This is a genomic window from Amycolatopsis sp. CB00013, from assembly GCF_001905755.1.
Lineage (GTDB): Bacteria > Actinomycetota > Actinomycetes > Mycobacteriales > Pseudonocardiaceae > Amycolatopsis > Amycolatopsis japonica.
Window position 1 is genome coordinate 54693 of sequence record NZ_LIWC01000007.1, and the last position, 112999, is coordinate 167691.

Below are 112999 nucleotides of genomic sequence, written 5' to 3' on the forward strand. Positions count from 1 at the left end.
GGCGCTGCTTCGCGAGCCGGAACAGCTGGCCGCCCTGCGCGCCGATCCCACGCTGCTGCCCGGCGCGGTCGAGGAGTTCCTGCGCTACGACGGCGCGATCCACCTGGCGACCATCCGATTCACCAAGGAAGCCGTGCCCGTCGGCGAAGTCGAGATCCCGGCGGGCGAGTTCGTGCTCGTCTCCCTGCTCGGCGCGAACCGGGACGCCGGACGTTTCGAAGACCCGGACCGCCTGGACGTCACGCGTTCGGCGTCGGGACATCTCGCGTTCGGCCACGGCATCCACCACTGCGTCGGCGCCCCGCTGGCCCGTCTGGAGGCCGAGATCGCCTTGCGCGGGCTGCTGGAGCGGTTCCCCGACCTCGGCCTGGACGCCGAACCGGAAACGTTGCGGTGGCGGGAAAGCACCCTGGTCCACGGGCTGGAGACCCTCCCTGTGCGCCTGCGCTGAGGAGGGCGTGTCGTAGGGTCGCCGGATGGACGCCGCCGAACTCCTCGCGCTCGACGCGGAACACGTCTGGCACCCGTACGGGCCGATGCCGAGCACGATCGACTCCCTGCTGGTCCGCGAGGCGAGCGGGGTCCGGCTCACCCTCGACGACGGCCGCGAACTGGTCGACGGCATGTCGTCCTGGTGGGCGGCGATCCACGGCTACCGGAACCCGGTGCTGGACGCGGCGCTGGCGGAGCAGGCGGGCCGGATGAGTCACGTGATGTTCGGCGGGCTCACTCACGAACCGGCCATCAGGCTGGCCAAGACCCTGGTCGACCTCGCGCCGGAGGGGTTGCGGCACGTCTTCCTGTGCGACTCGGGCTCGGTTTCGGTCGAGGTCGCGGTCAAGATGTGCCTGCAGTATTGGCAGTCGGTGGGGCGCAAGGAAAAGCGGCGCCTGATGACCTGGCGCGGCGGCTACCACGGCGACACGTTCACGCCGATGAGCGTCTGCGACCCCGAGGGCGGGATGCACTCGCTGTGGCGTGGGATCCTGCCGGACCAGCTGTTCCTGCCCAGGCCGCCCGGCGGGTTCGCCGACGAGCCGGATCAGGACTACCTCGACCTGCTCGCCACCGAGATCGGGCGGCACGCGGGCGAACTGGCCGCGATCATCGTCGAGCCGGTCGTGCAGGGCGCCGGCGGTATGCGGTTCCACCCGCCCGCGTACCTGCGCGCGCTGCGCGAGATCACCGAAGCGAACGACGTCCTGCTCATCTTCGACGAGATCGCCACCGGTTTCGGCCGCACCGGCCGGATGTTCGCCGCCGAGCACGCCGGGGTCACGCCCGACGTACTGTGCCTCGGCAAGGCGCTGACCGGTGGGTACCTGACGATGGCGGCGGCGCTGTGCACGCCGGAGATCGCCGACGGGATTTCGCGCGGTGAGCTGCCCGTGCTGGCGCACGGCCCGACGTTCATGGCGAACCCGCTGTCCTCGGCCGTCGCCAATGCCTCCCTGGGGATCCTGGCCGAAGGCGGCTGGAAGTCCGACGTGCCGCGGATCGAGGCCGCGCTGAAGGCCGGGCTCGAACCGGCTCGCGAGCTGCCGTCGGTCGCCGACGTGCGGGTGCTCGGCGCGATCGGCGTGATCGAACTGGACCATCCCGTGGACATGGCGGTGGCGACGGAGGTCCTCACCGGGAACGGGGTCTGGCTGCGCCCGTTCCGGAACCTGATCTACACGATGCCGCCCTACATCTCCGAGGCGGAAGACCTCGTCGCGATCACTTCCGCAATGGTCTCGGCCGCACAAAAAGCGTAAAAACGGCGAAGTTCAGCCCAAAGAGTGTGACAGCGGCCACAGCAATCCGGAGAGGCCACGCTGGGTACAGAGCGTGGTCGCGAGTTGATCTTGGTCAAGCGAACGGGCGAGTCCGATCGGGGTCCTTCTCGGGCGGTTTGCCCCGAAAGCCTGGTATGCCCTAGTTCTCGGGTGCACAAGCAAACCTGAGAAACCTTTGCGTAGCGGACTTTTGCGCGCGGATCGGGTTTCCTGCCCCCATGATCGACATCGTTGGTGACGAGCACGACACCGGGCCTCCGGGCCGCCGCAATCCCGCATCGACCCTCCTGACGAACCTTCGCCACGACGTTCCGGCTTCGGTCGTCGTCTTCCTCGTGGCCGTCCCGCTTTCGCTCGGCGTCGCCCATGCCGCCGGAGCACCCTTGCTCGCCGGACTCGTCTCCGCCGTCGTCGGCGGGATCGTCGCGAGCTTCTTCGGCGCCTCCGCCCTCCAGGTCAGCGGTCCCTCCGCCGCGCTGACCATCGTCATCGCGGAGACCATCGCCACCTTCGGCTGGGCCGCCACCTGCGCGATGACCGCCGCGGCGGGCGTGGTCCAGATCCTCTTCGGCCTCACCCGCGTGGCACGGGCGACGCTGGCGATCTCACCCGCGATCGTGCACGGCCTGCTCGCCGGGATCGGCCTGATCCTCGTCCTCGGCCAGTTGCACGTGGTTCTCGGCGGTGTGGCGCGGAGTTCCACGATCGAGAACATCCTCGCGCTGCCGGGCCGGATCGTCGGCCACCACGACCAAGCCGCGCTCGTCGGCGTGGTCACCGTCGGTGTCCTGCTGGCGTGGACCCGGCTGCCGCGTACGGTGCGCCGCGTCCCCGGCCCGCTGGCCGCCGTCGCGCTGGCGACCGGCCTTTCCGTCGCGGCGGGGATGGACCTGCCGCGCGTCGACCTCCCGAACGGGCTGCCGGGGCTGGGTTTCGTCCCCCAGGCGCCGTCCGGATCCTTGGCGGCGATCATCGCCGCCGTCCTCTCCATCGCGCTCATCGCCAGCCTGGAGAGCCTGCTTTCCGCCGTCGCCATCGACAAACTCCGCGACGGGCCGCGCACCGACCTCAACCGCGAACTGGTCGGCCAGGGCCTCGCGAACGTCGCCGCCGGTTCGCTCGGCGGCTTCCCGGTGACCGGCGTCGTCGTGCGCACCATGACCAACTTCGAAGCGGGCGCCCGCACCCGGATGTCGGCGATCCTGCACAGCGTCTGGATCCTCGGCTGCTGCCTGTTCCTGGCGGGCGCGCTGCGGTTGATCCCGCTCGCCGCGCTGGCCGGCCTCCTCGTCCACGTCGGCGCCAAACTGGTCAACATCACCAGCCTCCGCGAGGTCCGCCGCCACGGCGACCTGCCGGTCTATCTCGCGACCCTGATCGGCGCGGTCGCCGTCAACCTGCTGACCGGCGTCGCCGCGGGGATCGCGGTGGCGCTCGCCTTGATGCTGCGCCGGATGCTGTTCTCCGGGATCCACGTCGAACGGGACGGCTCGCGCACCCGCGTCGTCATCGAGGGCGCGCTCACTTTCCTTTCCGTGCCAAGGCTCACGACCGTCCTGGCCGAAGTCCCCGAGCGGGCGGAGGTGACGCTGGAGCTGTTCGTCGACTACCTCGACCACGCCGCTTTCGACTGCCTGCGCGGCTGGCAGCGCGCGTACGAACGCGCCGGGGGAACGGTGATCGTCGACGAGATCGGGCATCCGTGGTTCGAACGCGGCAAGGCGGGCGTGCCGACCGTGCGCCGCGGCGTCGCGTCCCGGGTGGTGCCGCGCTGGCTGGCACCATGGTCGCAATGGCAGGCCGAACATCTCGAACTGCCGAGTCAGCGCGGCGGCAGTGTCCCGTTGTGCCGCGGCGCTTCGGAGTTCCAGCGGCGGACGGCGCCGCTGCTGCGCAGCACCTGGGACGGGCTGGCGAACGGGCAACAGCCGCATACGCTTTTCATCACCTGTGGCGACGCGCGGATCGTGCCGAACCTGATCACCACGAGCGGACCGGGCGACCTGTTCACCGTGCGGAACATCGGGAATCTCGTCCCGCGCGCGGAAGCGGATTTCTCGGTGGGGGCGGCGATCGAGTACGCCGTCGGGCTGCTGCGGGTGCGGGAAGTGGTGGTGTGCGGGCATTCCGGCTGTGGCGCGATGAAGGCGTTGCTCGGGGACGCGCCCGACGGCCTCGCGCATCTCGGCGGCTGGCTCCGCCACGGCGAGGCGACCATGCGGCGCAGGGAAAGCGAAGGGCCGGTGCTGCTCGACGGCGAACGGCCGGCGCACGAAGGCGATCGGCTCGCGCTGCACAACGTGGTGCAGCAACTGGAAAACCTGCGCTCGTACCCGGTGGTCGACGCCGCGCTGGCGTGCGGGGAACTAAGGCTGACGGGGATGTACTTCGACGTCGGGAAGGCGAACGTGTACCTGCTCGACGAAGCGCTGCGGTCGTTCACGTCGGCGGCGGCCCCGGTGAAGTCCTGAGTTAGGGCGATCACGCGTGATCGGAGCTTTCGCGTGACGGGAGGGACGACACACGTGATCAGACGGACGACACGTGTGTCCAGGCGGACGGCTCGCGTGTGTCGTCCCTCCAGTCACGCGTGTCGTCCGATGGATCACGTGTGTCGTCCGCAACACGCCACCTTGCCTTATCTCTCAAGAGAACCCGAGTCGCCACTCACGTCGGCGGCGGCCCCGGTGAAGTCCTGAGTTAGGGCGATCACGCGTGATCGGAGACCGATCTCGCGTGATCAGAGGCGGAACTCGCGTGATCGCGCGAGATCCGCCTTCAATCACGCGAGATCCGGCTTCGATCACGCGAGATCGGGGCGTGGCTTGGCCGGGCGCCCAACCGATATTTCCCAGGATTCGGGACCGGATAAGGCTTTTCGCAACGCGGGGGACATCTCCGGGCAACGAATCGGGCCGAAAGTGGGCCACGCCACCCGTCCGTTGGGTGATATTCACTCGATCAGGTGGTGCATATCGGACAATTCACCAGTTTCCTGGTGATCATGAAACAACCTCTCGCCGTGCTTCGTCACGACCTGCCCGCCTCGTTGGTGGTGTTCCTCGTCGCCGTCCCGCTTTCACTCGGGATCGCTCTCGCGTCAGGGGCGCCGATCGTCGCGGGGCTGATCGCGGCCGTGGTGGGAGGTGTGGTCGCCGGGGCGCTCGGCGGCTCGGCGCTTCAGGTGAGCGGCCCCGCCGCCGGCCTGACGGTGATCATGGCCGAGACCATCGCGACCTTCGGCTGGGCGACCACCTGCGCGATCACCGTCGCCGCGGGCGCGCTGCAGATCCTGCTGGGGCTGAGCCGTATCGCCCGCGCGGCGCTCGCCATCTCGCCCGCCATCGTCCACGGCATGCTGGCCGGAATCGGCGTCACGATCGTCCTCGGCCAGCTCCATGTCGTGCTGGGCGGATCGGCGCAGAGTTCGGCGCTCGAGAACATCGCGCAACTGCCCGCGCAGATCGTCGGCCACCACGACACCGCCGCGCTGATCGGTGTGCTCACGATCGGCATCCTGCTCGTGTGGCCGCGGCTGCCCAAGGCCGTCCGCAAGGTGCCCGGCCCGCTCGCCGCGATCGCGCTGGTGACCGTGCTTTCCGTCGCCACCGCGATGACCCTGCCCCGCGTCAACCTGCCGGGTGACCTGCTCAACATCCGCTTCGCGCCCGAATTCCCGGACACCGGCTGGGGCGCGTTCGCCGTCGCGGTGGTCACCATCGCCCTGATCGCGAGTGTGGAAAGCCTGCTGTCGGCCGTCGCCGTCGACAAGATGCACACGGGGCCGCGGTCGAACCTCGACCGCGAACTGATCGGCCAGGGTGCCGCGAACATGACTTCCGGCGCGCTCGGCGGCCTCCCGGTCACCGGTGTGATCGTCCGCAGTTCGACCAACGTCACCGCCGGCGCCCGCACCCGGGCGTCCGCGATCCTGCACGGCGTCTGGATCCTGGTGTTCGTCGCCGCGTTCGCCGGGCTCATCCAGAACATCCCGCTCGCCGCGCTGGCCGGCCTGCTCGTCCACGTCGGCGCGAAACTGGTGAACCCCGGCCACATGAAGCAGGTCCTCAAACACGGCGACCTGGGGCTGTACCTGGTGACGCTCGCCGGTGTCGTCGTCTTCGACCTGCTCACCGGCGTCCTGCTCGGTATCGCGCTTTCGGTGCTGCTGATGCTGAGGCGCACCGTGTGGTCCGGGATCCACGCCGAGCGCGACGGCGACGAATGGCGCGTCGTCGTCGAGGGCGTCCTGACGTTCCTTTCGGTGCCGAGGCTCAGCCGTGTGCTCGCGACCGTGCCCGACGGCGCGAAGGTGACCCTGGAACTGGTCGTCGATTACCTCGACCACGCCGCCTTCGAGAGCCTGTCGAACTGGCAGCAGGGCCACGAACGCGCGGGCGGCACGGTGATCGTCGACGAGGTCGGGCATCCGTGGTTCGCCAAGGGCAAGTCCGGCGATCCCACGCTGACCCGGACGGCGGCGGCGCGGTCGGTGCCGCGGTTCCTCGCGCCGTGGTCCGACTGGCAGGCCAAGGACGTCGAACTGCCCGGGCAGCGCGGCGGGCCCACCCTGCGCGGGGCGACGGAGTTCCAGCGGCGCACGGCCGCGCTCATGCAGCCGGCGCTCAGCAAACTGGCGGGCGGCCAGTCGCCGCACACCCTGTTCATCACCTGCGGGGACGCGCGGATCGTGCCGAACATGATCACCACGAGCGGTCCCGGCGACCTGTTCACCGTGCGCAACATCGGAAACCTGGTGCCCGCCCGCCGGGCCGATCCGTCGATGGGCGCCACCGTCGAGTTCGCCGTCGGCGTGCTGAAGGTGCGCGAGATCGTGGTCTGCGGTCATTCCGGCTGCGGCGCGATGCAGGCGCTGGCCACCGGAGCCCCGGACGGCGCGCCGATGCTGGCCTCCTGGCTGCGGCACGCCGAGCCGAGCGCGCGCCGCGAAGCGCCGGTGACACTCGACGGCGACCGTCCGGACACCGAGGTCGACCGGCTGGCGCTCAAGAACGTGCTGCAGCAGCTGGAGCATCTGCGCCACTATCCGCTGATCGCCGAAGCGGAGGCGCGCGGCGAGCTGCACCTGACCGGGATGTACTTCGACGTCGGGGCGGCGCAGGTCTACCTGTCGGACGAGGGAAGCCCGTCGTTCACTCCCGTCGGGGCCGTCACCACATCCGGGGGCTAACGGAAGCCGTTCAGCGCGACTCGATCCGGACCCACTAAGTTCAACGCACGTGAGCATGCTGGTCATGACCGGCACCGGTACGGGTGTCGGCAAGACGATCTCCACCGCCGCCATCGCCGCTCTGGCCGCCGGTCAGGGCCAGCGTGTCGCCGTGCTGAAACCGGCGCAGACCGGAGTGGGCCCGGACGAGCCGGGCGACCTCGCCGACGTCCTTCGCCTCGCCGGTCCGGTCACCACCCGTGAGCTGCGGAGATATCCGGATCCGCTGTCGCCGGAGGCGGCGGCCAGGCTTTCGGGGCTGCCGACGCTCGCTCCGAGCGAGATCGCCGCCGCGGCGAGCGACCTCGACGGCGAACACGACCTGACCCTCATCGAGGGCGCGGGCGGGCTGCTGGTCCGGTTCGACGCCGACGGGGCCACGCTGGCCGATGTCGCGTGGTCGCTGGGCGCGCTGGTCATCATCGTCGCCGAGGCCGGGCTGGGCACCCTCAACGCGACCGCCCTGACCGCCGAGGTCGCCACCAAACGTGGGCTGACCGTGGCCGGGGTGATCATCGGATCCTGGCCGGACGAGCCGGATCTGGCGGCGGTGTCGAACCTGCGGGACCTGCCGGTCGCCGCCGGGGCCCCGCTGCTGGGCGTGCTGCCCGCCGGGCTGGGCACGGCCGGACCCGAGGAGTTCGCGGACCGGGCCAAGGCGGGTCTCTCGCCGTGGTTCGGCGGGGAGTTCGACCCGGAATGCTTCGTCGGCCGCGCGTCGGCACAGAAGTGACCTGCGTCGCTGTGGCCGAGCCGCCCGGTCGTGCACGATGATGTGCCTTCGCTTCACCGCCCCACCCCGAACAGGAGCCGCCTCGTGACCACTGCCCCGGAGACCGTCGACATCCTCGCCGTGGCGCGTGACCAGGTCCTCGAGCGTGGTGTCGGGCTCGGCGAGGAGCAGATCCTCGAAGTCCTGCGGCTCGACGACGACCACCTGACCGACCTGCTGGCGCTGGCCCACGAGGTCCGGATGCGCTGGTGCGGCCCCGAGGTCGAGGTCGAGGGCATCATCAGCCTCAAGACCGGCGGCTGCCCGGAGGACTGCCACTTCTGCTCGCAGTCCGGCCGGTTCCCGACGCCGGTGCGGTCGGCGTGGCTGGACATCCCCGGCCTGGTCAAGGCCGCCCGCCAGACCGCCGAGACCGGCGCGACCGAGTTCTGCATCGTCGCCGCCGTCCGCGGCCCCGACAAGCGGCTGCTCTCGCAGGTCCGCGAGGGGATCAAGGCCATCCGCGAGGACGGCAACGACATCCAGATCGCCTGCTCGCTCGGCATGCTCACGCAGGAGCAGGTCGACGAGCTCGTCGAGATGGGCGTGCACCGCTACAACCACAACCTGGAGACCGCGCGCTCGCATTTCGCGAACGTCGTCACCACGCACACGTGGGAAGAGCGCTGGGAGACCCTGCGCATGATCCGCGAGGCGGGCATGGAGGTCTGCTGCGGCGGCATCATCGGCATGGGGGAGAGCATCGAGCAGCGCGCCGAGTTCGCCGCGCAGCTGGCCGAGCTGAACCCGGACGAGTGCACGATGAACTTCCTCATCCCGCAGCCGGGCACGCCGTACGAGGGCTACGAGGTCGTCGAGGGCAAGGACGCGCTGCGCACCGTGGCCGCGTTCCGGCTCGCGATGCCCCGCCCGCTGCTCCGCTTCTCCGGTGGCCGTGAGCTGACCTTCGGCGACCTGGGCACCAAGCAGGGCATGCTCGGCGGTATCAACGCGATCATCGTCGGCAACTACCTGACCAACCTCGGCCGCCCGGCCACCGCGGACCTGGCGATGCTCGACGAGCTGAAGATGCCGGTGAAGGCGATCAGTGACGTCCTCTGACCCAGCGGCGTACTGCGTCCACTGTGGACAGACGTCCGACGGTGGCGTGGAACATCCGGCCTGCCACAACCCCAGAACGGCACTCGAGCCGCCGCGGTACTGCACGTACTGCGCGCGGCGGATGGTCGTCCAGATCACCCCGGTCGGCTGGACGGCCCGGTGCAGCCGTCACGGTGAACTCGCCGGCTGACTTCCCGCATTTAGTCCTCTGAATGCGGTAGTTGCACGCGCAAGCATCGCGTTCAGAGGACGAAACGCGGGGCGATATGTGCCGGGTCGCGTGCGCAGGGGGCGTCATTGGTTACGCTCTGCACAAGCAGCTCGAGGGAGGAGTCCGGGGTTGGGCGAGACGACGGGTAAACCGGCGCACCTGTCTTCCAGCGTGCCCGACCCCTGGTCGGTGCCCGTACTGCCGAGGCCACGCCGCCCGTTCCCCAAGGTCGTCGTCAAGGCCGATCTGCTGCCGGCGGTCAGCGTCCTGTCGACGGCGGGGCTGCTCGGCTTCCCGCTGGCCTGGCTGTGGGCGCGGATGGCGCCGCCCCAGCGGATGCGGGTGATCAACGACCACGGCGGCCTCGCCCCACTGGAGCTGGAGAGCTGGCACCGCTTCGACGACCTCGCCGTCTACGGTTTCCTCGCGCTCGGCGCCGGGCTGCTGATCGGCATCGTGACCTGGCTGCTGCGGGAACGCCGCGGGCCGGTCGTGCTGATCGCCGCGACCGGCGGCGCGACCCTCGCGGGCTGGCTGGGGACCACGATGGGCGTCTCGTTCGCCAACGGCCGCTACGAGATCGGCGCGGCGCCCGCCGTCGGCGACGTCATCGCGAAGGCGCCGCAGATCGAATCCCCGTGGATCATGCTCGCCGCGCCGTTGATGACGACGCTGGCGTACACGCTGCTGACCGCGTGGAACGGACGGGAAGACCTGGGTCGCCGCCTCGGCTGACGAATTTCCTCTAGGGTGGGCCAGGACACATCTCTAGGGGGCTTTCTCTTGACCGACGACATCGAGGTTTCCCGGCACAACGCCGTCCGCTTCCCGGGTATCAGCCCGCGCGCGTACGAACACCCCGTCGACCGCGGCGCACTGGCCACCCTGCGCGCCGTTCCGGGGTTCGCGCAGGTCGTGAAGGCGGTTTCGGGCTTCTACGCCGAACGCGGCGAGCGGCTCATGGCGCTCGCGTCCGCGATCCGGGTCGGCCCGAAGCAGTATCCGGAACTGGACAGGCTGCGCAACGAATGCGCCGAAACACTCGATCTCGACCGCGTGCCGAACCTGTTCGTCGCCCGCAGTCCCGAGGTCAACGCGCAGACGATCGGGATGGACGAGCCGTTCATCGTGCTCAACACCGCGGCCGTCGAGGCGATGGACCTCGCGTCGCTGCGGTTCGTGATCGGGCACGAGATGGGGCACGTGCTGTCCGGGCACGCGGTGTACCGCACGATCATGATCCGGCTGATCGGCCTGCAGATGTCGATGTCGTGGACGCCGGTGAGCGCCATCGGCATCCGCGTCGTCATCGCGGCGCTGCGCGAGTGGTACCGCAAGGCCGAACTGTCCTGCGACCGCGCCGGGCTGCTGTGCTCGCAGGACCCGACGGCGGCGTTGCGTTCGCAGATCCTGGTCGCGGGCGGGATCGACCCGTCGAAGATCGACATCCCGGCGTTCCTGCAGCAGGCGTCGGAGTACGAGTCGGTCGACGACATCCGCGACAGCTACCTGAAGCTGCGTTACGTCGAGACGATGTCGCATCCGCTGGCCGTCGTGCGTGCCGCCCAGTTGCAGAAATGGGCGGCGTCCGAGGAGTACCGGGGGATCCTGGCCGGCGAGTACCCGCGCCGTGACGAGGACGCGCCTTCGTCCACCTGGACCGACGACCTGAAGTCGGCCGCGAAGTCGTACAAGGACTCCTGGAACAGCTCGACCGACCCGCTGACGAAGGTGTTCAGCGACGTCGGCGAGGCGGTGTCCGGGGCGGCGGGCAAGGTGTGGAGCAAGTTCGGTACCGGCAACGGGTCGGACGATGGGGGTTCCACGGAGTCGGGCAAGTAGCGCTTCGCGAGTGTCATGAAAGGGCCGTTCAGGACGTTTCTTGTCCTGAACGGCCCTTTCATGACGCGGGAGCAGCGACCCGCGAGTGCTATGAAAGGTCCTTTCCTTGCAAATTTTGCAAGGAAAGGACCTTTCATAGCGTCAGGGGCAGGGGAGGACGGGCTGAAGGGGACTTTCACCGCGTCTCGTGTGGTGAAGGGAGCTTTCGCCACATGACATGCGGGCAGAGCGCCCTTCACCCCTCCCCAGAGGGCTCGGCGCTTCAGTTCAGGTTCGAGGGGCGCGTGAACTCGCCGAGTTCCCCCGGCGGCATCGGGACCGCGCCCAGTGTGCTCAGGAACCCGGCCTCCCGTGTCAGCAGGCGGCACGCGATCCGCAGCCGCCGCAGCGGGTTCGTCTCCTCCAGCAGGCGCTGCCGGTCCTCCAGCGGGAGCAGGCAGTCGGCGGTGAGCCGGTACGCGAGCGCCGCGATGTCGCCGTCTTCGGGCGGGGTGGTCCAGTCTTCGTCGTTCCAGGCGGACTCGCAGTAGCGCCGGTGCGCGGCCTTCGCGACGTCGGCGAGCCTGGTCACGGTGTCGCCGTGCACCGTGGCGATGCGGTCGTCGGGCACCCATTCGACCGAGCCGATCAGGTACGGCGCGGAAACGCGGTCGATCTCCAGCAGCCGAAACCGGCGCCGTGCGGTGGTGACGACGTCGAATCTGCCGTCCGGCAGCCGTTTCGCCTCGCGCAACACCGTGCTGCAGCCGAATTCGTGGACGTGTTCGGGCCCGCTGACCTCCCTGATCATCGCCGAACGCAGCGCGACGACCCCGAACTCGCGGTCCGGGACGACTTCGGCGACGAGGTCGGCCATCAGCTGCCGGTACCGCGGTTCGAAGATGTGCAACGGAAGGTGTGTTCCGGGCAGAAGCACGGTCTGTAGCGGGAACAGCGGCAAGATCGCCTTCCCGGTGGACTCCTCGCTCGGCTCGGTCACCCGTTCAAGGTACGGGGACCGGGAGGACTTCGCAGGACGGTCACTTCCCGGTGGGCGGACGGAACACCGCGAACGGGTCGGTGATCTGCATCCCCTTGCCCGCGAAGGAGAACAGCGCCGCCGGACGGCCGCCGCTGCGCCCTGGCGGAGCGGTGTGGCCGGTGGGCAGGAGCAGCCCGCGCCGGGACAGCACACGCTGCAGGTTCGTCGCGGACACGCGGTAACCCAGCGCAGCCGAGTACAGCCTCCGCAACGCCGAAACGGTGAACTCTTCCGGGGCCAGCGCGAAGCCGAGGTTCGTGTAGCAGAGCTTCGAGCGGAGCCGGTCCCGCGCGCGCAGGACGATGGACTCGTGGTCGAACGCCGTCCGGGGTAGCTCGGAAACGTCGTGCCACTCGGTGTCTTCGGGGATCTCGGGGTCCACATCGGACGGTACGAGGCCGAGGAACGCCGTCGCGACGACGCGGGGGCCCGGCACCCGGTCCGGCGCGCTGAAGACCGCCAATTGCTCCACATGCTTCAGCTGGCGTACGTCGACCTTCTCCGCGAGCTGCCGCCGGATGGACGCTTCGACGTCTTCATCCGGGCGAAGCCTGCCGCCGGGAAGGGACCAGCGACCCAGGTGCGGATCGAGCGCGCGCCGCCACAGCAGGACCCGGAGTGTGTCCGAGCGCACTTGAAGGACCGCCCCCAAGACCTCGTGGGCGAGGGGGGTCTGGGTGTTAAGATGACTTCGCACGGTTTTCGATTATAAGGCGAAAACCGGAGACAGGTCCAGGAGGGCCAGAACGATGACGAGCACTCTGCAGAACGACTTGACCCCGTACGGTGGCGTGGTCGCCGACGCGGCTTGGGCGGAGGAGGTGCGCAGCCTCGCGCGCAAACGCGACGCCGTCCTGCTCGCGCACAACTACCAGGTCCCCGAGATCCAGGACATCGCCGATTTCACCGGCGACTCCCTCGCGCTCAGCCGTATCGCGGCGAGCAGTGACGCGTCCACCATCGTCTTCTGCGGCGTGCACTTCATGGCCGAGACGGCGAAGATCCTGGCGCCGGAGAAGACGGTCCTGATCCCGGACGCGCGGGCGGGCTGCTCGCTGGCGGACTCGATCACCGGCGACCAGCTCCGTGCCTGGAAGGCCGAGCACCCCGGCGCGGTCGTCGTGTCGTACGTGAACACCACGGCCGAGGTCAAGGCGGAGACCGACATCTGCTGCACGTCGTCGAACGCCGTCGACGTGGTCGCCTCCATCCCCGCTGACCAGGAAGTTCTCTTCCTGCCGGACCAGTTCCTCGGCGCGCACGTCAAACGCGTGACCGGCCGGGAGAACATGCACATCTGGGCCGGGGAGTGCCACGTGCACGCCGGGATCAACGGCGCCGAGCTGGCCGAGCGGGCCTCGGAGAACCCGGACGCCGACCTGTTCATCCACCCGGAATGCGGCTGCGCGACCTCGGCGCTGTACCTGGCGGGCGAGGGTGCCGTCGCCCCCGAGCGGGTCAAGATCCTCTCGACCGGCGACATGGTCCACGCCGCCCGTGACACCAAGGCGAAGTCGGTCCTCGTGGCCACCGAGATCGGGATGATCCACCAGCTGCGCAAGGCCGCGCCGGAGATCGACTTCCGCGCGGTGAACGACCGGGCGTCCTGCCGGTACATGAAGATGATCACGCCGGCCGCCCTGCTGCGGTCGCTGCGCGAGGGAGCCGACGAGGTCCACGTCGACGCCGAAACCGCCGCCCGTGCCCGCGCTTCCGTGCAGCGCATGATCGAGATCGGGCAGCCTGGCGGCGGAGAATGACCGACCCGGTTACCGCTCTCCAGGCGAAAACCCACCCGGTCTGGGAGGCCGCCGCCGATCTCGTGGTGATCGGCAGCGGGGTGGCCGGGCTCACCGCCGCGCTGCGCGCGCAGGAGCTCGGCCTGCACGTCCTGGTGGTCACCAAGGCGACGGTCTCCGACGGCAACACCCGCTGGGCGCAGGGCGGTATCGCGGTCGTGCTGGAGGGCGAGCACGAGCGGGGCGATTCGGTCGGCAAGCACGCCGAGGACACGCTCACCGCTGGTGCCGGGCTCTGCGACGAGGACGCCGTCCGGTCGATCATCGCCGGCGGCCCGGCCGCGGTGGCCCGGCTGCGGGCCGAGGGGGCGCGCTTCGACCCCGCGGCAGAAGGGCGGCCCGAACTTGCCCGCACCCGGGAAGGTGGGCACAGCGCGTTCCGCGTCATCCACGCGGGTGGCGACGCGACCGGCGCCGAGGTCGAGCGGACGCTGGTCGCGACGGCCGGAGGACGGCGGATCCCGGTGCTGGAGCACCACATCGCCGTCGACGCGATCCGCACGCCCGCGGGCGAGGTCGTCGGGGTGACCGTCCTGGACCACAACGGTGTGCCCGGTGTCGTCCGGGCGCCCGCGGTGCTGCTGGCCAGCGGCGGACTGGGGCAGCTTTATCAGGCGACGTCCAATCCGGAACTCGCCACGGGGGACGGGTTGGCGCTGGCGTTGCGCGCGGGAGCGCAGGTCGCGGACGTGGAGTTCGTCCAGTTCCACCCGACGGTCCTGTTCACGCCCGGCGCGCGTGGCCGGCTCCCGCTGGTCACCGAGGCGGTACGCGGCGAGGGCGCGACCCTGCACGACGCGACGGGTGCCTCGGTGATGCGCGGGGTCCACCCGCTCGGGGATCTCGCGCCCCGGGATGTCGTTTCCGCGGCCATCACGCGCCGCATGGTCCAGGCGCCCGGCGGAGTCGACGACCACGTCTTCCTCGACGCCACCGGGATTTCCGGCTTCGCCAAAAGGTTCCCGACCGTGCACGCGGCGTGCGCGGCGATCGGGCTGGACCCGGCGAAGGAGCCGATCCCGGTCACGCCCGCGGCGCATTTCGCCTGTGGCGGCGTGGTGACCACTGTGGACGGACGGTCCGGTGTTCGCGGTCTCTACGCCGCGGGCGAGGTCGCGAGGACGGGTCTGCACGGCGCGAACCGCTTGGCCTCCAACAGTTTGCTCGAAGGCCTCGTGGTCGGGCGGCGGGTGGCCGACGCGATCGCCGCCGATTTCGCCATCGGGCGGCTGGCCGATCCGCGTCGCGGTGTGCTCGCGCCTCCCGTGCAGGCGCCGGTGGCCGACCGTGACGCGTTGCAGCGGGCGATGAGCCGGTACGCCGCCATCGGCCGCGACGCCGAAGGGTTGTCGGTCGTCGGTTCGGTGCTGGATCTTTCGGTCGTCGAGAGTCCTTTGTGGACGCCTCGGATCGTCGAGGACGCGGCGCTCACCCTGGTGGCGGAGGCCTTGGTCGCGGCGGCCGCGCGCCGGACGGAATCCCGCGGCTGTCACGTACGGACCGATTTCCCCGAACGCGACGACGACAGCTGGCAGCGCGGTCAGCTCATCCGGCTCAGCCCGTCGGGGCAGCCGGTGCTGGCCGATCCGATCGCTTTGGAGGGTGTGGCATGAGCGAATTCTCCCCGTGGGTCGTCAAGGCGCTGGCCGATCACGGCCTCGACGTCGCCGACGTGCAGCGCGTCGTCACGACTGCGCTGGCTGAGGATCTGCGATATGGGCCCGACGCGACGACGAACGCCACCGTGCCCGAATCCGCGCGTGCGCTTGCCGAACTCACGCCGAGGACGGCCGGGGTGGTCGCCGGGATCCCGGTGGCGCTGGCGGTGTTCGACGTCGTGCTCGGTTCGAGCCTGGAGATCCTGGCCGCCCGTGACGACGGCGATCGGCTGACCGCCGGTGAGCCCGCACTGGTCGTGCGCGGTCCGGTGAGGGGCCTGCTCACCGCCGAACGCACCGCGCTGAACCTGCTGTGCCACCTGTCCGGTATCGCCACCGCGACCGCCGCCTGGGTGGCCGCGGTGGAGGGAACCGGTTGCCGGGTCAGGGATTCCCGCAAGACGCTGCCCGGCCTGCGGTTGCTGGAGAAGTACGCCGTCCGCGCGGGCGGCGGGGTGAACCACCGGCTCGGGCTCGGCGACGCGGTGCTGATCAAGGACAACCACGTGGTCGCCGCCGGTTCGGTGACCGCCGCGCTCGCCGCCGCGCGCGAGCACGCGCCCGAACTGCACTGCGAGGTCGAGGTCGACGACCTCGCCCAGCTGGAGGAGGCGCTCACCGCGGGCGCCGACGAGGTGCTGCTGGACAACTTCACGCCCGACGAATGCGCGAAGGCGGTCGACCGGCGTGACGAGGTTTCCCCGAAGACCCGCCTGGAATCCTCGGGTGGTCTGCGGCTCGACGTCGCGCGGGCGTACGCGGAGTCCGGTGTGGACTTCCTCGCCGTCGGGGCACTCACGCATTCCTCACCCGCACTCGACCTCGGGATGGACCTGCGCTGACCTCCGGCACTAGAATTCCCTTGTGTGACAAGGGGATTCTGGAGGAATGGTGGGCTTTGCCGGTAAAAGTGCCGTCGCGGGATGCGTCGGTTTCATGGCACTGCTCGGCACCCCCGTCCCGTCGACGGCGGTCGCCGAGCAGTGCGCCAACCCGACGGGCACCTACACCGCCGCCGTTCCGTGGGGCCAGCGGCTGATCGATCCGGTGCGGCTCTGGCCGCTGTCCCGCGGCACCGGCCAGCTGGTCGCGGTGATCGGCACCGGCGTCGACGGCGGCAACGGCCAGTTCGCGCCGGGGCAGCTGCTCGGCGGGCCGGGCACCGAGGCCGAAGACTGCGACGGCCGGGGCACGATCGCCGCCGGGATCGTCGGCGCGCAACCGGATCCGTCCACGACGTTCACCGGGATCGCGCCCGGCGCCAAGATCCTGCCGATCCGCTACACCCAGGTGAACGGCGGCGGCGATCCCGGGCAGCTCGCGGGCGCCATCGAAACCGCGCTGAACCGCGGCGCCGGGATCATCCTGATCGCCGTCCCGGCCGCCTCCGACAGCCCCGCGCTGACCGGCGCCGTCTCGCGCGCCAAGGAGAAGGGCGCGCTGATCGTCTCGCCCGCCGCGGGGACCCAACAGGGCCAGACGTCGTACCCGACGGCCACGCCGGGCGTGCTCGCCGTGGGTTCGACGAACCAGGCAGGCGAGGCCGTACAGACGGAATCCGGTTCGTACGTGGGGATTTCCGCGCCCGGCGCCGAGCTGGTCAGCACGTCCGCCGGCGCGGGCGGGACGGTGGCGCACCGGTGGCCGGTGAGCGACCCGAGCCTGGCCGCCGCGCACGTCGCCGGGGTCGCCGCGCTCGTGCGCGCGTATCACCCCGAGCTGTCGCCGGAGCAGGTCGTCGCGCGGCTGACGCTGACCGCGCACCGCGGTCCGAGCGGTGGACACGATCCCCGCCGGGGCTGGGGCGCGATCGACGCCTACGCCGCCGTTTCCGCCTCGATCCCCGCAGGTACACCCGGCCCGGGAGGGCCGCCGAGCGTCGGTCCGGACACCTTCGTGGTCCCCGCGGCGGCTCCGGCACCCACCAGGGCGGACAAGGTCTCCGGTGTGCTCGCCATCTCCGGGGTGGCCCTCGCCATCGCGGCGGGCGTCGTGGTGGCGGCGGTCCGGCGAGGCAAGCGCCGGGGCTGGAAACCTTCGCGATTCCGCGCCTCGTGAGCGGCAGCGGTGTACTGGGGGACACCGCCACCGCTCACGAGGTCTTTCGCGACCCCCTGGGGTTTTAGGGGACGGATACGCAGGCGGTCGAGCCCACGATGGCCACGCCGTCGCCGACGCGGGAGACGTGCACGTTGAAGTCGGCGCCGTCGCGGCTGAACTGCGCGATCAGCTCACGCGGGTTGCTGCGGTCGCGCCACTGCCAGCCCTGGCTCTCCAGCATGGGCAGGACGTCGTCGACGAGTTTGCGGATCGCGTCGGTCGCGTCGTCCACGCGGAGGCCGTACTGCCAGCAGAGCGACCGGCCCGGCTGGGTGGGGTCGCAGTCCAGTTCGCCTTCCACGGTGCGCTCCGCGGTGGTGCCGAAGGTGCCCGCGACACCGTCGATGACCGCCGTGAGGTCCTCGGCCAGCGGGTCGAGTTCGGTGTGCTTCGTGATCATGAACAGTCCCTCACAAGCCTCGTCCGACGCCTTCGATGACCATCTCGCGCAGCGAGCCGCCGGTGAAGCCTTCGTGCGTGACCGCGCCGCCCGTGATCACACCGTAGATGTTGTTCCACGAATCGGAACCCGGTTTGAGCACACCGCTGTGGGAATCGAAACCCCATTGCAGATCGCCGTTCGCGTCGCGGCCGGTTTCCAGTTCGACGACGCCGGGGAAGCGGTCGGGGTCCGCTCCGTGCCCGGCGCCGAGCCATTCGATGAGGCCGGCGTTGCCCTGCGCGACCACGATCGGGTCGAAGGGGGCCGTCATGGAGTACCGCTGCACACCGGCCTGGCTGGCCGGGAGGTCGCTCGGGCTCCAGATCCCGTGTCCCATGCCCGCGGACTCGACGTGCAGCACCTGATCGGCCTTCAGCCCGAGCTGCTCGGCGAGGCCCACGGTCGCGCCGCCATAGCTGTGCCCGACGGCGGTGACCACCACACCCGGTCCGGCGTGGCTGTCGATCTGGCCGCGCAGTTCGTCGCCGAACGCCTTGAGATCGGGCGCCATCGTCTGCGCGTAGTGCGCGGCCGGGCCTTCGGTGACGACGTTCTGGGGGAAGACCCCGTCGGCCCAGACCACCATCGCGGTCCGGCCGGTGGCGTCCGCGGCGACCAGGCTCTTGCCGAGGTCGGCGTAGCTCTGGAAGTTGTCGAACGAGGTGTTGACGCCGGGGACGAACAACCCGACGTTGCGGGTGCCCGGCTCGATGCGGCCGACCAGTTCGACGATGCGCCCGTTCCCGGACGGGTCGAACCGCAGGATCTGCCGGTCGTTGGCGAGGATGTCCTCATACAGCGCGATCCGCGTACGTGCGCTCGCGATGTCGTCGGCTTTCCCGCCCTGTGCCAGGAGGTTCGCGAGCCGCTCGCGTTCGGCGGTCAGGGCGTCGGTGACCTTCGTGCGGTTCTCGGCGATCGCGGTCGCCCACGAGCCGGTGTCGGCCGCGCCGCCGACGCCTGCCGGATTCCCGGCCTTGGGCAACGGGTTCTCCGGCATCAGCGACCGGTACGAGGCGGCGACCTGGACGTCGGCGCGCCGGTATCCGCCACCCGCGGCAGTCAGTCCCTGATGGATCACCGTCGCCTTGGTGATCTGGCCGTCGAGTTTGCCCGAGACGTCTTTGATCGTCTTGGTGTACGTGGCCGAAGCCGCGCTGGAAGCCGAAACCTGGCCGAACGCGGTCGCGGGGACGTTCTCACCCGCCAGCGCGGTCTGCGCCGTCTTGAGCACGCCTGCGCGCTGTTCGAGTTCGGCCGCCGCCGCTTCGAGCCTGGCGGGGGCGACTCGGTAACCGCCCGCACTGGATGCCATCACCGAGCCGCCTCTCCTGGTCGGGAAATCAGTACTGTTCGGGTTCTTCGCCGAGCACGGCGGGAGCGACCGGGGACGACTGACCCCAGACGTTCTCGGTCTCCACGAGCCACGGCGGGATCCGCCGTCCGGAACCCATGTCGCCGCCCGCGCCCATGCCCATCGGCATCATGGGCATCATCGGCATCGCGCCCTTGGCCGCCGCCGCGCCCGCGGCACCGGCCGCTCCGCCCGCGAGCCCGCTCATCGCGCTGCCCGAGCCGCCGTCGCCAGCCAGACCGGAGAACGCGGCCGGGGCCTCGCCGGGGCCGGAGAACCCGCCACCGCCGGCGCCGATCGCGCCACCGTCCAGCGACGGCGCGCCACCACCACCGACCGGGATACCGCCGCCGGCGCCACCCGCGGTCGCGCCCGCCGCACCGGCACCGCCACCCGCGGGCTCGCCGTTCTTGTCCTTGTCGTTCTTGCCGTTCGCCCACGCGGGCACCCGCGGCATGATCGAGCCGAACCGGCCGAACGCGGCGGCCGAGGCCGCGGCGAGACCGGCGGTGAACATGTCGCCGAACAACGGGTTCGACTTGGGCGGCTGGCCGGGCTGCCCGGCGGTGGGCGGCGTGGAGCCGTCCGAGGGCAGCGGATGCGTGTTGTCGCCCGGAACGACGCCGACGTTCGGCGTCCCGCCGATGTTGTTGCCGATCGAACCGCCAGGGGCCGTGCCGCCACCGGTGACCGGAGGCGGGGCGACGGCGTTCGGCGAGGCCGGAATCGACTCCTCGGCCGTGGAGTACTCGCCCGCGAGCTGCGTCATCACCACGATCGCCTTGCTGTGCGCCGCGCTGGCCGCGCCCGCCGCCTGCTGCTGCGCTTCGACGTTCGCGATGGCCTGCTGACGCTGCTGGGCGGCGTTGATGATCGTCGCCTGCGACGAATCCGGCGGCAGGAGCGGCGGATTGACGGCCAGCGCGAGATCGGCGGGGGAGACGTCCGGCACCGCGACCGGCGGCGGCATCTCCTTCTTGGCCTTCACCAGCGCGTCCGCCGCGTCCTCGAGGAGGTGGTTCATCGCGTTCGCGGTCTGGGCGACCTTGCGGATTCCGCCGACGAGGTCGGTGATCATCGTGTGGTACTTGTCGGCCGCTCCGCCGGTCCAGCTGGTGGAGAAGTCCTTCAGCTCGCCGGTCAGGTTCTCGGCCTGTTCGAACAGCCCGGAGCCGGTGGACTGCCATTTGTGGGCCGCGTGGCGGGCCGTGTTGGGGTCGCCCGCCTGAAGCATCGCGTAGAGCTGCTGGTGCGAATACGCGGCGAAGTTCGTGTGAGCGGTGTCGGTCATCCCTTGTTCCCCCCGCCGTTCGAGCCGCTGTTACCGCCCAGCACGCCCCCGAGGACGTTGAGCAGCGGATCGAGCAGCCCGGTCTGCTGGCTCGAGTGGTTCATGTCGCCCGCCACCGAATCGTCGGCCGCCGCGTAACCGTCGGCGACGGTCGTCGTGACGTCCTGCGCGAACGTGATCGCGCCCTTGACCTGATCCAGCAGGCCCTGCATCTCGGCGACGGCCGCCTGGTGCGCCTTGTTGAGTGAACCCGCCTCCCCGAACTCGCCGAACAGCAACGGCTGTTCGCTCAGGGTCAGCAGGAAGTCGTTCGGCTTGGACATCGCGTGGATCTGGGTCTCCAGTTCCCGCACGAAGTCCTTCAGTGATTCCAGATGGACGTAGTACGACTGGTCTTGCATTGATCCCGGCTCTCTCGAAATCGGCCATGCCAACAAGGGACGACTACGCGCAAAGCCGGCCGGCCGGTGCCGAGGGGGGTGAAAGCACCGGCCGGCCGACGGTTGGGGATCAGCCGGCGAACAGGCCCTGGTTGCGGTTCTCCAGGCTGTGCTGGAGATCGTGGGCGTCGCCGACCTTGCCACCGAACTGCGCGATGATCGCCACGATGTCCGCGGTGGCCTGGCGCAGGCGGGTTTCAGACGCACGGGCGGCCTCACCGGCGGAGCTGCCGGAGGCGTACCAGGTCTGGGTGATCGGCTGCAGGTTGGTGTGCAGCTGTTCGAGCTGTGAGGTGAGCGCCTTGGCCTTGGCGGCCAGCGAGGCCGAGCTGTGCTGCAGCGCGGCGAAGTTGATTTCGACGACGTCAGCCATGATTGGTGGTCCTCTCGCGGATCAGGGGTTCAGCCGGTGGATCACGGTCTGGTCGACGGTTCCGCTGACCCCGGTGAGGCTTTCCCGGACCTGCTCGTCACCCGAGTTGTAGTTCCGGTTGCTCTCGTGAACGAGGCGCGACATCGTGTTGAGCTCGTTCACGGCGATGGTCATCTTCTCCTGCAGGCGGCGCTGCAGGTCCCAGAACGCGACCGCCTGGTCACCCTTGTAGTTGTGCAGGGTCTGGGTCAGCTCGCTCTCCAGGCTGGCCATCGTGGTCTTGGCGTTCGACGCGGTTTCCTCGAACCCCTGGACGGCGCGCGCCATCGCAGCTGCGTCTGCCTGATATCCCGTACCGGTCATTGATGGGCCACCTCCTCTCATCTCGCTGGAAATCCCGGTGAGCACCAGGGGACGCCCTGTCTGCTCTTGTGAAGGACACGCTAGAAAAGAGGGGAGTGCGGTCAAACGGCACAACTGCCGGTCGCGGTGACGGCACTATTACCCACAGGTCGGCGGTAGGGCTTTCCCCACCCCCGATCAGGGGGAGTACTCCAGTGTCCGGATCGGAGCTTCCCGGCACGCTCGAATCCATGGTGGACAAGGGATCCAGGACAGTACTGCATCGCCCGCTGATGATCTTGGCGGCGGCGATGGCGGTGCTCGGCGTCATCGCGCTCGGGGGCCTGGTCTTCGACGATCGCAGCCTCGTCAACGCGCCCATTTGGCTCAAACCGCTCAAGTTCACGATTTCCGTGGGGCTCTACGCGGTCACACTGGCCTGGCTGATCGGGCAGCTGACCCGCGGCAAACGGCTCGGCTGGTGGCTCGGGACGGTGTTCGCGGTCGGCCTCGGCATGGACATGGCGCTGCTGTTCTGGCAGATCGCCGTCCGCGGGCGGACGCTGCACTTCAACCGGGAGACCCCGGTCGACCAGTGGATCAACAACATGGTCGCGAACGGCGCCTTCACCGGCTGGGCTGCGACGGCGGCCATCGCGATTCTCCTGCTGTTCCAACGTCTTCCCGACCGGGCGATGAACTCCGCGTTGCGCGCGGGTGCCGCGTTGTCGGTCGCCGGGATCGGGATCGCGCTGCTGATGTTCGGGCCGAACGAACAGCAAATGGCCCAGTTCCGCGCCGGCGAACGGCTGTCGGTCGTCGGCGCCCACGCGGTCGGCGTGCCCGACGGCGGACCGGGGCTGCCGGTGCTGGGGTGGAGCACGGTCGGAGGGGACATGCGGATCCCGCACTTCTTCGGCATCCACGCGATCCAGGTGCTGCCGTTGGTCGCTTTCGGGCTGCTCAAACTCGCCCGGCGGTATCCGGTGCTCGAATCGGAATTCGTGCGGCGGAACCTGGTGCGGACCGCCTCGGTGGGCTTCGCGGGATTGCTCGTGCTGCTCACCTGGCAGGCTCAGCGAGGACAGTCCATCGTGCACCCGGACTTCTGGACGCTGGTCGCCGGCACCGGGATCATCGCCGTCGTGGCGGCGGGTTCGGCGCTTTCGCTTCGGGCGAGGCGGCCGATGCACCAACTGGTCTGACGCTCAGTATGTCCACATTGGACCGGGGCCGTTCGCCGGCGAACGGCCCCAGCCGGTCGTCTCAGACTCCCGCGGTGGTGCGGATCCAGCTGCGGCTCGCCGCGACACTGGCGTAGTTCTGGGTGCCCTGCGGGTTCGTGCCGGAGTTGCTGCCGGTCGAGCAGACGCCGACCTGGACGCCGTTCGCGAGCTGCGGTCCGCCCGAGTCGCCGTGCCAGGCGGAACCGTTGATGCCGACGCTGGCGATGGCCTGGCCGCCGTACGCGTCGCTGCTGGTGCCGGTGATGCGGACGTTGGCCGTCTTCAGGACGCTCGAAGGCGGGTTGTTGCCCTGGGTGCGGCCCCAGCCGTAGATCTGGTTCGTGGTGCCGTTGGCCGGGTTCGCGGAGCCGAGCTTCATGTACGTCGTGCTGACCGCGGTCGTGAGGTGCAGCAGGGCGATGTCGCCGCTCGGGGCGGCCTTCTGCTGGTCGACGTCGGCCTCGGTGCCCTGGTTCAGGTTGACGTTGCCGACCTTGACGTGCATTCCGGGCTTGTTGAGGCAGTGCTTCGCGGTGAGGACCCACTGCGGCGCGATGATCGTGCCGGAGCAGTTGAAGCCGCCGAACGCGGTGGCGTCGTCCCAGTAGATCTGGGCGCCCCACGGCGCGGAGCTCACGGTGCCGCCGCCGATGATGTCCTGGCCCGCGTTCGCGGCGGGGGTGGCGGCAAGGGTCAGCGCCGCGGCGGCGCCCGCCACCGTTGCGACGATCTTGGACATACGCATGAATACGCCCTTCGGCCTGCGTCGGGGAAACCGTTTCGAGTCGAAACGGTTTCACCAAGTTAGGTCGCGGTAAGGGTTTTAGTAACCTACCGAAGTCGGTAACCGCCGTGAGGAATGTATTGGCGCGTCCGTTGTATCCGTTTTGCTGGAAAAGTGTTCGTCTTTAGGCTGTCGGAGTGACGACCAGGGTGATCGTGTTGAACGGCGGCTCCAGTTCCGGCAAATCGGGGATCGCCCGGTGCCTGCAAGCGGTGCTGCCGGATCCCTGGCTCACCCTCGGCGTGGACACCTTGATCGGCGCCATGCCCGCCGCGGTCGACGAGGGGATCGACTTCGCCGGGGACGGCGGGGTGAGCGTCGGATCCGGTTTCCGGCGGCTCGAGGATGCGTGGATGGCCGGTGTCGCGGCGATGGTGCGGGCGGGGGCCAGGGTCGTCATCGACGACGTTTTCCTGGGTGGCGCCGCGTCGCAGCAGCGGTGGCGCGACGCGTTGGACGGGCTCGAAGTGCTCTGGGTCGGCGTCCGGTGTGACGGTGCCGTGGCCGCCGGGCGGGAGACGGCGCGCGGGGACCGGGTCGCGGGAATGGCGGAGGCACAGGCCGGGATCGTGCACCGGGGCGTGGTCTACGACGTCGAGGTGGACACCGGAGTGAACGAGGCTCTGGCCTGTGCCAGGGTGATCGCCTCCGCTATTGGAAGGTGAGCTGCACCTTGACCAATTCGCCGCCCGTGGAGAAATCACTGCCGACGACCGAGCAACCCCCGCTCAAGGTCTTGCAATCGTAAGCGCGGTCGTCGAACGACATATGCCGGTAGACCGTGGCGGTGGTCGAGATGACGCCGTTGGCGTCCGCTGTCGGATATCCGATGACGTAACAGCTGCCGTCCTCGGTGGGGCATTCGAGCAGCAGGATCTGGCGGTTGGCGTCGAGGCCGCCGGCCGTGACGGTCACGGTCTGCTCGGCGGCGAGATTCGTCGACGGTGACACGGACATCGTCCAGGCTTGCGTCTGGGCCGTCGCCGTGCCGGACAGGCCGACGACGGCGATCGCCGCGGTGACCGCAGTGGTGACCGCGCTGGTGATTGCGCGCCTCGGAAGTTTCATAATTCCCCCTCGTGTCTGATTCGCTTTCCCAGCCTGCCGTCGTTATGCGAGAGGCGTCAACCCCTTCGATTCGTTATCACGCGCGTCACAATCGAGTGCGTCGGATTTCTGAGGCGGATGACAAGCGCCCGGGTATGGATTGCCTTGCGCGAACGGCTCCGAGTACGGTTCGGTTCGCTACCTCGATTCCGTTGGCTGTGAAGGATTTGAGCCCTATGACTCTGGCGAATCGACGCGCCTTCCGGCTGCTCACGGCCGGCGTGGTGCTCTCGCTGGGAGCCTTTTCGCTGAGCTCGGCTTCCGCCGCCCAGGGCGAGGTCGACGCTCCGCGTGCGGACGCGCCCACCATGGCCGCGGGGTTGAAGGCGTCATATTTCGTGCGGAATACCGTGTCGCGCATTGCGAAGCTGGGCTCTCAACTGGCTACCGGTGAGGGACGTTTCGATGGCACTGTAGACTCGGTGAAAGAAACCCTGACGGGTTCGATCACTCTGCCGCCCACTGTGAACGCGTATTTCGTGGCTTTTCGCTTCATGCCGGTGACGAGCACTGTCAGCCTGGTTTCCGAGGGCGACCAACACGGGGTATTGGTGAAGAACCCCGGCGACGCGGGTGTGGTGGCTCCCCGGCTTTTCCCGGACGGCAAGAAGTACCTGTCGGTGATCATCGACCTGACGCTCAGCCTCGGCCTTCGCCTGAGCGACACCAAGGTCGATGGCAAGGTGCTCGATCTGGGGCCTAATTGCAAAACGGCGGCTCCGCTGACGATCAAGGTCAAGGGGCTGACCGGGCTGCAGGACACGGCGCCGCCGACAGTGCTCACGAGCAGCTTCGAGATCCCGCCGTTCTCGGGGTGTGGGGTGCGGGAGGATCTGGACAAGCTGCTGACCGGCATGATCTCCGGGCCTGGCAACGAGATGAGCACCACGATCGCGGTGCGTTGTATCAGTACTTGTCCTGAGGGGTAGTTGTTCGTCGGGGTCGTGGCTGAGGCGCTGTTTCTTTGTGGTTGGTTTGTTGATGGACAAGGGTTTTGTTCGTGGGAGCGTGAGTCGGCCGATGGTCTCGGGCGGCTTGGCGCGTGGTCGCCGAGTCTCGGATCGGTGGTAGGTCTGGGCTCTTGTCGTGGTAAGACGAGGGCTCGGGACGCGGTCGTTCCGGGCCTTGCCCACGACGAAGGGCGTGTCGGTGTTGCCGCCCGGTATGTAGCTGAGTAGCCGTCAAGGTGCTGTGCCGCATGGCTTGCAGCCGGGCAGGCCGCATGGGTGCCGGTGTCACCGGCCGACATGCTCCCGGAGTGGCGCCGCACAGCTGCCAGGCCGGATTTGGGCTCGCCGGTGTCGCCGCCCGGAGTGTGTCCGGGTGGCCCCGAGTGTGTCTGCGCCGGTTAGAAGGGCGGGGTTTCGTCCTCCGGTTCCGGACGTGGATCGTGGAGTGGTTCAGGTGTCGCGCTGTAGCGGCGGCCGGTGGGGGTGGTGATGGTCATGCTGCCGTTGCCGGTGGGTTCTGCGGTCCAGCCGGGTTCTTCTTTGAGCATGTTGTGGATTTTGCAGGCGGCGTGGCAGTTGTGGTGGTCGGTGTCGCCGTTCCGCGCCCAGGTGGTGATGTGGTCGATCTCAGAGAATTCGGCGGGGCGGTGGCAGCCGGGGTGGGTGCATTCGCGGTCCCGCGCCTTGATCAGACGAGCGAGTGAGGCCGGGGGCCGGTAGGTGCCGGGGCTGGCTTCGAGGAGCTGTCCGGTGGTGGGGTCGGTGATCAGCCGGGACCAGGTCGAGCCGGGGGCGGCGGCGATCTCGCGGGTGAGCCAGCCGGGGATGGGTCCGTAACCGGCCAGTGTCGCGGGGTCCTCCCGCGCACCGGTCAAGGTCAACAGGTCGACATAGACGTGGACGTGCGCGCGGGGTGTGCCGTGGCCGTCCTCGGCGAGGAGTCGTTCGGCGAAGATGTCCGCACGGTGCTGATCGAGAGTGCGGGTCTTGTCGGTTTGGCGGCGGGTTTGGGCGGCGCGGGCCAATGAGGCGTAGATCGAGCCGGCCACTTCGGAAGGCAAGAAACCGCTGAGGGTGGACATGGTGTCGTCCTCGTGTTTTAACGAGACATGTCGCGACGCGCGCTTTCTCGCGGCCCGTACCCGATAGCCGTCGGGGTCGAACTTCTGCACGGCGTAACTCACCGATTTGCCGATCGCTCCGGGATCTCGCTCGGCGAGCCGTCCGGCCATGAAATCGTCCACCAGGGCGGCGACCTCATCGGAGACCTCGCGGGTCAGCCGGCAGACCTTCGACGCCTTGTGCAGATCGATGTCGCCCAGTTCCAGTGCCCGCAACGTGTTCGGCAACCGGCGAACCAGCGCGCACGAGGTTTCGACCAGCAGGAAAGCGTGATTGCGAGAGACCGAGAAGGCCAGAGCGACCTCCTCGGTCACCGATCTTCGCGATCCACCCACCGCGGCGAATCCGGCTAACGAACGCACCTGCCGGCCTTGTGCGCGGCGAAGCACGATCTCCTCGTCGTGGGCGGCATCGAGAAACTGAGCGGCTTTCGGATTGAAAGCAAGTGATTGGGTCATGACCAAGATCATACTCGAACATGAGTTCGACCGCCACTGACTCCGCGAGCCGGCTTCCGGGTGTGTCGAATCAACTCACTTAAACCCGACTACGCATCCCTAAACCCCTAGCAAAAGCAGGCAACCGCCAGTCCGGAGCGGCAAGCTCAGGCCGCCGGAAAGCCTCAAAGTCCATGCCCCGCATGGTGTTCAGAAGCTCCGCGCAATGCCGCTGATCGACGAGCTCCCCCTGTCCGGTCGTGACAGCGAGGTCGCCACCGTGGACGACGAATTCGGTGAGATGGTTGAGCGCGGTCAAATGTCCGGGTACGCGACCGAATCCTAAGTGGACGGTGGTGTGCAACGCGCCCGACAGTTCCCCGGCGAAGACCCGCATGCCGTCCACGAGGTGGTTGAGCTCGAAGCGGTTGTCCCAGCCGGAACAAGTGACGGTGCCGGCAATCGGTCGGCGTGAATGCCCTCGACGATGGCGGCGGTGACGTCGATGGCACTGTCGATAAGGTCGAACACGGCTACGGCATGTTCACCGTCAGAAACGTGACCGCGTGGCGGTCGCGAGCATCTACCGCCGTTGGGGCACTCTCGAAGACCTGACCGCCCACGCGGCCTTGACCTGGCTCACCACGAACCCACCGATCCCGGGCACCGGCAGTTTGGACGACGACCTACCGGCTCCTCGCCGAACGCGGCCGACAACTCCAGACGATGCTCGACCGCGCACGCGCCGGGGGCGAACACCCACCCGACGCCCTCGATGTGCTCGATCACATCCTGGCGCTCCTCGGCTCCGGCCCGCTCAAGCCGGACTGAGCGGCGCTCAGTCCTCCACCGGCTTCGTCCACGCCACCTGCACCAGCCCGGTCCCATGCCGCCGCGAGACCAGCACACCACGCCCGGCGGGCTGCGGTCCCGGCTTCACGTCGCCGAGCAGGGCCCCTTCGTCCCGCGAGCCGGACATCACGAGGCCGGGCGAACCCAGCTCCCGGATCCGTTGCAGCACGGGTTCGAACAGGGACCGTCCGGCGCCGCCACTGCCGCGCGCGATGACGAGGTGGAGGCCGATGTCCCGTGCCTGCGGCAGGAATTCCAGCAGCGGCTGCAACGGGTTCCGGCCGACGGTCGCGACCATCTCGTAGTCGTCGACGAGCACGAACAGCTCCGGACCGCGCCACCAGGACCGGTTCCGCAACTGCTCCGGCGTGACGTCCGCGCCGGGCAGCCGGTTCCGCATCGCCTGCTGGCACTGCTCGATCAGCCCGCTCAGCACGGTTTCCGAACCCGCGTAGCCGAGCAGATGCGAATCCGGTACCGCGCCCAGCATCCCGCGCCGGTAGTCGGCGACCACGATCGCCGCTTCCTCCGGGGAGTACTTCGACACGATGCCCTGCGCGATCGCGCGCAGGAGCGAACTCTTGCCGGATTCCACGTCGCCGAAGGCCACGAAATGCGGTTCGGTGGCGAAGTCGAGATGCACCGGCCGCAGATTCGATTCCGCGATGCCGAGCGTGACCTGCTTGCGCGGTCCGTCTTCCAGCGAGTCCAGCGGGACCTCGGCGGGCAGCAGCCGGACCTGCGGCGCCGCCGCGCGATTCCAGGCCGCCGAAATCCGGCGGTTCAGATCCAGCCCACCGGCGCCGACGGTGTCCGGCCGCTGGTCCGAGTCGATCCGCGGGAGCGCCGCGAGGAAGTGCAGCTTGTCCGCGGTCAACCCGCGCCCCGGCCGGTCCGCCGGGACGTTCTGCGCGATCTTGCGGTCGATCAGCGAGTCCGCCGGTTCACCGAGCCGCAGTTCGAACTTGGTGCCGATCGCGTCCCGCAACGGCGCCCGCATGCCCATCCACTGGTTGATCGAGACGACGACGTGGATGCCGAAACCGAGCCCGCGTGACGCGAGGCTGGTGATCTGCTCCTCCAGCTGCTCGTATTCCTGGCGGATCGTGGTCCAGTTGTCCACGAACAGGAAGACGTCGCCGAACTCGCGGCCTTCCGTACTCTCCCGGAACTCCGAGCGCCGCTGGCGGAACGTCGTGATCGACTCGATCCCGTTGGCGGAGAAGAACTCCTCGCGCTGTTCGAGCAGGGTCGTCAGCTCCGCCACCACCCGGCGGCACCGCTGGGCGTCGCGCCGCGTCGCGTAGCCGGACACGTGGGGCAGCCCGGCGATCGGTGCCAGCGCGCCACCACCCATGTCCAGCACGAACAACTGGACCTCTTCCGGTGTGTGGGTCAGCGCGAGCATCGCGGCGATGTCGCGCATCAGCGTGCTCTTGCCGCTCTGCGGCGCCCCGACGATCAGCGCGTGCCCGGCGGCGCCGGCGAAATCGGCCCACAGCATGTCGCGCCGCTGCTCGAAGGGCTTGTCCACCAACGCGACCGGGATCATCAGCTTGCCGTTGCCGCCCCAGCCCAGCGGGCACAGGCCGCGTTCGGGGTCTTCACCGAGCGGCGGCAGCAGCTGGTCCAGGGTGGGCGGTTCGGCCAGCGGCGGAAGCCAGATCTGGTGCGCCTCCGGGCCTTTGCCTTCGATCCGCGAGATCATCGCGCCGATGATCGTCTCGCCGGTGCCCTTTTCGACCGGTTCCTCGGCTTCGACGGTCACCGGGATCTCGACCGGTGCCAGCGTGAACGGCATCAGGCCGAGACTCCGGCCGTCCTTGCGCACGATCTTGCTGCGCGGCGGCAGTTCCCCCGAGACGTACGCGGCCTTGAGCCGGATGAGGGTGTCGTTGTCGGATTTCAGATACGCCGAACCCGGCACGGGCGGCAGCTGGTAGGCGTCCGCGACGCCGAGCACCGCGCGGCTCTCCGACGCGGAGAAGGTCCGCAGGCCGATCCGGTACGACAGATGCGAATCGAGCCCGCGCAGCCGTCCTTCCTCCAGGCGCTGCGAGGCCAGCAGCAGATGGATCCCGAGGCTCCGGCCCAGCCGCCCGATCGCGACGAACAGGTCGATGAACTCCGGCCGCGACGACAGCAGCTCGCTGAATTCGTCGATGATCACCAGCAGCGACGGCAGCGGCCGCAGGTTGACACCCGATTCCCTGGCCTTTTCGTAGTCCCGCACCGACGCGTAGTTCCCGGCGGCGTGCAGGAGCTCCTGACGCCGCAACAGTTCGCCGTTCAGCGCGTCCGCCATGCGGTCGACCAGCGCGAGGTCGTCGGACAGGTTGGTGATGACGGCGCAGGTGTGCGGCAGCCCGGTCATCCCCGCGAACGTCGCGCCGCCCTTGAAGTCGATCAGCGCGAGGTTGAGCTTCTCCGAAGAATGCGTGACGGCGAGCGCGGTGACCAGCGTCCGCAGCAGCTCGCTCTTGCCGGATCCGGTCGCGCCGATGACGAGGCCGTGCGGACCCATGCCGCCTTCCGCCGACTCCTTGAGGTCGAGGTCGACGGGCCTGCCTTCGGGATTGACGCCCAACGGGATCCGCAGCCGGTCCCGCGCCGAACGCGGTGCCCAGGTGACCGCGGTGTCGGTGTCGCGCGGATCGCCGATGCCGAGCAGCCCCGCCAGCCCGAACGTCGCCGACATCGGTGCCTCGCTGACCACGGCCGCCCCCTGGAACAGCGGCGTCAGCATCCGGGACAGCGCCTCGGCGGCTCCGCGGTCCAAGGTGTCCGGCTTGCCGAGGAACCCGAGCCGCTGCTCCGTCCCGTCGCCGACGACCATGCCGAGCTGTTCGGGACTCATGTGCAGGCTCAGCAGCCGTTCCGACGAGACCGAACGCGGCTGCTCGGTGCCGATCTCCACCACGGTGACGCCGAGCCTGCCTTCTTCGGCGACGAGCCGGGTATCGCCGTGGACGTGCCCGCCGTCGACGATCACGACGACATGCGGCAGGTCCAGCCGGGCGTCCGGCCGCCGGGTGAACGCGGGCCGGTCGGCGAGGTCGGGGCCGAGGAGATCGGCGAGCTTCCCGGAGTCCGCGTCGACGAGCCGTCGCGGGCCGGCGGCGTCGGCCGCGGTCGAGGCGACATGCGGCAGCCACTTCGCCCATTCCCAGTCGTGCAGCCTGTCGTCCTTGACGCACAACGCGATCCGCAGGTCACCGGGCGAGTGGAAGGTCGCGAGCTGGGTCAGCAGCGCCCGCGCCGTGCCGAGGGTGTCCGGACGGCGGCCGGACAGGCTGACCTGCGCGAACGACCGCAGCGAGATCGCGACCGGGAGCCCGTCCACCGTCGAGTACGTGCGGATGAAGTGCTTGAGGTTCGTCGAGCACACCGGGTCGAGGTCTTCCAGCGGCACGGTCTGCGGCGCCTTCAACGGTGTCGCCAGCCGCTGCGGCCCCGTCCCGACGCGCACCTGCCCGAACTGCGGATCGGATTTGCGGCGATCCCACAGCTTCCCCGTCTCGATGTACGCCCACAGATCCGCCGGGTCGGGCTGCAACGCGGCCATCGCCGCCCGCTGGTTGTCCGCGATCTCGCGGACCTGGCCGCGCAAACCGGTCAGATACCGCTGGTAGTCCCGGCGTTCCTCGTTGATCTGCGCCTTCTTCTGCGCGCCGCCGCGGCCGAGCGACATCACCACCATGCCCACCATCGCGGTGAGGAACAACGCGCCGAAGATGTAGGTCATCACCCCGCCGTCGCGTCCGATGTAGACGAACGACATGGCGCCCATGCCCAGCATCATCGGCATGAACATCAGCAGCTGCATGGCTCCGCCGGAGGAGCCCTTCGGCAGCATCGGCGGGGACTGCAGGACGATCTCACCGGGCTGCTCGCCCAGGGCCGGCAGGCGGTCGCGAGTGGCGCTCATCAGGGTCTTTCTGGCCGCTTGTGGGTAATCCTGCCGATCATTCTGGCCACTCGTGCCGCCCTTGCGGTGGGTACTTTTGCCGTCCGCTCACGTCTGGTGGCGAACTTACGCTGCTGGTCACGCAGACGTGGGGGAACGAGAGAAGGAGAGCCATGGTCGGCACGGGCGAGTACCGGGCGGAGCCCGAGGCCATGCGCTCGGCGGTCGGGAACCTGGGCGGCATCATCATGCAGGGCATCAACGTCGTCGCCGACCTCGAACGCACCGTCCTGCAGCCGATGTCGTTCGCCACGTTCGGCAGCGCGGTGGCGGCGGCCAACACGGCGATGCAGAGCCAGCAGGTGGTCGCGGTCCGCACCCTGCTCCAGCTGCTGCAGCAGATCAACGGCTTCATCAAGAGCAGCGCCGACGCGTACCAGGCCGCCGACGAGGCGGTCGCGGGCGGATACGGCGGCCGCCCCGGCGGCGGTGCCGGATCGACGTCTTCGTCGATCTGGGGGAACTCGCACGCCTCCGAGCTGGCGACACTGGCCATCAACGACAGCGCCGGCGCCAACGGCGAGCCGTCTTCGGTCGGCAACGTGCTGCGCTACCTGGAGGACGCGCGGCTGGGACAGCTCGGCGACCACCCGATCACCGACACGCGGTTCCACGGCGTCTCGGACTTCAACGACTGGCTGGCCGGTGACGCCGACAACCAGGCGCGGGTCGGGGTCATCGAGGTTTACGCGGGTACGGCTCGCAACTTCGGCGACGTGCCGGGCGGTGTGCACAGCGGCGACGTCGTCGTGGTCGAACCGCTCCTGTTCTCCGACAGCAAGCCGATCATCGCCATCGCCGGAGAGGGCGGGCTGCTCTACAACCACGGACTCGTCGAAGCGGACATCAACGGCCTGGCGAAGGTCAGCGTCTACCGCCCGGCTTCCGTCTGACTTCCGGCCTGAGGAGCGACATGCTGACTTACCCCAATTCCAGCGCGATGGACGCCACGGCGTCCTCGGGCGGGCCGATCACCATCCTGCCGCAGATCCTCACCGGCCAGCCGGAGCAGATCGCGAAGCACGTGCTCGAGGTGCTCAAGAAGGCCAACGAGTTCCTCACCATGTACAACGAGGTGACGAAGGCCGCCGAGCAGCTGGGCAAGATCTGGTCCGGCGGCGCGTCGGACTCCGCGCTGAAGAAGATCACCGATTCCCTGAACTCGCTGACCAAGATCATCCAGGTCGTGCAGAAGGGTGCCGAGCTGCTCGGCATCGCCGGGACGCTGATCAAGACCGCGCAGACCGCGTACAAGGCGGTGGTCTCGGCGGTGAACCCGACGGTCGCGGGCCTGATGTCGAATCCGTGGACCTACGGCGCCGCGGTCGCGCTTTCCACCGCCACCAGTGCTTCGCTGCGCGCGTTCATCACCGCGATCGGCGCGCTGCTGAAAGCGCTCGGCGTGGTCGACCTCGCCAACCAGATCACCCAGATCGCCACCATCATCGGCGAGGTCCAGAAACTGTTCGGACACAACGACGCCGGTGACAACGGCGCGGCGGGCAACTCGGCGGTCTCCGGCACCCCGGTCACCAACCCGCAGGCGCCGGGTTCGGTCGCCAGCGGTTCGGGGCAGGCCGCGATCGGTGGTTCCGGTGGCGGCGCGGGCGGTGGTTCGACGCCGGGCGAGACGCCGCCGTTCACCCAGTACCGGCCGCCGGCGTTGGGCGGCAACGGATCCCAGGGCAACTGGCCGGGTGGCGCCGACGCCTGGATCCCGGTGGACAGACCCTCGGGCGGCGGCGCGGGTTCGCCGGGCTCGTTCCCGGGAGCGGGCGCGGGTGCGGGCTCGGGGAACACCGTCACCATCACCACCGACCTGAGCACCGGCAAGTCCACCGTGCAGGCGCCGGGTGGTCAGGACATCGATATCGACATCGACATGAACTACGGCGGCAAGCATTTCGAGCAGCACATCGACATCGACGCAGGCGCGGATTCACCGGCGAAGGGCAGGTAAACCGTGTGGGGGAGCGGTGTGGTCGACGCTTCGGGCGTCGTCAGCTCGATCCTGTCGAATTACCGGCGGCTCGTGGTCGAGTACCAGCGGCGGGTCACCGGTGACCCTTCGGCGCTGACCGCGGCCGGTCAGCGGTGCGGCGACCGGGCGTCGACGGTTTCCGGCCGGGCGGACGAGATCGGCAAGGCGTCGAAGGCGCTCAACGCGTCTTGGGAAGGCGACGCCTACACGGCGTTTTCCGTCTCCGCCACGAAACTGTGCCAGGAACTCGGCGAGCTCGGCGCGAAACTGAGCGACCAGTCGAACCGGCTGCGGGCGGGAGCGCAGGCGCTGCAGGGCGCGAAGTCCTGTGTGGACTCGATCCTCGCGCAGTTCGACCAGTACGCCGCGCAGCTCACCAGCCAGGCGCGGACGGCGAACGCGAACGCGGTCAACGCGTTCATCTCCGCCGCCCGCCAGCTCGGTGAACGCGCCGCGCAGGCGGCGCAGGAGATCGCCGACGAGCTGAGCGAGGAACTCGCGCGGCTGTTCCCGCCGGAGGGCACCGGCCGGATCGAGCACGAGCTCGGCAAAAGGGGCCGCGGCCCGTTGTACTGGCTCAACGGCGAAGCGCTCGACGGCCGCAAGCGCCCGCGTTCGCATCCTTCGTGGTTCGGCAATTCCGGCTGGAAGAAGCTCACCTGGGACGGCCTCGAAGGCACGCGCGCCCCGCGGGCGGGCGACACCCCGTTCGGCAGGCCGAAGCCGGAGAGCCTGGGCGAAAAGGCCTGGGGCAACACCGAGATCACCTACGCCAAGTGGAAGCAGGAGCAGGACGGCTTCACCCCGGGGTGGGACGCCAAGATCTCCACGCAGGGCTGGGACTTCAAGGCGTCCGGGCACGCCGAATTGGCCGCCTTCAAGGAAGAACTCGAAGGCAAGAAGGAATGGGGCGTCGCTTCGGCCAGTGCCAAGGGGACCGCGTTCGTCGGCGGTGAGGTGAACGGATCGCTGCAGGCGGGCGCGCACGGGGTCGGCGTGCACGCCAACGCCTTCGTGGGCGGCAAGATCGAAGGCGAGCTCGCGGCGGACGTGGCGGGCGTGGGCGTCGGTGCGAGCGGCACCCTCCAATATGGACTCGGCGCGCAGCTCGACGGCCAGGCCGTCTACGACGCCGGGCATATCAAGGTCAACTTCAAGGCGGGTGTCGCGCTCGGGCTCGGTGCCGGGATCGGCGCGAAGATCGACATCGACCTGCCGAAGATCGCGGACACCTTCGGCGAGTACGGCGGCGCTGCCGTCGACGCGGTGAGCGGTGCGGCCGGCCAGGCGGCCGACGCCGTCGGCGAGGCATGGGACGACGCGATCTCCTACGTGGGCACGTGGTGACGGGGATGAACGACATGGCGACACAGGACCGGGTCTCCCTTCCGCTCGGCTTCGACATCCCCGACGGCTGGGTGCCGGTCGAGCCGTCGTCCGTGGGTGCCGAGGGCGCCGTCTTCGTGGCGGTGCATCGCGGGACCGCGTCGGAGTTCACCCCGAACATCACCCTGAGCGTCGGGCAACGCCCGGACCAGGCGCAGATCACCGACATCGCCGACGAGGCCGTCGAACGCCTCGGCCGGTCCATGGCCGCGCTCGAAGTGGTGCGGCGCAAGGTGATCGGCACCGGCATCGCGCCGGGTGTGACGCAGGTGCTGCGTATCCGCACCGGCGAAGGACAGGACCTCGTCCAGACGCAGGTGCAGCTGACCGTGCCGGGGGCGAGCCCGGCCGAGCGGCTGATCCTCGAGATCGCCTGCACCGCGACCCCCGAGGCGGCCCGCGGCCTCGGCGACGACTTCCGGCGGTTCGTGGGCAGTGTCCACGTCCGGCGGGATACCACCGCAGATGAAGGAGAAGACTCGTGACCACCGACCCCTACGCCATGCCGGACATGGACGAGTTGCTGGACCAGGTCCGCAAGCAGACCGAAGAGGTGCAGCGCATCCAGCGTTCGGTCGAGGCGATGGAGGTCAAGGCGCACTCCCGGCAGAACGAGGTCACCGTCGTGCTGCGCGGGGACGGCCGGTTCACCTCGATCGACATCGACCCGCGCGCGGTGCGTCAGTACGACGCGCGCAACCTCTCGGAGATCGTGCTGGAGGCGGTCAACAACGGGCTGCAGAAGCTGGCCGAGGCCAGCAGCGCGAAGTTCGCCCCGGTCATCGAGTCCGCCAAGTCGATCGAAGCATGACGGCCGCGATCGCGGGCTCCACCCGGCGCGTCACGGTGGTGACACCGCGGGCGCGCGTCGATGTGGCGCTGCCGCAACAGAGCACGTTCGCCGAACTCGTCCCGCAACTCGTGCGGCTCGCGGGTGCCTCGGGGCAGGCGTCGGCCGAACATCCCGGCTGGGTGCTGTCCCGCCTCGGCGGCGCGCCGCTCGCGCTCGGGCTCACCGTGGCCGCCGCACAGGTGCGCGACGGCGAAGTACTCCATCTGACCCCGCGGGAACGCCCGCGGGGTCCGCTGCTGTTCGACGACGTCGTCGACTCGATCGCCAGCGTCGCCGAGGCGGGCACCGGCCGCTGGGGACCGTCGGTGGCGCGCAAGGCGGGCATCGTCGCGTCCGTGGTGCTGCTGCTCGCCGGTGGGCTGCTGGTGCAGGCGGCGGCGTCCGGGAGTGTGCTCGCGCCGATCGGGACCGGGCTGCTCGCGCTGGTCCTGGTGCTGGGCGGCGGCGCGCTGAGCCGCGCGTACGGCGACGCGGAGGCCGGTGCCGCCGGTGCCCTCGCCGGGGTCGGCGCGGCCCTGCTGGCCGGGATGTCGATCCTGTCGCCGCATCCGCTGTTCTCCCTGTCGGCGGGACCGCTGGCCGCCGGGCTCGCGGTGGTGACCGTGTACGGCGTGATCGCGGCCGTTTCGGTGGCGGATCGGTTGCCGTGGTTCGTCGCGGTGACCGTCGCGGCCGGACTCGGCGCGATCACCACCGCCGTCGTCCTGCTGGCCGACGTCCGCCCGGTTTCGGCGGCCGCCGTGGTCGCCGTCGTGGCGACGGCACTGGCCGCGGTGGCGCCGATGATGGCGCTGCGGCTCGGCAGGCTGCCGCTGCCGCGGGTGCCGGACGACATGGACTCGTTCCGCGCCGACGAGAACCCTTCGCTCGGCGAGGACATGGTCGGCGGGACGACGTACGCGCAGGCGTTGCTGACCGGGCTGCTCGTCGCGCTCGGGCTCGTCGTGGTCTCGGCGTCGGTGGTCCTGTCGTCGTCCGGCGGGGCCTGGGAAGCGGGGCTGTGCGCGCTGCTGGGCCTGGCGCTGATGCTGCGCTCGCGCGCGTTCGCCGGCCGTTCGCAGCGGCTCGTGCTCGTCGGTTTCGGCGCGGCGGCCTTGGCAGCGGCCGGTTTCTGGCTCGCCGCGGGTGGTCCGCGCTCGTTCGTCTTCGCCGCCGGCTGTGCCGTCGTCGTCGCGGCGGGCGTCTGTCTCACCTACGCGACGCGTGTCGCGAAGGGACGGCGTTCCCCTTACTGGGCAAGGACTCTCGATATCGTCGAGTTCCTGGTGCTGCTCTCGCTGATCCCGTTCGTCGGCATGATCGCGGGCGTCTACGAGGCCGTGCGAGGCTGATCCCTCTTCCCGCATTTCGTCCTCTGAATGCGGTCGTTGCGCGACGCAACGACCGCATTCAGAGGACGAAATGCGTCACGTCCGTGGAGGATTCCTTCCCTACCCTCAGAGAAGAAAGGAACCCTCCACGGACCGTCCCCTCAGTTCTCCAGCGCCAGCGGCAGGGTCCGCCGGACCGCAGCCGCGTGCCGTCCGTGCAGTGGGGTCACCGCGATCCCGTTCGGCCGCACCGTTTCCGCGCCCGGTCGCCCGCCGACCCGGATGGTCACCTCGGACTTCTCGCGCCCGCCGGGGGAGCGGTACAGCGTGTACGAAGTCGCGGTGAACGCCGAGCCGGGGACGTGAAGGTCCAGTGTCCGCGCGAGATCCCGCTCGGACCGCGGCCGGTAGCAGACCTGCGACGCGCCGCCCCAGTCCCAGGAACGCCAGCCGTCGACCGGCGCGCCCTGGCCGCTGCCGAGCGCGACGCGCAGGTTTTCCGCCACTTCACCGGCTTCGAGCACGGTGCTCTCGAACCCGGCTTCGGCCAGCGCGCCCATGAGGGACAGCGCCGCGCAGGCGGTGCTCCGCAGCGCGCCCAGTTCCCCGCCGCCCCTGGCGAGCGCCGCGATCGGCGCGTCCTCTGGCCGGTACCGGACGGTGAGCCAGCGGACGCGCAACACCGACTGTCCATTAGGGACTGTCCAGGTCAGCAATTGCGCGCTGGACAAAGGGATTCCGGTGTTCGTGTACGCGTCACGCAGGATGCCGACGAGCAGGTCCGGCGTCGGCGCCACGGCACCGGGGGTGAGCCGGACGATGGCGCTCCATCCCTCGCTCACCTCGGCGACGCCGAACCGGTTGCCCGCGCGGTCGACGTGCTGACGCACCCGGGCCGGTCCGGCGAGCCGGTGCAGCGGATCGGGGACTTCGTGCTTTTCCCGGCGCTTCAGCCGGTAACCGGCCCAAGTGAGCAGCCAGCCCGCGGCATGGCGTCCGGCGAAACGGACCGAAGTCGTCAGCACGAGGACGCCGGCGACGGCGGCGATGCTGATCCGCGCGGCCTGCGGGATCCCGTCGACGGTGAAGGCCAGCAGGATCGCGATCCCGGCGATCTCCCAGAGCGCCGCCTGCAGCGGGCGGACCGGCAGTAGCCAAGGCAGTGGCGCCGCACCCGCGACACCTCGCGCGGGAGCGTGTTCCTGGGCCGGGCGGGCCGGGGCATCAACCGACAAGGACTTCCCCTTCTCCGTGCACGCGCCCGACGGTAACCCCGCCCCGCGCGGGGGAGGGGCGTAAAAAATACCCTCACCGCGAACCTGGGCCGGACCTAACGTGAGCACCCTCGAAACGGGTGGGCACGAACGGCGGGGGACGGGAGCGTGTGGACGCAGCGGGACCAGATCCAGGCCTACCAATTCCTCCGCAGGAGACTGGTTTCGGCACTGGTCTCGGCTGACGCCAACCATCCGGTCGCCCCGAGCCGCAGGCTCGTCATCGGCACCCTGTGCGGACTCGGCGTGGCGTTGCTGGTCACCGCGGTGTTCGGCGTGATCGGCCTGCTGAACCCCTCCGGCGGCAAGGACTGGCTGGCGGGCGGCAAGGTGATCGTCGAGGAGGGCACCGGCGCGCGCTACATCCTCGGCCAGGACGGCGCTCTGCATCCGGTGCTCAACTACGCCTCCGCGCGGCTGATGGCGGGCGGCAACGGCGAGGCCACTGTGACCGTCCCATCGGACAAGCTCGCGAAGGCGCCGAGGGGTTCGCAGATCGGCATCCCCGGCGCCCCCGATTCGCTGCCCGCGGCGGCCGCGCTCGTGAACACCCCGTGGACGAGCTGCTCGCGCACGACCCAGGACGCGCCCGCGTCGGCCGAACCGGAGACGACGGTGCTTCTCGGCGCGCCCGCCGCCGGGATCGACCTGCCGAGGGATCAGGCCGTCGTGGTCCGCGTCCCCGAGGGGGAGCGCTACCTCGTGACGGCCGGGCGCCGCTACAAGCTCACTTCCGAAGCCGCCACGGCGTTGCAGTTCGACACCTACCCGGCGATCGCGGTGTCCTCCCGGTGGGTCGGCACCGTCGCCGCCGGACGCGATCTGGCCTACCGCGCGGTCGACGACGCCGGGCGGCCCGGCCCGAAGGTCGGCGGCGTCTCGACGAAGGTCGGCTCGGTGCTCGGCGTCATCGACGCGATGGCGTCGCCCAACGACGCGACGTCGTACTACCTCGTCCGTGCCGAAGGGCTCGAACCGATCGGCCAGACCGAGGCGAGCCTGCTGATCAACACCCCGCAGAACGCCGACGCCTACACCGGCGTCCCGGCGCCCGTCGCGGTGCGCGCGGCCGACGTCGCCGCGGTGGCGAAGGTCGGCACGGCGAGGGCGGGCGGGGCCGATCCCGCGGAGTATCCCGACCGGATCCCGCGAAAAGCGCCCGTTACCGGACAGTCCGTGACGTTATGCGCACAGGGTTCTCGAATCGTTATCTCCGCACAGGTCCCGTTGCCGCAAGGTGCGAAGGCGATCCCGGTGACGGCGCGGACGGACGCGTTGGTCGCCGACGCCGTCTTCGTGCCCCCGTCGGGGGGCGCGGTGGTGGCGGAATCCGGTTCCGGCACGGTCTACGTCGTCACCGACACGGGCCAGAAGTACCCGGTGGCGAGCACTGAGGCACTCGCTTCCCTCGGCTACGGCCAAGCCGAACGGCAACCGGTTCCGAATGGATTGCTGGCACTGGTTCCGCGCGGTCCCGCGCTGGATCCGGCGCAAGCGGGTCGTGCGGTGTCCGCGGCGGGTGGGACGGGGTGATCGGGAACGTGCAGGTGACCGAAGACAGGCCGGAGACCGACCGGGTCGACGTCGCGGTGATCGAAGACCATCCGTTGTACCGGCACGCCGTCGTCCGGGTCCTCACCGAGGCCGAAGGCATCGAACTGGGCGCGGTGGTCGATTCGGTCGCCCGGTTCCACGTCCACCCGCAGCCGCCCGGCAGCGTGGTGCTGCTCGACCTCGGCCTGCCGGGGATCGCCGGGGCGGCGGCCGTGCTCCAGGTGTGCGAACTGGGGCATCACGTGCTCGTGGTGTCCGCGCAGGCCGAGCCCGAGCAGGTGCTCGGCGCGATCGCGGCCGGTGCCAAGGGTTTCCTGTCCAAGGACGTCGACGTCGACGAACTGCTGACCGCGATCAGGACGGTCGCGCGCGGCCGGGCCTACGTTTCCGCGGTGGTGGCCGGAATGATCATCAAGGACAACGCCGACCGTCCCGTGGCGGCTCCGGACGTCGCGCTCTCCGCGCGGGAGAAGCAGGTGCTGCGGCTCGTCGCGGCGGGCGAACGCGACGTCGACATCGCCCGCATCCTGGGCATCGGAGTTCGGACGGTCCGCGGTTATCTGGACCGGATCCGTGACAAACTCGGAGAGAGAAGGCGGGCCGGTCTGGTCCGCAAGGCCATCCAGCTCGGGCTCGCGTCTCCGCCGGAGGTGCCCGGTCCGTCTCGGCCGGTCGCGCCCCGCGCCGACGCGGGCGGATTCGAAGGACGCCGGTGAACGCAGACGAGCAGCAGCCGAAACGCGGTAAAACGATCAACGTCGGGGTGATCGAGGATCATCCGCTGTACCGGGACGCCGTCGCGCGTGTCCTCACCGAAGCGCCCGACATCGAGTTGGGCGCCGTCGCGGACTCCGTCGCGCGGTTCGCCGTCCAGGAGCAGCCGCCCGGCAGCGTGGTCGTCCTCGACCTCAAGCTGCGCGGTGTCCAGGACGCCGCCGCGGTGCTCGAGGTGGGCCAGATGGGGCACAAGGTGCTCGTGGTGTCCGCGCACGCCGAGCAGCCCGAGGTCCTGGGCGCCATGCAGGCCGGGGCGAAGGGCTTCCTGTCCAAGGACGTCGACGGCGACGAACTTCTGCGCGCCATCCGCACCATCGCCGACGACAACGCGTACGTGTCGCCGACGTTGGCCGGGATGATCATCCAGGACAGCGAAGACCGCCACGCCGGGCCCAAGATCGTCCTCTCCGAGCGGGAGAAGCAGGTCCTGCGCCTCGTCGCGGCCGGCGAACGGGACGTCGACGTGGCGGAGATCCTGAACATCAGCGTGCGGACCGTGCGGTCCTACCTCGACCGGATCCGGGACAAGACCGGCGAGCGGCGGCGCGCCGGCTTCGTCCGCGTGGCGATCCGGGAAGGCCTGCTGCGCTAGACCCCCTCCGCGTTTCGTCCTCTAAACGCGGGGGCCGAGAAGTTCACCCGCAGTGTGTACACCGAACTGGACGCGGTGATGAACAGGTCGTTCCGCCGCGGCCCGCCGAAGGTCAGGTTCGAACAGACCTCCGGCACCCGCAGCTTCCCGATCCGCGTGCCGTCGGGTGCGAAGCAGTGCAGGCCGTCGTGCGCGGCGGCCCAGACCCGCCCGGCGGCGTCCAGGCGCACGCCGTCGAAACCGCCGGCGTCACTCGTCGCGAAGACCTCGCCGCCGGAAAGCCGGCCGTCGTCCACCGAGAAAACCCTGATGTGGCTGGGATTCTGCCGCGTGTCCGCGATGTAGAGCAGCGACTCGTCGAGCGAGAACGCCAGCCCGTTCGGGCGCGAGAAGTCGTCCGCGACGATCCGCACCGAACCGTCCACCGGATCGACGCGATAGACGTGACAGGCGCCGATCTCGCTCTCGGCTTGATGGCCCTCATAATCGCTGTCGATGCCGTAACTCGGGTCGGTGAACCAGATCGCGCCGTCCGAGGACTCGACGACGTCGTTGGGGCTGTTGAACCTCTTGCCCTGATAGGTCTCCGCGAGGACGGTCGTCGTGCCGTCGTGCTCGGTGCGCGTCACCCGGCGGTTGCCCTGTTCGCAGCTGACGAGCCTGCCCTGCCGGTCGACGGTGTGCCCGTTGTGGAATCCGGCGGGCTCGCGGAACACCCCGACCGCGCCCGTGGTCTCGTCCCAGCGCAGGACCCGGTCGTTCGGGATGTCGCTGAACACCAGGTACCGCCCGGCGGGGAAGTAGGCGGGCCCCTCGGTCCACCGGCAGCCGGTGTGCAGCCGCTGCATCCACTCGTCCCCGTTGACGCGGGCGAACCGCTCGTCGAGCATTTCGAACTGCGCCTTGACCATGTCCATGAGAACCCCAGTGTTCTGAATGAGATATTGCGATCATCATGAACCGCCGAACTTGATATGGTCAACCCATGGATGACGTGGATCGCATGTTGCTCACCGCCTTGCAGCAGGACGCGACTCAGGCGTACGCCGCGCTCGGCAAGGCGGTCGGGCTGTCCGCGGGCGCCGCGCACGAGCGGGTCCGCAAACTGCGCGAACAGGGCGTCATCCGGCGCACGACCGTCGATGTCGACCCGGCGGCCGTCGGCCGGGGCGTGATGGCGTTCGTGCTGGTCGAGGCGGGCTCGTGGATGGGCGATCCGCCGACCAAGGCGGCGCTGGAAGCGCTGCCGGAGGTCGTCGAGGCGCACATCATCGCGGGCCCGGCCTCGCTGCTGGTGAAGGTGCGCACGCCGACCACCGAAGAGCTGCAGGCGTCCTTGCGCAGGCTGTACGCGATCGAGGGCGTGACCGGGACGCAGACGATCGTGGTGCTCGAATCCTTCTTCGAGCGCTCGGTGGACGCTACAGGCGACGGTTCGCCAGAACCCCCGTCGCCGCCCGGGCCTTCCCGCTGACCGCGGGGTCGATGTCGACGATCACCAGTTCCGGCCCGGCGCCCAGCTGGGTGTGGAGGCGGCCGAAACCGTCGGACACCGTGGAGTAGCCGATCCCGGTCGGCGCCTTGGGGTTCACCGGGGTCGAGGTCGTGGCCGGATCGGCCTGCCCGCAGCCCAGCACCCAGCAGCCGGAGTCGAGCGCGCGGGCGCGCACCAGCACCTCCCACTGCTCGCGTTTACCCTCGCCCGCGCCCCAGGACGTGGGCACGAGGACGATGTCGGCGCCGTCGTCGGCCAGCTTCCGGAACAGTTCGGGGAAGCGGATGTCGTAACAGGTCGCGACGCCGAAGGTCACGCCGTCGACCTCGAAGGTGGCCGGGGCGGTACCCGGGGCGACCGTGTCCGACTCGGCGAACCCGAACGCGTCGTACAGGTGGATCTTGTCGTAGCCGAAGTGATGTCCGGCGCCGGTGACGAGCAGCGTGTTGCTCACGCGTCCGTCGGGGGACGGCGTGAACATGCCCGCGACGACCACGACGCCGTGTTCGTCGGCGAGTGCCGCCACTGTGGACGCCCAGGGACCGTCCAAGGGTTGCGCGACGGGCGCGAGCGGGATGCCGAAGCGCGCCATCGCCGCCTCGGGGAACACCACGATCCGCGCGCCTTCGGCCGCCGCGGCCGTCACGCCTTCGCGAATCAGCTTCAGGTTCGTCTCGGGATCCTCGGCCGCCGTGAGCTGGCACAACCCGATTCGCGGCACGGAGGCCTCCCTCATCGTGGGATCGCTGGTCACCACCCCAGTGTGCCTGCTCGGCGCGATCCGGCCACCTCGTACCCTTGACCCATGCTGAACCGTACCGACCTGCGTGGACAGGTCCCGTCCGTTGCCGAACTCAGGAGCACGCTCCCGCGTGCCGAGTACGACGTGGACGCGGCGCTGCATCACGTACGGCCGGTGGTCGAGGCGGTCCGCGATCGCGGCGTCGACGCGGTCCTCGAGTACACCGAGAAGTTCGACAAGGTCCGTCCCGCCGGTGTCCGCGTGGCCGCCTCGGAACTCACCAGCGCGCTCGCGAACCTGGACCCGGCCGTCCGCGAGGCGCTGGAGGAGTCCATCGTCCGCGCCCGCAAGGTCCACGGCGATCAGCGCCGTCAGGACGTCACGACCGAGGTCGTCGACGGCGGCACCGTCACCGAGCGCTGGATCCCGGTCGAGCGCGTCGGGCTGTACGCGCCGGGCGGGCTCGCGGTGTACCCCTCGACCGTGGTGATGAACGTCGTCCCGGCGCAGATCGCCGGCGTCGGCACGCTCGTGCTGTGCTCGCCGCCGCAGGCCGCGTTCGGCGGGCTCCCGCACCCGACGATCCTGGCCGCCGCCGAACTGCTCGGCGTCGACGAGGTCTGGGCCGTCGGCGGCGCGCAGGCCGTCGCGCTGCTCGCGTACGGCGGCACCGACACCGACGGCACGACACTGGAGCCCGTCGACATCGTCACCGGGCCCGGCAACATCTACCTCACCGCGGCCAAACGGCTGCTGCGCGGCATCATCGGCATCGACTCCGAGGCGGGCCCGACCGAGATCGCGATCCTCGCCGACGAGACCGCGGACCCGGTGCACGTCGCCGCCGACCTGATCAGCCAGGCCGAACACGACCCGCTCGCCGCGAGCGTGCTCGTCACCACGTCCGAGGAACTCGCGGACGCCGTCGACAAGGAGCTCACCGGTCGCGTGGCCGCGACCAAGCACTCCGAGCGAGTGACGGAGGCCTTGGGCGGCAAGCAGTCCGGCATCATCCTCGTGTCCACTGTGGACGACGGGATCCGGGTCGTGGACGCGTACGCGGCGGAACACCTGGAGATCCAGACCGCGGACGCGCGTGCGGTGGCGGCCCGTGTGCGCAACGCCGGCGCGATCTTCGTCGGGGCGTACGCGCCGGTCTCGCTCGGCGACTACTGCGCCGGGTCCAACCACGTGCTGCCCACCGGCGGGTTCGCGCGGCACTCGTCCGGGCTTTCGGTGCAGAGCTTCCTCAAGGGCGTGCACGTCGTCGACTACAGCCAGGACGCGTTGCGCGAGATCGCCGGCCGCGTCGTCGCGCTGGCGAACGCCGAAGACCTGCCCGCGCACGGCGAGGCCATCACGGCGCGGTTCGAGGGGGAGCGGTCATGAGCATCGGCGAGGAGATCACGCTCGACGCGCTCCCGCTGCGGGAGGACCTGCGGGGCAAGACCCCGTACGGCGCACCGCAGCTCGACGTGCCGATCCGGCTCAACACCAACGAAAACCCGTATCCGCCGCCGGACGCGCTGGTGGCCGACGTCGCCGAGGCCGTCCGCGCCGAGGCCGCTTCGCTGCACCGGTACCCGGATCGCGACGCCGTCGCGCTGCGCCAGGACCTCGCGGACTACCTCGCGGTGTCCACCGGTGTGCTGGTGTCGGAGTCGAACGTGTGGGCCGCCAACGGATCCAACGAGATCCTGCAGCAGATCCTGCAGGCCTTCGGCGGTCCCGGCCGGTCGGCGCTGGGCTTCGAGCCGTCGTACTCGATGCACCCGATCATCTCGGCGGGCACCCGCACCGACTGGCTGCCGGTGCCGCGCCGCGACGATTTCACGCTCGACACCGAGAAGGCCGCCGCGCTGGTGGGCGAACGTCGTCCGGACATCGTGTTCGTGACCAGTCCGAACAACCCGACCGGCGGGTCGATCCCGTTCGAAGAGTTGCGCGGGCTGCTCGAAGCGGCGCCGGGCATCGTGGTGGTCGACGAGGCGTACGCGGAGTTCTCGTCACAGCCGAGCGCTGTCGAGCTGATCGAGGAGTACCCGGCGAAGCTGATCGTGTCGCGCACGATGAGCAAGGCGTTCGCCTTCGCGGGCGGACGGCTCGGCTATCTCGCGGCGGCGCCCGCGATCGTCGACGCGCTGCAGCTGGTGCGTCTGCCGTATCACCTCTCGAAGCTCACGCAGGCCGCCGCGCGCGCCGCGCTGCGGCACGCGGACGCCACCCTCGCCTCGGTCGCCAAACTCGCGGCCGAACGCGACCGCGTGGTGGAATCGTTGCTGGGCTTGGGATTCACGCCGGTCCCGAGCGACGCGAACTTCGTCCTCTTCGGACGGTTCGCGGACGCGCCCGCGACCTGGAAGTCCTATTTGGACAACGGTGTGCTGATCAGGGACGTCGGCATCGCCGGGCACCTGCGGGTGACCATCGGCACGCCGGAAGAGAACGACGCCTTTCTCGAGGCCAGCAAGGAGGTGCCGCGATGAGTCGCGTCGGCAAGGTGGACCGCACCACCAAGGAATCGTCCATTTCGGTCCAGCTCGATCTGGACGGCACGGGCCAGGTGGAGATCGACACCGGTGTCCCGTTCTACGACCACATGCTCACCGCGTTCGGCGTGCACGGCTCGCTCGACCTCAAGGTGCAGGCGACCGGTGACGTGCACATCGACGCGCACCACACCGTCGAGGACACCGCGATCGTGCTCGGCCAGGCGCTGCGGCAGGCGCTCGGCGACAAGAGCGGTATCCGGCGGTTCGGCGACGCGTGGATCCCGATGGACGAAACCCTCGCGCACGCCGCGATCGACGTCTCCGGGCGGCCGTACTGCGTGCACCTGGGCGAGCCCGAGCAGTTCAACAGCTTCACCATCGGCGGGAACTACCCGTTCGTGCTGACGCGGCACGTGTTCGACTCGCTGTCGTTCCACGCGCAGATCGCGTTGCACGTGCGGGTTCTGCACGGCCGGGACCCGCACCACATCGCGGAGGCCGAGTACAAGGCCGTCGCGCGGGCGCTGCGTGCCGCGACCGAGCCGGACCCGCGGGCGGGCGGCATCCCGTCCACGAAGGGCGTCCTCTAACCCCGCATTTAGAGGACTAAATGCGTTTCGTGGGGCGGTAGGTGGTGAGCTGGACACCGGACGGGGTCGTCGTGGAGCCGACGAAGTCCAGGGTCTGGGCGGGCGTTCCTTCGGCGAAGAAACGCTTGCCCGTGCCCAAAAGAAGCGGATAGACGGCCAGCACGACTTCGTCCGCGAGCCCGTTTTCGAGCAGTGTCGACGTCAGCGTGGAACTGCCCGAGAGGATGAGGTCCGGGCCGTCCTGCGCCTTGAGGCGGCGTACGCCTTCGACGACGTCCGGGCCGACCCCCTCGAACGGGCCCCAGTTCAGGCTTTCCGGCCGGTGGGTGACGACGAACTTCGTCGCCGCCTTGAGCCGGTCCGCGAACGGGTCGCTCGGCGCGTCCGGCCAGTATTCCGACCAGAGGTCGTAGGTGCGGCGGCCGAGCAGCAGGTCGAAGCTTTCGGTGTGCGCGGCCAAGAGGGCTTCCCGGCCGGCGGGAGTCCGGTAGGGCATGTTCCAGCCGCTGTACGGGAAGCCGTTCTCGTCCTCGGAATGCTGGATCACGCCGTCGAGCGAGATGTGTTCGATGATCTTGAGCTTCCTCATCACGCCTCCAGCAGCGCGTCGAGCTGGGGCATCGCGGCGCGGAACCCCTCTTCCATCCCGGGGATCGTCTTCTCCATGGCTTCGACGCTGGAAAAGCGCGTCACATGGATCATCCGGGATCCCGTGGCTGTCGTCTCGAAGGTGAAAGTCATGGACGTGGGCATGTCCTCGTCGTTGTCGTCGCCGTCCTCCGCCTCGAAGAAGTCGATGGGATTCACCGCGGCGAACGTCCAGGAGTTGGGCCACTTCTCCCCGTTGGAGCCGGTCAGGAAGTATTCGGCGCGGCCGCCCGTCCGGAAATCGTGATGGGTGAACGTGGCGGGCGCGAACGGCGGCCCCCAGAAGCGTTCCAATTGTCTTGGATCTTCCCAAGCCGCCCAGAGGCGTTCTTGCGAAACGGGAAAGTCCGCCACGACGGTGAGCGAGAGTTTCTCGGGATCTTTGGTGACCGAGGTGATCGGCATCGTCATTCCCCTTCCCGGAGGACATCGTCGAGCTGCGCCACCCGTTGGCGCCAAAGGACTTCGTAGGAGTCGAGAAGCTCGGTGGCGCGCTTGAGCCGCTCGCGGTCGGTCGAGACCAGCTGCTCACGGCCGTTGGCGCGCTTCCGCACGAGCCCGGCGCGCTGGAGCACGGCGACGTGTTTCTGCACGGCGGCGAAGCTCATCTCGTAGTGCGCGGCGAGCCCGGACACCGTCGGCGCTTCCGCGATCGCCCGCGCCAGGATGTCGCGGCGGGTGCCGTCGGCCAAGGCACGGAAGAGCTGGTTGAGCGACTCCTCGCTCTCCTCACGAAGTGCAACCATGTGGTTGTACGTTAGCCGGGTCCGGTCCCGGTGACAAGGGGCGAGCCCGGCGCGGTCCGGCTCGCGGGCGTGTGGCAGGGTGGCGGTCGTGAGTAACACGACCATCGCTGTGCTGCTGTTCGCGCTCGGCGGCTTCCTGATCGGCGGCGTCTACGCGACCTGGAAGAGCGTCAAGTTCATGGCCGTCGTGCTCGGGATCGGCGCGTTGCTGGCCATCGGCGGCGCGATCGCCTGGCTGGCCTGAGCGCGCCTGCGGCTTCTCTGACCCGAGTACGTGAAGGCCCCCTTCACTGCGTCTAGCGCAGTGAAGGGGGCCTTCACGTACTTATGCGGGTGCCGCGCTGCAACGGCGGCTACTTCGAGGCGTCGACCAGCTCCCGCTCATCAGGCGCATCAAGCTGCTTCGCGAGCTTCTCGCCTTCGACGTCGACATCGGGCAGCACGCGATCCAGCCACTTCGGCAGCCACCACGCACCGCGGCCGAGCAGCGACATCAGCGCCGGCACGATGGTCATCCGGATCACGAACGCGTCCACCAGCACCCCGAAGGCCAGCGCGAACCCGATCGATTGGATCAGCGAGGACTCCGCGAGCACGAAGCCGGCGAACACGCTGATCATGATCAGCGCGGCGGCGACCACGACGCGCGAGCCGTGCCGGAAACCGGTCACCATCGCCTGCTGCGGGTCGGCGCCGTGGACGTATTCCTCCCGCATCCGCGTCACCAGGAACACCTGGTAGTCCATCGCGAGCCCGAACAGCACGCCGATCAGCAGGATCGGCAGCATGCTCATGATCGGCCCGGTCGTCTTCACGCCGAGCAGGTCGGTGAGCCAGCCCCACTGGAACACGGCCACCACGGCACCGAACGTCGCGACCACGGAGCCGAGGAAGCCCAGCGTCGCCTTCAGCGGGACGACGATCGAGCGGAACACCAGCATCAGCAACAGGAACGCGAGCCCGACGATCAGCGCGAGATACGGCAGCATCGCGTCGGCGAGTTTCTCCGAGACGTCGATGTTGGCCGCGGTCTGGCCGGTCACGGCCAGCGACGCGCCGGTGGCCGAACCCAGTCCCGCGTTCAGGCCGCGGATGTCGCTGACGAGGTCTTCGGTCGCGGTGCTGCTCGGGCCGCTCTTCGGGATGACGGTCAGCAACGCCAGGTCACCGGCGCGGTTGGTCTTGGGCGGCGTGACGATCGGGCGTTCGGGGAGGCCGCCGATACCCGCGGCCGCCTGCTGGAGCGCGGCTTGCCGGTCGGTGCTGCCGCTCAGGTCGACGACGATCACCAGCGGGCCGTTGGCGCCTTCGCCGAAGCTGCGGGCGACGGTGTCGTAGGCCTTGCGCTGGGTGGTGTCCGGCGCTGCGGTGCTGTCGTTCGGCAAGCCGAGCTGCATGCTCGCGGCGGGCACGGCGACGATCGCGAGCCCGGCGATCGCGGCGATCAGCACCGGGATCCGGTGGCGGGCGACGAACTTCGCCCAGCGCTCGCCGTGCGTCGTCGTGCTTTCCTTGCGGCGCACGCGGATCTTGCCGCCCGCCAGCTTGCCGCCCGCGAAACCGAGGATGGCGGGAAGCAGGGTGAGCGCGATGACGACCGCGATCGCGACGGTGATCGCCGCGGCGATCCCCATCTCGCCGAGGAACGGGATGCCGACGACGGTGAGGCCCGCCAGCGCGATGATGACGGTCAGCCCGGCGAACACCACGGCGGAGCCCGCGGTACCGGTGGCGCGTCCGGCGGCCTCCTCCGGATCGCGGCCGATGGTGAGTTCGTGCCGATACCGGGAGACGATGAAGAGCGCGTAGTCGATGCCGACGGCCAGGCCGATCATCAGCGCGAGCACCGGCGTGTTCGTGTTCAGTTCGAGGAAACCGGACGCCGTGGTGATACCCGCCATGCCGATGCCGACGCCGATGAGCGCGGTCAGCAGCGGGATCCCGGCCGCGAGCAGCGAGCCGAAGGTGATGATCAGGACGACCGCGGCGACGGCGACACCGAGGCCTTCGGTGGCGTTGGTCGCGGGCATCGCCTGCACGGCGTCACCGCCGAAGTCCACTGTGTACCCGGCCGCCTTGGCGGCGTCCGCGGCGGCCATCAAACCCTCGCGGTCGGCGTCGGTGAGCTCGAAACCCGGCACGCGGTAGCTGACCTGAGCCAGCGCCACGTGCTTGTCGGGGGAGATCGCCTGCACCTGCAGCGGGTTGACCACGCCGGCGACCTTCGGGGCGTTCTCGAGTCCCTTGACGAGACCCGTGATCGCCGCCTGTCCGGCGGGGTCGGTGATGTCGCCGGGGGTCGAGATGACGACGCGTCCCGTCGCGCCACCGGCGGCGGCTTCCGGGAACCGGTCGGCGAGCTGGTCGATCGCCTTCTGCGACTCGGTGCCGGGGATGGTCACCGAGTTCGAAAGCTGGCCGGACAGGGTCAGCGCTCCCGCGCCGAGGGCCACCAGGACGGCGGCCCACACCGCCGTCACCAGTGCCCGGCGCCGGAACGAGAACCGGCCCAGGCGGTAGAGGAAGCTGGCCACGAAAGTCTCCCGTTCACTCGATCAGGTTCATTCCAAGCTAGCCGATCGGCTAGGGGCCTACAAGCCGATCGGCAAGTGTGTGACTAGCCGCACGGCTAGTACTCGTTTGGCCGCGCGGGCACGCTTGACGTAATCTCCGACGGCTGAACGAGGAGGGAACATGGACGTCGTCCACGCGGAGGACACCCGCACGCGACTACTGGGCACGGCGTTGCGGTTGTTCACCGAACACGGCGTGGAAGGCACCTCGCTGCAGATGATCGCGGACGCCCTCGGCGTCACGAAGGCCGCCGTCTACTACCACTTCAAGACGAAGGCGGAGATCACCGAGTCGGTCGCCGAGCCCGTGCTGCGCGAGCTGGAGGGAATCGTCGACGACGCCCGCGCCCAGCGCACCCGGGGCGCGCAGATCGACCATCTGCTGGACGGTTTCGTCGATCTCGTGGTGCGGCACCGTTCGCTGGTCGCGCTGTTCTCCAGCGACCCCGGCATCGCCCGTGCGATCGAGAAGTCCGTGCACAGCTCGGACAGTTTCAAGAACCGGCTGCTGGAGATCCTGGTCGGCCCGGATCCGGATCTCACCGCGATCGTGACCGCGCAGGTGCTGCTGGCGGGGATCGCCGTCGCCGGCGGCTCGCCCGAGGTCGCGTCGCTCGATGACGAAACGCTGCGCGAAACGCTCCTGGCCGTCGGGCGCAAGCTCTACAACCGCCCGCGCCGCCGTTCGTGACCGATGTGTTCAAGACGGCGGCCGCGATCCACGCGACCCTGTCGGTATGAACATCGATCTGACGACGGCGGCCACGTTCATGGCCACCCAGGCCCGGCTGCTCGACAGGCGGCGCTTCGAGGTCCTTTTCCGCGACGGTGACCCGGCGGCGGCGCTCGCCGCGCTGGAGGCGTACCGCAATCCCGACGGCGGTTACGGCCATGGGCTGGAACCCGACTGCCGCTCGGCGACGAGCCAGCCCGGTGGCGCGCTGCACGCTTTCGAGGTCTTCGCCGACGTCGGCCCGGCGACCAGTCCGCGCGCGGCCGAACTCTGCGACTGGCTCGAATCGATCTCCCTGCCGGACGGCGGGATCCCGTTCGCGGTCCCGATGCCGGATCCGTTCGGCAGCGCGCCGTTCTGGGCGAACGCGGATCCGTCGGTCTCCTCGTTGCAGATCACCGCGATCGTCGCGGTCACCGCCCATCGCGTCGCGGCGCACGATCCCGCGGTGGCCGCGCATCCCTGGCTGGCGAAGGCGACGAGCTACTGCCTCGGCGCGATCGAAAAGCTCGACGAGGCACCGCACGCGCTCGTGCTCGCCTTCGCGATGAAGCTGGTGGACGCCCTGGGCGACACGCGTCTGGTCGAGAAGCTCGGCCGGTTCCTCCCGGCCGACGGGGTGGTCGCCGTCGGCGGCGGCATCGAGGGCGAGGCCATGCGCCCGCTCGATTTCGCCCCGGAACCCGGCGGCCCGGCACGGAAGCTGTTCCGGACCGACGTCATCGAAGCGGATCTGCGGCGGGTGGCGGGCGGACAGCACGAAGACGGGGGCTGGCGGGTCGACTACACCAGCTATTCGCCCGCGGCCGCGCTGGAGTGGAACGGCATGTTCACCGTGGGCACACTGGGGCTACTGAGGGCCAACGGCCTGCTCTAGGGGGAGCCGCCGCAGGAACTCCGGCGGAACGGCGGCGGTGAGCCAGACACCGTTGGCGCTCACCTGGAATTCGTGCCCGGCGGCGGTCATCTCCCGTGCGTCGACGGCGAGCAGCACCGGGACGCCGCGCCGCGCCCCGACGGCCCGCGCGGTGTCCACGGTCGCCGAGAGATGCACGGCGTGCCGGTTCATCGGCCGGAGCCCCTCGTACATGATCGCATCGAGGAACCGGGAAACCGTGCCGTGGTAGAGCATGTCCGGCGGGATCGCCGACGGCAGCGCGAGGTCGACGTCGACACTGTGGCCCTGGCTGGCGCGGATCCGCAACCCGTCCTCGTCGAAGGCGAAGCGCCGTTTGTCGTTGCCCTCGACGACTTCGTCGAGTTCGGCGCGGGTGAGCTTCAAGCCGTTGCGCCGCAAGGCCGCCAAAAGCGTGTCGACTTCGACCCAGCCGTCGGGGGTGAGGGTGATCCCGATGTCGCCGGGTGCGTGCCGCAGATGCCGGGAGAGTCGTTTCGAGACCCGGATGAGGTGTTTCTTGTCCATTTCGAGTCACAGTGACCCATATCCGGCCCCGGCGGCGCAACGGAATTCAGATGCCGCCCTCGGAAGCCGGGCGCAGTTTGCCCGCGCCGGGGCCGAACCGCGACATCTGGTCGTCGGCGTTGTAGAGCCCGCAGCTGCGCAGGGAAAGGCAGCCGCAGCCGACGCAGCCGGTCAGCCGGTCGCGCAGGCGCTGCAAAGCGTCGATCCGCGCGTCGAGCTCGTCCTGCCAGCCCCGCGAAAGGCGGGCCCAGTCGGCCTTGGTGGGGGCGTGGTCCTTGGGTAGGGTCTCCAGTGCCGAGCTGATGTCGTCCAGGCTGAGGCCGACCCGTTGCGCGGCGCGGATGAAGGCGATCCGGCGCAGCACCGAACGCGAGTACCGCCGCTGGTTGCCCGCCGAGCGCTCGGAGCTGATCAGCCCTTTGTCCTCGTAGAAACGCAAAGCCGTATGGGGCACGCCGCTGCGGTCGGCGACCTGTCCGATGCTCAGGTGTTCAGCCAGTCTCGTCACGTCGCCAGGCTAGCCTTGACTTCGACCTAAGTCGAGGTTGCAACCTCGGTTCATGACCACTGACATCAAGACCGGCTACGAGGATCTGCCGCGGCTGATCTCGCTGATGACCGGGGACGAGAAGCATCAGGCCGCCGCTGAGTCCACTGTGGACGTCTTATGGGTGCTCTACGACCGTGTGCTCGACATCACCCCGGAGAACGTCCGCGAGCCCGGCCGCGACCGTTTCCTGCTGTCGAAGGGCCACGGCCCGATGGCCTATTACGCGGTGCTCGCGCAGAAGGGCTTCATCCACGAGGAGGAACTCGCGGACTGGACGTCGGCCGAGTCCCGCCTCGGCCACCATCCGGACCGGGCGAGGCTGCCGGTGGCCGAGATCTCCAGCGGCTCGCTCGGGCACGGGCTCCCGCTGGCCATCGGCACCGTGTTCGGCCTGCGCGCCAAGGGATTCCGTGATGCCAAGGTCGTCACCCTCGTCGGCGACGCGGAACTCGACGAGGGCTCCAATCAAGAGGCCATCGCGGTCGCCGGCCGCATCGGCATGCCGCAATTGACCGCCATCGTCGTCGACAACTCTTCGGCGACGCATGGCTGGCCCGGCGGGATCGCGCGCCGGTTCGAGGTCGAGGGCTGGACGACGCGCACCGTCGACGGCCGCGACCACGACGCGCTCCACGAAGCCCTCACCACACCCCATCCGGACCGGCCGCTCGCCGTGGTCGCGACCGTCGAGCGAAAGGCCTGAACCCGTGAACATGCGCGAAACGTTCCTGGAAGCCGCCGCCGAAGTGCTCGACACCGACGCGAACGTCGCCGTCGTGCTCGCCGACATCTCCGCGGCACAACTCGCCTTCGCCGCGCGGAAACATCCCGACCGGGTGCTCAACGTCGGCATCCGCGAGCAACTGATGATGAGCACCGCGGGCGGGCTGGCGCTGGCCGGGATGCGCCCGATCGTCCACACCTTCTCGTCGTTCCTCGTGGAGCGGGCCTTCGAGCAGGTCAAACTCGACCTCGGACATCAGGACGTCGGTGCCGTGCTGGTGTCGTCGGGCGCGTCCTACGACATGCCGACCGCCGGGCGGACGCATCAGGCGCCCGGCGACGTCGCCCTCATCGACACGTTGCCGGGCTGGACCGTGCACGTGCCGGGGCACCCCGAGGAAGCACGGCGGCTGCTGCTCGAGTCCATCCCCGGCACCGGGCGCGTCTATCTCCGGCTTTCCGCGCAGGAGAACGCGAAAGCGCATCTGGGCGCGGGCCTGCAGACACTGCGCGAAGGCGGGCGGGGCGTGGTGGTGGCCGTCGGGCCGATGCTCGACAGGGCGCTCGAAGCGACAGCCGATCTCGACGTCACCGTGCTCTACACCTCGACGATCCGGCCGTTCGACGCCGCCGGGCTGCGTTCGGCCGTCGAGGCCGCGGGCAGCACCGACGTCGTACTGGTCGAGCCCTACCTCGCGGGAACCTCGGCACACGCGGTGGCGGACGCCTTGTCCGAAACGCCGCACCGGCTGCTGTCCCTGGGCGTCCGGCGCGACGCGGAAGTCCGGATCTACGGCGAAATGGCCGATCACGACCTCGCGCACGGTCTCGACGCCGGCTCGATCGCCTTGTCCGTCAAGGAATTCCTCCGCTAGCGTCACCGGGATGACGAAGATCCGCCCGCTCGCGCTCGGGGTCATCCGCCGCGGCGAAGACCTTCTCGTGTTCGAAGGCCGCGACCACGCCAAAGGCGAGACCTACCACCGTCCGCTCGGCGGCGGGATCGAGTTCGGTGAGACCGCCGCCGAGGCGCTGCACCGCGAATTCCAGGAGGAACTCGCGGCGGAGCTGACCTCGGTCGAGCAGATCGCCGTGCTGGAGAACGTGTTCACCTTCGAAGGCAGGCCGGGACACGAGATCGTGTTCCTGTTCACCGCCGACCTCATCGACAAGGCGTTCTACGAGCGCGACGAGGTCGGCGTCGTCCTCGACGACGGCGCCCGCGTGCACTGGCTGCCGATGGCCGACGTGGCGAGCGGCAAGGCGATCCTCTACCCGGACGGGCTCGCGGATCTCCTCGCGGCGCGGGACTGATCGCCGCTCAGCGGAAAGCGGCCAGCCCGGTGACCGACTGGCCGAGCGAGAGCGCGTGCATCTCCTCGGTGCCCTCGTAGGTCAGCACGGTTTCCAGGTTCGACATATGCCGCATCACCGGGTATTCCAGCGAGATCCCGTTGGCGCCGAGCATGCCGCGCGCGGTCCTGGCGACCTCCAGCGCGGAGCGGACGTTGGCGAGCTTGCCGAAGCTGACGTGGTTGTGGTGCAGCGTCCCGGCGTCCTTGAGCCGCCCGATCCGCAGCGCGACCAGCCCTGCGCGGTTGACCTCGACGACGAGGTCGGCGAGTTTGCGCTGGGTGAGTTGGAATCCGGCCAGCGGTTTGCCGAACTGTTCCCGGCTCAGCGTGTACTCCAGCGCCGACTCGTAGCAGGAGCGCGCGGCGCCGACGACGCCGAACAGGATCCCGTAGCGCGCCTCGTTCAGGCAGGACAGCGGTCCGCGCAGCCCCCTGACCTCGGGGAACGCCGCCGAATCCGGCAGGCGGACGCCGTCGAGCACGAGTTCCGCGGTCAGCGAGGCCCGCAGCGACAGCTTGTGCTTGACCTCGTTCGCGGTGAAGCCCGGCGTGTTCGTGGGGACGACGAAGCCGCGCACGCCTTCGTCGGTCTGCGCCCAGACGACCGCGACGTCGGCCACGGTTCCGTTGGTGATCCACATCTTCGTGCCGCTCAGCACCCAGTCGGAGCCGTCGCGCACCGCGCGCGTCCGCATGCTGCCGGGGTCGCTGCCGGCGTCCGGTTCGGTCAGGCCGAAGCAGCCGAGCGCCTCACCGGCGGCCATCCGCGGCAGCCACTCCTGCTTGTGCTCCTCGGTGCCCCATTTGTGGATCGCGTACATCGCCAGCGAACCCTGTACGGAGACGAAGCTGCGCAGTCCGGAGTCGACGGCCTCCAGTTCGCGGCAGGCGATGCCGTAGGCGACCGCGCTGGTGCCCGCGCAGCCGTAGCCCTCCAGATGCATGCCGAGCAGCCCGAGCTGCCCGAACCCCTTGGCGAGCTCGGCGGCGGGCAGGGCGCCCGTTTCGTACCATTCGGCGACGTTCGGCAGGAGCTGGTCGTGCGCGTAGGAACGCACGGCGTCCCGCATGGCCCGGTCCTCGGCGGAGAGCTCGGCGTCGAGATCGAGGAAGTCGCGCGGATCCGGGCTGCTGCTCATGCGTCACTCCTGGTCGGCTCGGTGGGTCACCTTCCTATGAAGAAAACCACACACATGACCGGAGTCGAGTGTCAGCGATCGCGCCATCCGGTGGTCTTCGTCACCTGAACCGATGCCGTGGCCGTCCGGGCCGGGGCGGAGCGCCGCTTCTGCGCCGGGATCAGCAGCTCCGCGAAGGTAGGGAAAGGCACGCTGTCGATGTCCTCGCGCCAGGCGCTGAGCAGGCGGGTCAGGTCGTCGGCGTCCTGCATCGTTCCTCCATAAGTGCAGGGCGGTCCTGCGCCGGCCTTTCACTCGGAGTCGCTATTACCCAGAAGAGTGAAGGTCGAAACAGGGAATCCGGGGAAAATCCGGTCCGCTAGCCTGGAGAGCGTGGCTACTCCTCGCGTGGTGATCCTGGACTACGGGTCCGGCAATCTCCGGTCCGCCGAACGCGCCGTCGAGCGCGCCGGCGCCGACGTCGAGGTCACCGCCGACCCGCATGCCGCGCTCGAGGCCGACGGCCTGGTCGTTCCCGGTGTCGGCGCCTTCTCCGCCTGTATGGAGGGGCTGCGGTCGGTGTCGGGGGAGAAGATCATCGGCAAACGTCTCGCCGGTGGCCGCCCCGTGCTGGGCATCTGCGTCGGCATGCAGATCCTGTTCGAACGCGGGGTCGAGCACGGCGTGGAGGCCGAAGGCGCGGGTGAATGGCCGGGCACGGTGGACCGGCTGGAGGCCGACGTCCTCCCCCACATGGGGTGGAACACCGTCCGGGCGCCCGAGGATTCGCAGCTGTTCGCCGGGCTCGACGCGGACACACGGTTCTATTTCGTGCACTCCTACGCCGCGCGGACCTGGGAACTGGACTCCGGCCTCGCCGGGCAGCAACCCAAGGTGACCTGGGCGAACCACGGTCAGGACTTCGTCGCCGCCGTCGAGAACGGGCCGCTGTGGGCCACCCAGTTCCACCCGGAGAAGTCCGGGGACGCGGGTGCGCACCTGCTGCGCAACTGGCTGAACACCCTCGCTTAGAGTGGGCGCGTGACTTTCACGCTCCTTCCCGCCGTTGATGTGGCCGATGGCCAGGCCGTGCGACTCGTCCAGGGCGAGGCCGGCACCGAAACCTCCTATGGCAGCCCGCTGGAGGCGGCGCTCGCCTGGCAGCGTGACGGGGCGGAATGGATCCATCTGGTGGATCTCGACGCCGCGTTCGGCAAGGGCTCCAACCGCGAGCTGCTCGCCGACGTCGTGGCGAAGCTCGACGTCCAGGTGGAGCTCTCCGGCGGCATCCGCGACGACGCGTCGCTGGAGGCCGCGCTGGCCACCGGCGCCCGCCGGGTCAATCTCGGCACGGCGGCGCTGGAGGACCCGGAGTGGACCGCGAAGGTCGTCTCCTCCTACGGCGACCGGGTCGCCATCGGGCTGGACGTGCGGATCACCGAGGCCGGGCACCGGCTGTCCGCGCGCGGCTGGACGCAGGACGGCGGTGACCTCTGGGAGGTCCTCGACCGGCTCGACCGCGACGGCGCGCAGCGTTACGTCGTCACCGACGTGAGCAAGGACGGCACCCTCCAGGGCCCGAACATCGACCTGCTCCGCGAGGTCGCCGCCCGCACCGACGCGCCGGTCATCGCCTCCGGCGGTGTGTCCAGTGTGGACGATCTCCGCGCACTGGCCGCGCTGGCCCGCGACGGTGTCGAGGGTTCCATCGTCGGCAAGGCGCTCTACGCCGGCGCGTTCACCCTGCCCGAGGCGCTCGCCGCCGTCGCGGAGTTCTGAGCTTTACCTCCCGGGTAATCGACGCCGCGCGCCCGTTCGGTCAGGATTCCTTCCAGGACAACGAAACCTGGGAGGACATCATGACCGCGTACGGCATCGCCCACCTTCGCCCCACCGGAGCACCGACCGAAGAGGTGCTCGAATACCTGGAGCGGATCCAGGACACGCTCGACCCCTTCGGCGGGAAGTTCCTCGTGCACGGGGCCGAGGTCGAGGTCGTCGAGGGGGAGTGGCCGGGGGCGCTGGTGATGATCGGCTTCCCGAGCCTGGCCGTGGCCCGGGAGTGGTACGCGTCGGCCGCCTACCAGGCGATCCTGCATCTGCGGGCGGATCACATCCCGGGCGATCTGATCCTGGTGGAGGGCTGCGGGCCGGACCACGACTCGGCGGCGATGGCGGCGGAGCTGCGGGAGGCTCAGCTCACTCGGCCAGCTTGATCGCGATCCCCACGGTCCGGTCCTTCGGTCCCCGCAGCTTGCTGAAGAACATCGTGACCCGGCCGGTGATCCCGTATTTCCGCGCGATCACCTTGCGCACGCGTTCGGTCCCGTCGAGGTCCAACAGCCGCGCCTCGCCCGCCACGACGTCGCCGTGGGTCTTGTTGCCGCGGAAGTCGCAGGCCTGGACCTCGACCCGCCCGCTGTTGCGGATGCGCTTGACCTTGCCCGCCTTCCGCTCGGACCAGAGCACCAGCTCGCCGCCGTCGCCCGCCGCCCAGACCGGCGTCGGCACCGGGGTGCCGTTCTTGCGGAAGGTGGTCAGGACGACGTACTTCTCGGCGGCGATCCGCTCGAACTCCGATCCCATGTGGAAAGTCTAGGGTGTCCGCCTGCGCAGGGTCGCCGCGCCGAGGACCAGCGCCGCCAGGGCACACGCCCCGACGATGATCAGGTTCCGGATCAGCGTCGCGTCCACGGTGCCCGACGTGGTGACCCGGGTAAGGGCTTCGACGGCGTACGAAAGCGGCATCACGTTCGAGAGCCAGTTCAGGAGCCAGCCCGTCTCCCCGCGTGGCACGAACAGGCCGCACAGCAGGATCTGCGGCAGCACGAACAGCGGCATGAACTGCACCGCCTGGAATTCGGTCCGCGCGAACGCGCTCACGAACAGGCCGAGCGCCATCCCGAGGAGCGCGTCGAGGACGGCGATGAGCAGCAGCATCCCGATCGAGCCCGCGATGTCGAGGCCCAGCCAGGCGAGCGACACCCCGGCGGCGACGCCGACCTGCACTATCGCGATCGAGCCGAACGCGAGCGCGTAACCGAAGAGCAGGTCCATCCTGCCGATCGGCAGGGTCATCAGCCGTTCCAGCGTGGCCGTGGTGCGCTCGCGCAGGGTCGTGATCGAGGTGATCAGAAACATGATCAAGAACGGGAAGACACCGAGCAACGCCGGCGCGACGCGGCTGAACACCGCTTCGGAGTTGAAGACGAAGCGCAGCAGCACCATCAGCAGCGACGGCACGACGATCAGCATCGCGACGGTGCGTGGATCGTGCCGGAGCTGCAGGAGGATCCGGCGGGCCGTGGCCAGGGTCAAGGCGGGGTTCATGACGGGCTCACCTCGGTCTCGCGGACCAGCCGCAGGAACGCCTGCTCCAGATCGGTCGTGCCGGTGCGCTCGCGCAGCCCGGCCGGGGTGTCGTCGGCGAGGATCCGGCCTTCGCGCATGAGCAGCAGACGGTCGCAGCGCGCGGCCTCGTCCATGACGTGGCTGGACACCAACAGTGTCGCCCCGCCCTCGGCGAGACGACGGAAAAGTGCCCAGAGTTCGTCGCGGAGCACGGGATCCAGGCCGACGGTCGGTTCGTCGAGGACGAGCAGTTCGGGCTTCCCGAGCAGCGCGACCGCGAGGTTGGCGCGGCTGTGCTGGCCACCCGACAGGGCGCCGACGAGCTTGCCCGCGTGATCGGCGAGCCCGACCTCGCCGATCACCCTGTCCACATCGGACGTCGGCGCGCGGAGCACGGAAGCGAAGTAGCGCAAGGCTTCCGTGATGGTCAGGTCGGCGTAGATGGCCGGGTTCTGGGTGGCGTAGCCGATCAACCGCCGCAGCGGCGGGCTGCCCGCGGGATGGCCGAGCACGGTGACCTCGCCCGCGGCGACGATCTGCACGCCGACGATCGAGCGCATCAGCGTCGTCTTGCCGCAGCCACTGGGGCCGAGCAGGCCGGTGATCCGGCCGCGCGGCGTCGCGAAACCGATGTCCCTGACGACCTCACGGCCGCCGCGGACGACCCGCAGGCCTGTCACGGAGATCGCTGAATTAGCCATGCGTTTAATTCTGCGCCCGTTGAGAAGTGAGAGTCAAGAGGGTCGTGGGGAGCGGTCCGTGAAGGCCTCCTTGAGGGACTCTGGGTCCCTCAAGGAGGCCTTCACGGACCTCAAGCGGGGCGCGTCACGAGGGGAGGCTTAGGGGACCAGGACGAGCTTGCCCCGGACGTGGCCCGCTTCGCTCTCGTCCTGGGCCGCGGCCGCCTCGGCGAGCGGGTAGACCCGGGCGATCGGCAGGTCGAGCTTGCCTTCGGCGGCGAGCGCGGCGCCTTCGGCCAGCGAGCCGGGCACCTGCTCGGCCGGAGTCCCCGACGTGAAGCGGACGCCGTGGTCGGCCGCGTCCGGCGCGGCGATGGTGATGACCCGCTTCGGGCCACCGGTCAGTTCGACCAGGGTGGCCAGCGAGCCACGCCCGGAAGCGTCGAAGGACGCGTCGACGCCCTGCGGCGCGACGTCGCGTACGCGCGCGGAGAGCCCTTCGCCGTACTGCACCGGCACAGCGCCCAGAGAGCGCAGGTACTCGTGGTTCCCTTCGCTCGCGGTGCCCACCACGGTCAGCCCGCGCGCGACGGCGAGCTGCACGGCGATGGTGCCGACACCTCCCGCGGCGCCGTCGATGAGCAGCGTCTCGCCCTTCCGGAGATCCAGCAGGTTGAGCGCGCGATAGGCGGTGTTGACGACCGCGGGCAGCGCCGCGGCCAGCTCCCACGAGAGCGACTCGGGCTTGCGGATCAGGCTCGCGGGCTTCGCGAGGACGTACTCCGCGTATCCGCCCGCCCCGGAGCCGAGCACCTCGTCACCGGCCGCGAACTCGGACACGCCCTCGCCGATCGCCTCGACGACGCCGGCGATGTCGCCACCGGGGATGGCGGGGAACTCCGTCGGGAACACCTCGGCCATCAGCCCGGAGCGGATCTTCCAGTCGATCGGGTTCACGCTCGCGGCCCGGACGGCGACCCGCACCTGGCCGGGGCCCGGCTCGGGCAGCTCCCGCTCGAGGACGCGCAGGACCCCGGAGTCGCCGTACTCGGTGAACGCGATGGAGCGGTAGGTGTCCGTCATGCCGTCGACAACCCCCGCCCGTCCGTCACTATTCCGGCGGCTTCCCGAACCAGCTGTAATCGCCGGGGATCAGCTGGACGCCGTTCGCTATGTCGAGCAGGGTCGCTTGGTCCCGTTTGCCGGACACGGTGAGCCACCGCCCGCCCTCGACCTGGACGGCGACCGTTTCGTCCTGCTGCCCGAGCCGCCCGGTCCGTTGCGGCAGGAAGAAGCCGTCGGCGCCCCTGACCTTGAGCGGCACGGGCGTGGCGTCACCCGAGTCCGGCCGTTCGGCGCGGAGCGACGCCGTGACGACCGCCGCCGCGGTGGGTTGCCCGGTACGGGTGGCTTCGAGTTCGGTCGCGCCCCCGCCGACGGTCATGAACAGGTTCACCCCGGACAGCTCCAGGTCGGTGGGCAGCTTGCCGAACCGCAGTTCGCCCGAAACCCGGGCGCGGTCGTCCCTGACCATCTCGTCCGCGATCCGCTGGCCGACGTCGCGCGGGTCCTTCACCCCGACCAGCGTCAAGCTCAGCAGGTACGTGTCGTCGGGCGACCAGGTCAGCATCGTCCCGTCGCCGTAGACCTCCGCGACCATCCCGACGCGGCCGTGCACGATGATCTGGTTCGGCGCGGGCGCGATCGTCCAAGGTCCGCCCCGGTCGTCCAGCGGTGTGGTGGTCAGCCGCAGCTGCCCGACCTCGCCGTTGCTCCACGTCCTGGTCTGCGGTCCCGGGTAGGGCTTCGCGCTCCGGGTCAGCTCCTTGAAGCCGTCGGGCAGCCAGCCGGGTTTGTACGGCAGCACCGCCCAATCGGCGTTACGCGGCGAGGCGGGGGTGACCGTGGTGTAGGCCCGCAGGCCCAGCGGGACGCCGAGCGCGATGATCGCGACCGCCGCCGCGACCAGTGCCAAGGCCATCGTCGGACGGCGTGACGGCCGCTGGGCCAGCGCGTCGCGGATCTCGGCACCGTCTGGCGCCCGCGCCGCCAGGTGTTCGAGGCTCTCCCGGATCAGGTCCTCGGTGTGCTCGTCACTCAGTCGGGTCATTTGCGGGCTCCCGTGGGCTGCACGGACGAGGACGGCCCGGTTTCCCGCAGCGTCGAGAGCGCGCGCGAAATCTGGCTGCGCACGGTCGACGTCGCGCAGCGGAGCACCGCGCCGATCTCCTCGTCGGAGTAGTTCTCGTAGTAGCGGAGCACGATCGCGGCGCGTTGTTTGCGCGGGAGCTTCGCGAGCCGGTCCAGCATCGCGTCGCGTTCGTCGTACTCGATGGCGTGATCGGAGACCGGTGGGCTCACCAGGTCGAGCACTTCCGGCGACGACGGAGTCACCCGGCGGACCGCCAGCCGCCTTCGCCACGAGAGGTACTCGTTGGTCACCATCCGGCGGACGTAGGTCGGTGGCGAGTCGATCTTCGGCCAGCGTTGCTGAGCACGCAGCAGTACCTCCTGGACGATGTCCTGCGCCAGGTACGGATCGTCGGTCAGGACGGTCGCGTAGCGCAGGAGCCCGTCCAGGCGATCCGCGACGAACTCGTCGAAGCTCGCAGGCACGTGTCCCCCTCAGCCGGTGGTCTCCCCCTAGAGACGCGCGAGACCACCCGGCTGATGCATCGGGAGCGGAACTTTCTCGGTGAACGTGATCACCGCACGGCGGTCTCCAGCCGGACGAAGGCGAACCCGGTCGTCGCGAGTTCCTCACCGGAGGGGTCGGTGGCCGCCGGGCGGCGTTCGCCGTCGTGCACCACCAGCAGGCCGTGCGGGAACAGCGGCCCCAGCGGCCTGGTGGTGATCGCGGCGCCGTCGGAGTGCTCGACCGAGTCGGTCCCGCGTCCGGCGACGATCCGGAAATCGCGCCGCGGGGTGCCGTCACGGTCGTAGACCACGAACCGCGAGTCGCCCTGGCTCGACGCGAGGAGCTTGCCGTCGGCCAGGGCCAGCCCCTCGGCGTCCGCGGTCAGCCACTTCCCGCCGAAGCCGGGGTCGGGGCCGTCGGCGACGCATTCCTCGGTCGCCTCGTCGAAGCGTTGCGGAACCCCGAACGACCGCACCTTGTCGATCAGTTCCGGACGGCCGAAACCGGCGCCGTGCACCGGGATCCGCCAGATCCCGACGTCCTCCTGCGCCGTGTAGAGCACGCGGTTCCCGGCGTCGAGGATCGACCCCTCCAGCTGCGGCCGCTCGTCCGGTTCGCCGCAGGGCGACCACGTCTTCCCGTTCGGCAGCCGGAACTCCGACGGCAGGTCGATCGTGCCGATCGGCGCCGTGCCGACGGTGCCGTCCGCTTTGTCGACAAGTCGCAAGAGCGCCACGCGGGTCTCGTGCCGCCGGGTCACCGCGACCCAGCGCGCGCCGGTGCGCGGGTCACGACCGGCGGTGAGGCCGTACGCGGTCCGCTGTTCGTCCACTTCGGACTCCGACGCGGAGAAGACCGGTGGGGCGGAAGGATCCGTGACGTCACGCAGCACCCGCGAGCCGGCCGCGGCGCCGGCCGGGTCGATCCGGTAGACGCGCACGCGGTCCCGGCCGCGGTCGCTCACCACGGCGAGATCGCCGACGACGTCGACGTTGTTGAACCGGCCGCCCTCGGGAACGGCGAGATGCTGCAACTGCCGCGCCTTCAGGTCGAACGCGGCCAGCCCGCCTTCCTTGAGCGTGCCGAGTACGACGCTGGCCGAAGGGTTCTTCGGGTGGACCCAGATCGCCGGGTCGTCGGCGTCGGCGTTCGCCGGGTCTGCGCCCTTGTCGTCGACGTAGGCCCTGGTCTGCGCCACGGGTGAAGGGTTCTGGCCCGCTTCGGCCGGCACGGCGGCGAGCAGCGAGGCCGCCAGCAAGGGGAGGGGGAGTAGGGCAGCGATGCGCATTCCCGGGAAGTTAGCCGCGTGGAGTGTCCGGCCGGTGAACGTCGGGGGTCAGGTAATACTGCGCGACCGGCGCCAGCATCGCGACGATCTCGTCCTCCGAGGCGGCGGCCAGCGGCGGGAGCCCGATGACGTAGCGCAGCAGCGCGAACCCGATCATCTGCGCGGCGATCCCGGCCACCCGGACCTTCGGCACGCCGCGCGCCTCGGCGACCCGCGCCAGCACCGCCCGCTCCAGGAACTGCCGCATCATGGTCGCGACCTGCTCGTTGGTGGTCGCGGACCGGATCATCGCCAGGAACGGCGCGCGGCCCTCGGGAACCTGCCAGAGGCCGAGGAACGCACGGACGAGGCGCTCGCCGATCTCGTCCTCGGGGCCATCGAGGATCCGGGGGACCAGCTCGCCCGGGTCGACCGGCAGGTTCATCGACAGGGCGAAGAGTCGTTGCTTGGTGCCGAAGAAATGGTGCAGCAGCGCGGCGTTGACCCCGGCGTCGGCCGCGATGCCGCGGACGGTCGCCCCGTCGTAGCCCTGTTCGGCGAACCTGCGCCGTGCCGCGTCGAGGATCACCTCCCGCGTCTCGGTCTGCCCCGGCCGCCGCCCCGCCTGTGCCATTCCGCGAGCTTAGAACGCCCTTGACTACGCTTGTCCCCATGTCAGTCGCAGTCAGGGTCATCCCGTGTCTCGACGTCGACGCGGGCCGTGTGGTGAAGGGCGTCAACTTCGCCGACCTGCGCGACGCCGGCGACCCCGTCGAACTCGCCCGCCTGTACGACGCCGAGGGCGCGGACGAGCTCACGTTCCTCGACGTCACGGCCTCCTCCGGGGACCGCGAGACCACCTTCGACGTGGTCCGCCGGACCGCGGAGCAGGTGTTCATCCCGCTCACCGTCGGTGGCGGCGTGCGCACGAACGACGACGTCAACCGGCTGCTGCGCACCGGTGCGGACAAGGTGAGCATCAACACCGCCGCCATCGCCCGGCCGGAGTTCCTGCGCGAGGCGTCCCGCCGGTTCGGCGCGCAGTGCGTCGTGCTGTCGGTGGACGCGCGCCGGGTCCCCGAGGGCACCGAACCGACCCCGTCCGGCTTCGAGGTGACCACCCACGGCGGTCGCCGCGGCACCGGGATCGACGCCGTCGAATGGGCCGCGCGCGGCGAGGAACTCGGTGTCGGCGAGATCCTGCTCAACTCGATGGACGCCGACGGCACGAAGAACGGCTTCGACCTCGAACTCCTCACCCAGGTGCGCGCGGCCGTCCGTGTCCCGGTGATCGCCAGCGGTGGCGCCGGCGCGCTGGAGCATTTCCTGCCCGCCGTCGAAGCGGGCGCGGACGCGGTGCTCGCGGCCAGCGTGTTCCACTTCGGACAGTTGAAGATCGGCGAGGTCAAGGGCGCGCTGCGCGCCGGGGGAGTCGTGGTCCGGTGATCGCGGGCAAGTGGAAGGCCGCCACCGAGGTCAAGGTCGTCTGCGCGCTGCTGCTCGGGCTCGCCGTCGCGTACCTCGCGATGGCCGGGATCCTCATGTTCGCGCCGTATTCGTCCGCGCGGACGTTCCTGCTGCCGGGGACGTCGCTGGTCCTCGGCGGTCTCGTCGTCGCGGGCCTGGTGCTCAAGATGTCGTCCGCGCGGTTCGCCGGGTTCGCGGTCAGCTTCCTTTTCGGGCTGCTGCACGCGCTGTCGATGCTGGCGGCGGAACTCTTCTGGGTGAAGATCGTCTCCGGGATCCTCTTCGCCGGGTACATCTACACGGCGGTCCTGCTCAACTCGATGCCGGTGAAACGGCACCTTCTCGGAGCCACGAATGACGCTTGACCCCGCCCTGTCGGAACGCTTGAAGCGCAACGCCGACGGGCTCATCGCCGCCGTCGTCGTCGAACACTCCACATCGGACGTGCTGATGATGGCGTGGATGAACGACGAGGCCCTCGAACGCACGCTCACGACCCGGCGGGGGACGTACTACTCGCGCAGCCGCAAGGAACTGTGGGTCAAGGGCGAGACGTCGGGCCACGTCCAGCACGTGCGCGAAGTGCGGATCGACTGCGACGGCGATACCGTCCTGCTGCGCGTCGACCAGACCGGCCCGGCCTGTCACACCGGCACGCACACCTGTTTCGACACCGACGAACGGCTGCTGTTGGCCGACGAGAGCGAGTAACCCGTGAATGTCGTCGCCAATGTGCTGGTCGGCATCGTCGCGCTGATCCACCTGTACATCGTCGTGCTCGAGATGTTCCTGTGGACCACCCCGCGCGCTCGCGCCTCCTTCGGCACCACCGAGGAGTTCGCGAAGGAGAGCTCGGCGCTTGCGGCGAATCAGGGGCTGTACAACGGTTTCCTCGCCGCCGCGCTGATCTGGGGCCTGATCGCGACCGGCAGTACGGCGTGGCAGTTCAAGATCTACGGACTCGCGTGCGTGATCGTGGCCGGGCTCTACGGGACGGCGACGGCGAGCAAGAAGATCTTCTTCGTCCAGGTGGTGCCGGGCACGCTGGCGCTGATCGCGGTGCTGGTCGCGGGCTGACGCCGTCGGGACCTTGGTCCTATCCCCGAATCCCCCTTGCGGGCGTACGCTTTTTCCATGTCACTGGGGACTGGGGAAGGCCCGGCGGAGAAGCATCTCCGCCGGAGATTGGGCTACCGCGTCACCGCGGTGGTGAGCTTGATACCGGTGGGTGGCGGGGTCATCGGTCTCGCCGTCCAGGCTTTCGAAAAAGATCCGATTTGGGGCTTCGAGGGCTTTTTCGACGAATTCGCCCTCATCTGCGTGGGGCTCTTGGTGGCCCTGTTCGCGCGACACCGGGCGCGGGTCCATGCCGGGCTCGCCGAAGCCGCGCCCGACGACCGGAGGGCCGACGACGCCGCGCTCGTCGCCATCGACCCCGAGCGTGAGACCGCGAAGTTGCGTCTGTTGGGTCTTCGCTCCGCCTGGATCGCCCCGATCTGGCCCGCCGTCTTCGCCGCCGGGGTCCTCCTGCTCGTCCTGGGCGGGTCGGGCGAAGACGGGTTCGGTAAGCTGGGCGTGCTGCCCACGGCGTTCGGTCTCGTCGGGTTCGTGGGCTCGCTGATGTCCGCGACGGGCTGGCGGGCCAGGCACCGCTCCGTCCAGGCCACCGGATGGCGTCCGGCGCGGGCGACGGTACGGCCGGATTACGAGGGGCTGGGCAACCGGCTCCCGCCCGCCACGTACCTCACTTTCGACGACGGCACCGAAACCGTGGTCCGCTCGGTGGGCTGGTCGATCCGCTCGTGCCGCCGCTTCCGGAAGAATCCCGGCCTCCGGGTCTGGATCGGTGGCGAAGGCGCGAACATGGTCGTCCTTTTCCCGCGGGGGAGGGTTTCCCGCCGCCCGTACGCGTTTCCGGCCCGACCTGAACTTGTACGCTCGCTGAGCACTCAGGGTTGCCCCGAAGCGAGACGCGACTCGTTATCCGGAAAACCCGCTCTTCTCGATTAACCTCGGTGCATGAAACTGGGGCGAGGGAAAAAGAAGATCGACCGTCCGAGACGACGTCCCAGGGTCGCCGGGCGACCTCGCTCCAGTGCGGACGACGACTTCGCCGAAAGCTACGAGCCGCCGACGGTCCACGAAGAAGTGGCCGACCCCTTGATCGAGAAAATGTCGCTTCTCGAACAACGGGCGACGGCTTGGGCGGTGTTCTGGATGGCTTACTTCGTCGTGTGTCAGATAGTTTCGGACGATCGACGATTCGAGGTGCTGGTCCCGCTTTCCCTGGTGGCCTTCTACGGTATTCCGGCGTGTCTGTACGCCGCCTGGCTCTGGAAGAGCCGCCGTCGGTCCGCTGAGAAGACCGGTTTGCGCGAGGCCATGGCGACGGTGCGGCCCGGCTGGCTGTTCCCCAGGATCGACGTCTATCTAAAAGGCGGCTACAAGCTGCTCCAGACGCGACGCTCGCTGCGGATCGCTCCCCGTTTCAAAGGGCTCGAGAAGGTTCCCGTCTTCATCGGCGGCGAGGAAACGGACATGATCGTGATCTTCCCGCGCGGGCGCTTCTCGAAGGACACGCTCTACACGGTTCCGGTCAAGGAAATCGAACCGGACACTGCGTGAGCCACCACCTCGCGACGCCGGCCCCGGATGCCATGAAAGGTCCTTTCCTTGCAAAATTTGCAAGGAAAGGACCTTTCATAGCACGGGCTGGGGGCGTCGAGTGGCGTTTCGGGGGTGCTCCCAACGTGAGCGAAGGCGTGACTGGCGTGCTCGAAGGCGTGACTCGCGTGATCGAAGCCGGAACTCAGTCGATGTCGCCGGTGAGGTAACGCTGCACGGTCGGCGCGATCGCGGTCACCAGCGGTTCGATCTCGCTCGAAGCCATCGGCTCGAACTTCGCGACGTAGCGCACCAGCCCCATCCCGACGAGCTGGGAAGCGCAGAGCGTGGTCCGCAGTTCGACGCGGTCCGAGCCCAGTCCGCCGATGACCTTCGTGAAGAAGTTCTGGAAGAAACCGCGCAGCACGGCCGCGGCCTGTTCGTGTCCGGCGACGCTGCGGACGAGGGCCTGGAACACCTCGCCGCCAGCGCCGTCCCATCGGGTGAGGAAGGTGCGGACGATCCGGCGGCCGAACTCGTCGTCGGGCCCGTTCTGGAGTTCCGCGAGCAGTTCGTGCGGGTCGAAGGGGAGCTTCAGGATGGCTTGGGCGAACAGCCCTTCCTTGCTGCCGAACCAGTGGTTCACCATCGCCGCGTCGACCCCGGCCCGCGTCGCGATCGCGCGCACGGTCGCGCCGTCGAAACCGCTCTCGCCGAACACCGCGCGCGCCGCTTCGATCAGCGCGGTCCGGGTGTCCTGTCCGCCGGGCCGCCGTCCCCGCCGCCGCACGGTAGTGTCTTCACCAGCCATGGCGTCATCATGAACGGACCCGGCCAGAAATTCAACAATCTTTGAATTCATCCCCCCGTCCCGGCTCGTGCGGCCGTTGCAGCACAATGAGCGACATGGTCAGCGCCGCAAACGCCAGCCCCTCGGGGCTCGGCTCGGTCAGCCCTTCGCGCGACGAGTTCCGCGCGCTCGCCGAGGGCCGTCGCGTCATCCCCGTCGTCCGTCGCGTGCTCGCCGACGGTGAGACCCCCATCGGGGTCTACCGCAAGCTCGCCGCCGACCGGCCGGGGACGTTCCTGTTCGAATCGGCGGAGAACGGCGCTTCCTGGAGCCGATGGTCGTTCATCGGCGTCGACAGCCCCGCCGCGCTGACCGTGCGTGACGGCGAGGCCGTGTGGACCGGCACCCCGCCGGTCGGCCTGCCGACGGAGGGCGACCCGCTCACCGTCCTGCGCGAGACCGTCGCCGCGCTCCACACCGAACAGCTGCCCGGGATGCCGCCGCTCACCGGCGGCATGGTCGGCTACATCGGCTACGACGCCGTCCGCTGGCTCGAACGGCTCCCCGAGCTCGCCGAGCGTGACCTCGACATCCCCGAGCTCACCATGCTGCTGGCGACCGACCTGGCCGCCTTCGACCACCACGAGGGCACCGTCACGCTGATCGCCAACGCGGTCAACTGGGACGACTCGGCCGAGCGCGTCGACGCCGCGTACGACGACGCCGTCGCGCGCCTGAACGCGATGACCAAGCAGCTGCACGTCGCCGCCCCGGCCACGGCCGCCGTCTTCGACCGTCCCGCGCCCGAATTCACGCGCCGCCGGTCCAAGCCGGACTTCCACGCGGCGGTCGAGAAGGCGGTCGAGGCGATCAAGGCGGGCGAAGCGTTCCAGATCGTGCCGTCGCAACGCTTCGAGATCGAGACCCAGGCCGACGCGCTCGACGTCTACCGCGTGCTGCGCACGTCCAACCCGAGCCCGTACATGTACCTGCTGCGCCTGGACGGTTTCGACATCGTCGGGTCCAGCCCGGAGTCGCTGGTCACCGTGCGGGACGGCCGCGCGACCACGCATCCGATCGCGGGCACCCGCTGGCGCGGCGCGGATCCGGAGGAAGACGCGCAGCTGGCCAAGGACCTGCTCGCGGACGAGAAGGAGCGCGCCGAGCACCTCATGCTCGTCGACCTCGGCCGCAACGACCTCGGCAAGGTCTGCAAGCCGGGCACCGTGCGCGTCGTCGACTTCTTCGACGTCGAGCGCTACAGCCACGTCATGCACATCGTCTCCACGGTCACCGGGGAACTCCTCGACGACAAGACGGCTTTCGACGCCGTCACCGCCTGTTTCCCGGCGGGGACGCTCTCGGGCGCGCCGAAGGTCCGCGCGATGCAGTTGATCGAGGAGCTGGAGCCGACCCGCAGGGCGCTCTACGGCGGCGTCGTCGGCTATCTCGACTTCGCCGGGGACGCCGACACCGCGATCGCGATCCGCACCGCGCTGATGAAGGACGGCACCGCGTACGTCCAGGCGGGCGGGGGAGTCGTCGCGGACTCGGTGGCCGACTACGAGGACAACGAGTCGCTCAACAAGGCCCGCACGGTGCTTTCCGCCGTCGCGGCGGCGCAGACGATGATCGCCGCGGACGAGCTCGACCCGGCGGGTGACCGCACTCGTGTCTGAGGTCCCGGCGAAGAAGGCCAAGCGTCCACTGTGGATCGCCGTGGTGGGCCTGCTGCTGGGCGCGGTCGCGTTGTGGGGTTCCTCGCAGCTCGTGTGGTTCGCGGAGTTCCGCGACGGCGGCGTGCGCGGCACCGTGCTGTACACGGAAACCGGTTCACAGCGCGCGGTTGCGCTGATTCCCCTCGCGTTGCTGGCGCTCGCCGGCACGGCGGGGCTGATCGCCACCGGCGGCTGGCCACGCCGGGTGCTCGGCGTGGTACTCGCCGTGTCCGGCCTCGCCGCGGTGTGGATCGGCGTGGCGGGCGGCTCGCTCAGCGGGTTCGCCGACGGACTGCCCGTCGCCCAGATGCTGGGAGCCCGCGGCCTCGCGATTCTCGGGGGAATTCTCGTGACCGCGGGCGGGTTGGCAGCCATCAAGGGCGCGGGCCGGATGCCGCGCCTCGGCGCGAAGTACTCGGCGCCGGGGGCGAAGAAGAAGGCCGCGAAGGATCCCGAGACCGAGCTGTGGGAGGCGCTGTCCGAAGGCGAAGATCCCACCGCCGGCCGGTGACGACGACGGAATTCGCGGGTTTCGGGGATCTTTCCCGGCAAAGATGACACGGTTGGCATTCGGAGCAACGGACATACCCGGAACCAGGCCGTATCCGTGCGGGGGTTAGCATCGTTTCGGCGGGAAGGGGAAGGTTTTTGTGAGCGACCTTGCGAAGGAATCCGTGAGTACGACGGCCGGTGAGGTACTCCGGTGAGCGTGCTCGAAGACATCGTCGCCGGCGTCCGTGCCGATCTCGCCGAGCGCGAGGCGGTTCTGCCGTTCGACGAACTGAAGAAGCGCGCGACCCAGGTCGCGCCCCCACGTGACGTGCTCGCGGCCCTGCGCGAGTCCGGTATCGGTGTCATCGCCGAGGTGAAGCGGCGCAGCCCGTCCAAGGGCGATCTGGCCGAGATCCCGGATCCGGCCGCGCTGGCGAAGGACTACGCCGACGGCGGCGCCCGGGTGATCAGCGTGCTGACCGAGCAGCGGCGGTTCGGCGGTTCGCTCGCCGACCTCGACGCGGTCCGCGCGGCGGTCGACATCCCGGTGCTGCGCAAGGACTTCATCGTCAGCCCGTACCAGGTGCACGAGGCGCGGCTGCACGGCGCGGACATGGTCCTGCTGATCGTGGCGGCGCTGGAGCAGAACGCCCTGATCGCGTTGCTGGACCGCGTCGAATCCCTCGGGATGACCGCGCTGGTCGAGATCCACAACGCCGAAGAGGCCGACAAGGCGCTCGAAGCCGGCGCGAAGGTGATCGGCGTCAACGCCCGCAACCTGCACACCCTCGAGGTGGATCGGGACGTCTTCTCGCGGCTGGCCCCCGGCCTGCCGATGGACGTCTTCAAGATCGCCGAGTCCGGTGTCCGCGGCCCCGGCGACCTGATGTCCTACGCGGGTCACGGCGCCGACGCCGTCCTCGTGGGCGAAGGGCTCGTCGCTTCGGGAGACCCGAAGGGCGCCCTGGTCAAGCTCGTGACCGCCGGTTCGCACCCCGCTTGCCCGAGGCCTTCTCGATGAGCGTGGAGTACACCGAAACACCGCACGGCGAGCACGACCCGGACGGCCGGGGCTACTACGGCCCCTACGGCGGCCGGTTCATGCCCGAGGCCCTGATCGGCGTCGTCGACGAGGTCGCGGCGGAATACGACAAGGCGAGGACCGACCCGGACTTCGTCAACGAGTTCCGGCGCCTGCTGCGCGAGTACGCCGGCCGTCCGTCGCTGCTCACCGAGGCCAAGCGCTTCGGCGAGCACGCCGGCGGCGCCCGGATCTTCCTCAAGCGCGAGGATCTGAACCACACCGGTTCGCACAAGATCAACAACGTGCTCGGCCAGGCGTTGCTCACCAAGCGGATGGGCAAGAAGCGGGTCATCGCCGAGACCGGGGCCGGACAGCACGGCGTGGCCACCGCCACCGCCTGCGCGCTGCTGGACCTGGAATGCGTCGTCTACATGGGCGAGGTCGACACCGAGCGGCAGGCGCTGAACGTCGCCCGCATGAAGCTGCTCGGCGCCGAGGTCGTCCCGGTGAAGACCGGTTCGCGCACCCTCAAGGACGCGATCAACGAGGCACTGCGCGACTGGGTCACCAACGCCGACACGACGCACTACCTGTTCGGCACGGCGGCGGGCCCGTACCCGTTCCCGATGATGGTGCGGAACTTCCACAAGATCATCGGCGAGGAGGCCCGCGCCCAGATCCTGGAGCAGGCCGGACGCCTGCCCGACGCCGTCGCGGCCTGCGTCGGCGGCGGATCGAACGCGATCGGGATCTTCCACGGCTTCATCGACGACACATCGGTGCGCCTGGTCGGTCTCGAACCGGGCGGCGAGGGCGTCGAGGGCAACCGCCACGGCGCCACGCTGACCAAGGGCACCCCGGGCAACCTGCACGGCGCGATGACGTACCTGCTGCAGGACGAGGACGGCCAGACCGTCGAATCGCACTCGATCTCCGCGGGGCTGGACTACCCGGGCGTCGGCCCGGAGCACGCGTGGCTCAAGGACAGCGGCCGCGCCGAGTACCGGCCGGTGACCGACGCCGAGGCGATGGACGCGTTCAAGCTGCTTTCGCGCACCGAGGGCATCATCCCGGCGATCGAGTCGGCGCACGCGCTGGCCGGTGCGCTGGTGCTCGGCCGTGAACTCGGCCCCGAGGGGCTGATCATCGTGAACCTGTCCGGTCGCGGCGACAAGGACATGGACACGGCCGCGAAGTACTTCGGCCTGGTGGAGAACGCATGAGCGCGCTGGACGACCTCTTCGCGAAGACGAAGGCCGAGGGGCGCGGCGCGCTGATCGGTTACCTTCCGGCGGGCTTCCCGACGGTCGACGGGTCCAAGGATCTGCTGGCCGCGGTGGTCGACGGCGGCGCCGACCTGGTCGAGGTGGGCGTGCCCTACTCGGACCCGGTGATGGACGGCCCGACCATCCAGGCCGCGTCGGTGAGCGCGCTTTCCGGCGGCTTCAAGCTCAAGCACCTGTTCGAGGTCGTCGAGTCGGTGTCGTCGCGCGGCGGCAAGGCCGTCGTGATGACGTACTGGAACCCGGTGCACCGCTACGGCGTCGACCGTTTCGCGCGGGACCTCGCCGCCGCGGGCGGGCTCGGGATGATCACCCCGGACCTGATCCCGGACGAGGCCGACGAGTGGATGGCCGCCTCCGAACAGCATGGTCTGGACCGGATCTTCCTGGTCGCGCCGTCCTCCTCGGAGGAGCGGATCGCGAAGACCGTCGCGGCCGCTTCCGGCTTCGTGTACGCCACCGCGGTGATGGGTGTGACGGGTGCTCGCGACCAGGTCGGCGTGCACGCCGAGGACCTGGTCGAGCGGACCCGCGCGCATACGGAACTGCCGATCGGCGTCGGGATCGGCGTCCGGTCCGGCGAGCAGGCGGCGCAGGTCGCCGGCTTCGCGGACGGCGTCATCGTCGGCTCGGCGCTGGTGACGGCCGCGGCGAGCGGCACCGACGCGGTGCGCGAGCTTTCGGCCGAACTGGCCGCGGGCGTGCGGAAGGCTGTCGCCCCCGCTTGATCTGACGTGAGCCGAAGGGGCCCTTCATCGCATCTCAGGCGGTGAAGGGCCCCTTCGCTACATCAGATGCCGCAGTCGGTGATCGACGACGGCGACGAGTAGAAGCTGGTGTACCAGGTGAATCCGGCGACGTTGTTCGCGTGGTCGAGGTACAGGTCCCATCGGCGGTTGCTGCCGTCGGACACGTCGGTGAGGAACCCGAGCGTGCAGATCGCCGCGACGTCGTGGCCCGGGTACATGACCTCGTGAGCCCAGTTCGCCTGTGGGTAGAGGTGCACCCAGGTCTCGCCCTTGGCCCCGCCGGTTCCCTGGCCGACGTTCCCGCACCATTGGCCGGACGGCGCGGTGAGGTACGACGCGTAGGTGTACCCGACCTTGACCGCGTGGTCGTCGTAGACCAGGTTCCAGAGCCCGTCGGCGGCGGACACGTAGCAGAGGGCTCTGAGGCTGACGTCGCTGACCACGACATACGCGGAATCCATGGCGGGCCGGAAATGCACCCATGCCTCACGGATCCCGGGCTGGAACTTCGTCGGATTGCCGGCCGCCGCACTCGCCGCGGTGGCGGTCGAGACCAGGGCCGTCAGGGCGAGCAGGACTGTGACGAGGACGGCTTTCAGTTTCTTCATCGGCTGAGTTCCCCAGTTCGCACAAAGCCCACCCGACCTGGGCGGGCGAGCGTCACTTTAGAGAGCGGCCAGGTCACCGGACAGAGCTGTTCCGGTGACCCGCCTCAGTGCCGCCACCGCTGCGCTTCGGTGATCTCCTCCGGGCTCGCGTCCGCGAACCGCTCGATCTCCGCCCGCCGCACGTCCACGATCGTCGTCGCCAGCGGCGCGCCGAACGCGGCCGCCAGATCCTTGTCCGCCTCGAACGCGGCGACGGCGTCCTCCAGCCGCTGAGGCAGGCGCTCGACCCCGCGGGCGGCGCGTTCCTCCTCGGTCAGGATTCCGGGGTCGACGTCGAGGGGCTCCGGCAGTGACGCCTCCTCGTCGGCACCGGCCATCCCGGCGAACAGCAGCGCGGCCGCCAGCAGATACGGATTCGCGGTCAGGTCGAAACATTTGACCTCGAGATTCGCCGCCGACGCGCGATTCCCGGCGACGCCGCGCACCAGCCGCAGCGGCGTCTCCCGGTTCTCCAGGCCCCACGCGGTGTACACCCCCGCCCAATGGTGCGGCTCCAGGCGCAGATAGCTGACCACCGACGGCGCTCCGATCGCGAGCAGCGCGGGCAGCCGTTTCAGGATGCCGGCGCTGAACGACTCCGCGAGCGGTGTCAGCCCGAAAACCCTTTCCCCGCCCGAAAAAAGATTCCGCGCTCCGTCCCAAACGCTCAGATGCACGTGCCCGCCGTTGCCCACCCCGGCGGGCGCGAACTTCGGGGTGAAGGACGCCTTGAGCCCGTGCCGGTGGCTGAGCGCGCGGATCGTCTCCTTCGTCAGCACGGCGATGTCGGCCGCCCGCACCGGATCGGCGGCGGCGACGGACAGTTCGAACTGGCCGTCCGCGTACTCGGGATGGATCTGCTCCACCCCGACGCCCTGTTGGTCCAAAGTGGACACCAGGGCGCGAAGGTAGTCCGCGCGCTCGGAAAGCCTCGCGTAGCCGTAGGCCGGGCCCGCCGTGGCCGACTTCGCGTCGTCGGGGGCGTCGGCGCTGGTGATCACCCATTCGATCTCGAAACTCATCCGCGCGCGGTGACCGCGTGCGGCCAGCCGGTCCACCGCCGTCGCCAGCAGGGCCCGCCCGTCCTGCGGATGCGGTTCGCCCTCCTGATCGAGTTTCGTCACCGGCGCCCAGGCCCAGCCTGGCTGCCCGGCGAGCACGGTCAGCGCGTCGAGGTCCGGATGCAGCCGCAGGTCGCCGACCGGCCCGAGGGAATGCTCACCGCCGGTGATGACGTCGTCGAAGCCGAAGAAATCGAAGGAATTCGAAGCGCCGACACCCCACGCGGCCGCCGACGGCAGCTTCCGCAGCGGCACCGCCTTGACCCGCGCTATCCCGGCGTTGTCCACGAAGGTCAGCGCCACGAGCTCGACACCCCGCGCCCGGAGTTCCCCGGTGAGGGCGGTCGCGCGGGCGGTCAGTGCTTCCCGGTTCACCATGGTTCCTCATCCTGGCCTGTTCTCCAGCCCCTTGCCACGCCCCGATCCGGCCATAGGGTGAGGCCGCACTCGTCGATCACGAGAAGGGACGCGCCCATGCCGGGAACCCCGATCCTGCCGTTCGTGGCCCGGACGCGGCTGGTGGACCACCATTGCCACGGCGTCGTCACAGGTGACCTCGGCCGGATCGAGTTCGAACAAATGCTCACCGAGGCCGACACCGTCTCGTCACTGGGCACCACCCTGTTCGATTCGCTGATCGGGCTCGCGGTGCGGGCCCGCTGCGCGCCCGTGCTCGACCTGCCGCCGCACGTCCCGTCCGAGGTCTATCTGGCCCGCCGCGCCGAACTGGGCGCCACGGAGGTCAACGCGCGATTCCTGCGCGCCACCGGCACGACCGAATTCCTGCTCGACGGCGGTTTCCTGCCGGACACGCTGACCACGACCGAGCAGTTCGCGGCACTGTCCGGCGCCCGCGCGCGGGACATCGTCCGCCTCGAACAGGTCGCCGAAACGGTGATCGGAGCCACCACCGCGGCCGGATTCATCGAGGCCTTCACCGGGGAACTGACGAAACGCGCCACGACGGCCGTCGGGTTCAAATCCATCGCCGCCTACCGGGTCGGGCTAGACCTGGCGGGGGAGCGGCCGACGGACGCCGAAGTCACCGAAGCGGCGGGCCGCTGGCTCGCGCGGATCGAGGCGGGCGAACCGGTCCGGCTCGCGGACGAGGTACTGCACCGCTTCCTGATCTGGACCGGGATCGACCTGGCGTTGCCGATCCAGTTCCACGTCGGCTTCGGCGATTCCGACGTCGACCTGCACCGCTGCGATCCGCTGCTGCTCACCGGGCTGCTGCGGGCCACCCGCTCACACGGGGTGCCGATCATGCTGCTGCACAACTATCCCTTCCACCGGAACGCCGCGTATCTGGCGCAGGTGTTCGAGCACGTGTTCGTCGACGTGGGACTCGCGACGCACAACGCCGGTCATCGTGCGCCCGCGATCATCGCGGAGACAATGGAGATCGTGCCGTTCGGGAAGCTGCTGTTCTCCACGGACGCGTTCGGGCTGGCCGAGCTGTACCACCTCGGCACCGCGCTGTTCCGGCAAGGACTGTCCGACTTCCTGTACGCGGGACTCACTTCGGACGTACTGTCCGAAGTGGACGCGCATCGGATAGCGGCGCTGGTGGGGCACCGCAACGCCGAACGGGTGTACGGGCTGGAGGGGACATGACGGAGCTGGACGAACTGCAGGACCGCTGGGAGGCCGCGGTCGAAGCGGAGCTGCCTTCCGCGATCGGGCTGCGGCACCGCGTACACGCCGATCCGCGCGCGTCGGGGGACGAGGAGGACACCGCGCGGGTCGTCGTCGAGGCGCTGGACATCGACGACGGGGTCCGGGTCGCCAAGACCGGACGCGCCGTCCTGCTCCCCGGCACCCGGCCGGGACCGGCCGTGGCACTGCGCACCGAACTGGACGCGCTGCCGGTCACCGAGCGCACCGGGGTGCCGTGGGCTTCGGAGACGCCGCTGATGCACGCGTGCGGACACGACGTCCACATGGCCGCGCTCGTCGCCACCGTCCGCGCGGCCGCCGTGGTCGGGGTGCCCCGGCCGCTCGTGGCGCTCCTGCAGCCGCGTGAGGAGACGTCGCCGTCCGGTGCGCTGGACATCGTCGAGTCGGGCGTGCTCACCGAGTACGGCGTCGAGTCGGTCATCGGCGCGCACGTCCAGCCCCGGCTCGCGGCGGGCGTGGTGTCGGCGGTGCCGGGACCGGTCAACGCCTCCACCGACGAGTTCGACGTCGTCGTCCGCGGCCAGGGCGGGCACGCCGGGTATCCGCACCTGCTGCGGGACCCGATCCTCGCGCTCAGCCAGATCGTGGTGAGCCTGCAGCAGCTCGCGAGCCGCCGGGTCGACCCGGTGTTCGGCGCGGTCTGCTCGGTCGGCCGGATCGAAGCCGGGACCACGGCGAACGTCGTGCCGAACGAGGCCCGTCTGTCGGGCTCGCTGCGGCTGATGCGCGCCGAGGACCGCGACCTCGCGCTGGAGGGGCTCGCCGAGGTCGTCCACGGCACCGCCAAGGCGCACGGCTGCCGGGCGGAACTGGAGATCAGCCCGTGCGAACCGGTGCTGCACAACGACGCCGGGCTCACCCAGCGCGCGCACCGGCGGCTCGTCCGGACCGGGGCGGGCGTGGACACCGATTTCCGGTCGTTCGGCGCCGACGACTTCGCGCACTACTGCGGGATGACGCGCGGGCTGATGATGTTCGTCGGCCTCGGTGACACCGCGGGCGCGCCGAGCCTGCACGACGAACTGTTCCTGCCGCCCGACGCCGCCATCGGGCAGGTCGCGTCCGCGCTGATCGCGGGCTATTTGGCCGCCGTCGAGGGCTGACGCCCCCAAGAAGTCGACGAAGCGCTACGGTGGCCGACGTGAATACCGCCTCGGCAGCGTTCCTCGCGACCATCCCCAGCCCCGACCAGGGTGTCTGGCATATCGGGCCGGTCCCGATCCGGGCATACGCGCTCTGCATCATCGCCGGCATCATCGTGGCGATCTGGCTGGGCGAGCGGCGCTGGGTGAACCGCGGCGGCACGAAGGGCACCGTCATCGACGTCGCCGTCTTCGCGGTGCCGTTCGGCCTGGTCGGCGGCCGGTTGTACCACGTCATCACCGACAACCAGCTGTACTTCGGCGAGGGCAAGAACCCGCTCAACGCGCTGAAGATCTGGGACGGCGGCCTCGGGATCTGGGGCGCCATCGCGCTCGGCGCCGTCGGCGCGCTGATCGCCTGCCGCCGCCGGGGCATCCCGCTGCCCGCGATGGCGGACGCGCTCGCGCCGGGGATCGTGATCGCGCAAGCGATCGGGCGGCTCGGCAACTACTTCAACCAGGAGCTCTACGGCGCGCACACCGATCTGCCGTGGGGGCTGGAGATCTACCAGCGCTACAACCCGACCAACCCGGACGACTTCCTGAACGGCATCGCGATCGGGCACGTCCCGCTGCCGGACAGCCCGGTGCACCCGACGTTCCTCTACGAGCTGATCTGGAACCTCGGTGTCGCGCTGCTGGTCATCTGGGCGGACAAGAAGTTCCGCCTCGGCCACGGCCGCGTGTTCGCGCTGTACGTCGCCGGGTACACCGCGGGCCGGTTCTGGATCGAGATGATGCGGACCGACACCGCGAACCACATCCTCGGCCTGCGGGTCAACGTGTGGACCTCGATCCTGCTGTTCGCCGCGGCGATCGCGTACTTCGTCCTGGCCGCCAAGCGTGGGCCGAGGGAAGCGCCGGAAACGCTGTGGAGCAAGGATGTGCCGCGGGAGGACGCCGCCTCGGGCGCCTCCGCCTCCGCCTCCGCCTCGGCCGACTCCGAGACCGCTGAGCCTTCCGAGACCCACGCGGAGGTCGCCGCGGCTCCGGACACCGTCCGGGACTCCGCCGCCGACAAGGCGACCGAGGACCCGAAGCCCGACGCCGAGAAGTAGCGCTCCGCCCTCACGCGAGTGCCATGAAAGGTCCTTTCCTTGCAAAATTTGCAAGGAAAGGACCTTTCATGGCATCGGGACTCGCCGCGGTGAGTCGCGTGTCCAGACGGACGACACATGTGTCCAGACGGACGACATGCGTGATCAGGTGGACGGCACGCGAGAGGACCTGGCCGCGCCCCGTGTCGTCCGTCCCGTCACGCGTGCCGTCCGTCTGATCACGCGTGTCGTCCAGACAGTCACGTGAAAGTGCCGCGCCTCAGGGAGAGACCAGGCCTCGTCCCGTCACCAAAGGCAGGTCCAGCGCCGTCAGCAGCCCCGGCGGAGCCGCCACCACCGCCGGGATCGCGTTCACCAGCCGCATCGCGGTCGCCTTCAGCCCGGCGGTGTTGTGGTCGCCATCGGTCCCGACCAGCCGCAGGTCCAGTACGTACTCGGGCTCGCCGGTCACCTGGACGCGGTAGCAGCCCTGCCCGGTCGGCTGCGGCCAGTCCGGCCCGAGGTCGCCGCGCAACCGCGTGATGTGCTCCAGCACGCACACCGCCCGCCCGCCGCGCATGCCACGCACCTCGAACCGCAGCGCCGCCGCCGTGCCCTCCTTGATGGTTCCCGAGGCGATCTCGAACGTCTCAGGCGCCGGAAGTCGCTCGTAGACCTCCTCGACGCCGTCGAGTTCGACGTCCAGCCCCGCCGCGAGCTGCCGCACGACGCTGCCCCAAGCCAGCGACAGCACCCCAGGCTGCAGCAACAGCGGCAGGTCGTCCATCTCGCGGCCGAAGCCCATGATGTCGAACAAGACCTTGCCGTTGTCGTACGTCGAATAGTCGAGGATCTCCAGGCAGCGCACCTCGTCGATCCGTTCGCACACGCCGGTGAGCACCAGCGGCAGCCAGTCGTTGGCGAAGCCGGGGTCGACACCGTTGACCCACAGCGAAGCGCCGCCTTCGCGGGCCGCCTCACGGATCGGCTCGATCATCTCCGGCGGCACGACACCTTCGGGGTACTGGAGGAACACCGGACTGCTGGACACCACGTTGATCCCCGCGCGCAGAAAGCGTTTCAGGTCCTCGACGGCCTCGACGAGCCTGTCGTCGGCCATCGCCGTGTAGAGCACGCAGTCCGGCTTCAGCGCGATGAGCGCGTCCGCGTCGGTGGTGGCCGCGACACCGAGCGGGCGCCCGAGCCCGGCCAGTTCCCCGGCGTCCACGCCCGCCTTGGCCTCGCTCGACACCCAGACCCCCGCGAGTTCGAGATCGGGCCGCGCGGCTATCCCGGCCAGCGCGTGGCGGCCGACGTTCCCGGTACTCCACTGGACCACGCGCAAGGCGCTCGCCTCCTATAGATCGGGCAGGCCCAGCTCCAGGTTCGGGACCTGCAGTCCACCGTCGACTTCGATGATCTTGCCGGTGACGTACCGGCCCGCGCCCGACGCCAGGAACACGACGGTGGCCGCGATGTCCTCGGCCTCGCCGATCCGGCGCAGGGGAGTGGCGGCCTCCATCCGGCCGCGCAGTTCGTCGTTGCCCACCACCACTTCGAGCGCGGAGGTCGCCACCGAGCCGACCGAGATCGCGTTCACGCGCACCTTCGGCGCGAGGTCTGCGGCGGCGAGCCGGGTGTAGTGCGCTAGCGCGGCCTTCGCCGTCCCGTACGCGGCGAAACCGCGGCCGGTCACACGGCCCATCACCGACGAGATGTTGACGACCGAGCCACCCGACTCCAGTAAGGACGGTGCCGCCGCGACGGTCAGCGCGTGCGCGGTGGAGACGTTGAAACGAAAGGCTTCTTCGAGGAAGTCGGAAGTGGTTTCCAGGAGCGGCCGGGGATAGGTGCCGCCGACGTTGTTGACCACCAGGTCCAGCCGCCCGAACTCCGCCGCCGCGATGCGCGCCAGCTCGCCGGCGGCGGCCGGGTCGCTCAGATCGGCGGGCACCACGTGGGCGCGCCGTCCGGTGGCGGCGACCAGGGCCGCCACGTCGTCGAGCTGGGTTTCGGTGCGCGAGGAGATCACCACGTCGGCACCGGCCTCGGCGAGCGCCACGGCGGTCGCCGCGCCGATCCCGCGTCCGGCGCCGGTGACCACGGCGACCTGGTCGGTGAGCCGGAAACGGTCCAGGATCATGGCCGGAACTGTAACACGTTCTATTTCCGGCGTCTTGGGCTCGCGCCGGGCGCCGGGAGTGACTAGGGTCGCGTCACCGCTTCTCGTGACATCCCGGAACAGGGCATATACTTAGCGGAACGAACTACTGTGACCTCATCAGGAACTGTGTCGTTCCGGGCGTCCAGATCGTTACCCGTCGGCGGGCTTTCGCGCCCGCCGAACTGATGCCGACGTGTTTCACAGGTGTTAAAGTCTCGCTAACGAACGGGCCATCGTCGTCCCGTGCGCATCCCCCGGCCGGCCCCGCCCGGCCGCTGAGCACAGACGACGAAGGAGGTCCCTTCATGATCTTCTCCGCCATTCCAGGCAAACAGGGTCTCTACGATCCCGAATCCGAACAGGACTCCTGCGGTGTGGCCATGGTGGCCGACGTCCGCGGGCGGCGCTCGCACGGCATCGTCACCGACGGCCTGTCCGCGCTGACGAACCTCGACCACCGCGGGGCCGCCGGAGCGGAGCCGACCAGTGGCGACGGCGCGGGCATCCTGCTGCAGCTCCCGGACGAGCTGCTGCGGGCGGAAGTGGACTTCCCCCTGCCCCCGGCGGACGCCGACGGCCACCAGACCTACGCGACCGGGATCGGTTTCCTGCCCTCGGACGTCGAGGAGCGGAACAAGGCCATCGCCCTGATCGAGCGGATCGCCACGGAAGAGGGCCTCGACGTCCTCGGCTGGCGTGAGGTACCGGTCGACGCCGACCGCGCCGACATCGGCCCGACGGCACGTTCGGTCATGCCGCATTTCGCGATGCTGTTCGTCGCGGGCGCCGAGTCCGACGGGCGATGTCCCGCCGGGCTCGAACTGGACCGGCTGGCCTTCTGCCTCCGCAAGCGCGTCGAGAACGAGAGCGTGACCGCGGGCTGCGGCACCTACTTCCCGTCGCTGTCCTCGCGGACCATCGTCTACAAGGGAATGCTGACCCCCGAGCAGCTCCCGCTCTTCTTCGCCGACCTGACCGACACCCGGCTCACCAGCGCCATCGCGCTCGTGCACTCCCGGTTCTCCACCAACACCTTCCCGTCTTGGCCGCTGGCGCATCCGTTCCGGTTCGTCGCGCACAACGGCGAGATCAACACCATCCGGGGCAACCGCAACCGCATGCGCGCCCGTGAGGCGCTGCTCGAATCGGACCTCATCCCCGGCGATCTCACCCGCCTGTACCCGATCTGCTCGGCCGACGCGTCGGACTCCGCCTCCTTCGACGAGGTGCTGGAGCTGCTGCACCTCGGCGGGCGGTCGCTGCCGCACGCGGTGCTGATGATGATCCCCGAAGCGTGGGAGAACCACGCCGGGATGGACGCACAACGTCGTGCGTTCTACCAGTTCCACGCCAGCCTCATGGAGCCGTGGGACGGCCCGGCCTGTGTCACCTTCACCGACGGCACGCTCGTCGGCGCGGTGCTGGACCGCAACGGCCTGCGGCCCGCCCGATGGTGGCGCACCGCGGACGACCGGGTCGTGCTCGCCAGTGAGGCGGGCGTCCTCGACGTCGCCCCCGCGGACGTCGTGGCCAAGGGCCGCCTCAAGCCCGGCCGCATGTTCCTGGTGGACACTGAGGCGGGCCGGATCGTCGACGACGAAGAGGTCAAGTCGGCGCTGGCCAAGGAACTCCCGTACGAGGGCTGGCTGCACGCCGGTCTCCTGCAGATCGCCGACCTGCCGGACCGCGACCACATCGTGCAGAGCCACGATTCCGTGCTGCGGCGCCAGCTTTCCTTCGGCTACACCGAAGAAGAGCTGAAGATCCTCCTCGCGCCGATGGCGGTCAAGGCGGCCGAGCCGATCGGTTCGATGGGCTCCGACACCCCGCCCGCCGTACTGTCGCAGCGTTCGCGGCTGCTCTACGACTACTTCAAGCAGAACTTCGCGCAGGTCACCAACCCGCCGCTGGACGCGATCCGCGAAGAGCTCGTCACCTCGATGAGCCGGATCATGGGTCCCGAGCGCAACCTGCTCGCCCCCGGCCCGGCCTCCTGCCGCCACGTGCAGCTGCCGTATCCGGTGATCGACAACGACGAACTCGCCAAGCTGATCCACATCAACGACGACGGCGACCTTCCCGGCTTCGCGTGCAGTGTCCTTTCCGGACTGTACGAAGTGGACGGTGGCGCCGACGCGCTGGCGTCCGCGATCGAGCGGGTCCGGCGCGAGGCGTCGGAGGCGATCGCGGCGGGCGCGCGCACGCTCGTGCTGTCCGATCGCGACTCCGACCACCGCATGGCGCCGATCCCGTCGCTGCTGCTGGTGTCCGCGGTGCACCACCACCTGGTGCGCACCAAGGAGCGGCTCCGCGTCGCGCTGGTCGTCGAGACCGGCGACGCCCGCGAGGTCCACCACATCGCGCTGCTGCTCGGTTACGGCGCCGCGGCGGTGAACCCGTACCTGGCCTTCGAGACCATCGAGGACATGATCTCGACCGGTGCGGTCACCGGGATCGAGCCGGCCAAGGCGATCCGCAACTACGTCAAGGCGCTCGTGAAGGGCGTCCTGAAGATCATGTCGAAGATGGGCATCTCGACCGTCGGCGCGTACACCGCGGCGCAGGTCTTCGAATCCTTCGGCCTGGCCCAGGACCTGCTCGACGAGTACTTCACCGGGACGTCGTCGAAACTCGGCGGGGTCGGGCTGACCGTGCTCGCCGAAGAGGTCGCAACGCGGCATCGTCGCGCGTACCCGGACAACCCGACCGATCGTGTCCACCGTGGACTCGAGACCGGCGGCGAGTACGCGTACCGCCGCGAGGGCGAGCTGCACCTGTTCACCCCCGAGACCGTTTTCCTGTTGCAGCACGCGACGAAGACCGGCCGGGAAGAGGTGTACAAGAAGTACTCCGACGAGGTGCACCGCCTGTACCGCCAGGGCGGCGCGTTGCGCGGGCTGTTCTCCTTCCGCGAGGGCGCTCGCGAGCCCGTCCCGCTGGACGAGGTCGAGCCCGTCGAGGCGATCTTCAAGCGCTTCAACACCGGCGCGATGTCCTACGGTTCGATTTCGGCCGAGGCGCACGAAACGCTCGCCATCGCGATGAACCGCATCGGCGGCCGGTCGAACACCGGTGAGGGCGGGGAGGATCCCGAGCGGCTGTACGACCCGGCGCGGCGCAGCGCGATCAAGCAGGTCGCGAGCGGCCGCTTCGGCGTCACGAGCGAATACCTCGTCAACGCCGACGACATCCAGATCAAGATGGCGCAGGGCGCGAAGCCGGGCGAGGGCGGGCAGCTGCCGCCCAACAAGGTGTACCCGTGGATCGCGCGCACGCGGCACTCGACGCCGGGCGTCGGGCTCATCTCGCCGCCGCCGCACCACGACATCTACTCGATCGAGGATCTCGCCCAGCTGATCCACGACCTCAAGAACGCCAACGAGAACGCCCGCATCCACGTGAAGCTGGTGTCCTCGCTCGGCGTCGGCACGGTCGCGGCCGGGGTGTCCAAGGCGCACGCCGACGTCGTGCTGATCTCCGGCCACGACGGCGGTACCGGCGCCTCCCCGATGAACTCGCTCAAGCACGCGGGCACCCCGTGGGAGATCGGCCTCGCCGAGACCCAGCAGACGTTGCTGCTCAACGGTTTGCGCGACCGGATCACCGTGCAGGTCGACGGTGCGATGAAGACCGGCAAGGACGTCGTCATCGCCGCGCTGCTCGGCGCGGAGGAGTACGGCTTCGCGACGGCGCCGCTGATCGTCGAAGGCTGCGTCATGATGCGCGTCTGCCACCTCGACACCTGCCCGGTCGGCGTCGCGACCCAGAGCCCGGATCTGCGCAAGCGGTACACCGGCCAGGCCGACCACGTCGTGAACTACTTCCGGTTCGTCGCCGAAGAGGTCCGGGAAACGTTGGCGGCACTCGGTTTCCGCACCCTCGACGAAGCCATCGGGCACGCCGAGGTGCTGAACACCGACGAGGCGATCGAGCACTGGAAGGCATCCGGTCTCGACCTGGCACCGATCTTCGAGATGCCCGCCGAGACCCCGTACGGCGGGGCGAAGCGGCGCACGCGGGGGCAGGACCACGGCCTGGAGCACGCCCTCGACCGGACGCTGATCCAGCTCGCCGAGGCGGCGCTGGAGGACGCGCATCCGGTGCGGCTGGAACTGCCGGTGCGGAACGTGAACCGGACCGTCGGCACGCTGCTCGGTTCCGAGATCACCCGTCGCTACGGCGGTGAGGGCCTGCCCGAGGACACGATCCACGTGCTGCTGACCGGTTCCGCCGGGCAGTCGCTCGGGGCGTTCCTGCCGCGCGGCATCACGCTTGACATGGTCGGCGACGCGAACGACTACGTCGGCAAGGGGCTTTCGGGCGGGCGGATCATCGTGCGCCCGCATCCGGACGCGAAGTTCGCCGCGGAAGGCCAGACCATCGCCGGGAACACGCTGGCCTACGGTGCGACCGGCGGCGAGATGTTCCTGCGCGGCCAGGTCGGCGAACGGTTCTGCGTGCGGAACTCCGGTGCGGTGGTCGTCGCCGAGGGCGTCGGCGACCACGCCTTCGAGTACATGACCGGCGGACAGGCCGTGGTGCTCGGCCCGACCGGGCGCAACCTCGCGGCAGGGATGTCCGGTGGCGAGGCGTACGTGCTCGACCTCGACCGCGGCAAGGTCAACGAGGAGATGGTGAATCTCCAGACGCCGTCGTCCGAGGACCTCGCCTGGCTCAAGAAGACCGTGCAGAAGCACTACGACCTCACACGTTCGGCCGTGGCCGCGTCGCTGCTCGGCGACTGGCCGCGTCGCTCGGCGGCGTTCACCAAGGTGATGCCCCGCGACTACCAGCGTGTCCTTGACGCGGCGAAGGCGGCGCGTGCCGCGGGCCGCGACGTCGACGAAGCGATCATGGAGGCCGCTCGTGGCTGATCCGACGGGTTTCCTGAAGTACGAACGTGAAGAGCCGAAGAAGAAGTCCAAAGAGGACCGTCTCACCACCTGGGGAGAGGTCTACGCCGACGTGGAACCCGGCGAGCGCAACGAACAGGTGCGCAAGCAGGCTTCGCGATGCATGGATTGCGGCATCCCGTTCTGTCACTCCGGTGGTTCCGGCTGCCCGCTGGGCAACCTGATCCCGGAGTGGAACGACCTGGTGCGCCGCGGCGACTGGGCCGCGGCGAGCGACCGGCTGCACGCGACCAACAACTTCCCCGAATTCACCGGGAAGCTGTGCCCCGCGCCGTGCGAGGCGGGCTGCGTCCTGTCGATCTCGCCCCTGTCCGGCGGTCCGGTGTCGATCAAGCGGGTCGAGCAGACGATCGCCGACCAGTCCTGGGAAGCGGGCTACGTGCAGCCGCAGGTCTCGGCGGTCTCGTCGGGGCAGCGGGTCGCGGTCGTCGGCTCCGGCCCGGCCGGGCTCGCCGCCGCGCAGCAGCTGACCCGCGCCGGCCACGAGGTGACCGTCTTCGAGCGGGACGACCGGCTCGGCGGCCTGCTGCGGTACGGCATCCCCGAGTTCAAGATGGAGAAGAAGGTCCTCGACCGGCGGCTCGCGCAGCTCCGCAAGGAGGGCACGAAGTTCGTCACCGGCTGCGAGGTCGGCGTCGACCTGACCGTCGAGGAACTGCGGGCGGACTACGACGCGGTGGTCCTCGCCGTGGGCGCGCTGCGCGGCCGCGACGACAAGACCACTCCCGGCCGCGAGCTCGCCGGGATCCACTTGGCTATGGAGCATCTGGTCCCGGCCAACAAGTACGTCGAGGGCGACGGCCCGTCGCCGGTCGACGCGGCGGGCAAGCACGTCGTCATCATCGGCGGCGGCGACACCGGGGCCGACTCCTACGGCACCGCGACCCGGCAGGGCGCGCTTTCGGTGACCCAGCTGGACCAGTACCCGACGCCACCGTCCACAAGGGACGACGAACGCTCGCCGTGGCCGACCTGGCCGTACATCCTGCGCACCTACCCGGCGCACGAGGAGGCGGGCGAGCGCAAGTTCGCCGTCGCGGTCACCCGGTTCATCGGTGACGACGAGGGCAACGTGCGCGCCGTGGAGCTCCGTCAGGTCCGCGTGGTCAAGGACCCCGAGACCGGCAAGCGCATGGTGACCCCGGTCAACGACGAGGTCGAGGAACTGCCTGCCGACCTCGTCCTGCTCGCGATCGGGTTCGAGGGTGTCGAGCACATGCCGCTGCTGGACGGGCTCGGTCTCTCGCTGACCCGGCGCGGCACGCTCTCGTGCGGTGCGGACTGGCAGACCTCCGCGCCCGGCGTGTTCGTCTGCGGCGACGCGCACCGCGGTGCCTCGCTGGTGGTGTGGGCGATCGCCGAGGGACGTTCGGTGGCGAGCGCCGTCGACGCGTACCTCACCGGCGCTTCGGATCTGCCCGCTCCGGTGCACCCGACGGCGTTGCCGCTCGCGGTGGTCTGAGCCCGGTGCGCGCCGACAGCGTGGTCGGCGCGTTCCTTCCTGCCCAAGGTGGAGGGCGGGGATCAACCTCCGGGCCGACGCGGTAGGGCGGCCGGTCACGCCACGCTTTCCGCATGAGAAAAACGTTGGCGATACTGGCTTTCCTGCCACTGGCGGTAGCCGTCCCGGCGACCGCCGATGCGGCTCCGGCACTACGGTGGACGTCTCCCTGCCCGGACTACGGCATGACACCCTCACCGACCGAGGGCCTCGAATGCGCGAAACTCCAGGTGCCGCTGGACTACGCCGATCCCGGCGGCCGGACCATCGAACTCACCGTTTCCCGTAAGGCGAGTAAATCGCCGAAGCGGCGAGGCGTGCTGCTCATGAACCCCGGCGGCCCGGGGAGCCCAGGACTGGCGATGCCCGCGCAACTCGCGCAGCGACAGGGACAGTCCGGCCTGCTCGACAGTTACGACGTCATCGGGTTCGACCCACGCGGGACCGTCTACAGCACGCCGGTGACCTGTGACCTGAGCGAGGAACAGCAGTTCATCCTCGTCGGCCCGTACGCGGAGGGCCCGCGCGACGTCGCCGAGAAGGCGGCGAAGTCCCGCGTCGTGGCGAAGCAATGCGCCGAGTCGAAGACCGCGGATCTCCTGCCGCATATGACCACCGCCAACACCGCGCGCGACATGGACCGGATCCGCACGGCGTTGGGGGAGCGGAAGATCTCGTACTACGGCGTTTCGTACGGGAGTTACCTGGGCGCGGCGTATTCCTCACTGTTCCCGGCGCGCACGGACCGGATCGTGCTGGACAGCCTGCTCGGCCCCGACGGGCTCGACGTCCGGGCACATCAGCGTTTCGCGGACGGCTTCGACGACCGCTTCGGCGACTTCACGGCGTGGGCGGCGGCGCACGACGACGTCTACCACCTCGGGCGGACACAGGCCGAGGTGACGGCGAAGTTCCTCGAGCTGGCCGAAAAGCGCCCGGGAATTCGAATCGACACCTGGGGCGCGCTGTACGACGACGCGAACTTCCCCGGTCTCGCCGAGCGGTGGGCCGCTCCGGCAGCGAAGGCGCAGGGCGGACCGCTCGACGGCGACAATCACGCCGCGCTCCAGCTGCAGGTGCTCTGCAACGACTCCGACTGGCCGGAAAGCGTTCGCTACTACCGAAAAGCGGTCGAACGCGCCCGCGTGACGCAGCCGATGTTCGGCCCCGCGGCCGCGAACATCACGCCCTGTGCGTTCTGGCCCGTCGAGCGCCGCGAACCACCCGTGTGGATCCACGACCGCGGACCGTCGAACATCCTGCTGGTGCAGAACCTCCGTGATCCGGCGACGCCGTTGTCCGGTGCGCGGGAGCTGCGTTCGGCGTTGGGCGGACGGGCGAAGTTCGTCACCGTGGACGCCGGCGGGCACGGCGTCTTCACCAAGGAGAACGCCTGCGGCAACGACTTCGTGGTCCGGTACCTGCGGGACGGCGTCCTCCCGGCCGCCGACGCGCACTGCCGCTAGACCGAACGGCCCATACGCCACCCCGGATGCGGCCGAACGGCCGCTTGTACCCCCGGTAGCAGGACAAATACTTTCGAAATGTCGTGCAAGTCATACGGCAATTCACCGGTGGCGAAAGGTGGTACGCCATGAAGAGGACGGCTTCCCGGACGGGGATACTGGCGGCGCTCGTGGGACTGGCGGTGACGGCGCTGACGGCCGTCGCGAATCCCGCCCACGCCGGGCCGGTCCAGCATCAGACGGTCACCGACGCGCAAGCGGTCGCGGCCTACTGGACCCCGGAGCGGATGCGGTCGGCGGTGCCGATCGAACAGCTGGTCCAGGCGCCCGCCTTCACCCCGAAGGATGTCGCGAAGGGCACGAGCACGATCATCCAGAGCATCCCCAACGGCGGGGGCGCGTGGACCGGCGCGGGCAAGGTCGTGCAGACCGCGGGCCGGGTGTTCTTCACCATGGGCGGGCGGAACGCGTCGTGCTCCGGTGACGCGGTCACCAGCACGAACGGCAGCGTCGTGATCACCGCCGGGCACTGCGTGAAGTACCAGGGCGCCTGGCACACCAACTGGACCTTCGCTCCCGGCTACAACAACGGCAACACGCCCTACGGCACGTGGGCCGCGAAGAGCACGCTGACCACTCCTCAGTGGGAAGCGAGCGAGGACATGAACTACGACATCGGCGCCGCTGTGGTGAACCCGCTCAACGGGCAGAAGCTGACCGACGTCGTCGGCGCGCAGGGGATCGCGTTCAACCAGGCGCGCAACCAGTCGATGTACACGTTCGGGTACCCGGCGGCCGCCCCGTACGACGGCACGAAGCTGATCTACTGCAGCGGGAGCACGTTCACCGACTTCCTGCTCACCAAGGACCACGGGATGAACTGCAACATGACCGGTGGTTCGAGCGGCGGCCCGTGGTTCCTCAACTTCAGCGAGGCGACCGGTGCGGGCGTCCAGGCCTCGGTGAACAGCTTCGGCTACAACTTCCTGCCCGGCTACATGTTCGGTCCGTACTTCGGCACGGACGCGCAGAACCTCTACAACAAGGCCCAGGCCGCCTGATCCCTTCCGCCGCCCGTCCACGTTCTGGGACTTTCGTCCCGGTGGGCGGGCGGCTTTCGGCGCGGCATATCCTGGTGCCTGTGAACTGGACAGTGGACGTTCCCGTCGACACGCTCCCCGAACTGCCACCCCTGCCGCCCGAGCTGCGTGACCGGCTCGACGACGCGCTTTCCCGGCCCGCCGCGCAGCAGCCCGAGTGGCCGGACGCCGAGCTGACGAAGCGCGTACGCGGCGTGCTGGAGAGCGTGCCGCCGATCACCGTCCCCGCCGAGATCGACCGCCTTTCGGACCGGCTCGCCATGGTCGCCCGCGGTGAGGCGTTCCTGCTGCAGGGCGGCGACTGCGCGGAGACGTTCGAGTCGAACACCGAGCCGCATATCCGCGCCAACCTGCGCACCCTGCTGCAGATGGCCGTCGTCCTCACCTACGGCGCGAGCCTGCCGGTGGTGAAGGTCGGCCGGATCGCCGGCCAGTACGCGAAGCCGCGTTCGGCGTCCACCGACGCGCTCGGCCTGCCGGTGTACCGCGGCGACATCATCAACTCGCTCGTCGCCAAGCCCGAACTGCGCGTGCCCGACCCCGGCCGGATGATCCGCGCCTACGCGAACGCGGGCGCCGCGATGAACCTGGTCCGCGCCCTCACCGGCGCCGGCATGGCGGATCTGCACCAGGTGCACGACTGGAACAAGGACTTCGTGAAGTCCTCGCCCGCCAGCGAGCGCTACGAGGCGCTGGCCGCGGAAATCGACCGCGGCCTGCGGTTCATGTCGGCCTGCGGCGTCACCGACAGCTCGCTCCAGTCCACCGAGATCTTCGCCAGCCACGAGGCGCTGCTGCTGGACTACGAGCGCTCCATGCTGCGGATGGACCGTGCGGACGCGGCGAACCCCAAGCTGTACAACCTGTCCTCGCACTTCCTCTGGGTGGGTGAGCGGACGAGGCAGCTCGACGGCGCGCACATCGCCTTCGCCGAACTGCTGGCCAACCCGATCGGTCTCAAGATCGGCCCGACGACCACGCCCGAGCAGGCCGTCGAGTACGTCCGGCGGCTCGACCCGCGCAACGAGCCCGGCCGCCTGACGCTGATCGCCCGCATGGGCAACGGCAAGGTGCGCGAGGTGCTGCCCGCGATCGTCGAGAAGGTCGAAGCGTCCGGGCACAAGGTCATCTGGCAGTGCGACCCGATGCACGGCAACACGCACGAGGCTTCGACCGGCTACAAGACCCGGCACTTCGACCGGATCGTGGACGAGGTGCAGGGCTTCTTCGAGGTGCACCGCAAGCTCGGCACCTACCCCGGCGGCATCCACGTCGAGCTGACCGGCGAGGATGTCACCGAATGCCTCGGCGGCGCGCAGGAGATCTCGGATCTGGACCTTTCGGGCCGGTACGAGACCGCGTGCGACCCGCGGCTGAACACGCAGCAGTCGCTGGAGCTGGCGTTCCTGGTCGCGGAGATGCTGCGCGGCTGACCTGCCCCCTTACGCGCGCCATGAAAGGTCCTTTCCTTGCAAAATTTGCAAGGAAAGGACCTTTCATAGCATTCGCTAGACGGTGTCCAGCAGGCGCGAAGCGGACTTGAGCACGCCGTCCCGCAGCGAACCCACGTCCGAGACCGCCGCCCCGTTCGCCTGCAGTCCGATGTGGACCGAGTCGCGGTAGGTCGCCACCGCGATCCCGACCGCCTGCCGTGGCGCCAGCGGCACGAACGGGTACACGCCCGAAACCTGCGTCCCGTCCAGGGTGAGCCGGTTGGGCGGCACCGGCACCGTGGTCACCACGAGGTCGAACAGCAGCGGCGCGGCCAGCCCGGCGGCCTTCGAACCGAGCCGGTGCAGCATCGGCGGCATCCGGTCGGCGAGCAGCGGGAAGGCGCCCGCGCCCCGCGCCGGGCCCGCGGCCTTGTTCCGGCTCATCTCGCGCTGGACGGCCAGCAGCCTCTCCACCGGATCGTCGAGGCCGACCGGCAGATCGCAGAGGTACCCGGACAGCTTGTTCCCGCCGAGCTGCTCGGCGGACCGCCCGCGCACGCTGACCGGGATGAGCGCCCGCAGGGTCCGGTCGTCGGCGCGTTGGCCGCGGTTGATCATCCATTCCCGCAGCGCGCCGCTGAGGATCGCCAGCACGACGTCGTTCGCGGTCCCGCCGTGGGTCCGGCGGATCCGGCGGATCTCGGCCGTGTCCAGCCGGACGAGGCCGAGCCGTCGTTCGGTCGACGGCGGCGCGCTGATCGGGGACAGCGGCGAACGCGTCGCGCGCACCACCGACGACGCGATCCCGGCCTGGGTCAGCGTCGAGCCGACCGCGTCCTTCACAGCGTCCACAGGGGACCGTGGCGGGGGTGGCGCGGCACCGCTGTGCGCGCGCCGGGCAGGCCGGGGGAGCCCGTCGAGCAGGCCGACGGCGACGGCGTACGCGCCCGCCCCGTCGGTCAGCGCGTGGTGCAGTTTCAGCAGCAACGCGAACTCGCCGTCCGGCAGGCCGGTGACGAGATGCAAGTCCCACAACGGTTTTCCGGTGTCGAGCGGCCGTCCCATCCACCGTGACGCGTAGGCGGAGAGCGGGTCCGGTTCGTACAGGGAACTCAGGTGGTGATGTGAAATATGTTCACTGGCAACGAAATCCGGGTCGTCGGCCCAGATCGCGGCGCCGGGCGGGAACAGCGCGGTGCGGGGACGCTGACGCAGTTTGGGGAGGCGTGCCGCCCGCTCGGCGAGCAGCGTGGTCAGCTCGCGCGCGTGCACCTGCCCGTGCGGGCGGAAGGTGACCACCGCCCCCATGTGCATGGGCGTCGTTTCGCTTTCCAGGCAAAGGAAAGCGACATCGAGTGCGCTCAGCTGCAGGCCTGACATCATCTGCCTTTCATCGACACTCCGGCTAGGCACAACTGCACCAGCCTGACATGACGGGCGGGTGGTCGTCATGTTTCCTGGGCGCTAACTACCGTCGGGTTCACTCGAACGATGGGATCACGTTCGGACACGGACCACCGCTCTGCGACAGATGGTGGACAGTGCCTCCCCGGGTAACTCGTTAGCGGATCATCCGAGGAAACCGGCAGACTGCACGACCATGACCGACGAACCGAAGCGCCCCGAACCGCCACTCACCGGCGACGAGCGCACCCAGCTGAACGGCTTCCTCGACTTCCTTCGCGCCACCGTCGTTTGGAAGTGCTCCGGCCTCACCGACGAGCAGGCCCGGCGGCCGCTCGTCCCCAGCGAACTGACCACCGTCGCCGGTCTGCTCGGGCATCTGACCCTCGTCGAGCAGTACTGGTTCACCGTGGTGCTCGGCGGGCAGGAGGACGTCTGGAAGGAGGCGCTGGAGGCCGATCCGGACGCCGAGTTCCGGGTGGCCATGCAGACCCCGATCGAGCAGTTGATCGCCGCCTACGAGGCCGAGTGCGAGCGCAGCCGCAAGATCGTCGAAGCGATGGGGCTGGACGACGAGGTCCCCTTCCGCGGCGACCGCAAGGTCAACGTCCGGTTCGTGGTCGCGCACATGATCGAGGAGACCGGCAGGCACGCCGGCCACCTCGACCTGTTGCGCGAGCTGACGGACGGTCTCACCGGGGAGTGACGCGGCGAGGGGGCAGTGGGAAGAACCCGCTGGTCCGCTCGACGTACGTCGCGTATCCCGGCCGCGAACGCCGCAAACCCTTCTCCAGCAAAGGTTTTCCGGTCCCCTTGGCCAGCGTGTACGTCATCGCGATCGGCGACAGCACGGTCGCCGCCCCCACCCAGCTCGAACACGCCAGCAGGTACAGGCCCCACCACACGCACGCGTCCCCGAAGTAGTTGGGATGCCGGGTGTAGCGCCACAGACCGCTGTCGAGCACCTTCCCCTTGTTGCCCGGATCGGCCTTGAAGCGGCGCAACTGCTCGTCGCCGACCGTCTCGAACCCGAAGCCCACCAGCCACACCGCGACGCCCAGCCACGCCGTCACCCCGAAGGTGTCGCCGTACATCGCGAACTGGACCGGCAGCGAGACGAACCAGAGCACCACGGCCTGCACCAGGTACACGCGGACGAACAGCTTGAGCGCCGGATTCTCCCCGGCGCTCTCGGCCATCCGCACATAGCGCGGGTCTTCGGGCACCTTGTGGTTTCGCAGGTGGAGGTGGACGCCGAGGCGTATGCCCCAGATCGCGGTCAGCAGCGCGGTGACCACGCGCAGCGCGACCGACCCGTCCCCGAGCGGGGCCGCCACCAGTGCGACGAGCGCGAAGCCCGGCCCCCACAGCGTGTCGACGGTGTCGTACCGCTTCCGCCACCGCGCGATGCCGAAGGTGACGACGAAGGCCAGCAGCGTCGCGCCCGCCGTGACCGCGAGGGTCCCGCCGAGGGGCATCAGGACCACTCCCGGGTGGCGGGCAGCGCGCTCAAGCCTTCTTCCGACGACCGGACCGCGAGGATCTGGTCCACGCCCATCCGGTTCTCCTCGAACGCGAGCGCCCCGCCGACCAAGTACAGCCGCCAGACGCGCGCGCCGGATTCACCGATCAGCGCGACGACGTCGTCCCAGTTGCTTTCGAGCGTCTTCTCCCAGGCCCGGACCGTGCGCACGTAGTGCTCCCGCAGCGCGTGGACGTCGCGGATCTCGAACCCGGCGGTCTCCAGATGCCCGAGTGTGCGGCTCAGCGGCCGCATCGTCATGTCGGGGGCGATGTAGCGCTCGATGAACGCGCCGCCGCCGGGCGCCACCGCGCCGCGTGACATCTGCTGCAGGACCAGCCGTCCGGTGGGCTTGAGCATCCGGTACAGCGTCCGCGTGTACTCGGGGTAGTTCTCCTCGCCGACGTGCTCACCCATCTCGATGGAGGCGACGGCGTCGAAGGGCTCGTCACGCAGTTCGCGGTAGTCCTGCCGCCGGACTTCGACGCGATCCTCCAGGTCGTGCTGGACGAGGCGGCCGCGGACATGCTGCAGCTGCTCCGCCGACAGCGTGATCCCGACGGCGGTCACGCCGTGATGTTTCGCCGCGTGCACCAGGAGCGAGCCCCAGCCGCAGCCGACGTCGAGCAGCCGCATCCCCGGGCGCAGGCCGAGCTTGCGGCAGATCAGTTCGAGCTTGTCCCACTGAGCCTGTTCGAGGTCGTAACCCTCCTCCTCGGACGTCCAGTACGCCGACGAGTAGGCCATCGATTCGTCCATCAACAGCTGGTAGAAGGCGTTGCTGAGGTCGTAGTGGTGCGCGATCGCCGACTTGTCGCGGAGCAGGGTGTGCAGCTTCCCGGACAGCCGGGCCTCCTCGGCGGGCGGTTTGGGCGGCGGCCCGACGACACCGAGGCTCACGGCGAGACGCAGGGCCTCGGCCCAGTCGCGCGGGCCGAGCTTCGCACCGCGCACGGCGCCCGAACGGGTCAGCGCCCAGATCCGGCGGAATCCGTCGGCTAGATCGCCCTCGACGTCGAGATCACCAGAGACGTACGCCCTGGCCAGGCCCAATTCGCCGGGGGCGTAGAGGAGACGGCGCAGGGCACGGCGGTTGTGGAGCACCACGGTCGGGGCATCCGGCGGACCGGCGCGTACGCCATCCCAGGTACGCAGACCGACCGGAAGGGCGCCACCGAGGAGCCGCTCGACGAACGGGGCTAGGCGGGACACGGGACTGTTCGGCATAGTCGTCATTCGCTCCCGGACCGGAAAGGGATGGGTCGGATGCCGCGCCGGTTCACGAGATCCAATCCTCGCCCGATCCGGCTCCGAATGCTTCACGTGCACACCAAGGGTCAACGCATCGGAGTCATCGGCAGCGGCGTGGCCGGCCTCACGGCCGCCTATCTGCTGCAACGCCGCTACGAGGTACTGCTGTTCGAAGCCGAAGACAGGCTGGGCGGGCACGCGCACACCCACGACGTCCCGAGCGCGCACGGCGGCACCGTCGGCGTCGACTCCGGATTCATCGTGCACAACGAGCGTACCTATCCGAACCTGCTCCGCCTGTTCGCCGAACTGGGCGTCGCCACCCGCGACACCGAGATGTCGATGAGCATCCGCTGCGACGGCTGTGGGCTCCAGTACGCCGGCGCGAAGGGCCTGAAAGGCCTGTTCGCGCAGCCGCGCAACGTCGCACGAGGCCGCTACCTGCGGATGCTCGCCGACGTCAAGCGCTTCCACCGGCACGCGAGGCGCGTCCTCGAAGCGCCCGAGGCCGGAGACGTCACCCTCGGTGCCTTCCTCGCGATCGGCGGGTACACGAAGTACTTCGTCGACCACTTCATGCTCCCGGTCGTTTCGACCGTCTGGTCCGCCGACCGGACCGACACGCTCAAGTACCCCGCGCGTTACCTGTTCGAGTTCCTCCGCAACCACGGGATGCTGTCGGTCGGCGGGTCCCCGAAGTGGCGCACCGTCGTCGGCGGCTCCCGCGAGTACGTCGAGCGGGCGGCCAAACAGCTGACCGCCGTGCATCTGTCGACTCCGGTCCGTTCGGTCAAGCGCACCGCGCGCGGTATCGAGGTCCGCGACGACGCCGACACACGGCACCGGCTCGACAAGGTCGTCCTGGCCACCCACGCGGACCAGGCGCTGAAGCTGCTCGCGTCGCCGACCGCGGCCGAGCAAGACGTCCTCGGCTCCTTCCGGTACTCCAGCAACGAGGCGTGGCTGCACACCGACACCGGCGTGCTCCCGACGGCGGAATCGGCGCGGGCGGGCTGGAACTACGCCACGCCGTTCTGCGGTGCCCACCACGGCGCGGTCCAGGTGTCCTACGACATGAACCGCCTGATGCGGCTCGACGAGCCGACCGGCTACGTCGTCACGCTCAACCCGGGCACCGGCCCGGCCGACGGGTCGGTGCTGGCCAAGATGACCTACGAACATCCCGTCTACACGCCGGAATCCGTGGCCGCCCAGCGTCGTCTGCCCGAACTGAACGACGGCACGGTCGCCTTCGCCGGCGCGTACCACGGCTGGGGGTTCCACGAGGACGGCTGCGCGTCCGGTGTCCGCGCGGCCGAGAACTTCGGAGTGCGATGGTGACCGTCATGGCCGTGCTCTACGACTCCACGGTGGCGCATGTCCGGCGCATCGAGCCGCCGATCTCGTTCGCCCACCGGATCTACCTGTGGTTCGTCGACCTCGATGTGCCGCCGAAGCTGCCGTGGTGGCTTCGCCCCTTCGCACGCTTCGACTCGCGAGACCACTTCGCGCCCGAGGACCCCTCCAGCATCCGGTCCAAATTGGACCGCTGGCTCGCGGCGCGCGGCGTCGACCTCCGCGGCGGCCGGGTGCTGATGCTGGCAGGCGCGCGGATGCTCGGCCACAACTTCAACCCGATCACCCTGTACTGGTGCCACCGGCCCGACGGCGAACTCGAATGCGTCGTCGCCGAGGTGCACAACACCTACGGGGGCAGGCACGCGTACCTCCTTCGGCCCGACGCTGACGGGAACGCCTTCGCGGACAAGGAGTTCTACGTCTCGCCGTTCCAGTCGATGGACGGGGAGTACCGGATGGCGGTACCCCGGCCGGAGTCGCTGCTTTCGGTCAAGATCGCCCTCCACCAGGACGGGAAGACGCCGTTGACCGCGTCGCTGCGCGGCGTGCGGCGCCCGGCCACCGCCAAGTGGCTGGCGCACATGCTGATCACCCGTCCGCTCATGCCGCACCGGGTCTCCGCGCTGATCCGGCGGCACGGGGCCAAACTGTGGTTGAAGAAGGCGCCGATGACACAGCGGACGCCCCAGACGGCCGGAGGCAGGCTTGATGGATGACTCGGCACGCCCGCGCCGGATGGCGCCCGTTCCCGGAAGCAGCGGTGAACCGGCCGGACCGACGGCCGAGGATCTGCTCGTCCGGGTCGCGAAGGGGGACGAGCGGGCCTTCGACGCCTTGTACGACCGGCTCGCCGGTCCGGTCCTCGGCCTCGTGCGGCGGATCCTCCGTGACGCCGCACAGTCCGAAGAGGTCACGCAGGAGGTCATGGTGGAGCTGTGGCGCACGGCCACGCGCTACTCCCCGGAGCGGGGGAGCGCGCTGAACTGGGCCATGACGCTCGCGCACCGCCGCGCCGTCGACCGCGTCCGCTCGGCACGCGCCAGCTCGGACCGCGAGGTGAAGGCGACCTTCGAGGCCGCCCGCGCGCGGCCCTTCGACGAGGTGGCCGAGGCCGTCGCGGCTCGCTGGGAGCGTTCGCAGGTACGCCGCTGCCTGACCACCCTCACCGAGCTGCAGCGGGAATCCGTCCTGCTCGCCTACTACCAGGGCTATACCTATCGCGAGGTCTCAGAGGTACTGCAGACCCCGCACGGAACCATCAAGACCCGGCTCCGGGACGGCCTGATCAGGCTCCGGGACTGTTTGGGGGTGACGGCATGACCATGCCCGAAATGCACACGCTCACCGGCGCGTACGCCGTCGACGCGCTGTCCGAAGTGGAGCGAGCGCAGTTCCAGCGCCACCTCGCCGAGTGCGCCTCGTGCGCGCAAGAGGTCCTCGAACTGCAGATGACGGCGACCCGGCTCGGTGCCGCGCTGGCCGAAGACCCGCCGCCCGAACTCAAACGCCGCGTGCTCGCCGAGGCGATGGCGACCAGGCAGCAGCCGCCGAAGACGCGCTTCGGCGCGGGCGAGCGCGTCAAGGACCGGCGTCGCGCCCCGCGCTGGGCGATCGCCGCGGTGGCCGCGGCCGTCGTCGGGCTCGCGGGCACCGCCGTGTTCGGCGGGATCGCCTACGACAACCACTCGCAGCTGACGGCCGCGCGGGAGCGTGCGGCGCAGTACGCGGAGCGCTACGCCCCGGTCGCCGACGTCCTTTCGGCCGTCGATCTCCGGACCGGGCACGCCGAGACCTCGGCGGGCGGCGGTGGCACCGTGATGATGTCGCGCGCGAAGGACCGGCTGGTCTTCATGGCGGCGCAGCTGCCGGCGAACGAACCGGGCCGGACCTATCAGGCCTGGCTCATGTACCCGGGTGCCGCGCCCAAGCCCGCCGGGCTCATTTCCGGTGGTCAGGACGGTGCGCTGCTGGTCGCCGACGGGCTCGGCGGGGCGGAGAAGTTCGCGCTCAGCGTCGAACAGGCCGGTGGATCACCGACCGGGTCGCCGTCGAAGGACGTCGTCATGGTCATGTCCATGCCCACCTGATCTTCGCTTTTACCAGGCCGCCGTTCGCCGCCGCGACCGGGTCTCGCTCTTGCGCCCGCGAACATGTTGTGGCAAAACACCTTTGCGACACACGGCGTGGCTACTGGATTCGAGCCAGCCTGGTGCATACCGTCCTGCTTCAACGTCGGCAGTTGACATAACTCTCAATCTGAACTTCAGCTCGAGGGTTCGGTACAGGCTCAGCGACCGGCGGGCAGCACGGGCACACACGATCAGGAAGGCGGCCCCGATGACGCCCCCGCACAACTACCTTGCGGTGATCAAGGTCGTCGGTATCGGCGGCGGCGGCGTGAACGCCGTGAACCGCATGATCGAGGTCGGCCTCAAGGGCGTCGAGTTCATCGCGGTGAACACCGACGCGCAGGCACTGCTCATGTCCGACGCCGACGTCAAGCTCGACATCGGCCGGGAACTGACCCGCGGCCTCGGTGCCGGCGCCGCCCCCGAGGTGGGGCAGAAGGCCGCCGAGGACCATCGCGAAGAGATCGAAGAGGTCATCAAGGGCGCCGACATGGTGTTCGTGACCGCGGGCGAGGGCGGTGGCACCGGCACCGGTGGCGCGCCGGTCGTCGCCCAGATCGCCCGCAAACTCGGCGCGCTGACCATCGGCGTCGTCACCCGCCCGTTCACCTTCGAGGGCAAGCGCCGCAGCAAGCAGGCCGAAGAGGGCATCCAGCAGCTGCGCAACGAATGCGACACGCTCATCGTGATCCCGAACGACCGGCTGCTGCAGCTGGGCGACATCGGCGTCTCGCTGATGGACGCCTTCCGTTCGGCGGACGAGGTGCTGCTGTCCGGTGTCCAGGGCATCACCGACCTGATCACCACGCCGGGTCTGATCAACCTGGACTTCGCCGACGTCAAGAGCGTCATGTCCGGCGCGGGTTCCGCGCTGATGGGCATCGGCTCGGCGCGCGGCGAGGGCCGGGCGATCCAGGCCGCGGAGAAGGCGATCAACTCGCCGCTGCTGGAAGCGTCGATGGACGGGGCGCACGGCGCGCTGCTGTCGATCGCGGGCGGATCGGACCTCGGCCTGTTCGAGATCAACGAAGCCGCGTCGCTGGTGCAGGAGTCCGCGCACCCCGACGCCAACATCATCTTCGGGACGATCATCGACGACTCGCTCGGCGACGAGGTCCGGGTCACCGTGATCGCGGCCGGTTTCGACGCCGGCACCCCGACGCACAAGAAGCTCGACCCGCCGGCGTTCGGCTCCCGCACGAACTCGACCGCGTCCGCGCAGGCCGGCCAGGTCAACGGTGGCGGGGCGACACCGGTGCAGAGCCCGCCTTCGGGTGCCACGCCGGTGCCGTCGACCGGTTCGAACGGCTACCCGGTCGCGCCGCCGCGCACGCACACGCCGATGCCGTCCGCCCGTAACGAGGGCAACGGTTCGCTGAGCGGCGGGCTCCCGCAGCCCGGCGGCGGTTCGCGCGGCTACTCGCCGATCGGGTCGAACACGAACCACGGCAGCCTGCCCGGCCGTGCCACCCCGGTGCACGACGACCCGTCGGACGACGAGGTCGACGTGCCGCCGTTCATGCGCCGGTAGTTCGCCAGTACGTTCCGTGAAGGCCTCCTTGACTACAGTCGAGGGGGCCTTCACTCAGGTCTAGGAGGAAAAGCGTGCGGGTACGGCGGGTCGTCACGACACGGGCGGGCGGGGCTTCCCGCGCGCCTTACGACACCTTCAACCTCGGTGATCACGTCGGCGACGACGCGGGCGACGTCTACGCCAACCGCAAGCGCCTCGCCACCGAACTCGGCCTCGCCGAGGACAGGCTGGCCTGGATGGAGCAGGTCCACGGCCGGACCGCGACCGTCGTCGACGGCTCGGAGACCTCCGCCGCCGAAGCGACCGACGCGCTCGTAACGGCCGAGCCCGGCCTCGCGCTCGTGGTGCTCGTCGCCGACTGCGTGCCTCTTCTGCTGGCCGACGCCGAAGCCGGTGTCGTCGCCGCCGTCCACGCGGGCCGCGTCGGCGCCAGGGTCGGCGTCGTCCCCGCCGCGGTCGAGGCGATGCGTTCGCTCGGCGCCGAACCGGCCAGGACCGAAGCGCTGCTCGGTCCCGCGATCTGCGGCGACTGCTACGAAGTCCCCGCCGACATGGCCGCCGACGTCGAAAAGCACGTGCCGGGCAGTGCCTGCAAAACCCGCAAGGGCACGCCGGGGCTCGACCTGCGCGCCGGTCTCTGGCGGCAGCTGGCCGACCTCGGCGTCGGCAAGATCGGCGTGGATCCGCGCTGTACCAACGAAGACAAGACGCTCTTCAGCTTCCGGCGCGACGGCACGACTGGCCGGATCGCCGGGATCACGTGGCTGGACGCGTCGTGAGTGACGCCCGCAAGGGGGAACTCGCCGCCTCCCTCGCCGAAGTGGAAGAGCGGATCGCGGCCGCGTGCAAGTCCGCCGGCCGGGCCCGCGACGAGGTCAAACTGCTCGCGGTCACCAAGACCTTCCCGGCGCTCGACGCCGCGCTGCTCGCCGACCTCGGCGCGCTCGATCTCGCCGAGAACCGCGATCAGGAAGCGGGCGCGAAGGCCGAAGAGGTCGCCGAGCTGCGCCCGGACGCCCGGATCCGCTGGCATATGGTCGGCAGCCTGCAGCGGAACAAGGCCAAATCGGTCGTGCGGTGGGCCGACGAGGTCCAGTCCGTCGACTCCGAACGGCTGGCCGAGGCGCTCGCGAAAGCGACCAAGTCGGCCCTCGAATCCGGGCAACGCGAGCACCCGTTGGACGTCCTCATTCAAGTAAGTCTCGATGACGATCCGAAGCGCGGGGGCATTCGGTTGAGCGACGTGAGCCATTTGGCGGAGCGGATAGCCCATGTGGGTGATATTCGCCTCCGGGGGCTTATGGCGGTCGCGCCGCTGGGTATTGATCCCGCGGAGGCGTTCGGGAAACTCGCCCGAGCGTCGGAGCGTCTACGGGAAGAACACCCAAATGCCCGTGAGATCTCCGCCGGAATGAGCAATGATCTCGAGCAGGCGATCGCGCACGGGTCGACCTGTGTGCGTGTCGGAACCGCGTTGCTCGGTGGACGCGGTTTAGCCTCGCCTTAGGGAATACCGTCTCGTCGTTACGGGGAGTGGCGGCGAGGGCGGGGGAGTACGTGCGGGACGCGGCTAAGGCTAGGGAGAGGCATGAGCGCGCTGCAGAAGCTGAAGGCCTACTTCGGGATGGTGCCCGCGGACGAAGACGGCTATGACGTCGAGGATGACTACCGGCGAGGCTACGCCGACGACGAGTACGACTACGACGACGAGCCGCCGGCCCGGTCACGGGGTGGACGTTACCGGGACGAAGTTGACACTTACGACGAGCCCGCACCCCGGCCTCGGTCACGCTCCGTGGCCAGTCCGGAGCCGGCCGTCCACGGAGCGCTGGCGATGGACCGTCAGCCGGAGCCGGTCGCGCGGCTGCGGCCGGTCACCGAGCCGGTCCGTCCGGCGGTGCGTGACCCGTTGAGCCGGATCACGACGTTGCACCCGACGAGCTACGCGGAAGCGCGCGCGATCGGGGAGCACTACCGGGAGGGCATCCCGGTGATCATGAACCTCACGGAGATGGAGAACGCGGACGCGAAGCGTCTCGTCGACTTCGCCGCGGGGCTCGCTTTCGCGTTGCGCGGATCGATGGACAAGGTCACCAACAAGGTGTTCCTTCTCTCACCGCCCGATGTGGATGTCACCGCGGAGGACCGTCGGCGGATCGCCGAAGGCGGATTATTCCTGCGCGGCTGATCACCCGGTGACCGCTGAGCGCAGCCGGATGTGATTTTGTCGACTCATCGGCATCCGCGGCCCGTCAACTGCGTCTTTTGACGTGAGGCATGGCAGAGTGGTTACGTGAATGCTGTGTTGCTGGTCGTCTGGTACGTGCTGTTCGCCTTCTGGCTCCTGCTGACGGCACGGATCGTCGTCGAGCTCGTGCGTGCTTTCGCTCGCGAGTGGCGTCCTGCCGGAGGGGTTGCGGTAACGCTCGAGACCATCTACACAGTGACCGACCCACCGGTTCGTCTGTTCAGACGAATCATCCCGACCGTACGAATCGGCGGCGTCGGACTGGACTTATCGATTATGGTGCTGCTGTTGGTTGTGTTCTTCGCGATGCAGCTGGCAACGCCAGGGTGATTTTCGGGGAAGCCCCGGTGGACCTGCAGGCCATGGAGTGCGTGAGGTGATCTGATGTCGTTGACCCCCGCTGACGTGCATAACGTCGCGTTCAGCAAGCCGCCCATTGGCAAAAGGGGCTACAACGAGGACGAGGTGGACGCGTTCCTCGACCTGGTGGAGACCGAGCTTGCCCGGTTGATCGAGGACAACAACGAGCTGCGGCAGCAGGTCGAGCAGCTCGACAACGAGCTCGAGACCACGCGTGGTGAGCTCGAAAACGCCAAGGCCGGCGCCGTCGGCCCGCCGCCGCAGGTACGCGACGAGCCGTCGCGCCGCCTGGCGCCGGTGCCGCCGCCGCAGTCGGCGATGGAGCAGACCCAGGCCCACTCGATGGTGCCGGACAACGGGGAGCCCAACGTCCAGGCCGCGAAGGTGCTCGGGCTGGCGCAGGAAATGGCCGACCGGCTCACCGCCGAGGCCAAGACCGAGTCGGACGGCATGCTCGCCGAAGCCCGGACCAAGTCCGAGCAACTGCTTTCGGACGCGCGGTCCAAGTCGGACTCGATGGTGAACGAGGCGCGTACGCGTGCCGAGACGATGCTGAACGACGCGCGGACCCGTGCCGAGACCTTGGAGCGCCAGGCGCGCGACAAGGCGACGACCATGGAGCGCGAGGCTCAGCGCAAGTACACCGAGACCATGAACAACATGAACGCGGAGAAGGGCTCGCTGGGCAAGAAGATCGAAGAGCTGCGCACGATCGAGCGGGAGTACCGCACGAGGCTGCGCGGGTTCCTCGAGTCCCAGCTGCGTGAGCTCGACGACCGCGGTTCGGCCGCTCCCGCCTCGGCGTCCTCGTCGAACTCGGGGCAGTCGTCGTCCTCCGGTAGCGGACAGGGTTACTCGTTCGGTCCCCGGGCCGAAGCGGGCTGATCTCTGCCCCGGTTTGTTTCTACAGCGGTTTGTTTCTACACAGTGGAACGGCCTCGGCACTCTCCGGAGGGTCGGGGCCGTTTCCCTGTGCGCTCGTGTTGTAATTCACCGTGCTCTTCATCGTCCTGGTACTGGTACTGGCGGCTCTGGGGCTGCTCGTCGCGGCGCTCATCACCGCGAACTCCCTGTGGGCTTGGATCTCCATCGGTCTCTCCGTCGTCGCGGGGTTGCTGCTCCTCTTCGACCTGCTGCGCCGCCGGAAGAAGCGCGCGGCCGAGGCCCCCGCTGAGGAAGCGGCGGAAGACCCGGCTGAAGAGGACGAGCCCGCCGCCGAGGGTGAGGAAAAGAAACCCGAGGACGTCGAGCAGACCGTCCTGATGCCCGCCGCGGGTGAACTCGGCGACGCGGAGGACACCCCCGAGCCTCAGCAGAATGGCGACCCCGGCGAGGAGAAGAGCGACCCCGCGGATGTGGCGGTCGTCTCCGAACTCGAGATCGAGGTCGTCGTCGTCGACGAGTACCCGCGCTATCACGTGACTTCGTGCGAGTGGCTCGAGACCCGGGACACCATCCCGCTCGGCATCGGCGAGGCGCGGCAGCTCGGGTTCACCCCGTGCGCGCTGTGCACCCCCGATGCCGAAATCGCCGGGAAGCACCGCGAGAAGGCCTAGAGCTTCTGCGCCGCTTCGCCGACCGCCACGACGTCGGCGGCGATCGTGTCGAGCACCAGGCGCTGTTCCTCGTCGGCGTCCCGTGGCACAGGGATCTCCGCGGTTTCTTCGGTGCCGAGCGTGCGCGCCGCCTCGTCGACGGCGTCTGCCGCTTCGGCCGATCCGGGCCGCAGCAAGAGCGACGACGCCGTGACGGACAGGCCGCGCAAGGCTTCGGCGGCCTTCTCCAGCGCGTCCCGTTGACCGGGCGCGGGTTCCTTGGTGCCCGGCTCCGCCGCGAGCAGACCGTGATGGGCGATGGTGGCGGCACGGAACTCGCGGCCGAGCGTCCGCGGATCGACGTCTTCGCCGCGTAGTTTCCGCGCCACCGAACCGAGTAGCTCCCGGGTGGCGCCGACGGCGTTCTCGAACCGTTCCGCCGGACCGGGTTTCGGCACCCCGGGGATCGCGGCGAAGCCGAACAGCAACGCGATGGCGCCGGCGAGGATCATCAGGAGCAGGTACTCGATGAGCACGTAGCGCGGGTCGAGATGTCTGGTGGTCGCGTTCATGCCGACCGACATCAAGACCATGCAGCCGTTGAACACCGCCGGTCGCGTCTGCATGAACGAGAACCCGCCGAGGAGCGCGACGAGCCCGATCGGCAGCAGGAATCCTTGCGGCAGAAGCCAAAGAACGAGACTCAGGACGACGGCGCCGCCGAGTGAACCGCCGATCCGCTGCCAGGCCTTGCCGAGGCTGTCCCGCCATTCCGGTTGCAAGATGGCGAAGGTGCCGAGCAGGAACGACACGGTGAGCGGGTCGCCTGGCCGGAAACTCGCGACCACCAAGGCCAAACCGACGCCGAGCCCGCAGCGGAGCGCGTGCCGGAACTGCGCCGACTGCCAGGAGAACGCGCCGCCCAGCTCGATCCTGCGCAGTTCCTTGCGGAGTCCCTTCGGAACGTCCACACGCGACTCGTCACGTTCGGTCGCCGCGGTCCGGATGGTTTCGAGCGCCTCCCAAAGCGCGGTGACGAGCCTCGCCGTGGCGCCGGGCAGACCGCCGGGTTCGTTGCGCCGCACCGGTTCGACGTCGTTCGGCGCAGTGGGGCTTCGGACGGCTTCGGCCAGCCTGGCGGCTTCTTCCGTGGCGGCGTCGAGTGTTTCGCCGATTTCCTTGCTGTCCAGACGTTTCCGGCGGATCTCCAGCAACCCCGTGGCCGCGCGATACCGGAACAGGCCGCCGAGGACCCCGCCGGTCCAGCGCCGGGGCCGATCCGCGAGCCAAAGCCTCGCCGCCCGCACCTGGGTTTCGGAAGTACCCGTCGAGAGCGCGTCGGCCAGCGCGTCACGGGTCGGCTTGGCGGGATCCTTCGCTCCCATCAGCACCCGCAACAGGATCACGACCCCCACCGCGATCGCGGGCGCGCCCAGGATCTGCCCGGCCGACGCCGTGCCCGTCAACTGAAAGCCGTACCCGAACAGCGACGCCATCCCGAGCCCCAGCCCGACCGTCACGAACCGCGGCCCGAGCACGGGCACCAGACCGGCGACGACCACGATCGCCACCAGCAGCCCGATCGCCGCCCACTGCGACACCGCGCCCAGCAACCGCGGCACCCCGACCGCGAGGATCAGCGCGGGCGCGAACCACGCCAGCAACCGCAGATCCGCCCAGAGCGGCCCGCCGACCGCCGCGATGAGGCAGAAGAGCGCGGTGAGGGCGGCCAGGACGGCCGCGTTGCCCAGTCCCAAGAGGAACCCGAGCCCGCTGACACCACCGAGGACGACCAGCAGGACGACGAGGAGTCCGGGCCCTTTCATCGGGCCACGCAGATCGGCATACCGTCAACCTAGAGGCGGTGGCGGGGACGGCAACTCGGGGCTTTGCGTGGTGGGCCGGCGTCGGTCGCGCTCGTGAGTGCAATTCGTGCCTTAAGGCTATCTAGTGCTTAAGGCGCCTTCGTGTCCTTAAGGTGCTTCGCTGCTTTAAGGCTCCCTTCGCTGTTGCCATTTTTCGGCAATTCTTCTTGTTGGTCTGTTCGGGCTAGCGCAAGTGTTCGGTTCGGCGTAGCTTTGAGGTCGTGGCCAGCAACGATGCACCTCCAGAGACGCCCATCGAGTGGTGGCGCGTCGATACCGCGACGCTGCATGCCCGCAAACAAGAACTCGAAGTCCTCAAGCGCCGGGCAGATGCGGAGCAGAACGCGATCCTGGCGGAAATCAATTCCCGTGGGATCAGTGGCTGCAGCGGTCATTCGACGCTGATGGGGCTGATACTCGAGGACTTCCTGGTGTCGGACAAGGAAGCCGCCGCCCGCGCCGACCGGGTCCTGGCCCTGCATCCCGGCCCGGCGATCGGCGGGGACCCCGAGCCGCCCTTGGCTCCGTTGACGGCTGAGGCTGCTGCGGAGGGTGCGATCGGGGGCAGTCAGATCGACGCCATCATCCGGACCCTGGCCCGTATCCCTTCTTCGGTTCCCGACGAAGACGTGCGAGTGGGAGAGAAAATCCTCGTCGAGCTGGCTCGTCGGGCGGGCCCTCGGCAGATCGCCCGTGCCGGACGTCGCCTGCTGGACGAACTCGACCCCGACGGAAAAGAGCCCCGCAACGAGGATCCGAAAGACACCCGCCCGGAGCTGCGGTTCGTCAAACACCGCGACGGCTCACTCGGCCTCAAGGCCCGGCTTGATCTGGAAACCTATGCTCGGTTGAAGTCCGACCTGGATCCGATGGCCAAACCTCACAAAGCCATCGACGGAATCCGGGACTCCCGCACCCAGGACGAACGCTACGGAGACGCCTTCACCGACTACGTGCGGTTGAAAACCACCAGCCGCAACCTTCCCGGCCAAGCCGGCGAGGCGACCCACATTTTGGTCACCATGTCCTACGAGGACCTGATCAACGACCTCGGCGAAGCCCACCTGGATCTGGTCGGGCCGATCAGTGCGACCGACGCCCGAATCCTCGCCTGCGACGCCCGCGTGCGGCCCGGCGTTCTCGGTACCGCAGGTGAACCACTGGACATCGGCCGCTCCAAACGCACCGTGTCATTGGCGCAGAAGTACGCGTTGACCCTCCGCGACGGAGGCTGCGCCTTCCCTGGCTGCGACATGCCGGTGCCCCGGTGTACCGCTCACCACATCGTTTTCTGGCGACACCACGGCGAAACGAAGATCGACAACCTCGTGCTGCTGTGTACCCGGCATCACCGGCTGATCCACCGCAGCGAATGGAAAGTCCAGATCGCCCAGGACGGCCTACCCGAATTCACCCCGCCGGCTTACCTCGACTCGACCGGAACGCCAAGGAGGAACACCATGCACCTCAGAACATAGGCCGAACGCTGTATAACGACCTACACGCTCCCGCTTTCAGAAGCGGCGGATCTGTCGCGCCATGTTCCAGGCAGCACGCGCGACAGCAAAAAAATCAGTGACGACGAGGACTGATCAGGTGCTCGACCGAACCGGCGTCCAGTCAGGCCTGAAACCAATGCGACTGCAGGCAAGGGACTTCGGGATCGGCGAAGTGCGGGCCATGGCCGCGTTCGCCGGCTCGCCGCCGACTCCGACGACGAGTTGCGCACCGAGGCCGAGCGGATCCTCGCCGATCCCGTCACGCCGTGGGAGGACTGCGGCAGCCGGGAGATCGACGGGCCCGCGAATCCTCATGGACTCGGTGACGGCAGGCGCGGAGCTGGGCAGCGAAAGGGGAGTTTCGCGATCAGGGCCGTCCACGCCCGAGGCGTCGGCCTGGTGCCGATGACCGGGTGACAACCCGGTTGCCCCGCGCGCTACCCTTGAATCAACTGGCACCGATCCGGCCATCACCGGGGAGCCTCCGGAAGAACAGGGCCCACACCCTCAGTAGAACCGGACGGGTACGGCCCGTCACAGCCGTCGAATGAGCGGCCCAGCCGGAACACCAACCGGCCGGGCAAGCGGGGTGGTACCGCGGAACGCGCCGGAAACGGCCGTCTCGTCCCCGTGTGGGTGAAAGCCCGTACGAGAGACGAACCGCGAGGAGCACCGAAGATGTATCCCAAGGCACAGCTGGACGGCGAGACCGGCGTCCCGTCCCAGCCTTCGTTCCCCGAGTCGGAAAAGCGCGTCCTCGCGTACTGGGAAGCCGATCGGACCTTCCAGGCGTCGATCGACGCCCGCGACCCCGGCGTCAACGGTTCGAACGAGTACGTCTTCTACGACGGTCCGCCGTTCGCCAACGGTCTCCCGCACTACGGTCACCTGCTCACCGGGTACGTGAAGGACCTGGTGCCGCGTTACCAGACCATGAAGGGCAAGCGCGTCGAGCGCCGCTTCGGCTGGGACACCCACGGTCTGCCCGCCGAACTCGAGGCCATGCGCCAGCTCGGGATCACCGAGAAGTCCGAGATCGACGCGATGGGCATCGACGTCTTCAACGAGGCGTGCCGCGAGTCCGTGCTGCGCTACACCGGCGAATGGCAGGATTACGTCACCCGCCAGGCCCGCTGGGTCGACTTCGACAACGACTACAAGACGCTCGACCTGTCCTACATGGAGTCGGTCATCTGGGCGTTCAAACAGCTGTGGGACAAGGGCCTGGTCTACGAGGGCTACCGCGTCCTGCCCTACTGCTGGCGCGATGAGACCCCGCTGTCCAACCACGAGCTGCGGATGGACGACGACGTCTACGCCAGCCGCCAGGACCCGGCCGTAACGGTCGGTTTCCGCTTGGAGGGCAACGACAACGAGCTCGACGGCACCTACCTGCTGATCTGGACCACGACACCGTGGACGCTGCCGTCCAACCTCGCGACCGCGGTCCACCCCGACGTGCGTTACGTCGTGGTGGAAAGCGAAGGCAAGCGGTTCCTGCTCGCCGAAGCGCGCGTCGCCTCGTACGCCCGCGAGCTCGGCGAAGAGCCGACCGTCGTCGGGCACTACACCGGCACCGAGCTGCTCGGAACCCGTTACGCCCCACCGTTCCCGTACTTCGCCGGGCACGAGAACGCGCACCGCGTGCTCTCCGCGGACTACGTCACCACCGAGGACGGCACCGGTGTCGTCCACATCGCGCCCGCCTACGGTGAAGAGGACAAGGTCGTCACCGACGCTGCCGGCATCGTCCCGGTCACCCCGGTGGACGCGCAGGGCAAGTTCGACGCGACCGTCTCGGACTACGCGGGCCAGCAGGTCTTCGACGCCAACCCGAACATCATCAAGGACCTCAAGAACGGCACCGGTTCCGCCGCCCGTCAGGGCGCGGTGCTGCTGCGCCACGAGACCTACGAGCACCCGTACCCGCACTGCTGGCGCTGCCGGAACCCGCTGATCTACCGCGCAGTCTCGTCTTGGTTCGTCGCGGTGACCGAGTTCAAGGACCGGATGGTCGAGCTGAACCAGCAGATCACCTGGTACCCGGAGAACGTCAAGGACGGCCAGTTCGGCAAGTGGCTGGAGAACGCCCGCGACTGGTCGGTCTCCCGCAACCGGTACTTCGGCACGCCGATCCCGGTGTGGCAGTCGGACGACCCGGCGTACCCGCGCACGGACGTCTACGGCTCCCTCGACGAGCTCGAGCGCGACTTCGGCGTGCGCCTGGAAAACCTGCACCGGCCGTTCATCGACGAGCTGACCCGGCCCAACCCGGACGACCCGACCGGGAAGTCCACCATGCGCCGGATCGAGGACGTGTTCGACGTCTGGTTCGATTCGGGTTCGATGCCGTACGCGCAGGTGCACTACCCGTTCGAGAACACCGAGTGGTTCGAGCACCACTACCCGGGCGACTTCATCGTCGAGTACATCGGGCAGACGCGCGGCTGGTTCTACCTGCTGCACGTGCTGGCGACCGCGTTGTTCGACCGGCCGGCGTTCCGCACCTGCATCTCGCACGGGATCGTGCTCGGCTCGGACGGCCAGAAGATGTCCAAGTCGCTGCGCAACTACCCGGACGTCAACGAGGTCTTCGACCGTGACGGCTCCGACGCGATGCGCTGGTACCTGATGGCGAGCCCGATCCTGCGCGGCGGGAACCTGGTCGTCACCGACAAGGGCATCCGCGACGCCGTCCGCCAGGCCGTGCTGCCGCTGTGGAACTCGTACTACTTCCTCGCGCTCTACGCGAACGCCGAGGGCGTGGAAGGCAAGTGGCGCACGGATTCGAAGCACATCCTCGACCGGTATGTGCTGGCGAAGACGCACGAACTGGTGACCGACGTCGAGCACGCGCTCGACACCTACGACGTCGCCGGTGCCTGCTCGACCGTCCGCGACTTCCTCGAGGTGCTGACGAACTGGTACGTGCGGCGGTCGCGCGACCGGTTCTGGGCGGGCGAGCAGGACGCGATCGACACCCTGCACACTGTGCTGGAGGTGACCTCGCG

At 69.4% G+C, this 112999-nt stretch carries 112 protein-coding genes (2 of these 112 only partly in view); 72 read left to right on the top strand and 40 right to left on the bottom strand.

Features of this window, described 5'->3' with window-relative positions; translation table 11 throughout:
• The 9 genes from AMK34_RS37100 to AMK34_RS37140 all read left to right on the top strand — a co-directional run.
• Positions 1-451, top strand: the final stretch of a protein-coding gene (locus AMK34_RS37100; protein ID WP_073848455.1) for a cytochrome P450 family protein. It extends 749 nt beyond the left edge of the window; the window shows 451 of its 1200 coding nt (coding positions 750-1200); its start codon lies off the left edge, out of view; its stop codon occupies positions 449-451.
• Between the two features lie 25 nt (positions 452-476).
• Positions 477-1757, top strand: a complete 1281-nt coding sequence (locus AMK34_RS37105; RefSeq protein ID WP_073848456.1) for an adenosylmethionine--8-amino-7-oxononanoate transaminase — start codon at positions 477-479, stop codon at positions 1755-1757.
• A gap of 239 nt (positions 1758-1996) precedes the next feature.
• Positions 1997-4249 carry a bifunctional SulP family inorganic anion transporter/carbonic anhydrase gene (locus tag AMK34_RS37110; RefSeq protein ID WP_073848457.1) on the top strand — a complete coding sequence of 751 codons (2253 nt, stop codon included), beginning with the start codon at positions 1997-1999 and terminating at the stop codon, positions 4247-4249.
• A 533-nt stretch (positions 4250-4782) separates the two neighbouring features.
• Positions 4783-6969: a SulP family inorganic anion transporter gene (locus AMK34_RS37115; RefSeq protein ID WP_198941827.1), complete on the top strand. Its 2187-nt coding sequence runs from the start codon at positions 4783-4785 to the stop codon at positions 6967-6969.
• A gap of 49 nt (positions 6970-7018) precedes the next feature.
• Positions 7019-7741, top strand: coding sequence for a dethiobiotin synthase (gene bioD / locus AMK34_RS37120; RefSeq protein ID WP_063277373.1), 723 nt, complete (start codon positions 7019-7021; stop codon positions 7739-7741).
• A gap of 84 nt (positions 7742-7825) precedes the next feature.
• Positions 7826-8842 (top strand): biotin synthase BioB, encoded by a 1017-nt coding sequence (bioB, locus tag AMK34_RS37125; RefSeq protein WP_038510228.1) that lies wholly within the window; start codon positions 7826-7828, stop codon positions 8840-8842.
• Entirely contained in the window at positions 8829-9032 is a 204-nt protein-coding gene (gene bsaP / locus AMK34_RS37130; RefSeq protein ID WP_073848458.1) for a biotin synthase auxiliary protein BsaP, read from the top strand. Before bioB ends, bsaP begins: the two co-directional genes overlap by 14 nt.
• Before the next feature lie 150 nt (positions 9033-9182).
• A complete protein-coding gene (locus tag AMK34_RS37135) occupies positions 9183-9788 on the top strand; it encodes a DUF2567 domain-containing protein (protein WP_073848459.1) in 606 nt (201 codons plus the stop codon).
• Positions 9789-9836: 48 nt separating this feature from the next.
• Positions 9837-10895, top strand: a complete 1059-nt coding sequence (locus AMK34_RS37140) for a M48 family metallopeptidase (RefSeq protein WP_073848460.1) — start codon at positions 9837-9839, stop codon at positions 10893-10895.
• Between the two features lie 262 nt (positions 10896-11157).
• On the opposite strand, the gene AMK34_RS37145 is transcribed toward AMK34_RS37140, so the two are convergent.
• Together AMK34_RS37145 and AMK34_RS37150 are read right to left on the bottom strand one after the other, a co-directional pair.
• The gene (locus AMK34_RS37145; RefSeq protein WP_016336020.1) at positions 11158-11874 is read right to left on the bottom strand and encodes an LON peptidase substrate-binding domain-containing protein; all 717 of its coding nucleotides are present in this window, start codon (positions 11872-11874) and stop codon (positions 11158-11160) included.
• Between the two features lie 40 nt (positions 11875-11914).
• Positions 11915-12550 (bottom strand): NUDIX hydrolase, encoded by a 636-nt coding sequence (locus AMK34_RS37150; protein ID WP_016336019.1) that lies wholly within the window; start codon positions 12548-12550, stop codon positions 11915-11917.
• A 115-nt stretch (positions 12551-12665) separates the two neighbouring features.
• On the opposite strand from AMK34_RS37150, the gene nadA reads away from it, so the two are divergent.
• The 4 genes from nadA to AMK34_RS37170 are packed head-to-tail and all read left to right on the top strand — an operon-like array spanning position 12666 to position 17431.
• Complete coding sequence (gene nadA, locus AMK34_RS37155; RefSeq protein WP_037344779.1) at positions 12666-13676, top strand: quinolinate synthase NadA; 1011 nt, start codon at positions 12666-12668, stop codon at positions 13674-13676.
• The gene (locus AMK34_RS37160; protein ID WP_073848461.1) at positions 13673-15328 is read left to right on the top strand and encodes an L-aspartate oxidase; all 1656 of its coding nucleotides are present in this window, start codon (positions 13673-13675) and stop codon (positions 15326-15328) included. Before nadA ends, AMK34_RS37160 begins: the two co-directional genes overlap by 4 nt.
• Positions 15325-16215: a carboxylating nicotinate-nucleotide diphosphorylase gene (gene nadC, locus AMK34_RS37165; protein WP_038510239.1), complete on the top strand. Its 891-nt coding sequence runs from the start codon at positions 15325-15327 to the stop codon at positions 16213-16215. Before AMK34_RS37160 ends, nadC begins: the two co-directional genes overlap by 4 nt.
• A gap of 46 nt (positions 16216-16261) precedes the next feature.
• The gene (locus tag AMK34_RS37170) at positions 16262-17431 is read left to right on the top strand and encodes a S8 family serine peptidase (RefSeq protein ID WP_073848462.1); all 1170 of its coding nucleotides are present in this window, start codon (positions 16262-16264) and stop codon (positions 17429-17431) included.
• 64 nt (positions 17432-17495) lie between these two features.
• Here the strand turns inward: AMK34_RS37170 and AMK34_RS37175 are convergent, their stop codons facing one another.
• The 6 genes from AMK34_RS37175 to AMK34_RS37200 form a co-directional block, all read right to left on the bottom strand.
• Positions 17496-17873 (bottom strand): hypothetical protein, encoded by a 378-nt coding sequence (locus AMK34_RS37175; RefSeq protein ID WP_073848463.1) that lies wholly within the window; start codon positions 17871-17873, stop codon positions 17496-17498.
• Between the two features lie 10 nt (positions 17874-17883).
• Complete coding sequence (locus tag AMK34_RS37180) at positions 17884-19230, bottom strand: alpha/beta hydrolase (RefSeq protein ID WP_073848464.1); 1347 nt, start codon at positions 19228-19230, stop codon at positions 17884-17886.
• Between the two features lie 28 nt (positions 19231-19258).
• Positions 19259-20560, bottom strand: coding sequence for a WXG100 family type VII secretion target (locus AMK34_RS37185; protein ID WP_073848465.1), 1302 nt, complete (start codon positions 20558-20560; stop codon positions 19259-19261).
• On the bottom strand, positions 20557-20961 hold the full coding sequence (locus AMK34_RS37190; RefSeq protein ID WP_038510253.1) for a hypothetical protein: 405 nt from the start codon (positions 20959-20961) through the stop codon (positions 20557-20559). Before AMK34_RS37190 ends, AMK34_RS37185 begins: the two co-directional genes overlap by 4 nt.
• Before the next feature lie 109 nt (positions 20962-21070).
• Positions 21071-21373, bottom strand: coding sequence for a hypothetical protein (locus tag AMK34_RS37195; protein ID WP_005155348.1), 303 nt, complete (start codon positions 21371-21373; stop codon positions 21071-21073).
• 21 nt (positions 21374-21394) lie between these two features.
• A complete protein-coding gene (locus AMK34_RS37200; protein WP_073848466.1) occupies positions 21395-21736 on the bottom strand; it encodes a WXG100 family type VII secretion target in 342 nt (113 codons plus the stop codon).
• Positions 21737-21930: 194 nt separating this feature from the next.
• Between AMK34_RS37200 and AMK34_RS37205 the strand changes: the two genes are divergently transcribed.
• Positions 21931-22920: a hypothetical protein gene (locus tag AMK34_RS37205; RefSeq protein WP_143202735.1), complete on the top strand. Its 990-nt coding sequence runs from the start codon at positions 21931-21933 to the stop codon at positions 22918-22920.
• 61 nt (positions 22921-22981) lie between these two features.
• On the opposite strand, the gene AMK34_RS37210 is transcribed toward AMK34_RS37205, so the two are convergent.
• Positions 22982-23680 (bottom strand): trypsin-like serine protease, encoded by a 699-nt coding sequence (locus tag AMK34_RS37210; RefSeq protein ID WP_038510256.1) that lies wholly within the window; start codon positions 23678-23680, stop codon positions 22982-22984.
• A 182-nt stretch (positions 23681-23862) separates the two neighbouring features.
• Between AMK34_RS37210 and cpt the strand changes: the two genes are divergently transcribed.
• Positions 23863-24390 carry a chloramphenicol phosphotransferase CPT gene (gene cpt, locus AMK34_RS37215; RefSeq protein ID WP_073848467.1) on the top strand — a complete coding sequence of 176 codons (528 nt, stop codon included), beginning with the start codon at positions 23863-23865 and terminating at the stop codon, positions 24388-24390.
• Here the strand turns inward: cpt and AMK34_RS37220 are convergent.
• Positions 24377-24793: a neocarzinostatin apoprotein domain-containing protein gene (locus AMK34_RS37220; RefSeq protein ID WP_073848468.1), complete on the bottom strand. Its 417-nt coding sequence runs from the start codon at positions 24791-24793 to the stop codon at positions 24377-24379. The two genes, cpt and AMK34_RS37220, sit on opposite strands and share 14 nt — an antisense overlap.
• Before the next feature lie 215 nt (positions 24794-25008).
• On the opposite strand from AMK34_RS37220, the gene AMK34_RS37225 reads away from it, so the two are divergent.
• The gene (locus AMK34_RS37225) at positions 25009-25761 is read left to right on the top strand and encodes a hypothetical protein (protein ID WP_073848469.1); all 753 of its coding nucleotides are present in this window, start codon (positions 25009-25011) and stop codon (positions 25759-25761) included.
• A gap of 419 nt (positions 25762-26180) precedes the next feature.
• On the opposite strand, the gene AMK34_RS37230 is transcribed toward AMK34_RS37225, so the two are convergent.
• Together AMK34_RS37230 and eccCa are read right to left on the bottom strand one after the other, a co-directional pair.
• Positions 26181-27218, bottom strand: coding sequence for an HNH endonuclease signature motif containing protein (locus AMK34_RS37230; protein ID WP_241832966.1), 1038 nt, complete (start codon positions 27216-27218; stop codon positions 26181-26183).
• A 961-nt stretch (positions 27219-28179) separates the two neighbouring features.
• Positions 28180-32121: a type VII secretion protein EccCa gene (eccCa, locus tag AMK34_RS37235; RefSeq protein WP_073848470.1), complete on the bottom strand. Its 3942-nt coding sequence runs from the start codon at positions 32119-32121 to the stop codon at positions 28180-28182.
• Positions 32122-32273: 152 nt separating this feature from the next.
• On the opposite strand from eccCa, the gene AMK34_RS37240 reads away from it, so the two are divergent.
• The 6 genes from AMK34_RS37240 to eccD are packed head-to-tail and all read left to right on the top strand — an operon-like array spanning position 32274 to position 37711.
• The gene (locus AMK34_RS37240; RefSeq protein ID WP_037344800.1) at positions 32274-33053 is read left to right on the top strand and encodes a WXG100 family type VII secretion target; all 780 of its coding nucleotides are present in this window, start codon (positions 32274-32276) and stop codon (positions 33051-33053) included.
• 20 nt (positions 33054-33073) lie between these two features.
• The gene (locus AMK34_RS37245) at positions 33074-34120 is read left to right on the top strand and encodes a hypothetical protein (protein WP_073848471.1); all 1047 of its coding nucleotides are present in this window, start codon (positions 33074-33076) and stop codon (positions 34118-34120) included.
• A gap of 18 nt (positions 34121-34138) precedes the next feature.
• The gene (locus tag AMK34_RS37250; protein ID WP_083650106.1) at positions 34139-35488 is read left to right on the top strand and encodes a WXG100 family type VII secretion target; all 1350 of its coding nucleotides are present in this window, start codon (positions 34139-34141) and stop codon (positions 35486-35488) included.
• A gap of 14 nt (positions 35489-35502) precedes the next feature.
• Positions 35503-36012: a hypothetical protein gene (locus tag AMK34_RS37255; protein WP_038522815.1), complete on the top strand. Its 510-nt coding sequence runs from the start codon at positions 35503-35505 to the stop codon at positions 36010-36012.
• A complete protein-coding gene (locus tag AMK34_RS37260; RefSeq protein WP_016336001.1) occupies positions 36009-36338 on the top strand; it encodes a YbaB/EbfC family nucleoid-associated protein in 330 nt (109 codons plus the stop codon). The genes AMK34_RS37255 and AMK34_RS37260 overlap by 4 nt, the downstream gene beginning before the upstream one ends.
• Positions 36335-37711: a type VII secretion integral membrane protein EccD gene (eccD, locus tag AMK34_RS37265; protein ID WP_073848473.1), complete on the top strand. Its 1377-nt coding sequence runs from the start codon at positions 36335-36337 to the stop codon at positions 37709-37711. The genes AMK34_RS37260 and eccD overlap by 4 nt, the downstream gene beginning before the upstream one ends.
• A 140-nt stretch (positions 37712-37851) precedes the next feature.
• Here the strand turns inward: eccD and AMK34_RS37270 are convergent, their stop codons facing one another.
• Positions 37852-38925, bottom strand: a complete 1074-nt coding sequence (locus tag AMK34_RS37270) for a type VII secretion protein EccE (RefSeq protein ID WP_073848474.1) — start codon at positions 38923-38925, stop codon at positions 37852-37854.
• Between the two features lie 147 nt (positions 38926-39072).
• Here AMK34_RS37270 and eccB point away from each other — a divergent pair, with 147 nt between their 5' ends.
• From eccB to AMK34_RS37285, 3 genes are read left to right on the top strand one after another with little or no spacing between them, the layout of a single operon-like run.
• On the top strand, positions 39073-40497 hold the full coding sequence (eccB, locus tag AMK34_RS37275; protein WP_073848475.1) for a type VII secretion protein EccB: 1425 nt from the start codon (positions 39073-39075) through the stop codon (positions 40495-40497).
• Positions 40494-41234: a response regulator transcription factor gene (locus AMK34_RS37280; protein ID WP_038510294.1), complete on the top strand. Its 741-nt coding sequence runs from the start codon at positions 40494-40496 to the stop codon at positions 41232-41234. The genes eccB and AMK34_RS37280 overlap by 4 nt, the downstream gene beginning before the upstream one ends.
• Positions 41231-41887: a response regulator gene (locus AMK34_RS37285; protein WP_038510296.1), complete on the top strand. Its 657-nt coding sequence runs from the start codon at positions 41231-41233 to the stop codon at positions 41885-41887. The genes AMK34_RS37280 and AMK34_RS37285 overlap by 4 nt, the downstream gene beginning before the upstream one ends.
• Here the strand turns inward: AMK34_RS37285 and AMK34_RS37290 are convergent.
• Positions 41884-42804, bottom strand: a complete 921-nt coding sequence (locus AMK34_RS37290) for an SMP-30/gluconolactonase/LRE family protein (protein WP_073848476.1) — start codon at positions 42802-42804, stop codon at positions 41884-41886. The genes AMK34_RS37285 and AMK34_RS37290 overlap by 4 nt on opposite strands.
• A gap of 68 nt (positions 42805-42872) precedes the next feature.
• Between AMK34_RS37290 and AMK34_RS37295 the strand changes: the two genes are divergently transcribed.
• Positions 42873-43361, top strand: coding sequence for an Lrp/AsnC family transcriptional regulator (locus AMK34_RS37295; RefSeq protein WP_073848477.1), 489 nt, complete (start codon positions 42873-42875; stop codon positions 43359-43361).
• Here AMK34_RS37295 and AMK34_RS37300 read toward each other — a convergent pair.
• Positions 43309-44103, bottom strand: coding sequence for a carbon-nitrogen hydrolase family protein (locus AMK34_RS37300; protein WP_073848963.1), 795 nt, complete (start codon positions 44101-44103; stop codon positions 43309-43311). The genes AMK34_RS37295 and AMK34_RS37300 overlap by 53 nt on opposite strands.
• 84 nt (positions 44104-44187) lie before the next feature.
• Between AMK34_RS37300 and hisD the strand changes: the two genes are divergently transcribed.
• From hisD to hisB, 3 genes are read left to right on the top strand one after another with little or no spacing between them, the layout of a single operon-like run.
• A complete protein-coding gene (gene hisD, locus AMK34_RS37305; RefSeq protein ID WP_073848478.1) occupies positions 44188-45513 on the top strand; it encodes a histidinol dehydrogenase in 1326 nt (441 codons plus the stop codon).
• On the top strand, positions 45510-46610 hold the full coding sequence (locus tag AMK34_RS37310; protein WP_073848479.1) for a histidinol-phosphate transaminase: 1101 nt from the start codon (positions 45510-45512) through the stop codon (positions 46608-46610). The genes hisD and AMK34_RS37310 overlap by 4 nt, the downstream gene beginning before the upstream one ends.
• Positions 46607-47206: an imidazoleglycerol-phosphate dehydratase HisB gene (hisB, locus tag AMK34_RS37315; protein WP_007029930.1), complete on the top strand. Its 600-nt coding sequence runs from the start codon at positions 46607-46609 to the stop codon at positions 47204-47206. Before AMK34_RS37310 ends, hisB begins: the two co-directional genes overlap by 4 nt.
• A gap of 16 nt (positions 47207-47222) precedes the next feature.
• Here hisB and AMK34_RS37320 read toward each other — a convergent pair whose 3' ends face one another.
• Genes AMK34_RS37320 through AMK34_RS37330 form a run of 3 tightly spaced genes read right to left on the bottom strand, consistent with a single transcriptional unit; the run spans position 47223 to position 48600 of the window.
• A complete protein-coding gene (locus AMK34_RS37320) occupies positions 47223-47795 on the bottom strand; it encodes a dihydrofolate reductase family protein (protein ID WP_073848480.1) in 573 nt (190 codons plus the stop codon).
• Positions 47795-48259 (bottom strand): SRPBCC family protein, encoded by a 465-nt coding sequence (locus AMK34_RS37325; protein WP_241832947.1) that lies wholly within the window; start codon positions 48257-48259, stop codon positions 47795-47797. Before AMK34_RS37325 ends, AMK34_RS37320 begins: the two co-directional genes overlap by 1 nt.
• Before the next feature lie 2 nt (positions 48260-48261).
• A complete protein-coding gene (locus AMK34_RS37330; RefSeq protein ID WP_073848482.1) occupies positions 48262-48600 on the bottom strand; it encodes an ArsR/SmtB family transcription factor in 339 nt (112 codons plus the stop codon).
• A gap of 88 nt (positions 48601-48688) precedes the next feature.
• On the opposite strand from AMK34_RS37330, the gene AMK34_RS43315 reads away from it, so the two are divergent.
• Positions 48689-48844 (top strand): hypothetical protein, encoded by a 156-nt coding sequence (locus AMK34_RS43315; protein ID WP_016335988.1) that lies wholly within the window; start codon positions 48689-48691, stop codon positions 48842-48844.
• A gap of 109 nt (positions 48845-48953) precedes the next feature.
• On the opposite strand, the gene AMK34_RS37335 is transcribed toward AMK34_RS43315, so the two are convergent.
• Entirely contained in the window at positions 48954-51134 is a 2181-nt protein-coding gene (locus tag AMK34_RS37335) for an MMPL family transporter (RefSeq protein ID WP_073848483.1), read from the bottom strand.
• A 160-nt stretch (positions 51135-51294) separates the two neighbouring features.
• On the opposite strand from AMK34_RS37335, the gene AMK34_RS37340 reads away from it, so the two are divergent.
• On the top strand, positions 51295-51864 hold the full coding sequence (locus AMK34_RS37340; RefSeq protein WP_016335985.1) for a TetR/AcrR family transcriptional regulator: 570 nt from the start codon (positions 51295-51297) through the stop codon (positions 51862-51864).
• Positions 51865-51910: 46 nt separating this feature from the next.
• Complete coding sequence (locus AMK34_RS37345) at positions 51911-52783, top strand: hypothetical protein (RefSeq protein WP_073848484.1); 873 nt, start codon at positions 51911-51913, stop codon at positions 52781-52783.
• Here AMK34_RS37345 and AMK34_RS37350 read toward each other — a convergent pair.
• Entirely contained in the window at positions 52757-53329 is a 573-nt protein-coding gene (locus AMK34_RS37350; protein WP_073848485.1) for an RNA 2'-phosphotransferase, read from the bottom strand. The two genes, AMK34_RS37345 and AMK34_RS37350, sit on opposite strands and share 27 nt — an antisense overlap.
• A 46-nt stretch (positions 53330-53375) precedes the next feature.
• On the bottom strand, positions 53376-53837 hold the full coding sequence (gene soxR, locus AMK34_RS37355) for a redox-sensitive transcriptional activator SoxR (RefSeq protein ID WP_016335982.1): 462 nt from the start codon (positions 53835-53837) through the stop codon (positions 53376-53378).
• Positions 53838-53889: 52 nt separating this feature from the next.
• On the opposite strand from soxR, the gene AMK34_RS37360 reads away from it, so the two are divergent.
• The 3 genes from AMK34_RS37360 to AMK34_RS37370 are packed head-to-tail and all read left to right on the top strand — an operon-like array spanning position 53890 to position 55916.
• Complete coding sequence (locus AMK34_RS37360; protein ID WP_073848486.1) at positions 53890-54582, top strand: transketolase; 693 nt, start codon at positions 53890-53892, stop codon at positions 54580-54582.
• A gap of 4 nt (positions 54583-54586) precedes the next feature.
• On the top strand, positions 54587-55477 hold the full coding sequence (locus AMK34_RS37365) for a transketolase family protein (RefSeq protein WP_073848487.1): 891 nt from the start codon (positions 54587-54589) through the stop codon (positions 55475-55477).
• 10 nt (positions 55478-55487) lie between these two features.
• Positions 55488-55916 carry an NUDIX hydrolase gene (locus AMK34_RS37370; RefSeq protein WP_073848488.1) on the top strand — a complete coding sequence of 143 codons (429 nt, stop codon included), beginning with the start codon at positions 55488-55490 and terminating at the stop codon, positions 55914-55916.
• A gap of 7 nt (positions 55917-55923) precedes the next feature.
• Here AMK34_RS37370 and AMK34_RS37375 read toward each other — a convergent pair whose 3' ends face one another.
• Together AMK34_RS37375 and AMK34_RS37380 are read right to left on the bottom strand one after the other, a co-directional pair.
• On the bottom strand, positions 55924-57096 hold the full coding sequence (locus tag AMK34_RS37375) for an acyl-CoA dehydrogenase family protein (protein ID WP_073848489.1): 1173 nt from the start codon (positions 57094-57096) through the stop codon (positions 55924-55926).
• A 71-nt stretch (positions 57097-57167) separates the two neighbouring features.
• Positions 57168-57347, bottom strand: coding sequence for a hypothetical protein (locus tag AMK34_RS37380; protein ID WP_038510342.1), 180 nt, complete (start codon positions 57345-57347; stop codon positions 57168-57170).
• Between the two features lie 136 nt (positions 57348-57483).
• Here AMK34_RS37380 and hisH point away from each other — a divergent pair, with 136 nt between their 5' ends.
• The 3 genes from hisH to AMK34_RS37395 all read left to right on the top strand — a co-directional run bounded on the left by hisH (position 57484) and on the right by AMK34_RS37395 (position 59291).
• Positions 57484-58107 carry an imidazole glycerol phosphate synthase subunit HisH gene (gene hisH / locus AMK34_RS37385; protein ID WP_073848490.1) on the top strand — a complete coding sequence of 208 codons (624 nt, stop codon included), beginning with the start codon at positions 57484-57486 and terminating at the stop codon, positions 58105-58107.
• Positions 58108-58116: 9 nt separating this feature from the next.
• A complete protein-coding gene (priA, locus tag AMK34_RS37390; protein WP_007029948.1) occupies positions 58117-58854 on the top strand; it encodes a bifunctional 1-(5-phosphoribosyl)-5-((5-phosphoribosylamino)methylideneamino)imidazole-4-carboxamide isomerase/phosphoribosylanthranilate isomerase PriA in 738 nt (245 codons plus the stop codon).
• An 80-nt stretch (positions 58855-58934) separates the two neighbouring features.
• On the top strand, positions 58935-59291 hold the full coding sequence (locus AMK34_RS37395) for a DUF1330 domain-containing protein (RefSeq protein ID WP_073848491.1): 357 nt from the start codon (positions 58935-58937) through the stop codon (positions 59289-59291).
• Here AMK34_RS37395 and AMK34_RS37400 read toward each other — a convergent pair.
• The 8 genes from AMK34_RS37400 to AMK34_RS37435 form a co-directional block, all read right to left on the bottom strand.
• Complete coding sequence (locus AMK34_RS37400; protein WP_038510350.1) at positions 59275-59661, bottom strand: PPOX class F420-dependent oxidoreductase; 387 nt, start codon at positions 59659-59661, stop codon at positions 59275-59277. The genes AMK34_RS37395 and AMK34_RS37400 overlap by 17 nt on opposite strands.
• A gap of 9 nt (positions 59662-59670) precedes the next feature.
• A complete protein-coding gene (locus tag AMK34_RS37405; protein ID WP_073848492.1) occupies positions 59671-60405 on the bottom strand; it encodes an ABC transporter permease in 735 nt (244 codons plus the stop codon).
• Complete coding sequence (locus tag AMK34_RS37410) at positions 60402-61127, bottom strand: ABC transporter ATP-binding protein (protein WP_073848493.1); 726 nt, start codon at positions 61125-61127, stop codon at positions 60402-60404. The genes AMK34_RS37405 and AMK34_RS37410 overlap by 4 nt, the downstream gene beginning before the upstream one ends.
• A 138-nt stretch (positions 61128-61265) precedes the next feature.
• Positions 61266-62189, bottom strand: coding sequence for an NADP-dependent oxidoreductase (locus AMK34_RS37415; protein WP_073848494.1), 924 nt, complete (start codon positions 62187-62189; stop codon positions 61266-61268).
• 28 nt (positions 62190-62217) lie between these two features.
• Complete coding sequence (locus AMK34_RS37420) at positions 62218-63216, bottom strand: hypothetical protein (RefSeq protein WP_073848495.1); 999 nt, start codon at positions 63214-63216, stop codon at positions 62218-62220.
• Positions 63213-63722: an RNA polymerase sigma factor gene (locus AMK34_RS37425; RefSeq protein WP_073848496.1), complete on the bottom strand. Its 510-nt coding sequence runs from the start codon at positions 63720-63722 to the stop codon at positions 63213-63215. The genes AMK34_RS37420 and AMK34_RS37425 overlap by 4 nt, the downstream gene beginning before the upstream one ends.
• A gap of 89 nt (positions 63723-63811) precedes the next feature.
• Positions 63812-65032 (bottom strand): phytase, encoded by a 1221-nt coding sequence (locus tag AMK34_RS37430; RefSeq protein WP_073848497.1) that lies wholly within the window; start codon positions 65030-65032, stop codon positions 63812-63814.
• Between the two features lie 10 nt (positions 65033-65042).
• A complete protein-coding gene (locus AMK34_RS37435) occupies positions 65043-65645 on the bottom strand; it encodes a TetR/AcrR family transcriptional regulator (RefSeq protein WP_073848498.1) in 603 nt (200 codons plus the stop codon).
• Positions 65646-65683: 38 nt separating this feature from the next.
• Between AMK34_RS37435 and hisF the strand changes: the two genes are divergently transcribed.
• Genes hisF through AMK34_RS37465 form a run of 6 tightly spaced genes read left to right on the top strand, consistent with a single transcriptional unit; the run spans position 65684 to position 69103 of the window.
• A complete protein-coding gene (hisF, locus tag AMK34_RS37440) occupies positions 65684-66457 on the top strand; it encodes an imidazole glycerol phosphate synthase subunit HisF (RefSeq protein WP_026466775.1) in 774 nt (257 codons plus the stop codon).
• Complete coding sequence (locus tag AMK34_RS37445) at positions 66454-66843, top strand: hypothetical protein (protein WP_037344870.1); 390 nt, start codon at positions 66454-66456, stop codon at positions 66841-66843. Before hisF ends, AMK34_RS37445 begins: the two co-directional genes overlap by 4 nt.
• Entirely contained in the window at positions 66833-67189 is a 357-nt protein-coding gene (gene hisI, locus AMK34_RS37450; RefSeq protein ID WP_073848499.1) for a phosphoribosyl-AMP cyclohydrolase, read from the top strand. Before AMK34_RS37445 ends, hisI begins: the two co-directional genes overlap by 11 nt.
• Positions 67190-67192: 3 nt before the next feature.
• Positions 67193-67555: a DUF1304 domain-containing protein gene (locus tag AMK34_RS37455; RefSeq protein ID WP_038510378.1), complete on the top strand. Its 363-nt coding sequence runs from the start codon at positions 67193-67195 to the stop codon at positions 67553-67555.
• 57 nt (positions 67556-67612) lie between these two features.
• Positions 67613-68488 carry a hypothetical protein gene (locus AMK34_RS37460; RefSeq protein WP_143202736.1) on the top strand — a complete coding sequence of 292 codons (876 nt, stop codon included), beginning with the start codon at positions 67613-67615 and terminating at the stop codon, positions 68486-68488.
• Between the two features lie 9 nt (positions 68489-68497).
• Positions 68498-69103: a hypothetical protein gene (locus AMK34_RS37465; protein WP_073848501.1), complete on the top strand. Its 606-nt coding sequence runs from the start codon at positions 68498-68500 to the stop codon at positions 69101-69103.
• 184 nt (positions 69104-69287) lie between these two features.
• Here the strand turns inward: AMK34_RS37465 and AMK34_RS37470 are convergent, their stop codons facing one another.
• Complete coding sequence (locus tag AMK34_RS37470; RefSeq protein WP_038510387.1) at positions 69288-69893, bottom strand: TetR/AcrR family transcriptional regulator; 606 nt, start codon at positions 69891-69893, stop codon at positions 69288-69290.
• Between the two features lie 95 nt (positions 69894-69988).
• On the opposite strand from AMK34_RS37470, the gene AMK34_RS37475 reads away from it, so the two are divergent.
• From AMK34_RS37475 to trpA, 5 genes are all read left to right on the top strand, one after another.
• Positions 69989-71551 carry an anthranilate synthase component I gene (locus tag AMK34_RS37475; protein ID WP_038510390.1) on the top strand — a complete coding sequence of 521 codons (1563 nt, stop codon included), beginning with the start codon at positions 69989-69991 and terminating at the stop codon, positions 71549-71551.
• Positions 71544-72101, top strand: coding sequence for a Trp biosynthesis-associated membrane protein (locus AMK34_RS37480; protein ID WP_083650134.1), 558 nt, complete (start codon positions 71544-71546; stop codon positions 72099-72101). The genes AMK34_RS37475 and AMK34_RS37480 overlap by 8 nt, the downstream gene beginning before the upstream one ends.
• Before the next feature lie 192 nt (positions 72102-72293).
• Positions 72294-73103 (top strand): indole-3-glycerol phosphate synthase TrpC, encoded by an 810-nt coding sequence (trpC, locus tag AMK34_RS37485; RefSeq protein ID WP_020630310.1) that lies wholly within the window; start codon positions 72294-72296, stop codon positions 73101-73103.
• The gene (gene trpB, locus AMK34_RS37490) at positions 73100-74329 is read left to right on the top strand and encodes a tryptophan synthase subunit beta (protein ID WP_073848502.1); all 1230 of its coding nucleotides are present in this window, start codon (positions 73100-73102) and stop codon (positions 74327-74329) included. Before trpC ends, trpB begins: the two co-directional genes overlap by 4 nt.
• Positions 74326-75117, top strand: a complete 792-nt coding sequence (gene trpA, locus AMK34_RS37495) for a tryptophan synthase subunit alpha (RefSeq protein ID WP_037344876.1) — start codon at positions 74326-74328, stop codon at positions 75115-75117. Before trpB ends, trpA begins: the two co-directional genes overlap by 4 nt.
• Positions 75118-75179: 62 nt before the next feature.
• On the opposite strand, the gene AMK34_RS37500 is transcribed toward trpA, so the two are convergent.
• Positions 75180-75746, bottom strand: a complete 567-nt coding sequence (locus AMK34_RS37500; RefSeq protein WP_037344877.1) for a hypothetical protein — start codon at positions 75744-75746, stop codon at positions 75180-75182.
• Positions 75747-75850: 104 nt separating this feature from the next.
• Positions 75851-77224 carry a glutamine synthetase family protein gene (locus AMK34_RS37505; RefSeq protein WP_073848503.1) on the bottom strand — a complete coding sequence of 458 codons (1374 nt, stop codon included), beginning with the start codon at positions 77222-77224 and terminating at the stop codon, positions 75851-75853.
• A 96-nt stretch (positions 77225-77320) separates the two neighbouring features.
• On the opposite strand from AMK34_RS37505, the gene AMK34_RS37510 reads away from it, so the two are divergent.
• The 3 genes from AMK34_RS37510 to lgt are packed head-to-tail and all read left to right on the top strand — an operon-like array spanning position 77321 to position 80726.
• Entirely contained in the window at positions 77321-78463 is a 1143-nt protein-coding gene (locus tag AMK34_RS37510; RefSeq protein WP_073848504.1) for an amidohydrolase family protein, read from the top strand.
• Positions 78460-79629, top strand: coding sequence for a M20 metallopeptidase family protein (locus tag AMK34_RS37515; RefSeq protein ID WP_073848505.1), 1170 nt, complete (start codon positions 78460-78462; stop codon positions 79627-79629). Before AMK34_RS37510 ends, AMK34_RS37515 begins: the two co-directional genes overlap by 4 nt.
• Positions 79630-79658: 29 nt before the next feature.
• The gene (gene lgt / locus AMK34_RS37520) at positions 79659-80726 is read left to right on the top strand and encodes a prolipoprotein diacylglyceryl transferase (RefSeq protein ID WP_073848506.1); all 1068 of its coding nucleotides are present in this window, start codon (positions 79659-79661) and stop codon (positions 80724-80726) included.
• A gap of 259 nt (positions 80727-80985) precedes the next feature.
• On the opposite strand, the gene AMK34_RS37525 is transcribed toward lgt, so the two are convergent.
• Together AMK34_RS37525 and AMK34_RS37530 are read right to left on the bottom strand one after the other, a co-directional pair.
• Positions 80986-82050: an NAD(P)H-dependent amine dehydrogenase family protein gene (locus tag AMK34_RS37525; RefSeq protein WP_038510409.1), complete on the bottom strand. Its 1065-nt coding sequence runs from the start codon at positions 82048-82050 to the stop codon at positions 80986-80988.
• A gap of 12 nt (positions 82051-82062) precedes the next feature.
• Entirely contained in the window at positions 82063-82848 is a 786-nt protein-coding gene (locus tag AMK34_RS37530; RefSeq protein ID WP_073848507.1) for an SDR family oxidoreductase, read from the bottom strand.
• Between the two features lie 326 nt (positions 82849-83174).
• Between AMK34_RS37530 and gltB the strand changes: the two genes are divergently transcribed.
• The 5 genes from gltB to AMK34_RS37555 all read left to right on the top strand — a co-directional run bounded on the left by gltB (position 83175) and on the right by AMK34_RS37555 (position 93282).
• A complete protein-coding gene (gltB, locus tag AMK34_RS37535; protein WP_073848508.1) occupies positions 83175-87743 on the top strand; it encodes a glutamate synthase large subunit in 4569 nt (1522 codons plus the stop codon).
• On the top strand, positions 87736-89244 hold the full coding sequence (locus AMK34_RS37540) for a glutamate synthase subunit beta (protein ID WP_073848509.1): 1509 nt from the start codon (positions 87736-87738) through the stop codon (positions 89242-89244). The genes gltB and AMK34_RS37540 overlap by 8 nt, the downstream gene beginning before the upstream one ends.
• Before the next feature lie 113 nt (positions 89245-89357).
• Positions 89358-90749, top strand: coding sequence for an alpha/beta hydrolase (locus AMK34_RS37545; protein WP_073848510.1), 1392 nt, complete (start codon positions 89358-89360; stop codon positions 90747-90749).
• Between the two features lie 128 nt (positions 90750-90877).
• On the top strand, positions 90878-91810 hold the full coding sequence (locus tag AMK34_RS37550; protein ID WP_038510418.1) for a trypsin-like serine peptidase: 933 nt from the start codon (positions 90878-90880) through the stop codon (positions 91808-91810).
• A gap of 80 nt (positions 91811-91890) precedes the next feature.
• Complete coding sequence (locus tag AMK34_RS37555; RefSeq protein WP_038522829.1) at positions 91891-93282, top strand: class II 3-deoxy-7-phosphoheptulonate synthase; 1392 nt, start codon at positions 91891-91893, stop codon at positions 93280-93282.
• A gap of 75 nt (positions 93283-93357) precedes the next feature.
• Here the strand turns inward: AMK34_RS37555 and AMK34_RS37560 are convergent, their stop codons facing one another.
• Positions 93358-94665 carry a wax ester/triacylglycerol synthase family O-acyltransferase gene (locus AMK34_RS37560; RefSeq protein ID WP_083650107.1) on the bottom strand — a complete coding sequence of 436 codons (1308 nt, stop codon included), beginning with the start codon at positions 94663-94665 and terminating at the stop codon, positions 93358-93360.
• Between the two features lie 217 nt (positions 94666-94882).
• On the opposite strand from AMK34_RS37560, the gene AMK34_RS37565 reads away from it, so the two are divergent.
• Complete coding sequence (locus AMK34_RS37565) at positions 94883-95392, top strand: DinB family protein (RefSeq protein ID WP_073848511.1); 510 nt, start codon at positions 94883-94885, stop codon at positions 95390-95392.
• Here AMK34_RS37565 and AMK34_RS37570 read toward each other — a convergent pair.
• Positions 95379-96164, bottom strand: a complete 786-nt coding sequence (locus AMK34_RS37570; RefSeq protein WP_073848966.1) for a DUF1295 domain-containing protein — start codon at positions 96162-96164, stop codon at positions 95379-95381. The two genes, AMK34_RS37565 and AMK34_RS37570, sit on opposite strands and share 14 nt — an antisense overlap.
• Positions 96164-97435, bottom strand: coding sequence for an SAM-dependent methyltransferase (locus AMK34_RS37575; RefSeq protein ID WP_073848512.1), 1272 nt, complete (start codon positions 97433-97435; stop codon positions 96164-96166). The genes AMK34_RS37570 and AMK34_RS37575 overlap by 1 nt, the downstream gene beginning before the upstream one ends.
• 87 nt (positions 97436-97522) lie before the next feature.
• Here AMK34_RS37575 and AMK34_RS37580 point away from each other — a divergent pair, with 87 nt between their 5' ends.
• The 11 genes from AMK34_RS37580 (at position 97523) to AMK34_RS37630 (ending at position 106645) form a co-directional block, all read left to right on the top strand.
• Entirely contained in the window at positions 97523-98800 is a 1278-nt protein-coding gene (locus AMK34_RS37580) for an NAD(P)/FAD-dependent oxidoreductase (protein ID WP_073848513.1), read from the top strand.
• Entirely contained in the window at positions 98794-99534 is a 741-nt protein-coding gene (locus tag AMK34_RS37585) for a DUF1365 domain-containing protein (protein WP_073848514.1), read from the top strand. The genes AMK34_RS37580 and AMK34_RS37585 overlap by 7 nt, the downstream gene beginning before the upstream one ends.
• Entirely contained in the window at positions 99527-100138 is a 612-nt protein-coding gene (gene sigK / locus AMK34_RS37590; protein ID WP_073848515.1) for an ECF RNA polymerase sigma factor SigK, read from the top strand. Before AMK34_RS37585 ends, sigK begins: the two co-directional genes overlap by 8 nt.
• Positions 100135-100905: an anti-sigma factor gene (locus tag AMK34_RS37595; RefSeq protein WP_038510434.1), complete on the top strand. Its 771-nt coding sequence runs from the start codon at positions 100135-100137 to the stop codon at positions 100903-100905. The genes sigK and AMK34_RS37595 overlap by 4 nt, the downstream gene beginning before the upstream one ends.
• Before the next feature lie 250 nt (positions 100906-101155).
• Entirely contained in the window at positions 101156-102478 is a 1323-nt protein-coding gene (ftsZ, locus tag AMK34_RS37600; RefSeq protein WP_073848516.1) for a cell division protein FtsZ, read from the top strand.
• A gap of 74 nt (positions 102479-102552) precedes the next feature.
• The gene (gene pgeF / locus AMK34_RS37605) at positions 102553-103260 is read left to right on the top strand and encodes a peptidoglycan editing factor PgeF (RefSeq protein ID WP_038510440.1); all 708 of its coding nucleotides are present in this window, start codon (positions 102553-102555) and stop codon (positions 103258-103260) included.
• On the top strand, positions 103257-103988 hold the full coding sequence (locus AMK34_RS37610; protein WP_073848517.1) for a YggS family pyridoxal phosphate-dependent enzyme: 732 nt from the start codon (positions 103257-103259) through the stop codon (positions 103986-103988). The genes pgeF and AMK34_RS37610 overlap by 4 nt, the downstream gene beginning before the upstream one ends.
• A gap of 81 nt (positions 103989-104069) precedes the next feature.
• Positions 104070-104669, top strand: a complete 600-nt coding sequence (locus AMK34_RS37615) for a cell division protein SepF (RefSeq protein ID WP_016335930.1) — start codon at positions 104070-104072, stop codon at positions 104667-104669.
• Positions 104670-104783: 114 nt separating this feature from the next.
• Positions 104784-105059: a YggT family protein gene (locus AMK34_RS37620; RefSeq protein ID WP_005155180.1), complete on the top strand. Its 276-nt coding sequence runs from the start codon at positions 104784-104786 to the stop codon at positions 105057-105059.
• Between the two features lie 54 nt (positions 105060-105113).
• Positions 105114-105974: a DivIVA-like cell division protein Wag31 gene (gene wag31 / locus AMK34_RS37625; RefSeq protein WP_037344910.1), complete on the top strand. Its 861-nt coding sequence runs from the start codon at positions 105114-105116 to the stop codon at positions 105972-105974.
• 110 nt (positions 105975-106084) lie between these two features.
• Positions 106085-106645 carry a hypothetical protein gene (locus tag AMK34_RS37630; protein WP_073848518.1) on the top strand — a complete coding sequence of 187 codons (561 nt, stop codon included), beginning with the start codon at positions 106085-106087 and terminating at the stop codon, positions 106643-106645.
• Here the strand turns inward: AMK34_RS37630 and AMK34_RS37635 are convergent.
• Positions 106642-108450: an FUSC family protein gene (locus tag AMK34_RS37635; protein ID WP_073848519.1), complete on the bottom strand. Its 1809-nt coding sequence runs from the start codon at positions 108448-108450 to the stop codon at positions 106642-106644. The genes AMK34_RS37630 and AMK34_RS37635 overlap by 4 nt on opposite strands.
• Before the next feature lie 260 nt (positions 108451-108710).
• Here AMK34_RS37635 and AMK34_RS37640 point away from each other — a divergent pair, with 260 nt between their 5' ends.
• The 3 genes from AMK34_RS37640 to ileS all read left to right on the top strand — a co-directional run.
• Positions 108711-109967, top strand: coding sequence for an HNH endonuclease signature motif containing protein (locus tag AMK34_RS37640; protein ID WP_073848520.1), 1257 nt, complete (start codon positions 108711-108713; stop codon positions 109965-109967).
• A 243-nt stretch (positions 109968-110210) separates the two neighbouring features.
• Complete coding sequence (locus AMK34_RS43320; RefSeq protein WP_073848521.1) at positions 110211-110405, top strand: hypothetical protein; 195 nt, start codon at positions 110211-110213, stop codon at positions 110403-110405.
• 261 nt (positions 110406-110666) lie between these two features.
• Positions 110667-112999, top strand: partial view of an isoleucine--tRNA ligase gene (ileS, locus tag AMK34_RS37650; RefSeq protein ID WP_038510454.1) — the 5' portion only. It continues 829 nt past the right edge of the window; the window shows 2333 of its 3162 coding nt (coding positions 1-2333); its start codon is at positions 110667-110669; the stop codon falls past the right edge of the window.

Coding starts and splice junctions, on each gene's coding strand:
- AMK34_RS37190 (WP_038510253.1), bottom strand. CDS start 20,961: ATGCAAGACCAGTCGTACTACGTCCATCTGGAATCACTGAAGGACTTC.
- AMK34_RS37255 (WP_038522815.1), top strand. CDS start 35,503: ATGGCGACACAGGACCGGGTCTCCCTTCCGCTCGGCTTCGACATCCCC.
- AMK34_RS37550 (WP_038510418.1), top strand. CDS start 90,878: ATGAAGAGGACGGCTTCCCGGACGGGGATACTGGCGGCGCTCGTGGGA.
- AMK34_RS37310 (WP_073848479.1), top strand. CDS start 45,510: ATGAGCATCGGCGAGGAGATCACGCTCGACGCGCTCCCGCTGCGGGAG.
- hisI (WP_073848499.1), top strand. CDS start 66,833: ATGACGCTTGACCCCGCCCTGTCGGAACGCTTGAAGCGCAACGCCGAC.
- AMK34_RS37475 (WP_038510390.1), top strand. CDS start 69,989: ATGGTCAGCGCCGCAAACGCCAGCCCCTCGGGGCTCGGCTCGGTCAGC.
- AMK34_RS37170 (WP_073848462.1), top strand. CDS start 16,262: ATGGTGGGCTTTGCCGGTAAAAGTGCCGTCGCGGGATGCGTCGGTTTC.
- AMK34_RS37115 (WP_198941827.1), top strand. CDS start 4,783: ATGAAACAACCTCTCGCCGTGCTTCGTCACGACCTGCCCGCCTCGTTG.
- AMK34_RS37210 (WP_038510256.1), bottom strand. CDS start 23,680: ATGTCCAAGATCGTCGCAACGGTGGCGGGCGCCGCCGCGGCGCTGACC.
- trpA (WP_037344876.1), top strand. CDS start 74,326: ATGAGCGCGCTGGACGACCTCTTCGCGAAGACGAAGGCCGAGGGGCGC.
- AMK34_RS37380 (WP_038510342.1), bottom strand. CDS start 57,347: ATGCAGGACGCCGACGACCTGACCCGCCTGCTCAGCGCCTGGCGCGAG.
- wag31 (WP_037344910.1), top strand. CDS start 105,114: ATGTCGTTGACCCCCGCTGACGTGCATAACGTCGCGTTCAGCAAGCCG.
- AMK34_RS37395 (WP_073848491.1), top strand. CDS start 58,935: ATGACCGCGTACGGCATCGCCCACCTTCGCCCCACCGGAGCACCGACC.
- AMK34_RS37405 (WP_073848492.1), bottom strand. CDS start 60,405: ATGAACCCCGCCTTGACCCTGGCCACGGCCCGCCGGATCCTCCTGCAG.
- AMK34_RS37465 (WP_073848501.1), top strand. CDS start 68,498: ATGAAACTGGGGCGAGGGAAAAAGAAGATCGACCGTCCGAGACGACGT.
- AMK34_RS37245 (WP_073848471.1), top strand. CDS start 33,074: ATGCTGACTTACCCCAATTCCAGCGCGATGGACGCCACGGCGTCCTCG.
- AMK34_RS37420 (WP_073848495.1), bottom strand. CDS start 63,216: ATGACCCGACTGAGTGACGAGCACACCGAGGACCTGATCCGGGAGAGC.
- AMK34_RS37175 (WP_073848463.1), bottom strand. CDS start 17,873: ATGATCACGAAGCACACCGAACTCGACCCGCTGGCCGAGGACCTCACG.
- AMK34_RS37360 (WP_073848486.1), top strand. CDS start 53,890: ATGACCACTGACATCAAGACCGGCTACGAGGATCTGCCGCGGCTGATC.
- AMK34_RS37530 (WP_073848507.1), bottom strand. CDS start 82,848: ATGATCCTGGACCGTTTCCGGCTCACCGACCAGGTCGCCGTGGTCACC.
- hisF (WP_026466775.1), top strand. CDS start 65,684: ATGTCAGTCGCAGTCAGGGTCATCCCGTGTCTCGACGTCGACGCGGGC.
- AMK34_RS37330 (WP_073848482.1), bottom strand. CDS start 48,600: ATGGTTGCACTTCGTGAGGAGAGCGAGGAGTCGCTCAACCAGCTCTTC.
- AMK34_RS37595 (WP_038510434.1), top strand. CDS start 100,135: ATGACCATGCCCGAAATGCACACGCTCACCGGCGCGTACGCCGTCGAC.
- AMK34_RS37200 (WP_073848466.1), bottom strand. CDS start 21,736: ATGACCGGTACGGGATATCAGGCAGACGCAGCTGCGATGGCGCGCGCC.
- AMK34_RS37580 (WP_073848513.1), top strand. CDS start 97,523: ATGCTTCACGTGCACACCAAGGGTCAACGCATCGGAGTCATCGGCAGC.
- AMK34_RS37510 (WP_073848504.1), top strand. CDS start 77,321: ATGCCGGGAACCCCGATCCTGCCGTTCGTGGCCCGGACGCGGCTGGTG.
- AMK34_RS37185 (WP_073848465.1), bottom strand. CDS start 20,560: ATGACCGACACCGCTCACACGAACTTCGCCGCGTATTCGCACCAGCAG.
- AMK34_RS37505 (WP_073848503.1), bottom strand. CDS start 77,224: ATGGTGAACCGGGAAGCACTGACCGCCCGCGCGACCGCCCTCACCGGG.
- AMK34_RS37635 (WP_073848519.1), bottom strand. CDS start 108,450: ATGAAAGGGCCCGGACTCCTCGTCGTCCTGCTGGTCGTCCTCGGTGGT.
- AMK34_RS37410 (WP_073848493.1), bottom strand. CDS start 61,127: ATGGCTAATTCAGCGATCTCCGTGACAGGCCTGCGGGTCGTCCGCGGC.
- AMK34_RS37240 (WP_037344800.1), top strand. CDS start 32,274: ATGGTCGGCACGGGCGAGTACCGGGCGGAGCCCGAGGCCATGCGCTCG.
- AMK34_RS37195 (WP_005155348.1), bottom strand. CDS start 21,373: ATGGCTGACGTCGTCGAAATCAACTTCGCCGCGCTGCAGCACAGCTCG.
- hisD (WP_073848478.1), top strand. CDS start 44,188: ATGCTGAACCGTACCGACCTGCGTGGACAGGTCCCGTCCGTTGCCGAA.
- AMK34_RS37415 (WP_073848494.1), bottom strand. CDS start 62,189: ATGACGGACACCTACCGCTCCATCGCGTTCACCGAGTACGGCGACTCC.
- AMK34_RS37375 (WP_073848489.1), bottom strand. CDS start 57,096: ATGAGCAGCAGCCCGGATCCGCGCGACTTCCTCGATCTCGACGCCGAG.
- AMK34_RS37295 (WP_073848477.1), top strand. CDS start 42,873: ATGGATGACGTGGATCGCATGTTGCTCACCGCCTTGCAGCAGGACGCG.
- AMK34_RS37575 (WP_073848512.1), bottom strand. CDS start 97,435: ATGCCGAACAGTCCCGTGTCCCGCCTAGCCCCGTTCGTCGAGCGGCTC.
- eccCa (WP_073848470.1), bottom strand. CDS start 32,121: ATGAGCGCCACTCGCGACCGCCTGCCGGCCCTGGGCGAGCAGCCCGGT.
- nadA (WP_037344779.1), top strand. CDS start 12,666: ATGACGAGCACTCTGCAGAACGACTTGACCCCGTACGGTGGCGTGGTC.
- AMK34_RS37320 (WP_073848480.1), bottom strand. CDS start 47,795: ATGAGGAAGCTCAAGATCATCGAACACATCTCGCTCGACGGCGTGATC.
- sigK (WP_073848515.1), top strand. CDS start 99,527: ATGGATGACTCGGCACGCCCGCGCCGGATGGCGCCCGTTCCCGGAAGC.
- AMK34_RS37325 (WP_241832947.1), bottom strand. CDS start 48,259: ATGCCGATCACCTCGGTCACCAAAGATCCCGAGAAACTCTCGCTCACC.
- AMK34_RS37585 (WP_073848514.1), top strand. CDS start 98,794: ATGGTGACCGTCATGGCCGTGCTCTACGACTCCACGGTGGCGCATGTC.
- gltB (WP_073848508.1), top strand. CDS start 83,175: ATGATCTTCTCCGCCATTCCAGGCAAACAGGGTCTCTACGATCCCGAA.
- AMK34_RS37340 (WP_016335985.1), top strand. CDS start 51,295: ATGGACGTCGTCCACGCGGAGGACACCCGCACGCGACTACTGGGCACG.
- AMK34_RS37110 (WP_073848457.1), top strand. CDS start 1,997: ATGATCGACATCGTTGGTGACGAGCACGACACCGGGCCTCCGGGCCGC.
- AMK34_RS37430 (WP_073848497.1), bottom strand. CDS start 65,032: ATGCGCATCGCTGCCCTACTCCCCCTCCCCTTGCTGGCGGCCTCGCTG.
- AMK34_RS37500 (WP_037344877.1), bottom strand. CDS start 75,746: ATGAAGAAACTGAAAGCCGTCCTCGTCACAGTCCTGCTCGCCCTGACG.
- AMK34_RS37435 (WP_073848498.1), bottom strand. CDS start 65,645: ATGGCACAGGCGGGGCGGCGGCCGGGGCAGACCGAGACGCGGGAGGTG.
- AMK34_RS37160 (WP_073848461.1), top strand. CDS start 13,673: ATGACCGACCCGGTTACCGCTCTCCAGGCGAAAACCCACCCGGTCTGG.
- AMK34_RS37470 (WP_038510387.1), bottom strand. CDS start 69,893: ATGGCTGGTGAAGACACTACCGTGCGGCGGCGGGGACGGCGGCCCGGC.
- hisB (WP_007029930.1), top strand. CDS start 46,607: ATGAGTCGCGTCGGCAAGGTGGACCGCACCACCAAGGAATCGTCCATT.
- AMK34_RS37180 (WP_073848464.1), bottom strand. CDS start 19,230: ATGGCATCCAGTGCGGGCGGTTACCGAGTCGCCCCCGCCAGGCTCGAA.
- AMK34_RS37515 (WP_073848505.1), top strand. CDS start 78,460: ATGACGGAGCTGGACGAACTGCAGGACCGCTGGGAGGCCGCGGTCGAA.
- AMK34_RS37460 (WP_143202736.1), top strand. CDS start 67,613: ATGTCACTGGGGACTGGGGAAGGCCCGGCGGAGAAGCATCTCCGCCGG.
- eccD (WP_073848473.1), top strand. CDS start 36,335: ATGACGGCCGCGATCGCGGGCTCCACCCGGCGCGTCACGGTGGTGACA.
- AMK34_RS37290 (WP_073848476.1), bottom strand. CDS start 42,804: ATGGACATGGTCAAGGCGCAGTTCGAAATGCTCGACGAGCGGTTCGCC.
- AMK34_RS37225 (WP_073848469.1), top strand. CDS start 25,009: ATGACTCTGGCGAATCGACGCGCCTTCCGGCTGCTCACGGCCGGCGTG.
- AMK34_RS37565 (WP_073848511.1), top strand. CDS start 94,883: ATGACCGACGAACCGAAGCGCCCCGAACCGCCACTCACCGGCGACGAG.
- AMK34_RS37560 (WP_083650107.1), bottom strand. CDS start 94,665: ATGATGTCAGGCCTGCAGCTGAGCGCACTCGATGTCGCTTTCCTTTGC.
- AMK34_RS37570 (WP_073848966.1), bottom strand. CDS start 96,164: ATGCCCCTCGGCGGGACCCTCGCGGTCACGGCGGGCGCGACGCTGCTG.
- AMK34_RS37350 (WP_073848485.1), bottom strand. CDS start 53,329: ATGGACAAGAAACACCTCATCCGGGTCTCGAAACGACTCTCCCGGCAT.
- nadC (WP_038510239.1), top strand. CDS start 15,325: ATGAGCGAATTCTCCCCGTGGGTCGTCAAGGCGCTGGCCGATCACGGC.
- AMK34_RS37615 (WP_016335930.1), top strand. CDS start 104,070: ATGAGCGCGCTGCAGAAGCTGAAGGCCTACTTCGGGATGGTGCCCGCG.
- AMK34_RS37400 (WP_038510350.1), bottom strand. CDS start 59,661: ATGGGATCGGAGTTCGAGCGGATCGCCGCCGAGAAGTACGTCGTCCTG.
- ftsZ (WP_073848516.1), top strand. CDS start 101,156: ATGACGCCCCCGCACAACTACCTTGCGGTGATCAAGGTCGTCGGTATC.
- AMK34_RS37545 (WP_073848510.1), top strand. CDS start 89,358: ATGAGAAAAACGTTGGCGATACTGGCTTTCCTGCCACTGGCGGTAGCC.
- AMK34_RS37105 (WP_073848456.1), top strand. CDS start 477: ATGGACGCCGCCGAACTCCTCGCGCTCGACGCGGAACACGTCTGGCAC.
- trpB (WP_073848502.1), top strand. CDS start 73,100: ATGAGCGTGGAGTACACCGAAACACCGCACGGCGAGCACGACCCGGAC.
- AMK34_RS37345 (WP_073848484.1), top strand. CDS start 51,911: ATGAACATCGATCTGACGACGGCGGCCACGTTCATGGCCACCCAGGCC.
- AMK34_RS37220 (WP_073848468.1), bottom strand. CDS start 24,793: ATGAAACTTCCGAGGCGCGCAATCACCAGCGCGGTCACCACTGCGGTC.
- AMK34_RS37370 (WP_073848488.1), top strand. CDS start 55,488: ATGACGAAGATCCGCCCGCTCGCGCTCGGGGTCATCCGCCGCGGCGAA.